This is a genomic window from Lactobacillus sp. PSON, assembly GCF_052615405.1.
On the sequence record NZ_JBQXFW010000002.1, the window covers coordinates 173014 to 288356 of the forward strand.

Here is a 115343-nt window from a genome sequence, read left to right on the forward strand (position 1 = left end):
CCGTCAAGTTCATAAGCAGTACAGATCTTAATTTTGTCAAAACCAGAAAATACATCAAGCAAGTTAAGACTTAAAGCATTAATTCCTGCAACACGCTTTGCATGACGAAGAGCAACTGAATCAAACCAACCAACTCTACGTGGACGACCAGTAACAGTACCATATTCATGAGCAATATCACGAATTTTGTCACCAGTTTCATCTAATAATTCAGTTGGAAATGGACCTTCACCAACACGAGTAGTGTAAGCTTTGCAGACACCAATCACAGTCTTTAAGCGATTAGCACCAATACCAATACCTGAAGCAATTCCACCTGAAATAGTATTTGAAGAAGTTACATATGGATAAGTTCCTTCATCAATATCAAGCATTACACCTTGTGCACCTTCAAAAAGTACCTTTTCATCTTTATCAAGTGCATCATTTACAAGTACAGAAGTATCAGTTACATACTTCTTCATTATTTGACCATATTCTAAGTACTTTTCAAAAATATCATCAAAATTAAGAGCAGGTTTTTCATAAACTTTAGTAAATAAAGCATTCTTTTCTGCTAAGTTTGCACGTAATTTTTCTTCGAAAGTATCTCTTTCAAGCAAATCGCAGACTCTGATACCAACTCTTGAAGCCTTATCCATGTAACAAGGTCCAATACCATTTTTTGTAGTACCAATCTTCTTGTCACCTTTTGCTTCTTCTTGGTATTCATCTTGCAAGATGTGGTAAGGCATAATAATGTGAGCTCGATTAGAAATACGAAGCTTACTTGTATCAATACCTTCTTTTTCAAGGTTATCAAGTTCGCCAAACATTACTTCAGGGTTGATAACAACACCATTACCGATAACTGCACCATCTTTTGCAGCAAAAATTCCAGATGGAATAAGACGCATCTTGAAAGTTTTACCATCAATATCAATAGTGTGGCCAGCATTGTTACCACCATTTGAACGAACTGCCATTGAAGCTTCTTTACTTAAGAAATCAGTAATCTTACCTTTACCTTCATCGCCCCATTGACTACCTACAACTGCAACTGCTGTCATTTTTACTTTCTCCTCTAAATATCAATAATTGTTACATATGATATTCTAGCAATAATTATTAGAATGTCAATGTAAAAAGCGAATTATTTTTATTTACAGCAAAAATATAGTTCGCTTTTATTATTGACAAATTGATATTTCTCCCTTATATTATTTTTGTCTCAAGTCATTCAATTATCTTAAGGAGAATATACAGTGAGCAATTATTTTAGTATGGAAGCCTTTGACTATGATGATATTCAATTAGTTCCTAATAAAGGTATTATTAAAAGTCGCCATGATGCAGACACAAGTGTTAAGTTTGGAAGCCGAACATTTAAAATTCCAGTTGTACCTGCAAATATGGAAAGTGTTATTGATGAAAAGCTTGCTACTTGGCTAGCTCAAAACGATTATTATTATGTGATGCATCGTTTTCAACCTGAAACAAGGCTTGATTTTATTAAACGAATGCATAAAAAAGGACTTTTTGCTTCAATTTCGGTTGGAATCAAAGACAGCGAATATGATTTTATTGACAGTCTTGCAAAAGAAAAAATCATCCCTGAATACATTACCATTGACGTTGCCCACGGTCATTCTACTTATGTAATTGACATGATTCATTACATTAAAGAAAAACTTCCAGAGAGTTTTCTAACCGCTGGAAATGTTGCAACCCCTGAAGCTGTACGCGAGTTAGAGCAAGAAGGTGCAGATGCTACTAAAGTTGGAGTGGGTCCTGGCAAAGCCTGCATTACAAAACTTAAAACTGGATTTGGTACTGGAGGCTGGCAACTGGCAGCACTTAGAATGTGTTCAAAAGTCGCAACTAAGCCCTTAATTGCTGATGGTGGAATCCGACATAATGGAGATATTGCAAAATCCGTCCGTTTTGGTGCAACTATGGTTATGATTGGATCAATGCTTGCAGGTCATGAAGAATCTCCAGGCAATATTATTAAGATAGATGGCAAAACTTACAAACAATATTGGGGATCAGCATCAGAAGTGCAAAAGGGAGCCTACCGTAATGTTGAAGGTAAACAAATGCTTGTACCTTACCGCGGAGCAATTAGTGATACTTTAAGCGAAATGCAGCAAGATCTTCAATCATCCATCTCTTACGCAGGTGGATGCGATTTAAACGCAATCAAGCTGGTAGATTATGTAATTGTTAAGAATACAATCATGAATGGTGACTATTAATTTTAGAAAATTCTATGAATAATTTCTAACCATTTTATTAAATAACAAGAAATAATATAGTATTAAAACACAAAATTCGATACAATATTATAGCCTGGAACTGTTAGGTAGTCAGTTTCAGGCATTTTTTTGTATTTTTTATGATTTTTTTAGTGACAGAAGCAAAATTTATGTTATACTATTGTAGTTGATAAATAACGCGCCCATAGCGCAACTGGATAGAGTGTCTGACTACGAATCAGAAGGTTGAAGGTTCAAATCCTTCTGGGCGCATTTATTAACGGGAAGTGGCTCAGTTTGGTAGAGCACCTGGTTTGGGACCAGGGGGTCGCAGGTTCGAATCCTGTCTTCCCGATATTTTTAAAGTAAGTGCATTTTTGTACTTGCTTTTTTTATTTTTATCTATTAAAATTGATTTCAATAATTAAGAAGCTATGAAAAGACGAGTAAATAATTCATTCTTTAAGTGAGTTAGCGTTAGTGTGAAGCTAATAGACCCTGAATTATCGAAAAACACTTTGAGCTATTTCACCGAAAAAACTTGAGTAGGTTGAAACGTCTCCGGCACGTTACCACACCGGTGGGGTATGATTGTACCCTAATAAGAGGTCTAGCAATAGACAATTTGGGTGGTACCGCGGAAAAAAGCCTTTCGTCCCTAGCAATTCTAGGAGCGAAGGGCTTTTTCTTTACTCTGATTATTTTAGGAGAGATAATTATGGATTTAATTTTACCAAAAGACTATAAACCAACATTAACAGTTAGAGATACAGAAGCAGCTATCGTTTTTATTAGAGAAAACTTCCAAGCAATTTTATCAGATATGCTTAATCTTCAAAGAATGTCTGCACCGATGTTTGTCGAACGTGCTACTGGTTTAAACGATAATTTAAATGGTGTTGAACGCCCTGTTGCTTTTGATATGAAAGATATGCCTGAACAAACCATCGAAGTAGTTCATTCTCTTGCAAAATGGAAGAGAATGGCTCTTAAAAAATATGGCTTTGGTATGCATGAAGGCTTATATACCAACATGAATGCAATTCGTCGTGATGAAGACTTAGATAATGTTCACTCAATCTATGTTGACCAATGGGACTGGGAAAAAATCATCAAAAAAGAAGAACGTACTGAAAAAACATTGAAAGAAACTGTTGAAAAAATCTTTTCAGCAATTAAAGAAATTGAAAAAGCTGTTACTAAACATTACCCCGGCTCAACTTATCGCCTCCCTGATAAAATTACTTTTGTCACTACACAAGAACTTGAAGACCGCTGGCCAAACCTTACACCAGATGAACGCGAAGATAGAATTGCTAAAAAAGAAAAAGCAGTCTTTCTCATGAAAATTGGTGACAAATTGAATAGAAGCGGTAAGCCACATGATGGACGAGCACCTGATTATGATGATTGGTCATTAAATGGTGATATTCTTTTCTGGTATGAACCTCTTGAAAAGAAGCTTGAAATTTCAAGTATGGGAATTCGTGTAAGTGAAGAAAGCTTACGTGAACAACTAAAGAAAGCTCATTGTGAAGATCGTGCAAAATTACCATTTCATAAGATGCTTTTGAATGGTGAACTTCCTTATACTATTGGAGGCGGCATTGGGCAATCTCGCTTATGTATGCTTTTGTTAGGGAAAGCTCACATTGGCGAAGTTCAAGCGAGTGTTTGGCCAGAAGAAATGATTGAAAAGTGTGCTCAACATGATATTGAATTATTGTAGTTGCTAATAAAATCAGCTTTTCATTTAACAGTAATATCTCCTTCTTCTGATTCAACTTTTAATAAGTTCTTTTCATGTGTATGCTTCTTATAAGTTGAACTTGCATAACTGTGACCCCGCATACTAATACTTCCTTCTTCGGTAGTTAAGTCATAGCCTTTAAAATTACAATTTGATACATTTACATCACCTTGTTCGGCTTTTACTGTTATTCCAGATTTTGTTGATGTACTTTGTAAAGTAATATCTCCTTCTTCTGAATTTACTTGCCCATCATTCATTGAAGTCTTAGCTATATCAGCATTTCCTTCCTCAGTATTAAATTGAGCTGTTTGAATATTAGCTCCATTGACTGTAATATCCCCTTCTTCCGACTTAATATCAGCTTGATTAAGAGATACATTTTTGGGAATCGTTATTCTAATGACAGGGTTACCTTTACTTGATCCATTTTGCTTAATAATTAATTGCCCATTTTTATTTTCAACTTTAGGAGTAATATCCTTATCTCCTTGATATTGAACTTTATACAATTTTCCTGTTTTAATAATTACATCACAAGCATCCGTATTAACTATCAAATTAGAAAAACTATTATTAGTTAGCACTTTATTTACTTGTTTTACCGGGTTTTTACCTTGATTAACAATTTTTCCACATCCTGCTAAACCAACTATAACTAAAACCCCAGCAATTATTGCAGCTATCTTTTTAAAATTCATCGCTATAAATCCTCCTTTTTTACTATTTATCTTCATTATAACTAAAAAAATCCACTAGTAAGTAAATTTGATACTAGTGGATTTTTTATTCTTATTTTTAATTTTCATTTTTTCTTTCGCGTCTTGCAATTAGCGACATAATAAGCGGCAAAAGAATAAAACCAAATACCATCATTGCAATCGCATACCAGTTCAAACCAATAAACTGACCTTGAGCATTTAATATACCAAACTGTGCCTTCCAGTTATATTCTATAAGTAAGAATATTACCAAAATAATTGATAGAACTGGAAAAACAACATCTGTCCAAACATTTTTATCTGCTTTTAAGATAATATCTTTTTCAACACCTTTTCCTTGGAAAAAGCGAATTACAGCAATTGGTACCACAATAAAACCTAAGAATCTAACCATTGCACTTAAAGTAATGAGATTAGTCATGTTATATTGAAAGGCCATTGGAATTAAAATTGCCAAGATTACTGAAATGAAGAAAGTTCTAATTGGAAAATTATTCTTAGTTCTTTTAGTAAGGGATTTAGACATTTGATTTTCTCTTGCCATAGCTTCAAGGATTCTTGGAGCATTAAAACTCGATGCTACATTGATACCAAACATAGACACCAAAGCTCCTACCAAAATCACATCTCGCAAAACTTCATTTTGAAAAATTGCTGCAATAGCCACAACTTGTGTAGTTGTCATCAAAGCTTTAGGATCAAGAATCATGGCTACTGCAACAACGCCAATATACACGATTGCAATAACTAAAATCGCAAGTGGTATTGCACGTGGTAAATTTTTTTCTGGATTTTTCATATCATCAGAACCTGAAGCTACAGATTCAAATCCAGTAAAAGCATAAAACGCTGAAACAATTGCCATTACAAAACCAGTAGTAGTTAATGTTGGAACAATTCTATGACCATTTTGTGTAATTGAATCAACTTCATTTAAGTGACTACTTGCTCCACTTACTATCAAAAGCACTACTCCAGCAACAATAATTAAAACAAGAGCAGCTAACTTTCCAATAGTAGCTAAGTTCATTACATACTTAACAACTTTTTGCCCAAATAAATTTATAACTGTAATAGCAGCCATTAAAATAATGAAACCAATCGTTACAGCCCAAAAGTCTTCAGAGTTTCCACCAAAAATAGAAATTGTAGAGCGAATAACACCTACTGCCATTACTCCCCAAGCAACACTTGCCGAAAAGTAACGCAAAATCCCCATATAAAAGCCTACTTTTTCACCAAAAGCTGCTTTAGAATACGCATAAGCTGCTCCTGATTTGGTTACATATTTAGCTGCTGCAGCAAATGAAATTGCTAAAATTGATGCAAATATTGCAGCGATCAAATATACAAGTAATGCTTTTGAACCAGCTTGTTGGACAACACTTCCTGGCGTCAGGAAAATTCCCGAACCAATAATTGCATTAATTGCTAATAAAACTATCGACCAAAAGCCTAGTTTGTCACTTTCTTTTTCACTCATTTGTTATCCTTCTAAATATTATTTTGCATTATCAACAACCCATTTAAATAGATTATTCATAAATGCTACCTTCTTATTTCTATGGAGCATCTCAGGATGCCATTGTACTGCTAAAATACTACCATCTTTATTTTCTAATCCTTCAATTACACCATCAGGTGCAGTTGCAACTTTAATTAAATCTGGAGCAACATCTTTAATTAATTGATGGTGGAAAGAATTAACTCTAAAATCAGTCTTGCCAAGAACTTCAGCAAGTTTTGAATTTTCTTCAACTTTCATACCATGAGTTGGTAAACTTGGAGAATGCCCTTGTGAATGTTTAAGAGTTTCTTCACTTCTATAAGATAAATCTTGATATAATGTACCACCATGTGCAACATTGATAATTTGAGCACCACGACAAATACCAAGAACGGGAATTCCATTCGCTTCGGCTAACTTAAGAAGTCGCATATCAAAATGATCACGTTCTGGCCAAGTAGCGCCAATTTTTTGTTTAGGCTCTTCCCCATAAAAACGTGGATCCACATCATGACCACCTGATAAAATTAATCCTTGAACATTATCAAGTTGCATTTTTATTACTTCATCATTTTCATTAAATGGAATGATGTAAGGTATGCCTCCATTTTGAACAACAGAGTCTACATAATCTTCATTCACATAACTACGATGATACCCTGGGAAAATGCCCCCATCATCAATAATTACTGAACCTGAAATTCCAATAATTGGTTTTGTCATAGTTATCCACTCCTTACTTACTTTTTATACGTAATTATTATATACAAAAAGCTGTCAGAATGACAGCTTTTAGTTTTATTTTTTATTTTTATGCTTAATTATATATACAATCGTTGCAACGATTAATACTATTGCTCCTACTGCTACAGAGATGCGAGTTTCTGGATTAATAAACATAAAAATCACAATAACTGTAAGCATAATTAACGCAAAGTAATTTGAATATGGATAAAGTGGTAATTTAAAAGGATGGTTTTCCATCAAGTGAGGATTCTTCTTTCTAAAGCGAAGCTCCGCAAGCAAGATAACAAACCAAGCAACCATTCCTGGAAGAACAGATGAACTATAAACTACTACAAAGACATTTTCAAGAGATTTACTAAAGAATTGCAACAAGACATTTAACATAAAACCAATGAAAATTCCTGACGTAATTCCAATAATAGCACGATCAGGCACAATCCTCTTTGATACATGACCAAATACTCTAGGTGCCTCTCCTTCATGAGCCATCTTATAAAGCATTCTACTTGAAGAATAAATTCCAGAGTTTGCTCCAGATAAAGCAGCTGTTAAAACAACAAAGTTAATAATCGAAGCAGCAGCAGTAATTCCAACCTTAGCAAAAGTAGTTACAAATGGTGAACCCATTGTTCCTAATTTATCCCAAGGATAAATAGTTACAATAACAAAAATCGCACCAACATAGAAAATCAAAATACGCCAAAGTACTGATTTAACACTTTTTACAACTGCTTTTTGAGGATCAGCAACTTCTCCAGCAGAAATACCAATTAACTCGATTCCTTGGTAAGAACCTACAATAATTGCCATTGAGAATAAGAAGCCTTTGATTCCTCCAGTAAAGAATCCTCCATGATTCCATAAATTAGAAAAGCCAATTGGATGCCCGCCATTACCAAAACCAAAGAGAATTACCATAAAACCTAAAATAATCATCAAAATAATGGTTACAACTTTAATCATTGCAAACCAAAATTCTAATGTCGCATATGCCTTAGCACTGGCTAAATTTGCAAGAAGTAAAAATGCAATAATAATTACTCCTGCCATCCAATCATTAGTATTTGGCCACCAAAATCTCAAATATTCAGTCGTTGCTACAACTTCTGAAATACCTACAACGATATATTGAAAAACATTTGCCCATTCAGCTAAATAACCTGCAATTGGATGAACATGTTCACTTGCATAATCTGCAAATGATCCCGTACCAGGATCGACATAAAGCATCTCACCAAGAGCTCTCATTACAATATATAAGATGAGCCCTACAAACATATAAGCAAGAAGAACTGATGGACCAGTCCACTTAATAGTAGAAGCAGACCCCATAAATAAACCAACGCCAATTGCCCCACCAAGTGAGATCATTTCCATTTGCCCAGCAGACATTGACCGCTTTAAGGCAGGAGCTTTTCCTTTCTTCTGACTCAACTCAATCTTCCTTTCAAAATAAACCATTTCCAGGGAAATAATTTATTTTCTATATTTACTCATAATTTCATTTTTTTATATTATACATAAAAAATGAAAAAATTATAATATTTTTCTTTAAATAAATTAATTTTTACGTTTTTCTACTAAGCCATAAATAGCCCAAAGAAGTATTACAAATATAATAGAAATAATTAATGGTAATCTAGTCGATTCAATACAGAATAAAATCACCAAAATCACAAAGTAAAAAATAAGGGTCAGCCAGCTAGTGAAAGGATATCCTGGCATTTTAAAATTACCAAGATTGTTTTTATTCGTTTGACGATATTTAATATGAGCCCACATAATAATCATCCAAACAATAATAAAACAAATCGTTGATACAGTCGAAACAACATCAAAAATTTTAGCTGGCATTAAGTAGTTTAAGATAACAATGATGAAAAGAATCAAAGATGAAGTAGTTAAAGCATTATTAGGAACGGCTTTATTACTTAATTCACCAAGCTTTTTAGGAGCATTTCCTCCACGAGCCAGCGCATAAAGAGAACGACTAGTAGAAAATATCGCACTATTAGTTGCTGACATTGCAGCTGTTAATACAACAAAGTTTAAAATTCCAGCAGCTCCTACAATTCCAATTGCACCAAACACTTGCACAAATGGACTTGAAGTTGTTTGAATTTTGTTCCAAGGATAAACCGCCATAATTGCAAGCATTGATCCAATATAAAATAATCCAATTCTTACTGGTAAAGTGTTAATAGCCTTAGGAATATCTTGATCTGGATTTGCAGTTTCTCCAGCTGTAAGTCCTACAATTTCTACACCGACAAATGCAAATACAACCATTTGAAACGACATCATGAATCCCCAACCACCAGTTGGGAAGAAGCCCCCATGATTGAATAAATTACTTAAAGATACTGGTCTACCAGCTACATTAGTATGAAGTAAAAGTAATACTACACCAGTTAAAATTAAAGCAATAATTGCAATTACTTTAATCATTGAAAACCAGCTTTCAAGTTCACCAAAAAGCCCCACATCCACCATGTTAATCAACATCAATAAAACAACAATAACTAGTGGACCAACCCATTGCGGAAGCCATGGGAACCAATAACGTAAATAAATTCCTGTTGCAGTTAAATCAGCCATAGCTAAAGTCAACCAACAAGCCCAATAAATCCATCCTGCAACAAATTCAACTCTATCACCCAAATACTCTTTAACAGCATCTAAAAATGAATGTTTTTCAGTATCAGCTAGAATCAATTCACCAAGGGCTCTCATCATAAAAAATGTAATGATCCCAACTATAAGATATGACAAGATGATTGAAGGACCAGCGCTACGAATAGCAGAACCGGAACCCAAGAATAATCCTGTACCAATCGCGCCTCCTATTGCGATCATTGTTACGTGACGACTTTTAAGTCCACGATTCAGTTTCGTTTTTTTCTCATCCAAAATATTGCGCCTCCCTAAAATATAAAAAAAGCGCCTAGTTAGTAAAATGAAACTTTACTATCTGGGCGCCGCTTCATTAGTTGTGAATTGCTTATAATTATAAGCAATGAAGGCGTTTTTTGTCAATTAGTAAAATGTTAAGCGTTTACTAAATTAATTTCAGCTTTTAACACGGTTATTCCAATAAGCTGTAAACAAAACAATTATTGCAATAATCCCTAGCCACCAAAAGTCACTAATCATAAATCCGCCTAAAAATCCAACAGGAATAAAAGCAACTAAAGCTACAATTGTCATTATCCAAGTAATGATTCCTTGATAAAACTTAAGCCAGTTACAAATAATATAAATCACATAATAAATTGCAATAATATAAAAGGCAACCACCATAATATTTTGCATCCAGCCCGGCATTCCATAAATATATGCTCCAGAAATTATCAAAATCACAAGTGTAATAAAGGCTAAATACGCAAAAATGAAAGTTACAAATAAACGTAAAAATACCAATAATACTTTTTGCCCATTACTAAAGCTGTCAAGATTAAAGTAAATTAATCCCAGAATTGATGGAAGTGCCATAATAATTGCTCTTGTTAATATCCAAGCTGGTCCATCTGTTGGAATTCCTAAAGGCATATCTGTCATTGATTGCATTAATGACAAAATAAATGTAATTACCAAAGATATTTCCATGATTATCCGAATCCAGTTTGCCTTATTTTGAAACCAAAAGCAAACTGCCGCAATAAAGTAAAATAAGCCATAAATAATAGAAAGCAAAATAGTTTTCCCAGGAAAATGGACTACAAATGTAATAATTCCTGAAAATACTGCAAGAAAACTTAGAATTATTTTCATGCTTAAATCAAATTTTTTATTTTTATACATTTCTTCCTCCAAAAGTGATTTTTATTTCAAAACAATTATAGCTTTTTCTGAAGATACAAAAAAGGACTATTCCCTGGGGAATAATCCTTCTTTAATATTTAAATGGCTTAATTAGTCTTCCTTTTTCTCAGCAGCTTCTTCATCTTTTGCCTCAACTTCGCCATCTTTTACTTCTTCTGGTTCAGTAAGGTCTAAGATTGATTCGCCGTTCATGTACAAATGCTTGTCATCTGCAGTGAAGCTAATCTTCTTAGTGTCAGGTTCTTTCATTACAAGCTTAGCAATTGGAGTTTCAAGATCTTGCTCTACTACTCTTCTAAGTGGACGAGCACCGAACTTCTTATCATAACCTTTTTCAGCTAAAATCTTCTTAGCTTCTTCACTAACTTCTACTTCTACATTCTTCTTAGCTAAGGCATGTGACATTCTCTTCAAGTAAATGTCAATAATCTTACCCATGTCTTCTTCAGTAAGTGAATTGAATGGAACAATTGCGTCCAAACGGTTTAAGAATTCTGGTCTAAAGTAGTTTTCCAAGGCAGAAATAAGCTTATCTTGGTCAACTTTACCATCTTCTAATAACTTGTCAGAGAATCCGGCATTTGAAGTCATAATCAAGATTGTATCTTTAAATGATACAGTTCTACCTTGTGCGTCAGTCAAACGACCATCATCCATAATTTGAAGAAGGGTGTTAAATACTTGTGGATTTGCCTTTTCAATTTCATCAAATAAAATCAAGCTATATGGTTGGTGACGAATCTTTTCAGTTAATTGACCACCTTCACCATAACCTACATAACCAGGAGCTGAACCAATCAACTTGTTAACTGCCATTTCATCTTGGTATTCAGACATGTCCAAACGAATGAAGTGATCTTTATTACCAAAGAGGTTAATTGCAATTTGTTTAGCAAGTTCAGTCTTACCAACACCTGTAGGTCCAGTCAAAAGGAATGAACCAGTTGGACGATCACCATCCTTAAATACTTGCTTACGAGCAATAGCATCAGTAATTACATCAATTGCTCTATCTTGGTCAATAACTACATTCTTAAGCTTATTAGCTAAGTCTAAGTTCTTTTGAGCTTCATCAGCATGTAATTCGCTCATTGGAATGTTAGTCTTTTGTTCAATAATCTTATAAATGTCTTTATCAGTTACAACTGGAGTATCAGCTTTATCAACGTGCTTCAAATCTTTTTGAAGTTCGTCAATCTTAGTCTTAAGTTCAGCAGCTTTATCATAATCTTCTGCTTTTGCAGCTTCTGCCTTCTTAGATTCTAAGGCATGAATACGAGTCTTTAAACTTTCTTCATCTGCTGGTTCAACTAAAAGTGCCTTCTTAGCACCAGCTTCATCCATCAAGTCAATTGCCTTATCTGGTAAGTAACGACCTTGAATATATCTTTCTGATAATTCAACTGCAAGTTTTAATGCACTGTCATCATACTTTACATGGTGGAATTGTTCATACTTCTTCTTAAGTCCTTCCAAAATCTTAACTGCAACTTCAGTTGATGGTTCTGGAACTTGAACTGGTTGGAATCTACGAGCAAGAGCAGGATCTTTTTCAATTCTTTGGTATTCACTAGTAGTAGTAGCACCAATTAATTTAAGTTCACCACTTGCTAAGGCAGGCTTTAAAATATTAGCTGCATCACCATTATTATTTTCAGAATCAGTTGAACCTGCACCAACAATGTTGTGCAATTCATCTATGAACAATACAATGTTAGGATTCTTCTTAGCTTCATCAATAACTTTCTTCAATCTTTCTTCAAAGCTACCACGAAGACTAGAACCTGCAACCATATCATTAATATTAATTGCAATAATGTGCATGTCTTTCATCTTAGCTGGAACATTGCCTTCTGCAATTCTTTGTGCTAATCCTTCTACAATAGAAGTCTTACCAACACCAGCAGGTCCAATTAATACTGGGTTATTCTTCTTTCTTCTAGAAAGAATTTCAATTACGTTATCAATTTGTTCATCACGGCCAATTACTGGGTCGTATTTATTATTCTTAGCTTGTTCAACCAAATCAACACCAATTGGCTTTTCTTTTTGTTGTGGAGCTTGGGTCATTGTTTGAGGTGTTGCACCCATGCTACTACTTGAATAGTTAATTGGAATTGAGCCTCTACTTGATGAGCCAAAGTCATCGTTAAAGAATGAGCTATTTAATTGGTTAAATAAGTCGTCAAAATTGTTGTCAAAGTATGCCATATTTGCAAACACTCCCTATTAATAAATTTAAGTCTTTAGCACTCTAGTTAAGTGAGTGCTAATTGATTACATTTATAAGTATAGCAGGTTATCCACAAAAAGCAATACTTTTTCTAAAAGTTTTCCACAGAAATGTTTTATATTGTGATTTTATATCATAAACCCTTTAAAAACACTTATACATCAAGGGTTATAACCTTTCACAAATTGTAAAGAATTTCTTAAGATAAGCTCTTTTTAAAAGAAAAAATAATGCAATTTGCCAGGAGTTTTCCACAGAGTGCAATTATTATTCCGCTTCTAAGTGTACAGTGTAGACGGGCTAATGGAAGCCCTACCAACTTCTAAATTTAGTTTACCACCATAAATTTTCAATTCAATTAAAGTAACTTCTTACTTACTTTTTTAAATAAAAAAGCACTCCAAATGGAGCACTTTTAACTATTTAGTCTTTTCTTCTTTTTTTGTTGGTTTTATTTTTGGGAATATTTTGTAAATTATTAGGTTCTTTCTTAAGTAAATATTGTTTAATTGCATCTACAACTTCTTTATTTTGTGGAAGTGCTGAATGGTTGGCACTTGTACCAGTTACTGTCATCTCAGTGAATTGTTTTACCTGATTTTGAAAAACATATTTTGCAGCAGCAACACTTGATTCAGGAACAATGCCATCTGATTCATAACTTTGTCCACCAGTTAAAGAATAAACTACTAAATTTTTGGGGAGTTTTTTCTTATATTTAATAAAATCACTCAACATTTGAGTTTTATGACTGATATTACTTTCATTGAAATTAAAAGGAGAAGCCAAAGTCATTAATCTTTTTATCTTGATTTCATCAGAATAATCCGAATAATAATGTTCCAGCCAATAAGTTAAAATCAAGCCTCCATTAGAATGACCAAAAGCCTTAAAATTATTGAATTTATATGATTCGCTCACTTGTTCAAAAGCAATATCAAACCATTTGGATTGTTTTTTGATATTAGAATAACCATCTTTGTTATCTTGAAAGCCAATAACTATAATTGGCTCATTGTCGCCTTTATTAATTGAACCAATATATTTCAAATCCCCATCAGTTTGAACTTCAATTTTTAATACACTATGTGGGTGGGGATTGTTTTTGTTAAGCTTTGCAATCAATGGATTAAATCGTTCAACAGTAGCACTAGATCCTGGAACCATTATTATAGGCGATACCATTGACTTGCGACGTTCTGCTCGATCATGATTGGTCTTTTTCATCCAAGAATAGCCTGGAATAGATAAAGCTAAAACCAATAAAAACAATATCAACAACCATTTAAAGTTTCGTTTATTTAGCATATTTATCTTCTTCCTTATCATAAGCTAATACTTTTTCAGAAATTTCTTGGGCTATTTTTACAGTTGGAATCAAAATACCAACATCAAAAATAAACAATACTACTGTAAATATAAAAGTGGCCCAATTACCATTCGTACCAAAAAACGAATACAGCAAACTTGGCGAGCCCGATAATACTGGATATACAGTTGGCATTATAATATGTAATTTAATTGCAGCTGCCGCAAACAACTCATTAATTGCTGGTAAAAATACAATAGGAACAAAATAAATCGGATTTAAAATAATAGGTAATCCAATAAAAAGTCCATTAGTTGCACCAAAAGTTACAGGAATTAAGTTAACTTTCGCAATCGCTTCAATTTCTCTTTGTTTAGTGTACAAAATAATAACCATTGCCAACGCAAAAATAACCATTAATGCGTACGAATTAAGCAAACCACTTCCTAAATATTTATAAGGTACATCATAAGAGCTACCATGACGCAAAGCATAATTTAAGTTGGCAATAGCAGTCCCGCTGTTAGAAGCGGTAGTTAAAGAAGAGATTGGATAGCCAATTCCAAACCACCATAATAATGAAACAAACATTGTTAAAGGAATAATTATCAATAAGTTATTAGAATTCTCAAGTTTTGTTGCTAAAGAGGTAATGTAATATGAATCTAACAAACGAATCTTGAATAAATAAAGAGTAATTCCAATTATTAATCCTAAAATAATTGCTATACTAGTTGGTAATAACGCATTCCAAGCACGGTGGCGAATCCGATCAGTATGCTCAAAGGTTGACTTAACATAATCTTTACCCAAATAATGAAATACTTGCCCTACAACATATCCAATTATAATTGCTAAAAGTGTTCCATTAATATTTAGCATTCTCGAATAAAAGACTGCCCGATTATTTCCAGTAGTTCTAGCAGCCTCACTTAAATATGAGCAAAAAGTAATCACAATTACCGCTGCAATTCCTGCCATAGTAGAGTCTTTTCGATATAAACGTGCAGTATAAACAGCCGCAAAATATGCAACGTAAATACCAAATATTCCAATAGTTACCTGGACCATTCCCCGGGTAATAACGTTTCCTGCATTCCAAACACTATTAGACATATTATTGTCAAAATTAAAGATATTATAGATAAGGCTATCCGGGGAAAAAAACTCATCCCTTAATAACTGAAAAATTGCCCCAATTGTTGCAACTGGCATGAGCATTACAAGCGTTCGTTGAACAATCCTAAAAAACACACGCCTTCTAAGCCAAACCAAAATCCTAACAAAATATTCCATACCAAAATCTCCTTAAAGCATTCCTTTCAATTATACTAGCATTTCTCAAGTTAGCTAGTGGTATAATTTAAGTTAAAAGGAAAAATAAAGGTGACTAAAATGGGAAGAAAAAGAATTGAATTAACTGATGAAGTTGAAAGCTTAGTAGATAAATATATGACAATGAATGGCGATAAGATGGACTTAAATGAACTTACTAATAAAGCCCTCAAATACTACGTTATCAATCATCTAAGCCCCAATGAAATCAAGGAAGCTATTAAACAAAAAGACATCAAACGTTCTAAGTACGTTGATGACATCCTTAGTTCTAGTTATAGAGATTTTGGTGGATATTAAAAGGTCGAGCAAATGCTCGACCTTTTTTAGAACCATGTAATTGATGATGACAAGTCTGAATCTAAGTTAAAGTTAGGTTTAGAAATTTCCATGTAAAATTTCATGCCCAATTTTGATAGTTGATTTTTTTGAGCTAATTTTTCAAAGGCGATTTTAAGTTCTTTTAAAACTTTTGGCTCAAAAACTCCATTATTTAGAGAAATAATTGCAGCTTCAATTATTCTTTTTTCTTCAGGATTTTCTAGTTTTACTTTTTGTAATGCTTCTTTTAATGTCATGATTTATCCTACTCTTTCACGAATATATCTTACAGTGAAGTAAACGATAACTACAGCTTCAATTGCTAAAAGTATCATATTTTCTGCATCGAACTTACCTAAGCGACCAGCTGCTACTTCCACAAAAGTTAATAACCACACAGTCGTTTCTAATGTTGCGCCAACTTTTTCATTTTTATAAGACATGATAGTCAATGCAAAAGTTATCAATACAATTATGCCAATGATAATGTTAGCTGTATTAGTATAAACGTTGCCCGTTTTCACAGTATTAACCAATGCCAATAATAATATTAATACAAATCCTGCCCATCTATCTTTGATCTTCATTTTTAACTCTTCTTTCTTCTTTTAATTACCATCTTCACACCAGACTTGGCTAAATCATAGATACCAATACCAATTGCAAAACAAAACGCACTTATCCAGAATTGCATGTTATTTTGCTCTTTCTATTCCAAAACCTTTTTTACCTTTTACTCGTCTTATACTCCACCATGCCACTTCTATAATTAAAGAAATCATCCCTAAAAGTACAATCGTTGCTTTAAGATTGTAACCCCAAGTTGTAGTTGGTTGATACAAATTACTAAGTAAAAACATAGCTTCTAATACTTCTAATAAAACTAAAATAACTTTTCTCATAATTAATTCTCCCTATTCGACTCGCTTAATCATATTCTACTCAAAATAATTATTCCTGCGCATTTACGTCAAATTCTGTTGATTTGGTGTCATATTTGGTATTTCCAAATTGTTGATTATATTTCTTGTTATAAAAATAAACGCAAAGTAATACCAAAAGCGCTTCAACTATTGCAAATGCTAAAACTACTATAATATTACTATTTCCCCAATTATTAGTAGTAATTGTTACACTAGCATCTTGCCAAACATGCAGTAAAATTCCTGCACTAATTCCATTAGTAATTAAACGTAAATAACTAAAAATCATTCCTAACCCAAAAGCAAATATTATTTGCCCGATAGTTGATAATAATGGTTGATGAACTGCATTAATCATATGTAACATCCCAAATACTAACGAAGTACTAATACTAGTCCATACAAACATATATCTAGTAGATGAAAAATATTCTAAACATGCATTGAATAAAATCCCCCGAAATAGGAACTCCTCTATCACACCAGCATTAATAGCTAAAATTAAAATTGCTAGAGACTTATTTAATGGTAATTCTAGAATTTTTAGTTTTATTGGTATTTCAGGTAAAATCATGAAAAGTATTAAATATAGACAGAATATAATATTTAAAAGTTTAGATTGTCCTTGCGGTTGTTGTTTAACGACTTTTGTTGTTTTACATAAATAATTAGCAATAAATGCAACTAAAACTATAAAAAGTAATAATACTGTTCTTGCTAAAGCATGTGCAAATAACTTAGTAATTATTACCGGTCCAACAATATACGCAACTGCTAAAATTACAAATCCTAATAAAAGCTTTATTATACTTTGTTTACGTTCTTTTTTATTAGAAAGATCTACGTAATCTGTTAATGCTAAGTTTTTCATTTTTATTCATCTTTATCCTGCCCTTTATCAGGAACATATTCCAATAAATCACCTGGCTGACAATTTAATACTTCACAAATTTTATCTAACGTTTCAAAACGAATGCCATGTGCCTTCCCTGTCTTTAAAATTGATAAATTTGCTTGTGTTATACCAATTTTTTCAGCTAATTCTTTTGAGGTCATCTTTCTTTTTAAAAGCATAAAATCAAGTGTTACATTGATCAATTATCACACCACTTTCTAAATAATATGATCCGATTCTTCTTGTAATTGCAGTCCATATTTGAACACTAGATAAACCACATAGAAAACAGCTAAAAACAATATACTATCCATGATTCCAAACGGAAATGAATTATCACTTGAATATAAGAATTTAACTTGTAAAGTTAAAAAATAAACTCCTACTCTCAAAACTATAAATGTACCTAAAACGCATAATAATTTTTTAAGTAATCCAAGATTATTTTTAGCAAAATAAATTTCATTCTTTATGTTATTAATTAAATACCGCACATATTTAATAATAAATATTTCAAGAGTATAAATTATTATTCCTAAAATAAAAATTATTGTTAAAATTATCCACTGATTATTTGTTACATGTTTACCATTGGTAACCCCTGCACTAAATCCCTGACGAAATTCGCTATTAGCTGCAATTGCAATTCCTAAAACAACGGCAATCGCAACTACTATACTTAATAAAATTTGTCCAAGCCATGATAAAACAATCAATAGATTAAGAATTTTGTTTTTCATATTTTCAGCTCCTCAAGATATAAATTATTATAATACGATAATTTGTTTTTGCAATAGGATATTTTTATATTCTAAAAAAATAATATTAATCTAAAAAATGGACACCATCTTTTGGTGTCCATTTTTCATTTATGTTCTTTATCTAAATCATTAGGAACTTTTGAATTATAAATCAAAGCAGTAATTGCTTCTGTCACCCCTAAAAAGAATGCCACAATAATATTCGTAACTCCAAATACACCAACCACTAAATTGTTGTGCATTAGCGGAAACGCCACAAAAGTTGCCAAAATTCCAATTACTGCTACTGTCCAAAACACAATTCCATAAGTTCGAGGATAAGTGCGGAACTTAATGTACTGTTCTCGGTCCAATTTATATTTTCTTTCCATTTTTTTGCCTTCCTTCACCTCATTATAACAAAATAAGCAACCAATAATGGCTGCCTAAATATTAATTATTCCAAGATTTTGCACGCTTGATAGCTTGTGAATTTTGTTCTGTTTTTTCAAAACCACCTGCTGTGATTTCTTCGACAACAATAATTGAATCTTCTCGTCGAATTCGAATTTTCATTTTCAATTCTTTTTGCACTATTTCTTGGGAAATACTTCTAGTATCTTGTTTTAGATTATCCAAGCCTTGATCTACAAACTGCTTCTGAGGTCCCGTTAGAGCTTTATATTGCTTCCTTGCTTGTTCAGTAAACCTTAATTCAGGCATCTGTCCAACCTCCTTTTTCTTTGATTTTTGAAGTTCTTTTATCACTTCTTTCTCCACGAACTTCACTATCAGAATATGTTTTTTCTGTATTTTTCTTATCTTTACACATAAAAAATCACCTTCTCAAGTATAAATTTACCTAAGAAAGTGATTTTTTCATATTTTATTGCTCAAATTGAGCATTTATTTATCATTTGTTAAGAATTGGTCACCAGCAAGCTTTCGGTAGAAATTAGCCTTAGTTTGACGATAATATGGAGTAATCCAAAGGAATCCAATTCCACAGCTAATAATACCGAGAATTGCCCAACCAAGAAAACTCAAATCAAGTATAAATAAATCCGTCTTGTGACCATTCATTAGTTTACGGCTAGCGTTAATAGCTTCAGTAGCCTTAGGCTTTTTACCACTAGTATAATAGTCTTTCATAATATAAGGAGTCATTGAATATGAATATGCCTTAATCCAACCTGGAATAATTAGGAGTAATCCCCACAAAAAAGTAAAAATTCCTACTAGAACTGAAGTAACCAAAGTACTACTGAAATGACCATCAGTATAACCACTAAACATCCCTTTCAAGATATTAGGAGTATCTCCACTATCACGGAATTCCAAAATAGTATAAGTTACACCCCACATCAAAACAACAGTTAGAATACTTAATACAATCGTAAATATACTACCAAAAGGATTTATATTATAGCTTTCTGCGGTATAGATTTCTCCTCCAGCAAAATACTTTACTGTTCGATAAACTGTATCATTTCCTGTTGAAATAAATTCACCAATATCATTAATAACATAAACAATAAACCATGCTACAAATGATAATCCAACCGCCCAAAGCCAATTTCCACGGAGCTGATTTCTAGCATCGCTCTTCAATTCTACTCTTGTCATACAATTCCTCCAAAGTTTTAGTTATTTTTCAAAAAAAGCCTAATTCCACGAAACTGGAACTAGGCTCACACAGTGTAATACCGTCACTTTGACCACATATAGAAGATAACATTTTCGCTACCGGAGAAAATGACTACTATAGCAACGGTACAAAGTAGATTTTAGCATTCAACAAACAAAAAAACAACCGTTAGCCATTATCAAAATGAAATAAAAAGCGAGGATTTTCACCCTCACTTTTTATTCTATACTGAGCATCATTGACATAATATCGTTAACTTTACTTTTATAAAGCTTAAACTTTCCTTTAGTCGTATGATTACTCTGAATAATAATCATATTTTTAGCATTTGGAGTTGCTCTCATAAAGGTATAGTATCCTTCACCAGCGCCATTTGCTACTTTATATTGTGACAAGTTGTAAAAGCCACCATTATAAAACTTTGGCTTTTTACCTTTAAACAATATTGACCGACTTTGATTACTTAATACATTTCCAGTCAAAATATATTTTATAGTCTTCATCAAATCATGGTTAGACATTACAATTGACCCAGCTCCTAATTCATTATGTGCATCCTTTACAGCAGTTGCATGAGGAACACGAATATAAGCTTGATCAACGTCGCTATAAATGTAGCCTGGAACCCAATTACTATTAAGAAGCTTTTCCTCATCAGACCACAAAAATTCAGTATTTTGAAGTTTTAATGGTTTAATAAAAGTTTCTCTGAATAAGTTTTCATAGGACTTATTTTCAATTTTAGAAATGATTCCACAAAGCAATACATAGTTGATTGCAGTATAATGCCATTTTCCAAGGCTCTTCATATCAAAAGTCGTGTACTTAATATCATGTTTTAAGTTGTCTTCATCAGAAATAAAAACTTTAGTACCAAGCTTTTTACCTTTTTGAAGATCAAGTCCTGAAGTCATATTAAGTAAATTACTGATTTTGACATAGTCACTGCCTTCAATTTCTGGGTAAAATTCACTAAGTGTATCATTCAAACTTAATTTACCCTTTTCAACTTCACGCATGACCATTGTTGCTGTCATTGACTTTTGAACTGAATTAATCAAATAACTAGTGTCAGGTTTGTTACCAGTAGCATAGTTAAGCAAAGTCTTGCCGTTATTTACAACCGTGACTGAGCCTTTCATACCTAAACGGTCAATAGCCTGTCGCACTACTTGTTTTTTAAACTTTCTTTATTAGATAAGTTTATAGGCTTTATATTAGTCCGATCTTGCCACTTCTTGGAATAGAAGTAGTTATTCAAATCGTAATTATATGCCCTGTTAGGTTTTTCCATAAATGGTTTTACAGCTTGATCAACTGCAACCCAACCATTCCAGCCAAGGTGAATAGTATCTTCCATGAAGTACTTCTTACCACCATCTTTTGACAAGTCAGCAATATTTTCAAAGCCTTGACTAGTTAATTGATATTCCATCTTAGCCACGGACTCTTGATACATCTTTTGTGATAAGCCTGTATATTTTGCCCATTTAGCATTTACTGGTGGAATAATAAACAAAACATTAGTATGTTGCTTTGCAAATTGATTCAAAAGAAGTTGGAAGTCACCATATTCAGCAGACTTAGTATAATTAAACTTCTTTTGGCTTCCCTTGAGCTTTTTAAGAACACCTTTAGTTAAACGATTCTTATAGAAAGTGTTATCAATTCCCAAATTATTTGAATTAGTGTGAATTTCTGCTTGTTCAGTAGCGACTTTTTTAAGAGCCTTTACTGAATAATGGTTAGGCAAAAGTTGCGCACGTTTGCGAATCTTTTGTACACGATCACGAAGTTGGAATGAACTAAAGAATGTATCTTCATTTGCAAGCATCTGACGACGATTTTGTAATAAGAATCTATCCCAATCAGATAACTTTTGACCTGCAGCAATCTTCTTAAGACCAGATTTTATAATTCCTGTCTTAATATCAGGCATATCTAACAAACGCTGAGCTGCATAACGGTCAGCAGTTGTATCTTTAGCATTAAGCAAAAACATCGTTGTTTGAAGCGGTGAATAATATAAGCTAAATGCTGCTGGATCTTGACCTCTCTTAGTAAACCATTGTGGCGAAATAATTAAGACAGCCTTTTTGTTCTTAAGCTGCTCACTTGTTCCTTGCATTCCTATAAACTGAGCCAAACTTTGACTACCTGGACCACCTAATAAAAATGGACGATAGTTACGTTTGTACTTTTCAGCAATCACACTAGGGTGAAGTGGGTCCATACGTGATAACTCACTTGATCCATAAAATGGAACATAGCCACTTTCAAAGGCTTCTTGTTTCATCTTTACACCTTTGAAAACAGTATCAGTTTGAGAATTTGCAGCTTGGAAGATAGCATCTTTTGAAAAAGTTCTCTCCCATGGCAAAAGAAATACAACTAATAAAAGGATAAAAGCGCAGAGAACTGGGCCAAATATTTGCCACAGCCGGCGTTTATTACTCATTTTCTAAGCTTTCCACCTTTGCCACAATCTTAGCTGGAGTATTCCATTCTTCACGGTTAAATTCTGAAACTGGAACATCAATATCAAACTTTTCTTGCAAGCTCAAAAGCATTTGAACACTTGCCATTGAGTCAAGCAAACCATTTTCAAAAATGTTTTCATCCATTTGATCAGATAAATCTTCACCAGTTAAATCATTTAAAATACTTAAAACTTCTTCTTGTGTGTTCATAATTAAAATACCTCTTCTTAATAAAAACTATCTTTCTATATTATATTTTATTGCCATCCAAACCACAATGTGCTAAGGAATCCTGAAAAGATAAGCATACCGAAGCAGACAACATTAAATGTAATAAAGATTGCAAACCAATTTGTAAATTTATTAGATGGAATTTGCTTTTTATGCTTTCTCTTAAATCTAATCCAAATATCATTAATAATAATGGCTAGTGCTTGGTACAATCCATATGCAATGTAGTACCAAGTAAGTCCATGCCAAAATCCCATGATAAGAAATAGCAATAAGTATGACACTTGAGATAATCTGATTCTATTCTTGAACAACTTTTTCTTCATTGCAAAGAATGTAAATCGCATATAGATATAATCACGGAACCAGAATGAAAGTGTCATATGCCAGCGATTCCAGAAATCCTTAATGTTCTTTGAAATAAATGGCTTATTGAAGTTCATTGGAGTGTGAATTCCCATAAAATATGAAATTGACACTGCAAAAAGTGAATAACCAGCAAAGTCAAAGAATAAATACATTGTGTAGCAGTACATGTAGGCTACTACCCACCAAGATAACTTAAGACCTCCACTAGCATTTCCTGCAGCTAAAGCTGCTTCACTAAATTTTGGAAGCCAAAGTGTTCCAAAGAACCATCCTAAGACAAATTTATAAAGGAACCCTTGGAATAGATATCTAACTGCATATTGAAGATCAGTAATATAATCTTCTCTACTTGGTGCCTTATCAAAGTCCTTCTTAAATCTTCTATATCTATCAATAGGTCCTGAAGAAATAGTTGGGAAGAATAGCAAGAATCTGACATAAGTGCCAGGGTCGACTTGCTTAATTGCTCCATCACGAATTTCCATAATTACTTGCACATTCTTAAAAGTAATATATGAAATTCCAAGAAATCCAACAGTAAATGGAACAGTACCTGCTGGAGCAACTGCTAAAACTTTAACTGCAGTTAATGGTAAAATCGCCAAAATAACTGCCAAACAGAAAACCCATGTCTTATTTGGACTATCTTTTTTCGTTCTATAACGTTGATAAACGAAAGTTAAACAAAATTCAAATGCCAAATATAAAAGTAGGTTAACCCCTTCTTGCCAATGATTCCCATCGAAAATCAAAAACAAGAAAACAATTGAAAAGATTGCTTCATAAGTCTTAAAACGTCTCCCATTATAAAGACCTACAATAATTGGAATTAGAGCAATCATTAACCAGATAAAGTACTGTGGATTTGAGTAAGGCTGTAAGTTAATGAAGTTAAAGTTCACTACTTATTAACCTCCTTAATAACAGCCTTAATATCTACCTTACCATTTTGTGAAATTGGTAAGCTCTCGCGATAAATATAACGCTGCGGAATCATATAAGGCATTATGTTCTTAGCTAAATCTTCACGAATCAACTTAGTAAGTTCTGCATCTGAATATTTGCGACGAACGCCATCTTCTAATTCAATTTCTGCAACAATCTGCTTAACTGTATGATCCTTATTATATTTAGGTGCTGCTACACCATAGCGAATAAGTTCATTTTTAGTTAAATAGAAGTTAATTTCTTCAAGTTCAATTCTGTAGCCATTAAACTTAATCTGGAAGTCAATTCTTCCACGATAAAATAGCATATCACCATCAAAGAACCCTGCATCCCCTGTACGATAACTTTCGTATTCATCATCTGGATTCTTAAAGAAAGCAGCCTTAGTTTTTTCTGGATTATTCATATAACCCTTAGAAACACTAGGACCTTCAATGATGATCTCACCTTCACCAGGTTTATCACCTTTTGAAGTATCAATAGTAATTCTTGTATCTTCTTTTGTTTTACCAATTGGTAAACGGTCATACTTATTAAGAATTTCATCTGTAATTTCAACTTGAGTTACAGCAACTGTTGTTTCAGTTGGGCCATAAGTGTTAAAAATATGACTATTTGGAAACTTTTTACGCAAACTTGCGGCTTCACTATGTGGCAATTCTTCCCCACAGAATAAGAAGTGAGTTAGGTCTGGATGATGTTCGCCATCAAAAGTTCTATCTAAGAAACACATTTGTGCAAATGATGGAGTAGAAACCCAGACATTGAATTGCATCTTAGGAAGAGTAGCAAACAATTGTGCAAAGTTTTGCGTTACATCATGTGGAAGGACCACCAATTTACCAGCAGAAACAAGTGCTGGGTAAAGACTCATTACAGATAAGTCAAATGAATATGGAGCTTGTGCTAAAAAGCTAGGATGCTCTGGTAAATTAAAATCAGTCAATTCCCAGTTTACAAAACTAAGTAAGTTGTCATGACTAATTTGTACACCCTTAGGCTTACCAGTAGTACCAGAAGTAAATATAATATAGAAGTTATCATCACCTTCAACAAAGTTATTTTCATCAATAGTGTAATCACCATCTATAACATCATTAGGCTTTACAACTTCTAGATTACTTACATCAATATCTGGTAATTCATCTACAGCAAGTACAGCGCCGCTTTGAGAAACTTCCTGAATCATAGTCAATCGCTCTGCATTAGAATAACTAGCAATTGGAATATAAGCGTGACCTGACTTTACACATCCTAAGAAGCTGGCAATCATTTCAAAATCTTGTCCACCCCAAATCATAATTGGATCATGTTCAGGAATGTCTAAACTTAAGATTTTGTGTGCCCAAGCATCTGAGCGTTTCTTTAAATCGCCATAAGTATTAGTTTTGCCAAGATAATCATAAACGATTCTATCTGGATCACTTGTAGCGATTTCTTCGATTTTCTTAATTACATCTTTTATCATTGATAGCACCTGCCTTAAAATTCGTTATAAATAAAGTGAACCGATGTTAATCCACTGTATTCATACAAATAAACTAGAGCCATCAGGATTGCAAAATAAACGACTGTCTTCAAAACAAACATTCCAATACGTTTGCCTCGAGAGTCAACTTTTGTATTCTTCTCCATGTATCTCCCTCAGTAACTAAATTTACTTACGCCCTATGTTACTACAATAATCATGTAGTTAAGAGCACTTATAAAATATTTTAACAAATTTAAACAAATAGCTAAAATCGTACGATTAAATTTTACTACAATTTATGTTCATAAGCTGATTTAATTGTTTATTTTTCGGCAATTTGCATATGCAAACCACAACGGTATAAAAACAACTAATGAAGTAAATATTATCGCAAAAATCATTAACTTCATTATATTACTTGGATTTTTCCACTTTTTAGAAGTTGCCGTAGTCAAAATATACACGCCAAAAAGCACGCTAATTACCACTTCAGCAACATAAAGATAAGAATAAGTTGACCAAGTGGTCATCTGCAAAAGTGATATGTAAGCTGAAGCTGGTAATAAACAAAACCATCCTGAAAAGCGTAGCCAAAATAAAGTTCTTCTTTGATAATTTGGAGTCATGATTTTCCTTTCGTAATTAACTTAATTAGTTTCCAAATAAGGCATTAATATTTAAGGACAAAATGCGATCCATTACAAGAATATGCGGTTTAGCATAAATTTTTGAGCCTGATTCAAATAAACATAATAATTGACCTTTATAAGCCGTAATTTGTTCTAAGTAAGGTGGCATGTCGATAACCTTTTCTGCATTTTTTTCATCTAAGGCATTCATTGCAGTCGATGGAAAAATATACAGCTTAGAATCACCGCTACCATAAGATTGACTTAAAAATATCTTATCATCATATATCGCAATTCCTTGAATCTGCTTATCCATAGAAGCTTCTCCAGCTGGATCAGACCAAGAGACTTCCCCAGTAACAGCTTTAATTTCATTATTAGTAATTGTTCCTTTATTTTTTCCACTTCTAGAAATAGAATATGCAGCCACGCGTCCACGTCCATACATATTAAAGAAACCAACAAACAATTGATTATCATAATAAGTAAGAGCAGAAGCACGTTGGATAGTTGGAATTGAAATTTGATTATTATATTTAATAGGAATATGGGTTTTATCATTATATTCTTTTAAAGCTTTCAGCGAGAATGACATTAAAGCAGAAGTACCACCCATAGAACCAGTAATCCAGATATTTTTAGCAACTGGATCATATGCAATTCCACCAAGATGAGGCTTTCCTTTAATTTGAATAGTTTTTATATATTCTCCTGTTTTTTTATCAAGCACATAGATTACCGAAGCATGTTTATGTTCGCCATCATATGCCGTAATTAATAAATACTTCCCAGCAATCGTAATCCCTTGAGGAGTCATTGCATAAGCTGTATCAAACTTCTGAGTAGAAAAATTATAGCTCTTAGTTGTAACAAGTCCAGGAACAATTGCATCTTTACCATCCCAAGTACGTGGTGGAACATAATTTGAAACTTTATTAATGAACGGATACTTTTGTCTTAATTCTTTTTGATAAGCTGCATATTTATGCCATGAAGCATTAATATTTGTACCATCCTTAGCCTTTATTAAGTTAGGGCGCGCTTTTTGCATTTCTTGATTTTGCCACCATTCATGAGCATAATAACCTGCGCCAACAATTCCTACAATAAGTACTGCTATTAAAATCACTCGAAAAACAATTTTGCCCCGTTTTTTCAATTTTATCTTTTCACTCCTTTCTTAATTAGTTGTAGTCTATTTTATCCAAAAATTTTAAAAATTTGTCTTAATTTGCAAATCTCTTCATCAATTTTGCCATATAAACGTTTTCAGACTTTAAAATTTTGAATATATATAAAGAAAATAAAATTTTTAGGTAATTGGTCACACATTTTTCACAATTCAAGGTTATACTAGTATATGTAGTGAATAAGGAACGGAACCTGTTCACTACACTCAACTTTTTTGTTTTTCATTCATACTCCTCCAAGTAAATAATGAAAATAAAAAGAATTGACTTTGATAGTCAATTTCATATCTATCCCTTTCGGCTCGCGGTACTTCGCGAGCTTTTCTTTTTGTTCTTTAACAAATCGCTAAAATTTCTTTACCATTTCGTAAGAAATTAAACACTTTTACTTCACAATTTCTCTGTATTATATAAATCGTAGCAAGGCGGTAGAACTTGTTACATACTCCCACTTTTTTATTTCATTCATTCTTACTCCTCCAAAGTAGATGAAACTAATAGGGCCTGCAAAGTTTGCAGGCCTTTTCCTTTTGCAAAAAATTATTTTCAGTATAATTAGATGATGAAGGGAGAAAAATATGTTTTCACCATCAATTCAGCACCTAATAGAAGAAAAATCAGGTGCATTTTTAATTCCGGCAAGTCGTATTGCCTTTGTTCAAGAAAATAATCCGTTATATCATGCATTCTTAATCCTAACTAAAGTTAAGTATTCTAAAATTCCAGTTCTGGATGATAAACATCGCGTTGTTGGATTAATCGCTTTAGCAATGATTACCGATAAAATGCTAGAAACTGATGAAATTTCAATTGATCCATTAAATGACTTAAAAGTAAAAGATGTAATGCAGCATGATTTTCCAAAAATTAATTTTGTTGAAACAACTTTAGAAAAACAACTCCATTTATTAATTGATAATCCATTTTTGCCAGTAGTTGATTCTAAAAATGTTTTCCAAGGATTAATTACAAGACGTGAATGGATCAAAGCCTTTAATTATGTAGTTCATACTTATGATGAACATTATAATCCTATTTCTAAAAAGCAAAATAAAACCCAATTAATCAACAAAGTTGTAATTACAAAATAAACTAAGAACGCCTTTTGGCGTTTTTTTAATATCCATCTAATTTAGAATGAGTATAATTTACATTTTTAAAAACAGTGGTAAAATTGTTGTTATAGATAATTGTTGTAAATATTTTGGAGGGAAATTATGTTAAAAAACCAATGGAAGTTAATAGTTGTCATAATCCTTGGTATTATTGGCGCTATTTTAGACTTTTTATGCGGAAAACCTACAATTGCAAACTTACCTATTGCAGGCATTTTAATTGATATTTTTGGTATTTATATTGCAATTACAATGGCTGTTGAGATGGTAGGCGATATTCGTAAAGGACGCTGGGGCGTTGATATTTTAGCTATTATTGCTATCGTTTCAACCATGGCAATTGGTGACTACTGGGCTGCATGGATGATTTTAGTAATGTTTACTGGTGGTGAATCTCTTGAAGATTACGCTACAAGTCAAGCAGATAAAGAACTACGTTCTCTTATCAATAACACACCACGCAAAGCTAATAAATTAGTAGATGGAAAAATTACTGAAGTAAATGTTGATGATTTAAAAATTGGCGATCACATTATTGTTAAACCTGCAGAACAAGTTCCAATCGATGGTAAAATCGTCAAAGGTGACTCCAGTTTTGACCAATCTTCATTAACTGGTGAATCAGTTCCTGTTTCAAAAAAGCCAGGCGATACAGTTATGTCTGGATCCATTAATGGAGATGCTTCAGTTGAACTAGTTGTAACTAAACTCGCCAAAGATTCTGAATATCAATCAATCGTAGCTTTAGTTAAGTCATCTGAAGCTCGACCTGCAAAATTTGTTAAAATGGCTGATCGTTATGCCGTTCCATTTACAATTATTTCCCTGGTAATAGGATTTATCGCTATGGCTTTAGGCGGCTGGAACTTTACTCGTTTTGCAGAAGTTATGGTTGTTGCCTCTCCTTGTCCACTTTTGATTGCTGCACCAGTTGCATTAGTATCTGGAATGAGTTCAATGTCACGCAATCACATTATTGTAAAAAGTGGTACAACCCTAGAAAAACTATCTCGTGCTAAAACTTTTGCATTTGATAAAACTGGCACCTTAACTGAAAATAAACTAGAAATCAGCGAAGTTGTTGCTCAAAACGGCTTTGATAAAAAAGAAATCCAATCTCTTGCAGCAAGTGTCGAACAACAATCAACTCATATTATTGCTACATCTTTAGTAGATAGTACTCCAAAAGATATGATTCACGCAGTTAATAACTTAACAGAAACTACTGCTCAAGGTGTGGAAGGTACAGTTGATGGCAAAAAAGTTAAAGTTGGTAAGCTTAGCTTTGTTGCTCCTAATGAAAAAGTTAATACAGTAAATTCTACAGCTGTTTATATTTCAATTGACGGTAAATATGCTGGTTACATTACTTTCAAAGATCAAATTCGTCCAGAAACTCCATCCACAATCGCACGTCTCCGTAGACAAGGCGCTAAAGAAATTATGATGCTTACTGGCGACCATAAAAATGTCGCTGAACAAGTTGCCAAAGCTGCTGGAGTAACTGATGTAAAATATGACTTGCTTCCTAGACAAAAGATTCAAGCCATTAAAGATGTTCCAGAAGACTTACGACCTGTTGTAATGACTGGAGATGGTGTTAATGATGCGCCAAGTTTGACAGCAGCAGATGTAGGTATTGCAATGGGAGCTAAAGGTGCAACTGCTGCCAGCGAAAGTGCGGATGCTGTTATTATGGTCAATGATTTAAGCAAAGTTAATGATGCTGTAGCCATTGGTAAACATACAATGAAAGTAGCCAATATTGATGTTTTAACTGCAATTTTCATCGTAATTATCTTAGAAATAATCGCTGCTACTGGTGTTATTCCTGCCTTTATTGGTGCAATCTTACAAGAAGTAGTTGACTTAATTACCATTTGCTTAGCTCTTCTTGCTAAAACCAAACCAAGCAAAAAGCAATTAGGTGAGGAAGAAAAACAGTAACTTGCATTTATATACAATAATTATTACAATAAAATCTAACTAAATACTTTAAGCGGTTGGGTTTTTATAAAAACTTTCAAGATTGTGTTCTTTTGGGTCAAAGAACATTCTTGGAAGTTTTTTCTTTTTTTGAAAGGAGTATTGGATGGAATTTTTAGGAGAATTAATCTTAATTTTACTGGCAACAAGCTTACTAGGACAATTATTTTCTAGATTTAATATGCCTGCAGTTATTGGACAGTTGTTATCTGGAATCTTGCTAGGTCCCGCGATTTTAGGTTGGGTAAAATCTGGCGACATTATTAGTTTATTCTCAGAATTTGGTGTAATCCTATTAATGTTTCTTGCAGGACTTGAAAGTGATCTTGATTTACTAAAAAAGTATTTCAAGTTAAGCTTTACGGTAGCTTCTATTGGTGTTATTTTGCCAGTTGTCTTCACAGGTGTAGCGAGTTACTTATTTGGAATGAAATTTGTAGAAGCACTATTTATTGGAATTGTTTTTGCGGCAACTAGTGTATCAATTTCAGTTGTTGTTTTACAAGAAGCTAATCAATTACATACGCGTGCAGGTGTGGCAATTTTAGGAGCAGCTGTTGTTGATGACATTTTAGCAGTAGTTGTCTTAAGCTTATTTACTACATTTAGCCATGAAGGTGGTAAAAGTGGTTTAACTGATAACTTTTTCATAAATTTAGCAATTGAAGTACTTTATTTCGGTGCTGTGTGGATAGTTTATAAATTTGTAGCGCCATATTTTATGAAAACCGCAGAAAAATTAGATGTTAATTATTCTGTAGTAATTGCTTCTTTGGTATTAGCATTAACGATGGCATGGGCTGCAGACTTTGTTGGACTTTCTGCAGTAGTAGGTGCATTTTTTGGTGGACTTGCTATTCGTCAAACGCCCCAATATAAAGAAGTTAATGCATCAGTATCTGCAATTGGCTATTCTATTTTCATTCCTGTTTTCTTTGCTGATATTGGACTTTCAATGACTTTTGCAAGTTTTGTTCGTGATCTCTGGTTCATTATTGTAATGACAATTTTGGCAGTATTATCGAAGTTTTGGGCTGGAAAGTATTCTAGTGAATTGTTTGGTTTTACCAAAAATGAAGGCAATATCGTTGGTGCAGGAATGGTATCACGAGGAGAAGTAGCCTTGATTGTAGCTCAAATTGGTATTACTCATCACCTTTTCCCAGAAGATATTTATTCAAGTTTAATTCTAGTAATCATTGTTACAACAGTAATTTCACCATTTATTTTGAACTATTTTATTCATAAACAAGAAAATATATAAAAAATGAGCAAGACTTCTTGCTCATTTTTATTTATATAACTCCTAATAAATTATATGCCATGTGCGTCATCATTGAATAGCGTAAGTCTTTGGTCTGCAGATAAACCCAACCTAACACACATCCAAGTACCCAATAGACAAGGATAAACTTCGAAAGTGCTGGATCATGCATAAAAGCAAAAACAAACCCGCTGACTAATATTCCGGCCCACTTATTAAATGAAGTTGCCTTAGTAAAGAAAGTATTGAAAAACATCCCTCTAAAAATTACTTCCTCACAAAACGGCGCAATAAATCCAACCATAATCTTGAACATTATGCCACTTTGAAGAGAAATTTTATTTAATTCTTGCTGATTAGTTGAAACAGTCTTTCCTCCACTAACTAAATTTAAGGTAATCACTGCCCCAATTGTAATTAAAATAAAACCAATAAAAGCTATTAATACTTTCTTCCACTTCCAATGTGGCTCTTCGTTAAATCCCCAATAATTTACATATTTCAATTGTTGTTTATATAGCCAAAAAATAAGCCACAGTACAATTACCGTAATTAAGGAAATTCCCACACTTTTCATTGGCATATGAATCTTTTTAGGGAAGAAATAAAAACTCTGTAAATATGCGTACAAGACAAAGGCGATAATCATCCCTGCAATATTACCTGCGTAATGTAAAAATTTTCTCATTAGACCACCTTGATTTTCTAGGATTTTCTTATTTTATTTCCTATAATAAACTATGATAATTCTAACATAAGTAGGAGTATTTATTATGCATGCATTATTTCAGCTTTTTCAGCAAAATCGACAATTTTCGATTTTTTCTGCTATCATGCTTTTTGTATTTTTTATGTTTCTTATTTCGTGGTTGATTGAACCGAGACGATTAATCAATGGAATGATATTTACATTATTTGTCTTTTTATTTGCGATATGGATCAGTCTTTTAGTTTTCGCAACTAATCTTAAAACTCTCAAAGCAGCTTACACTTTAGTAGTAATTGGGATATTAATGTTAATAGCAATAATTGCTGCTTTTTCTTGGTTGTTCTTTTTATGGAATGCTTACTTTGTTTGGAAATATGAAAGTCACACTTTGCCAAATTTACTCACACTCTTTATAGGGATTGGCTTAATTATTACCTGGGTAATAGCAATTACTGGTCCAGCAAAATATTTACCAAATTGGTTAAACATTCTCTTAACAACTGCTCCTGTTATCGCAGTATACCTACTTTGGGTAATGTATAACTTCCTAATTAATTCTTTTTTATATCAATTTGTCCCTCGTAGATATAATCAAGACTATTTAATTGTGCTAGGGGCTGGTTTAATTGATGGCGAACGTGTCACACCACTTCTTGCTACTCGTATTAATCGCGCAATTCAATTTGCTCAAAAACAAGTCAACAAAGGACATAAAATGCCAAAAATTATCATGTCTGGTGGAAAAGGACCTGATGAAAAAGTTTCCGAAGCCCAAGCTATGACTGAATATGCAATTGCTCGAGGAATCTCACCTAATGATATTTTACTTGAAGATAAATCTCGCAATACTTATGAAAATATGCTTTTTTCAAAAGAAGTTGCAAAAAAAGACTATGGAAATTATAAGTTTAAGGCTAAATTCTTCAGCAATAATTACCATATTTTTCGAGCTGCTCTTTATGCAAAAATGGCTGGTCTCAATGCTAATGGTGTTGGTTGTTATACTAGGTTTTACTTTTTACCAAACGCAATAATTAGAGAATTTGCTGGAGTATTTGTCATGAACAAAAAACGCCATTTCATCATTATTAGTTTGATTACTGTATTCTTTATTATTCAAGCTATATTTGCGGCAGGAGGCATTATTAAGTGGTGAATGATTTAATTAAGAATATCTAAACTTTAAGTATTTTCATTTATATAGCATAAATTTATATACTATACTTAAGCATAATTGTATTTTTAATGAAAGGTGCAAGTATGCTTCAACTTAAACACATTTATAAATCATATAAAGTTGGAGACACCGTCACACATGCCCTAGACGATGTCTCTATTTCATTTAGAGACCAAGAATTTGTAGCAATTTTAGGACCAAGTGGTTCTGGTAAGACTACTATGCTTAATGTTATCGGTGGACTTGACCGTTATGATAAAGGAGATTTAATTATCAACGGTAAGTCTACTAAGAATTTTACTGAAATTGATTGGGATGCTTACCGCAATAATACGGTTGGTTTTATTTTTCAAAATTATAACTTAATTTCTCATTTATCAATTATGGATAATGTGGAATTAGGAATGACCTTATCAGGAGTTCCAGCAAAAGAACGCCACGAAAAAGCGATTAAAGCTTTAACTGAAGTAGGCTTAAAAGACCACATGCACAAGCAACCTAATCAATTATCCGGTGGTCAAATGCAACGTGTCGCCATTGCTCGTGCAATTGCAAATAATCCAGATATCTTACTTTGTGATGAACCAACTGGTGCACTTGATACTGAAACTTCTATTCAGATTATGAAACTAATCAAGAAGCTTTCCAAAGACCGCTTAGTAATTATGGTTACACACAATCCAGAATTAGCTAAAGAGTATGCTTCAAGAATTGTTAACTTCCAAGATGGTAAAATTTTAAATGATTCTGATCCTTTCCAAGCTAAAAAAGAAAAAGATACTTTCAAATTAAAACGGACCAAAATGTCCTATTGGAATGCTATCAAACTTAGTTTTACCAACATCATGACTAAAAAGGCTCGGACAATTTTAACAGCTTTTGCTTCAAGTATCGGTATCATTTCAATAGCAGTAGTTCTTTCTATTTCAAATGGTTTTCAAAAACAAATTGACACTACTATGAGTAAGGCACTTGCCAAATACCCAATTGCTGTTACACCAACGGCTACTGACATGAATGCTGTAGCTACTAGAAAAGAATCTGACAAAAACGTCAAAAATCGCGGCTATGTAACTGCTCAAAAAGATAAAAGTGAACAAGCTTCCCATAGTAATAAAATTACTGAAGCTTACGTCAACTACATAAAGAAAATCAATCCAAATTATGCTAATAATATTTCTTATCAGCGTGCTACCAACTTGAATTTACTTTCAAAAGTAAATGGTGACATTGATCGCGTCCAATTTTCTAATAATGATCCAAGTGGCAGTCAGTCTATGGCATCTATGCGCCAAGAAGCAATGAACTCAATGGGTGCTGGTTCTAGCGTTTTTCCTACTACTCTTAATAAGAAAAAAGGTTCATTCTTAAAACAAAATTACCAACTTCTCTCAGGCAGCTGGCCTACCAAATCAACTGACCTTGTCTTAGTAACAGATAATAAAAATACTGTTAATATCAATGCTCTTAAAAATTTAGGCTTTGATATTGATGATGGTGATAAAGTTAAGTTTAATAAGTTAATTGGTAAAGAATTCAGCCTTGTCTCAAACAATGATTACTACAGCCAGCTTCCTACGGGAACTTTTGCTCCTAAAAAGACTAATCAATCTATGTACAATTCCGGTAAAAAATTACGCCTAAGTGCCGTAATTCGTCCTAAGAATGAAGATTCAATGGCACTTTTATCAACAGGAATTGCATATAGTGACAACTTAACTCAGAGTGTAATCAATGAAAACAAAAATTCTGATATTGTTAAAGTTCAAAAGCAATCGAATCGTAATGTTATTACTGGGCAAAATATCAACTCTAGTCAAAAGAAACAAATCCTACAAACTTTAGGCGCTACTAGCATTCCTACTGGAATTATGATTTATCCAAATAATTTTGATTCTAAAGATAAGGTCTTAGATTATCTTGATAAGTGGAATAAAGGTAAACCTAAGAAGGATCAAATTATTTATACAGATATGTCTAGCGTTGTAACTACAATGACTGGTGGCCTTCTTAACGGAATTACTACTATACTTGTTGCATTTGCAGGAATTTCTTTAATTACTTCAATGATTATGATTGGTATCTTAACTTACACTTCAGTACTTGAAAGAACTAAGGAAATTGGTGTTCTTAAAGCTCTTGGTGCCAGAAAGCGTGATATTACACGAGTATTTGATGCAGAAACTTTTATCCTTGGAGTATTTGCAGGACTTCTTGGAGTAGGAATTGCATACATTCTCACTTTCCCAATCAACAGTGTAATCTATAAGATTACCGATCTTGCAAATGTTGCACAGCTTGATCCAAAAGCAGCCATTATCTTAATTATTATTTCAACTGTCTTAACTTTAATTGGTGGTCACATTCCAGCAAAAATGGCTGCTAAAAAGGATGCCGCAATTGCTCTTAGAAGTGAATAAATATCTTTATTTTAGTTCATTTTTAGTAAAACTTGCGCGTAGAATGTAATTGAATATCTTTATCTAAATTAAATCGCCCTCCAGATATTGGAGGACGATTTTTTTATTTATTCTTCTTTTTTCTTACGCGCTTAACTCTTAAAATTGAAGTAATAATTGCAAAAATTAACATAGTGTCATACACAAAACTAAATGGAAAAAGCAAACCTAATTTTCCAAATAGTGCGTACATGACGACATTGTATATAACTAATAACGAAACACATAATACTGTGTCCCAATATCCCAGCTTCTTTGCATACCAGTCATCATAAGCTTTTCTTTCCGGCGTATTATATGCCCAAATTATTAGAGCCACAAATATAATTGTTGAAATTACGTATATCATAGTATTTATTATCATTTTATCAAAGTTTCACACAAATCCACAGAGTTATCCACAAGATGTTGAAACAGGTTAACTCTATATACTATATCTTGTAGCCGATTAAATTACGTCTAATGGTTGTTTCGCAATAGGCTTTGGAAAATCTGCATTGATAAGGCGCAAATCATCCTCTGTCAGCTCAATATCTAACGCCTTAATATTATCTTCCATATGTTTAATAGAAGCAGCCTTAGGAATCGACAACACGTTTTTATTTCTAATTGCCCATGCCAACATAATTTGATGTGGAGTAACATTATGATTTCGAGCAACGATTTTTAAGTTTTGCGTAATTCTAATAGAATTTCCACTTCCTGAATTAAATGGAGAATATCCAATAAAGTTAATATTTTTCTTTTCTTGCCAAGGCAGTAAATCGTACTCTACCCCACGATGATCCAAGTTATACAAGTCTTCATTAGCAAAGCAATTATTACCATTTTCCAAACTTATTAACTCTTCCATATCAGAAGTATCAAAGTTTGATACACCCCATTCACGAATTAAGCCTTCTTTTTTCAACTGTTCTAATCCATAAATAGTATCTGAAAGTCTATGATTTCCTCGCCAGTGAAGTAAATACAAATCTAAATAATCAGTTCCTAAACGATCTAGACTTGCTTCTAGACTTTTTCTTTCTAGTTCAGGTGTTGCGTGATAAGGATAAAATTTCGAAATCAAATAAATCTTACTTCGATCATATCCTCTAATTGCTTCTCCAATCAATTTTTCACTTTTTCCTTCACCATACATTTCTGCTGTATCAATTATTGTTAAGCCATTATCTAAGCCATAGCGCAAAGCAGAAATTTCATCATTTTTCTTATTTATATTTTCCCCCATGGCCCAAGTACCCATGCCAATGCCGGATAGTTTCATTATTAATCACCTCACTTAAATTCTACTACTTTCTTTAAGAAAGCGGTTGACATAATGGTACATACCATTTTATAATGGACTAGACCAGTAAATAAGGAGGATTTAATCATGATAAAAGTAATTGTTAGAGAAAACGACATTCAAGGTGGAGCTGCAGCATTTGAAATTTTTGAAAAAGGTATCAAAAATGGTGCCAAGACTTTAGGTTTAGCAACTGGCTCAACCCCTGTTACTCTTTACCAAAACTGGGTTAAGAGTGACTTAAACTGTGATAATTTAACAAGTATTAACCTTGATGAATATGTCGGCTTAAAACCTGATAATCCTCAAAGTTACCACTACTTCATGCAAGAACACTTATTTAACAAAAAGCCATTCAAGAAGTCTTATATTCCAGATGGTGTATTAGCTGCTACAGATCCACAAAAGGCTTGTGATGAATACAATAAAATTATTAAAGATAATCCAATTGATATTCAACTTTTAGGAATTGGTAGAAATGGCCACATCGCCTTTAACGAACCAGGTTCCTCATTTGATACTGTAACTCGTGAAGTTAAACTAACAGAAAATACTATTAAGGCAAATTCTCGTTTCTTCGATAGTATCGAAGATGTTCCAACTAGTGCAATCTGCATGGGAATTGCTAACATTATGTCTGCTAAAAAGATTGTTTTAATGGCCTTTGGTGAAAAGAAAGCTCACGCAATCAAGAAAATGATTGAAGGACCAATCACTGAAGAAGTTCCTGCATCAATTTTGCAAAAGCACCCAGATGTAACTGTAATTGTAGATGAAGCTGCAGCCAATGAACTTGACGACAAATATAAGAACTAAACATAATTTATTTTGAACATAAAAAACCAGCTAGCAAAATTATTGCTAACTGGTTTTTATTTCCTAGGGAATGTTAATTATCTGGATATAAGGATAATCCCTGCTTATCTAGCTGTTTTTCAATGTAACTTTTAATCTTTTCAGGTAACTCACTAAAACCAATTGTCTGATCACCATAGACGTACATTATAAATCCAACTTTTTATAATTGTTTTTTCTAAAAATTATACTTCAAAGTATTGTAAGAATTTATAAATTTTCTATAATAAATATAAAATTAGGAGATTTAAATGTTATGAATTCAATCAAAAATTTCTTTAACAATAAAACTATTTCCAAATTTATTACAGCTTTCGGTGCTTTTATTTGTATATTTGTAACAGGAGTAGATTTTGGTATTATTTTACTCCAAAAAAGATTCTCATTACCAAATATCGGTGAACCAATTCTTGGAATAGCCACTCTAGTTATTGGTATTCGACAATTATATTTATTAGCAAAAAAGTAAATCAACTTAAAAACCAGCTAGCAAAATTATTGCTAACTAGTTTTTATTTTCTATATTTTTTACTTGAATCATGCCCAAACATTTTTATACGTGAGCCTATATCTACAGCAACCAAAATCAGATCATCATCTTCAATCTTGTATAAAACAACTACATCATTAATTTCTGTGGGAGTTGTACCCTTAGGAGTATCACGTAAATGAAATTCATGGTATCCAGCTAATCTACGTTTCAATTCATGATCTCTAAAATCTGCAGGAAGCTCATTTCCTTCTAACAATATCTCAATCGCGGAACGTACTTCATCAACAATTATTGGGTCAAGTTTGGCTAAATAACTCAGATGTTTAATAAATGATTTACGCGGACGAAATTGTAATCTCTTCATTATTTCTTAAAGCTCTCCCAATATTCATCAGTTGGCTTAACAATTGGATCATCTGGCAGAACTTTCATATCAATTAATTTGTCGCGTGCAATAGCATAATCTAGAGAGTCTTCTTTTGCATTTACAGCAGCTAATAAAGCATTTAACTTTTCTTGAGATATAACTGCTGCAGTTCTTTGGTTGGATCTAGTAACTAAAACTATCTCATTATCGTTTACATCATCTAAATAGTCCTTTAAATTATGTCTAAAATCACTTTGAGTAATTGCGATAGGCATACTCATCATTCCTTTCTGCAATATTAAGTACTTAATATTGTACATTTTTTATAATAATAAGACAATTATATTTACTTTAAGATACCAATTAGATCTTTATTTTAAAAACTAGCTAGCAAAATTATTGCTAACTGGTTTTTATTTTCTACTCAAATAATCCCATTCCGACCAATCTTGAAGATTCCTATTCAAAAAATTTGGCAAATTCCTTGACAATTTTCAAAAATAGCAAATTAAATTTTCCCTTGTTAGACACAACATATCGTATTACACTAGTTAAGTACTCAACTACATCTAGTGTTTAAGAAAGAATGTGATCCAAGTTATTGTATTAAGTGGGCCAATTGGAGCCGGGAAATCCAGTTTAACCAGTATTTTAGCTGAACATTTAGGTACTCAAGCATTTTATGAAGGTGTTGATACTAACCCAGTTCTTCCTTTATATTACAAGGATATGAAGCGATACACCTTTTTGCTTAATACCTACTTGCTCAACCATCGTCTAGCACAAATCAACCAAGCTATTCGTGATAAGAACAGTGTTTCTGATCGTTCAATTTATGAAGATGCCCTTTTCTTTAAAATGAACGCTGATAGCAAGGTTGCTGATCCAACTGAATTTAAGATTTATGATGATTTACTTGAGAATATGATGGAAGATACTCCTGGTAATCCAAGCAAGAAGCCAGACCTTCTTATCTACATTCATGTTTCATTAGATACAATGCTTAATAGAATCAAGAAGCGTGGTCGTTCTTATGAACAACTTTCTACCGATCCAAGTTTAAAAGACTACTACGCTCGTCTTCTTAGCTACTATGAACCATGGTATGAAAACTACAACGCTTCTCCAAAAATTAGAATCAATGGTGATAAACTTGATTTTGTTATTGATGAAGATGCTAAAAAAGAAGTTTTAAGTGAAATCGATAATAAATTACGCGAAATTGGTAATTTATAATTTATAAAAGATAAAAAGAAGGAACGTGATGACAGTTATTGTTTTAAGCGGGCCAATTGGAGCCGGGAAATCCAGTTTAACTAGTATTTTGTCAGATTATTTAGGAACTAAGCCATTTTATGAAAGTGTTGATGATAATCCTGTCTTGCCACTTTTTTATGCTGATCCTGAAAAATATGCATTCTTACTTCAAGTATATTTCTTAAATACACGCTTCCACAGTATTAAGGCAGCCCTCAGTCAAGATAACAACGTTCTTGACCGTTCAATCTATGAAGATGCCCTTTTCTTCCAAATGAACGCAGACATTGGTCGTGCAACCAGTGAAGAAGTTGATACTTACTATGAACTTCTTCACAATATGATGGATGAACTTAAGCGAATGCCTAAGAAGAACCCTGATTTGCTTGTTCACATTGATGTATCTTATGATACGATGATCAAACGTATTCAAAAACGTGGTCGTCCTTATGAACAACTGAGCTATGATTCAACTCTTGAAGACTACTATAAACGTCTTTTAAAATACTACAAACCATGGTACGAAAATTACGATTACTCACCAAAAATGACTATCAATGGTGATGAACTCGACTTTATGTCTAGTGAAAATGATAAACAAATCGTCCTTGATAAGATTGTAGACAAATTAAAAGAAGTCGGCAAACTTCCCGAAGACTGGGATAAGTCAACCGACATTCAAATTGAAGCATAAAATTTATTAGCTACTACAAAAGTATATTTTTGTAGTAGCTTTTTTTGTATAATTGAAAATAATTAATATTTATTATTTCAGTTTTTTAAATTTATAGAAGGAAAAAGATGAATAAACATAAATTTAAATACTTATTAGGTTTTGTCTTTACCATGATTTTATTTTTCACTGGTATTAACACCGCTCATGCAGATGTTGATTATGATATTAACGAAGTAAAAGTTAATGCAACAGTGGAAAAAGACGGCTCGCTTAAAATTCAGCGTTTTGTAAATTACAAATTCGATAGTGATGCCCATGGTGTATATTACCGTCAAAACCTAGATGCAAAACAAAAACTTATTAACCCAAAAGTAAGTGTTATAACTAATCATGGAAAAGAAATTATCGCCACAAAAGGTACAAAAACTAATAACACTTATGAATTAACTCATGATACTGATGGTTATAATTTCAAGCTTTATCATAATATTGAGGATGGTGATGATGTAACAGTCAAATACTCTTACACTATTACAAATGCAATTATCAACTGGCGCGATACAGCTGAACTTAATTACAAAATAATTGGTAATGGCTGGGACACTGATCTTGATAAAGTAAAAATAAAAATTAACTTTAATAATTCAAAAGCAGTTCCAGAGCTCAAAGTTTGGGCGCATGGACCACTCAGTGGCTACGTTAATGTTAATCGCAAGTTAGGTCAAGCTATTTTAACTGCTTCAGATGTTCCTGGCGACAGTGGAATTGAAGTTCATGCAATTTTTCCAACTTCTATTACTTCATTAAATAAAAATACTCGTGATAAAAATCATAAGAAAGCAATATTAGCTCAAGAAAAAGCATTTGCTGAAGAAGCTAATAGAAAACGTCATCAGCATGAATTATTTGAGCAAATCATTTCCTGGGTAATAATTATTATTGCAGCAGGCTTATCTTTATTTGGAAGTATTAAAATTTTAAGAACTCCTCATTTTGGTACAAAATTGAGAAAGTATTCTGATTTGCCTCATAATTATGAAATTCCTAATGTCGATCCAGTCACCGCTCAAATATTAGATGATGGTAGTAACCCAGATACCTATGCTTTTACTGCTTATTTAACACATCTTGCTGGTAAAAACCGTATTAAAATTGAAAATGTTAAACGAAAGAACTACCGCATAACTCTAGTAGATCCAACTGTAAAAGATGAATCACCATTTTTAAAAACTTTATTTGATGAAGTTGGAGACGGTAAGAGTTTTACAACTAAACAAATGAAAAAAGCCGACTTAGAAAATGATTTTAATGATTGGCAAGATGAAATGTTTGAAAAAGTAGAACAAGCTAACTTAATTAGCGAAGAATATGAAGAAAAATATAGCAAAGGTCGACGCTTATATCGCTGGTCTACTTTAGTTTATATCGTTTTATTCATTGTCTCCCTCTTATTTATCCCAAGCAAAATCTGGCTACCAATTATTATCTTCCTTTTGGCTTTAACAAATATTATCTTAGGATTCCTCTATAAAAAAACTAACTCAATTTATACGCAAAAAGGAGCTGAAGAAGCCAATCAAGTTCGTGGATTTGAAAAAATGCTCGATGACATTGGTAACTTCAAAATGAAAGATATTGGTGAATTGATTTTTTGGGAAGAAGTTATGCCTTATGCAGTTGCCTTTGGTCTTTCTAAAAAAGTTATTAAGCAATTAAATATTGAATTTGATAAGGCTGAAATTGCCATAGTCTTCCCTCCATCAAGTTATTACTGGTATAGTGGCAACTTTGAAAAAAGCTTCAATTCTAGCTTACAATCAGGTGCAGGACTTGATAGTTCCTCTAGTGGATCTAGTGGTGGCTTTTCTGGAGGAAGCTCTGGCGGATTTGGTGGAGGTTCCGGCGGCGGAGCATTTTAAGATAAATAAAAAAGCGCCAAATGGCGCTTTTTTATTTACCCTAACTTTTCAGCTAATGCATCAAGTGTCAACTCACTTGTATCGTTAAACTTAACACCTGCATCTTTAAGATTCTTACCAATTCCGATTGAAATCTCACCAGCACGGTTAATTGATTCAACACCAGATTGGGCATCTTCAATACCTGCTACATGTACAGGATCCAAATTCATAATTTCAGCTGCTTGCAAATAAATTTCTGGATCTGGCTTACCTTTCTTTAACTTAGCAGGATCAACTCTACCTTCAAAATAATCTTCAAGTTGAAGATACTTAAGGATAGTTGGACCATTTTTAGAAGCTGAAGCAAGAGCTAAATGATAACCTTTTTCTTTTGCTTCATCTAAAAATTTCTTCATCCCTGGCAAAATATCATTTGGAGTTAATGTCTTTACCAATTCAAGATAATTATCATTTTTTTCTTCAGCTAACTTTTCTTTTTCTTCTTGGCTATAGTCATTTTCATGACCACCAGCTTTTAAAATTAGTTCTAAAGAATCCATTCTGCTTACGCCGCGCAAGCTATCAGCAAGTTCATTAGTCCATTCAGTACCAACTTTATCAGCTACTTGACGCCAAGCCTTCCCATGAAATTTTGCAGTATCTGCAATTACTCCATCTAAGTCAATTGCAAAACCTTGAATATCAGCAAAAGTCATAATTTCCTCCAATTATTTTAATTCAAGTTTTTCACCATTTAAATCAATAGTTAATGGGTCTCCTGATACTAATTCAATGTGAGTACCCTTCTTATCAACTGTTACTTCTAATACACGACCACGGAATGCTTGACGGAATTTGTATGAATTCCACTTCTTAGGAAGGAATGGTGCATAGTGAAGTTCACCATTTCGTACTCTCATACCAGCAAAACCTTGAACAATATCAAGCCAACTACCTGTCATTGAAGTAATGTGCAAACCATCTTCAGTATCATTATTATAGTTATCCAAGTCAAGACGAGCTGCTCTTTCATATAATTCAACAGCTTTATCATGGTAACCAATATCAGAAGCAATAATTGAGTATACTGAAGCAGAAAGACTTGATTCATGAACAGTAAATTGTTCATAGAAGTCAAAGTTATTCTTCTTTTCTTCTTGAGTAAAGTCATCAATAAAGTCCCAAAGACCTTGAATAACATCCCCTTGCTTAACGTAAGGTGAACGCAAGATTCTATCCCATGACCAATTTTGGTTAAGTGGTAATTGGTCACTTGGAATTTCAGAAACTGGCTTTAATTCCTTGTCTAAGAAACCATCATTTTCTGGGAAAATGTCCTTTTCCTTGTCATATGGAAGGTACATGTTATCTGCAATACCCTTCCAACGACGCTTTTCATCTTCTGAAACATTTAACTTCTTAGCAGTTTCTTCATCTACTTCATCTAAGATTTCAAGAGTATATCTTAAAGTCCACTGGCAAAGAAGATTAGTGTACCAATCATTGTTAACATTGTTGTCATATTCATCAGGACCAGTAACAGCATGAAGCATGTACTTGTTCTTTCTTTGTGAATAATGAACACGGTCAGCCCAGAAGCGAGAAATTTCAGTTAAAACTTTTGCACCTTCATGAAGAACATAACTCTTATCGCCAGTGTAGTTAGTGTAAAGATAAATTGCATATGCAATATCACCATTACGGTGAATCTCTTCAAAAGTGATTTCCCATTCGTTGTGACATTCAATACCATTGAAAGTTACCATTGGGAAAAGCGCACCCTTTAAACCTTGTTGTTGAGCATTGATGTAAGCCCCTGGCAATTGCTTGTAACGATACATCAAGAGATTTCTTGCAATCTTTGGATCTCCTACACCAAGGTATACTGGAACGCAGTAAGCTTCAGTATCCCAGTAAGTTGCACCACCATATTTTTCACCAGTGAAACCTTTTGGACTAATGTTCAAGCGGTAATCATCACCATAGTACGTTGAGAATAATTGGAAGAGGTTAAATCTGATACCTTGTTGTGCTTCTTCATCACCTTCAATTTGAATGTCTGATTTGTCCCAACGTTTTTGCCATTCAGCAATATGTGGAGCTAAAAGTTCATCAAACTTTTCAGTATCAATAACAGCCATCAAAGCATCTAATCTTTGATCAATTTTTTCTTGAGTGTCAAAATCACGCGAAGTTACAACTAAACTACGCTTTTCGAAAGTAATCTCTTCACCAGCTTCAATTTCACCAGCAAATGTGTTCCTAACAGTCTTTTCTTCAATTGCATCATCAATATGATCTAGACTAGTCTTAACACTATTGCGCATTCCAACCATAAATTGCGGTACACCAAAATTATTTTCCTTAGTTTGAGACATAATTTCAGCATGAGTACCTTCAGCTGACTTAGCTAACACATTCCAGAATTGTTCATCATAGTTAGCATCTTCATTGTAAACATCAGCATCAATCATGTTGCTGATTTCAATTTTTACTGGAGAACCTGATAAATTCTTAACAAGAACTCTTTGACCAACTAATTCTTTTTGAACTACACTTGCAAAACGTTCAAAAACAAATTGAAGCTTACTACCACCAATTTCTACATCAAACTTACGAGTAAAAATTCCGCGCTTTAAGTCCAAATCCAACTTAAAGTTTTCTGGAGTTTGCTTAGCTAAATCAAGCTGTTCACCATTTATTTTAATACGCATCTTAATGAAGTTTACTGCGTTGATCATCTTACCAAAGTATTGTGGATAGCCATTCTTCCACCAACCAACACGAGTTTTATCTGGATACCAAACTCCACCAAGATATACTCCTTCTAAAGTATCACCAGAATAACCTTCTTCGAAAAATCCACGCATACCTAAATTTTCATTAGCAATACTAGTCATAGATTCTTGAAGACGCTTATCTTCAGGAGCCCAATTTTCTGTAGCAACGTTCCATGGAGCAACATTAAAAGTACGTTTCATAAAAATAATCCTCTTTTCTTATTATTCATCAATTAATTAACGTAAGTTTCTTTGATTCCATTAACAGAAATTGCACCTAATACTAACACGATTCCTGCTAAAATAAACATATTTACCTGTGAATTTCCTAATAATGGGAATAAAACAAAACTCAATAGTGAAGCAACAATTTGCGGAATACAAATTGATCCATTAAATAAGCCCAAGTATGTTCCCATATGCTTACCAGAGAGTGCGTTAGTAACAATAGTTAATGGATAAGTACTCATACCAGCCCAAGCAATACCAATCAAAACAAATGAAATGATCAATAACCATTGACTATGAACAAAGAATACTGAAACAAATCCAACAGCACCAAGCAGTAAGCTACCAGCATAACCAAACTTATGACGATTGTTTGGAACACTTGCTAAAACATATGACCAAATAACGGCTGCAATAGATTGAACAGCTGATAAAACCCCATACCAGTTACCAGCAGCTTGATATCCAGCAGAAGATGGATTAGCAGTGTGCCATACATTTTGAGCAATTGCTCCCGGCGCATAAGTCCAAAGATACTGAAATGCAAACCAGCAGAAAAATTGTACTACAGCTACTGTCCAAAATGCTTGTGGTGCTTCTTTTAGAAGCCGAAGCCAATTCCCCCCTTCCTTATTATCATCCTCATTGATTCCATGGTAATGAGCATAAGTTTTAGGATCATATTCTTCAACTTTAAATACAGTAAACAAACTAGTTACAACTAAAATTGCAGCTCCAACATAAAAAGCAATAACTACAGATGGTGGAACTACGCCTTTGGCTGCAGTATTTGGAATTCCAAATAGAGTAAACAAAAATGGAAAAATTGCAGCTAAAACTGCACCGGTATTTGATAAGAAACTTTGAATTCCATATGCATAACTCTTTTGGTTATCATTAACCATATCTCCAACCATCATTTTGAATGGTTGCATTGCAACATTAGAAGATAAATCTAATAATGCAATAGTAATTGCACCAAACCATAATGCTGCAAGAGACCCATAACCAAAGCCAAAACTTCCCGCATTTGGTAAAAGTAGCATTACGATAACAGCTACAATCATCCCGAGCAATAAATATGGCAAACGACGACCACCCAACTTAGGAAGCCATGTCTTATCTGAATAATATCCAATGATTGGTTGAACTAAAAGTCCTGCTAAAGGTGGTAAAATGAAAAACCAACCTAAATTATTCGGATCAGCACCAATAGTTTGAAAGATACGACTCATTTGTGAACTCTGTAAAGTAAAAGCTGTCTGAACCCCTAAATAGCCAAAGTTTATCATCCAAATTGTACTTTTAGCCAAGGTAGGCAAGCCAATACTTGATTTATTTTCTTGACTCATCTTTTATATTCCCCTATTTTTACTTAAAAGCGCTTTCACATTTCCTTGACTATTACTATAACAAACATTTCAAATTTGTGCAACCGTTTGCACAAATTAAAACAAAAAAGATTAGCTTAATTATTAGCTAATCTTATATGGGATTATTTTTTGCTTCATTTTAGAAAATAAAACATCAATTGCTTCTTTCCCTAGTTTCTTCGGTTGTAAATCAACCTGTAAAGTTGACCCTAATACCATTCCGAGCAATTTACTGCTATTAAAACAAATAACAGGATACTTTATATCATTTTTTAATTTACTTAAATACTGTAAATACAAAATATCATCAGAAAAAATCAATCCGTCTATTTGAGAATTATTTTTCAAAAATTCATTTAAATTATCGTTGTCAGAATTTAAATTAATAACTTGAGGAACATGATTTTTTTGAGTTAAAAATTTTTGATAACCTTTTCTTCTATCTAATTCATAAGACCAATGATGATTAGATTCTACAAATGCTGGGTATTTAACTTGCTTATTTTTCCATAAAAATTCGGTTGCAGAAAAACCTGCAGCAACATTGTCATTATCAACAAACTTATATTTACTAGAAGCTCCAATTATCACAAAGTTTAAATTTTTTGCAGCCAAATATTCTATTATTGGATCATTTTTTTGAGAATAAAAAATGACAAAGTTATGTACTTTAGCTTGTTTAACCATTGATTGAACTTGACTTAATAATTGATTTTGACTAGGTGCAATAGCCACCAACATTTCATAATTCTTTTTTTGTAATTCGGTGCTAATTCCTCTCATCAAATCAATGTGAAATGGATTTGCGGGTGCAGTTTCTCCAGTTACTGGAAAAACAATCCCAACCATATTTGCTTCACCTAAAGTTAAATTTCTTCCAGCATAATCAGGCTGATAGTCCATTTGCGAAGCAATTTTACGGATTTTTTTCTTAGTTTCTTCACTAATTCTAGGATTGTTATTTAAGGCTCTAGATGCAGTAGACGGTGAAACACCTGCCTTTTTTGCTATATCTTTAATAGTACACATTGTAGACCACTTTCTATTTTTAATAATTATTTGTAAGTTATTATCTATAATAACTATTCATAACTATGGATTCAATATATTTTTAAGCGCTTTCATAAATGCTACTGTAATAAATATTTTTTAATTCAAAATTACTAACTGTATTTGCAACTTATTCATAAAATAATTCGTATTTACATTCTTATTAATGAATGGTAAAGTATAATAGTTGTCTTAATAAAGATAAAACACGAACATTTACTTTTTGGAGAGAAAAATGAATTTTATTAAGAGTTATTTCCAGCTTGATAAATATAATACAAGCATCAAAACAGAATTTATTGCCGGATTAACTACTTTTATTAGTATGTCTTATATCCTTTTTGTTAACCCAAGTGTTTTAGGAGCAAGTGGAATGGATACTGGCGCTGTATTTACCTCAACTGCCTTAGCTGCTGCTCTTGGTACTGCAATTATGGGAATTGTAGCAAATTATCCAATCGGTGAAGCACCAGCACTTGGTATCAATGCCTTTTTTGCTTATACAGTATGTGTAGGGATGCATGTTTCATGGGAAACAGCCCTAGCTAGTGTATTTGTTGCATCAATTATTTTTATTTTGATTACACTTTTTAAATTACGTGAAAAAATCATCGATGCTATTCCAAGTGATCTAAAGTTTGCCATTTCATCAGGAATCGGGCTTTTTATTGCCTTTCTTGGTTTACAAAATGGTCATATGATTGTTGATAACAAATCAACTTTAGTTAGCTTAGGTTCTCTTCATGATCCACTTGTTTGGATTACAATTTTTGGAGTATTAGTTACTATTATTTTAATGATTTTAAGAGTTCCTGGTGCAATCTTCATCGGAATGTTATTAGCTGCAATTTTTGGAGTATGTATTGGTCAAATTCAATTGCCACATAAAATTATTTCAACTGCTCCAAGTTTAGCACCAACTTTTGGTCAAGCAGTCTTTCACGTAAAAGATATTAATAGCTTGCAAATGTGGGTAGTTGTACTTACTTTCTTGTTAGTAACCTTCTTTGATACTGCTGGAACTTTAATCGGTCTTGCTCAACAAGCAGGTTTTATGAAGAATAATAAAATGCCACGCGTAGGTAAAGCCTTGGCAGCTGATTCAACTGCAATGATGTTTGGTTCAATTTTTGGAACTTCACCAGTTGGAGCATTCGTTGAATCTAGTGCCGGAATTGCTGTAGGTGGTAGAACAGGACTTACTGCTGTATTCGTAGCAATCTTTTTCTTGATTTCAATGATTTTTAGTCCTTTGTTAGGACTTTTCACTACTCAAGTTACTGCACCTGCTTTGATTATTGTTGGTGTATTAATGGCACAAAATACAGCTCATATTCATTGGAATAAGCTTGAGATTGCCGTACCAAGTTTCTTAATTTTACTTGGAATGCCACTTACTTATTCAATTTCAGATGGACTTGCACTTGGAATGATTACTTATCCAATTTGTATGATTTCTGCAAAACGTGGAAAAGAAATCAGCCCAATGATGTGGGTACTATTCTTCGTATTCTTAATCTTCTTATGGGTACTAAATATTAAGTAATGAAAATGTCACCAATTGGTGGCATTTTTATTTTACATAAAAAACTGAATAAATTTATCTCCTTCTATTGAAAATGTTAACTATTTAAGTATAATTAAAAATAAATATTCGGATAATAATAAAATATAATATTTTTATCTGCTTATATTTCATCTAGTAATAATGTTTTACGAACAATATTCATATTATGGAGGTAAATATGAACTCTATCAGTCGCTTTTTCCATTTAAAGGAAAATCAGACTTCAGTCAAAACAGAACTTTTAGCAGGACTGACAACTTTTGTCAGTATGTCTTATATTTTGTTTGTTAATCCTAATGTACTAGGAGCAAGCGGGATGGATAAAGGAGCTTTGTTCACTACTACTGCACTAGCAAGTGCTTTTACCTGTATTGTGATGGGTGTGCTTGCCAACTACCCTATTGCATCTGCTCCAACTTTGGGTCTTAATGCTTTCTTTACTTATACAGTTTGTTTAGGAATGCATGTTTCATGGGAAACAGCTTTAGCTGCAGTTCTTGTAGCATCAATTCTGTTTATTATTCTTACTGCATTTAAGTTACGTGAAAAGATCATTGATGCTATTCCTACTGATTTAAAGTATGCAATTTCTGCCGGTATTGGCTTATTCATTGCTTTTATTGGACTTCAAGGAAGTGGCTTAATTCAAAAGTCAGCTTCAACATTAGTTACTGTCGGCACACTAAAAAATCCTCTTGTTTGGATCACAATTTTTGGATTGTTAGTTACAGTAATGTTAATGATTGCCAATGTACCAGGTGCAATGTTTATTGGAATGATTGCAGCAGCTATTTTTGGAATTGCTATTGGTCAAATAAAAATGCCAACTCAAGTAATTTCGGCAGCTCCATCAATATCACCAATTTTTGGACAAGCAGTCCTTCATATTGGTGACATTAATACGGTTCAAATGTGGATCATTGTTTTAACATTTTTACTAGTAACCTTCTTTGATACTACTGGTACTTTGATTGGACTTGTGCAACAAGCTGGATTAATGAAAGATGGCAAAATGCCACGAGCAGGTCGTGCACTTAGTGCTGATTCAAGTGGTATGGCAGTTGGAGCTGTGCTTGGAACTTCTCCAGTTGGAGCATTTGTAGAATCTAGTGCTGGGATTGCTGTAGGCGGTAGAACAGGACTTACTGCAGTTTTTGTTGGAATCTTTTTCTTAATTTCCATGATTTTTAGTCCAATTTTGAGCGTTTTTACAACTCAAGTTACAGCACCTGCTTTAATTATTGTCGGAGTATTAATGGCCGAAAACTTAGCTCATGTACATTGGACTAAGCTAGAAATCGCAATTCCTTGTTTTCTTATTGTAATTGGAATGCCATTAACTTATTCAATTTCTGATGGTTTAGCTTGGGGAGTTATCGTTTATCCATTCACTTTAATTGCTGCAAAACGATTCAAAGAAATTACTCCAATGATGTGGATACTGTTTGTCATCTTTATAATCTATATGTTAGTTTTAAATATTTAGCATTAATATTTCCTGGGAAATAGAACCTGTAGTCAAAATTTTGACTACAGGCTTTTTTCATTTGTGCTACACTAGATACAATAACTTAATAATTGTATTTAGTTTTATCGGAGGAAAAAATGCAGACATTAGAAAAAGTCTTTCATTTAAAGGATGCTCATACCACTGTTAAAACTGAGTTAATCGCCGCATTAACCACTTTTGTCAGTCTCTCCTACATCCTATTTGTTAACCCTAATATTTTACACGCGGCAGGAATTCCAGCAGGAGCTGCTTTTACCGTTACGGCAATTGCAACTGCAATTGGTTGTTTTATTATGGGTTTTGTAGCAAACTATCCAATTGCTTTAGCACCAACTTTAGGTAGTGCAGCCTTTTTTGCATATAACGTATGCCAAGGAATGCATATCAACTGGCAAACAGCCTTAGCTGCAGTACTAGTTGCATCAATTTTGTTTGTACTTATCACAATTTTTCACTTACGTGAATTAGTTGTCGATGCAATTCCTGCAGATCTTAAGTCTGCAATTTCAGCTGGTATTGGTTTATTTATTGCTTTTATCGGTTTACAAAATGGAAAATTAATCGTTAATAGTGACTCTTCTCTTGTTACTCTCGGTAAATTTTCATCACCTGCCGTATGGATCACTCTTTTTGGATTGATTCTTACTGTTATCTTGATGGCGATGAACGTTCCAGGGTCAATATTTATTGGAATGGTTGTAACGGCAGTTTTTGGAATAGCCATCGGTCAAATTCAAATGCCTCATTCCTTTATTTCAACACCACCATCAATTGCTCCAACTTTTGGTCAAGCAATTTTTCATATTCAAGATATTAATACACCGCAACTATTTATTGTTGTTTTAACTTTTTTACTTGTTACATTCTTTGATACTGCTGGAACTTTAATTGGAATGACACAACAAGCTGGCATGGTAACTAAAGATGGCAAAATTCCACGCATTGGTAAAGCATTTGCTGCAGATTCTACTGCAATGATTGAAGGTGCTATCTTTGGTACTGCTCCACTTGGAACCAGCGTTGAATCTAGTGCCGGAATTGCCATGGGTGGTAGAACTGGTCTTACTGCTATTTTCATCGGAATTTTCTTCTTAATTTCAATGATTTTTAGTCCACTTCTTGCAGTTATTCCAACTACTGTAACAGCTCCTGCCTTAATTATTGTGGGAGTACTTATGGCAGGAAACCTTAAGAATATTCACTGGGAAAAATTTGAAGTAGCTTTTCCTGCATTTTTAATTGTTGTCGGAATGCCACTTACTTATTCAATATCTGATGGTTTAGCTCTTGGAATGATTGCTTACCCATTAACAATGATTGCTTCTAAACGTTATAAAGATGTTTCAATAATGATGTATATCTTGTTCTTTATCTTTATTGGATTTTTCTTGATTACGAATTTATAGAATTAAGCACGAGAATTTTCGTGCTTTTATTTTTGTATTTAAGTTTACATTTGTAAACCAAAGTGCTATAGTTACATTTGTAAACGAAAAGAGGGAAATATGCTTAAAACACAAAATGAACTTAATATCTCTGATGCAGAATGGGAAGTTATGCGTATTATCTGGACCTTGAATCATGCCGGTTCTAGTCAGATTATTGACCAACTTCAAGAAAAAAATGACTGGACTGAATCAACTATTAAGACCTTGCTTAGACGTTTATGTCAAAAAGGATACTTAAAAACAGAAAAAGATGGACGCAAATTTATTTACTCTGCAACAGTTGGACAAACTGAGATGATGTATGAAGAAACTAAGGCACTTCTTGATAAAATGTGCGATATGCACAAAGGGCAGCTTTTAATTAAGCTTATGAAAGATATGCCAATTTCAAAAAGTGACTTAAAAACTTTAAATCAAGAAATTACTAAAAAAGAAAAATCAGCTCCTGATAAAGTTGCTTGTAACTGTTTATCAGAAATGAATTGCTAGGAGGTAAGCATGAATATTAGTCAGGTTATTACAATAATTGTAGCCATAATTTTAATTGGCTTCATTCTTTGGTGGTTCTTTGGAAAACATAAAGAACAATCTGGAGTTGCACAAGTTAATAATGGAATGCAGGAAGCAAACATTGTTGTCAATGGTGGCTACTCGCCTTCTACAGTAATTTTAAAACAAGGAATGCCAGCTGAAGTTAATTTCGATATGAAAGATTCAACAGCTTGTTTGTCTCATGTTGTTTTTGAACAGCTTGGCGTTGATAAAGATTTAACTAAAAAGCCGATCACAACAGTTAAGATTCCAACTGATAAACCGGGTGAATATAATTTTGCATGTGGTATGGACATGTTCCATGGAAAGGTAATAGTGAAATAAAATGGGTATTTTTTCAAAAGATCAAATTAAAAAAGTTGTTGTAAATGCTAAAAATCATGGCTATAAGCCAGACGTAATTACCTTCAAACAAGGTAAACCAGCTCAAGTTAAATTTATTGCTTCAGATAATATGGGCTGTATGGATAAAATCAACTTCAAGCAATTAGATGCTAAAGTTGACCTTGATAACAATCATGAAGTAACTGTTAAGATTCCAACTGACAAGCCCGGCGAATATGATTTTGCTTGCAGTATGGATATGTTCAAAGGAAAGGTTGTAGTTAAATGATGAAGATGTCAAATATTAAACGTTTTTGGATTTCATTCATCCTTTCAATTCCAATGCTGATTCAAATGTTTGCTATGCCTTTTCATTGGATGATGCCAGGATATAATTGGATAGCTTTAATTACTACAACAATCATTATGGCAATTTCTGCTGCACCTTATTGGAAAAGTGCTTGGGCTGCTTTTAAAAAACATAGCGCAAATATGAATACCTTAGTAGCAACTGGGACTACTGTCGCATATTTTTATAGTATTTTTGCAATGTTTACTGGACGCGAAGTATATTTTGAAAGTGCCGCATTTGTAACAGTGTTTGTCTTATTAGGCGATGCTATGGAAGAAAAAATGCACAATAATGCTTCTAATGCCTTAGCAAAGTTAATCAACTTACAAGCAAAAGATGCGCAAGTTTTACGTAATGGTAAATTTATCAATGTACCACTAGATCAAGTTCAAGTTGGTGATACAATTCGAGTAAAACCTGGTGAAAAAATTCCCGTTGACGGCATAGTCTTAACTGGTTCGTCTTCAGTTGATGAATCAATGGTTACTGGTGAAAGTATGCCTGTTACCAAAAAACAAGGCGATGAAGTAGTTGGTTCTACTATCAATACTAATGGAACTATTACTTTTAAAGCTACCAAGGTTGGTAACGATACTATGCTCTCACAGATTGTAGAGTTAGTTAAAAAGGCTCAAACAAGTCACGCCCCAATTCAAAAACTTACTGATAAAATTTCTAATATTTTTGTTCCAGCAGTTTTAATCATCGCTATTGTAACTTTTGTTATCTGGTATTCATTCTTAGGAGCAACTGTTGTTAATGCAATGCTATTTGCAGTCAGCGTTGTGGTTATTGCTTGTCCATGTGCTTTAGGTTTAGCTACACCAACTGCATTAATGGTAGGAACTGCCAGAAGTGCTAAGATGGGTGTTTTAATTAAAAATGGTGAAGTTCTTCAAGAAGTTAGTGATTTGAATACTGTAGTTTTTGACAAAACTGGTACTATCACCGTAGGTAAGCCTGTTGTAACTGATATTATTGGAAATAGCGATGTATTGACAATCGCAGCTAGTCTTGAAGATGCTTCAGAACATCCGCTTGCTAGTGCAATTATAAAAAAAGCTGATCAAGAAAAAATTACTACTAATCCAGTAAATAACTTCCAAGCAATTGAAGGAAAAGGCGTTCGAGCAAAAATTAATAACGAACTTGCCTTTGTTGGAAATGAGCGTTTACTTGAAAATAAAATTATTTCCCAAGAAATAAAAAAACAAGCTGAAAAATTGCAAAATGAAGCTAAGACTGTTGTCTATGTTGGACTTGGAGATAAAATTATTGGACTTATTGCAATTCAAGATGTCCCTAAACCTACTTCAAAAGAAGCTATTAAACAACTTAAAAAGCGTGGCTTAAAAACTGTAATGCTTACTGGTGATAATAAAAAAGTAGCTCAAGCAATCGCTAATGAAGTTGGAATTGATGAAGTAATCGCGGAAGTTTTGCCTACTGAAAAAGCAGAACATATTAAAGCTTTACAAAGTAACGGCGCTAAAGTTGCCTTTGTTGGTGATGGTATTAATGATGCGCCAGCACTTTCTACTGCTGATGTTGGAATTGCTATGGGGTCAGGAACTGATGTCGCTATTGAATCTGGTGGAATTGTTTTAGTTCAAAATGATTTACTTGGTGTAGTTCGTGCTTTGGATATTTCCAAAAAGACTTTTAATCGTATTAAGCTTAATCTCTTCTGGGCACTTATTTATAACACGATTGGAATTCCAATCGCTGCTGGATTGTTTGTAGGTATCGGCTTTTCTTTAAGCCCCGAACTTGCAGGTTTAGCAATGGCCTTTAGTTCAGTGTCAGTAGTCACTAGTTCTCTTCTTTTAAACAAAACTAAAATTGCAGGTATATCCCAAAAAGCGTAGTCTATAGGCTGCGCTTTTTGCATGAATTTCTATTTTTTGTTAAACTAATATACGTTGTAACATATTTGTAATTTTTAAGGAGTTGAAGAATTAATAGGATTCATGCCTTATTTAGGCATTACCTATTCTTATGAGAAATAATAAAAAAGACAAAACTGTAAAACCGAAAAAGAACTATAAAAAGGCTCCCTTAATGCCAATTCATCTGCGTGTACTTGTTGCAGTTATTTTGGGACAAATTGCCTGCGGATATTCTCTAGGTATTTCTGGGACTGCCTTAACTAATGCAGCTAAATATATTCAAATTAATGACTTATGGACAGGACTAATTGGTGCAGGTGCTTTAATTGGACTTGCAGGAAGTATGATTATCGGACGTTTATCTGATAAAATTGGTCGCCGTAAACTCTTAATGATCAATATGTATGTTTTAGCTGCTTTTTCATTATTGCACTTACTAACAGCAAATCTTGCCTTAACCTTTATTATCAGAATTGGAATTGGGTTAATGATTGCTATTGATTATACAGTTGGTAATGCTTTATTAACTGAATGGCTTCCTAAGGGTGAGGATAGTAAACGTCAAAGTCACTTACTTATTTATTGGACTTTAGGTTTTATTGCATCTTATTTAGTAGGTACCTTCCTTACGGGCTTTGGTTCTTACACTTGGCAAATCATCTTAGCTACAGGTGCTATTCCTGCATTGATTACTGCAATTTTCCGTTCAGTATTTCGCTTACCCGCTTCTCCTAGTTGGCTTGCAAGTAAAGGGAAAATTAAGACAGCTAATAAAGTCATTCAAAAACATATGGGTCGTAAATGGGGCGTTCCTGCTTGGCTTGTTAAAAGAGCTAAAGACAATAAGAATAAGCCTAAAAAAGAAATTTCTTGGAAAATTTTATTCACTAAGAAATACCTAAGACGAACTATGGCTGGCGGAATTTTTTATGCTTGCCAAGCATTTGCATTTTTCGGAATTAGTATTTTCCTTCCAATTTTGCTTAATAGTATGGGGATCACTGATCAAAAAGTATCAGGAATCATCTATAACGGTGGGATGTTTGTTGGCGTGTTATTTGGAATCTTAATTTTTAATAAGATTAGTCGTCGTGCATTTCTTGTAAGTAATTTTTTGATTTCTGCAATTTTAATTGGCTCATTAGCTTTAATTCCAAACATGAATTCAATGGTTAAGTTAACAATTTTTGCAATATTTGCAATTATTCTTTCATCAGGTCTTGTACTCGACTATCCTTATCCAACTGAATTGTTTGATGTGAAAGTACGCGGAACTGGAGTTGGTACTTGTATCACGATTAGTCGATTTGGTGCTGCTGCAGGTACATTCTTATTGCCTGTATTAACTAATGCAGGTGGTGCCAAATTAGCAATGCTTGTATGTACTATCGTTCTATTATTTAGCTTCATTGTTTGTCTAATTTGGGCTCCTGAAACTTCTCCGCAATTCATAAAAAAAGATGAAACTATAATTCCTACTGGTACTGAAAAAATTGAATAAACTACAAAAGCAGATCCATTTGGACCTGCTTTTATTATTTTTGTGCTTGTTCATACTTCTTTTTAGAAATGTATGTGATTTCTTTGACGTATTGACCTTTGTGGTTGATAGAGATGTACTCTCTACTTGGATCATAACCACCTACATGATCTAACCTATAAGACAAATTCTTACCAGTTTTAGAATCTATCGCTTGAACATTATCATAGCTTTGAGTACCCTTTTGTACTTTAGCATAACTGGTAGTTTGACTAATTAATGGGTTGATTCTATCTCTCATCGAAACATATTCAAATCTATTTCGAGGAAATACAGCTGATCCAATAATAACAAAAGCTGCAATGAGCAAAGCTACTCCAATAATAATTTTTACAATATTATCTTTTCTAAACATAAGTTTATCCCTTTCAATAAGCTAGTTATATTTTTTATTTTAACTCTATTCAAAACTATTTCCATACTTATATAAGAAAAGCCCTATGTTTCTTGTGAAACATAGAGCTTAATTGTATTCATTCAGTAGAGAAGTTATTTTTGATTTTTAGAGATTTAATTAAGTTAAAATTAGTACTTTGGAATCCACTTCATACTTTCAGTAGCTTCTTTAGCATTAGTAATATTGCTGCCAGCAAGACCTTGATCAATTGCAGATTGAGCAACAGCTTCTGCTTCCTTTTGTGAGAAGCTTTGAATCTTGCTTACTGGAGGAAGAACTGCTGCACCTGGCTTTGAAGCATCAACAATACCGCCAAGTGAATGAGCAGCTGCTGATAACATTTCATCATTAACAAGCTTAGCTTCACTTGCCAATACTCCTAATCCAAGACCTGGATAAATTAAAGCATTGTTTGCTTGTCCAATATGATAAGTAACGCCGTTATATTCAACAGGGGAAGATGGAACACCAGTAGCAACTAATGCACGTCCATCAGTCCATTTAATAATGTCAGCTGCAGTAGCTTCAATCAACTTAGTTGGATTAGAAATTGGGAAGATAATTGGACGTTTAGTATGAGCTGCCATTTCCTTAATTGCCTTTTCAGTGAAGGCACCTGGAGTAGTTGAAGTACCAATCATTACAGTTGGGTGAACTGCCTCAATAACTGCTTCTAAGTTAGTTAATTCATCTGCATTCTTAAATTCTGAACGCTTACGTACAAATGGCTTTTGTTCTGGAGTAAGACCTGGTGTATCTTCAAATAAAAGACCTTGCTTGTCAACTAAGTAAAAATGCTTCTTAGCTTCTTCAGGATCCATCCCTTCCACAAGCATTTCACGATACATCATATTGGCAATTCCCATACCAGCAGTTCCTGCACCAAAGGTCAAGAAAATTTGGTCAGTAAATTTTTCTTTAGAGATATTAAGTGCGCCAAGAACGCCAGATAAACATACAATACCTGTACCTTGAACATCATCGTTGAATACAGGAATTTCCTTACGATATTTATTCAAAATCTTAGTAGCATTATCACGACCAAAATCTTCAAAGTGAATATAAACATCTGGGAATAATTCACGAGCTGATTTTACAAATTCATCAACCATTTCATAATATTTTTCACCAGTAATACGGCTATGTTTATTCCCAAGATATAATGGATCATCAATCAAAGTTTGATTATTAGTACCTACATCAAGTGACACCGGCAATACTTCACGTGGATCAATGCCAGCTGCAGCTGTATAAACCATAAGTTTACCAACAGAAATATTAACACCGTTGGCTCCCCAATCACCAATTCCTAATATTCCTTCACCATCAGTTACAACAATAAGTTTAATCTTGCGACCACCAGCAGCATTCTTTAAACTTTCCTTGATTTCTTCAGGATTGTCAATTGAAAGAAAGGCTGCCCCTTGTGGTTTCATAAAGATTTCACTATATTTTTCAATAGCTGGTGCAATAACTGGATCATATACTACTGGCAATAGTTCCTCAATGTGTTGTTCCATGACATAGTAGAACAAAGTACGATTAGTGTTGAAGATTTCCATTAAGAACTTGCGTTTTTGCATCCCTTCAGGACGAATCTTATATTGTTCATAAACACGTTGAGCTTGTTCTTCAATAGTTTGTACTTTAGTTGGTAAAGTTCCATTTAAACCTAACACTTCACGTTCACGCTTAGTAAAAGCCGTCCCCTTATTTAAGAAAGGGTCATTTAAAATATTGTATGCATTACTCATAAAATGCCTCCCATTTACTTGTAACTACTCTTTTTTGTATCATGGTACTGAGTATATTCCCTGGGAAATTTTATAGTCAAATGCTACACTTTACTAAACTTTTATTTATATGAGGATGAAAAACATTGAATACACAAGACTTAAGATATTATCATGAACTAGTTAATTTAAAAAGTTACACAAAAACTGCAGAAAAGTTTGGAGTTAGTCAACCCACAATTACTGCAGCTGTTAAAAGACTAGAAAATAAATTTGGCGGAAAGTTTTTAATTCGTGATCAATCACATAAAAGCATTATCATCACCAAACTTGGAATGCAATTCGATGAACATGCACAGGCTATTTTAAATGAAATAAACATTGCAGAAACCGAAATCAAACAAGCCTCAGAAGCCGAAATTAACTTTGGTCTTCCTCTAATCATTGGTCGTAATTTCTTTCCAAAAATTGTACCTAATCTTCTTGAAAAAGGTATCTTAAACCATCTTAATGTAATGGAAAGTGGCTCATATGATTTACAACAACTTCTTAAAAATGGTCAAATAAATCTAACTCTTTTAGGCTTAACTAACTTAAACGTAGGAGCAGGAATTGATCTTGAAGTTATTAACCATTTTCCGATTAGAGTCATTGTAAGCAAAAATCACCCTTTAGCTCAAAAAGAAAAAATTTATTTTAAAGATATTGCTGGTGAAAATTTCATCAGTTTAAATAGCGATTATATTCATACTCGCGCTCTTGATAAAATGCTTCGTAAAAATCGTATTAGTCTAAATACTATTTATCGAAGTCCTGATGTAATGGTAGTAAAGTCTCTAATTGCTAAAAATTTAGGAATCTCTTATTTAACTACATTATCAATCACTGACAATGATAATGTAGTTTCTCTACCTTTAGCTGATGAGGATCAACCAGAATTTATTCTAGCTGCTGCAAAACGTGACAATTACATTATGACTGAGCGCGAAGAACAATTTTGGAAAATTTTAACACAAAAATAAAAGCTATCCCAAAAAGGATAGCTTTTTCTTTATAATTATCCAATAATCATCATCAAAATAGGTACTACTACAATAAAGAGTAAAGTACTCAAAACAACAACATTTGTTGCATAGTCAACGTCACCATGTGCTTCATTTGCCAAAACTGGCAAGACAGCAAGAGCTGGAGTTGCTGATTGAACAATAAAAGTCTTACTCATTAATGTTGGTACTGTTAAGCCAATTGCTGGAGCAAATACTCTCACAAGTAAAATCATTACAGCTGGAGCTAAAATAAAACGCCCAAGAAGTGCTACAGCAGTATCTTTATCCAGCTTAACATTTTTAATACCGGAATTAGCAAGTACAATACCGATATAAATAAGTGAAAGCGGCGTTACAAGATTACCAATATAAGTGAAAGTTTGACTAGCAAAAGTTGGCAACTTAAGTCCTGTCAAAAGCCATAATACCGCTACTACAAAACCAACTAGTGGCATTGGAAGTAACTTCTTCCATTCAATTTTGTGCTTTTTCTTTTCTTCTTTAATTAAAGTTGGATCATCATTTTTAATAAGAAATACACCAAAAGCCCAAGTAGAAACTGTATTGATAATATAATAAATCAAGAAATATGGCATAGCTTGATTACCAAACAAAGCCACATTTAACGGCATTCCAATAAAAATTGTGTTTGCGTTAGCAATAGTATTAATAAAAGTTCCACGACGTCCTACAGGAACTTTAATAATTTTAACTAAAACAAATGCAACAATATAAGAAATTACAACCCCAATTGCTGGTAGCAATAAGTTTTCAAACAAGTTAATTAAACTACCACGAGTTAAATTATTTTGAACTGAAATAAAAATTGATGCAGGTAAGGCAATTTGCGTAATAAGCTTTGAAATATTTCCTGAAAAGCTATCAGCAAGCCAGCCAGCTCTGCGTAAGATATATCCAAGTGCCATAATCAACACAATTACTACAACACTAGAAATTGATGATACAAATGCTGTCATCTACTTATTCTCCCCTCATATAATTCAATCTTTTAATATCATAAATATCAGAATATATGACATCTATACAAACACAGTATTTATACTACTAATCCAAAATATTTCAAGTAATTTAACTTAATTTTTAAAAATGAAAAAGGATTATTTCCTAGGAAATAATCCTTTTCACCCATCTAATTCAACACCCTGCAGTTTTTTCATCATATCATATACTTCACCGCGACGATTTTGGTCAACTGCTAAAACTAGCATATCACCAGCCATGATTTGCGTTTGTCCATTTGGAATAATTTCATCGCTGCCTCTTCTAATCATTTTAACAAGTGTATTATGAGGCCACTTAACATCAGCAACTTTTTTATCGACTAATTGACTGCTTTCATAAACAGGAACAGTTAATTGATCTTCACGTCCTGCAGATTTAGCAACGCCATTCTTACCTTCCATAGCTTGGGCTAAACTGTCATAAATTGGACGACCACCTAAAAGTTCATCCACTAAAAGTGCAATAAATGCAACTACTGCCAGGGGCATTAAGTGAAGAAGTGAACCTACCATTTCAGTAATTAAAATTATTGCTGTAAATGGTGCGCGAATAATTGCCGCAAAAAGTCCCGCCATTGAGAATATCACAAGATTTATAACTAATCTTTGTGGCAATAGTCCCAATTGAACCATAAAGCTACCATACGTAGCACCAATTAAAGCCCCCATTGTCAAAATTGGTAAAAAGATACCACTTGGAAGTCCAGAATCATATGAAATAATTGAAAACACAATTCTCATAACAAAGAAAAATGCTAACATTCCAACCGTAATCCATCCTTGAGTTGTTATTGTATTTGAAAGTGATAAAATCAAACGATTACCCGGACCAGTAATTAGTGGCCAATAATAAGCAATCGGCAACAAGATTATTAAAGGAATAATTCCGTGAAGCCATCTAGGTAAAATAGTTATTTTTTTATATACCTTTTTAAAACTAAATAAGCCAACTTTATAAAGATGTCCCAACACTCCTACTACTAACCCTAATAATACTAAATGCCAATACAATGGAATAGGAAAAGAATAATTATACGGAATTGCTAAAGCCGGATGTTGTCCAAAAATATTTGAAACAATGAAGTTTGAAGCAATTGCACCAGCTAGTGCATTCATCCATACTCTTGGAGAAAAATTATGAAATACCTCTTCAAGCACAAATAAAGCTCCACTAAGTGGCGCTCCAAAAGCAGCTGACAATCCACTAGCAGCACCTGTAGCAAGTAGTACGCGAGAGTTAGTTTTAGTTTGATTAAAGCCCTCACCCACTCCTTGTCCAATCGATGAGCCTAATTGAAGAGAGGGACCTTCTGGTCCTAAGAAGAGTCCAGTTCCAATTACCAAAATTCCCCCAATTAATTTTCTCCATAAAATCGGAAACCACTTAACTGACAACTTTCCTTGAAGTTCCAGCTTAACTTCTGGAATACCAGAACCACCCACATGTGGCTGTTGCTTAACAAAGTAGCCGGCAATTATTGCCACTGCTAAAAAACCGACAATAATCACTAAAAACCAAATAGAATTTTGGTGAGCTAATTCAAATAAATTGAGCCAAAATCCTGAAGTTTTTTCAATACCAAATCTAAAAACTCCCACAATAGCTCCAGTTACTATACCAACTAACAATGCTTGGAATAATAGCTTTAAACTTGTATTTTCCGTGTTTTTCATTTTTTATCTCCCACACAAAAATTTGTCAATTATTATTCTACAACAAAAAAGAGCCCTATCAGGACTCTTTTTTATAAGCTATTATCAATTATTTTTCTTCATACCATTCAGTGTGGAATGTGCCTTCACGATCATTTCTTTGGTAAGTATGAGCACCAAAGTAGTCACGCTGTCCTTGAATAAGGTTAGCTGGCAAATTAGGATTGAAAATTGATTCTAAGTAGTTAAGTGATGCACTTAAAGTAGGAGTTGGAACACCTGCTTTTGTAGCAAATTCAACTGACTTACGAAGTGATGGCAAATTAGTCTTCATCAAGTTTCTGAAGTAGTCATCTTGGAATAAGTTCATAAGCGGCTTGCCACCTTCATAAGCATTTTCAATATCTTTAAGCATGCTTGAACGAATGATACAGCCAGCTTCCCAGTTTTGAGCAATTGACTTGTAACGAAGATCCCAATTATAAGCCTTAGCTGCCATTGTTAATTGTTGAAAACCTTGTGCATAAGCAACTGCTTGCGCTAATTGCAAAGTATTTTCAAATTCATCTACTAAGTTATCTGGAAGAGTTTCTTCACTTTCGAACTTGGTTGGTTTAATTCCACTTTCTAAAGCCAAGTGAGCTTGTTTACTCATAAAACGTGCAATAACTGCTTCGGCGATAACGCTAATTGGAGCACCTAAGCTGACACCATCTTCAAGCATCCAATTACCAGTACCCTTATAAGAAGCAACATTTAAAATATGGTCAATTACATGATCATCAGTTAAATCATCTTTTTGCTTTAAAACATTAGCAGTGATTTCACTAAGGTAAGCTTCAACTTTTCCATGGTTCCACTTATCAAAGATTTCTGACATTTCATCATCACTCTTATGAGCAACATCACGAAGCAAGTTATAAACTTCTGAAAATTCTTGCATAATGGCATATTCAATTCCGTTATGAACCATTTTTACATAGTGACCTGCTCCTTCAGGACCCATATAACTTACGCAAGGTTTTCCTTCTGCGTTTTTAGCAGCAATAGCTTCTAAGATTGGAGCAACTTCATTATAAGCTTCCTCGTCACCACCAGGCATAAGAGCTGGACCATTTAAGGCACCTTCTTCGCCTCCACTAACACCCATTCCAATAAAGTGAATACCATGCTTTTCTAATTCATGGTAGCGGCGATTTGTATCTTTATATTGAGAATTTCCACCATCAATTAAAATATCTCCTTTATCAAGAAGTGGAAGTAAATTGTGGATAACTTCATCAACTGGAGCCCCTGCCATAATTTGGATTAAAATCTTACGAGGTCTTTCAAGTGAATTAACAAATTCTTTTAAATCATCATAAGCTTTTAACTTATCATCTTCATATTTTGCAAATGCTTCAACTTCTGGCTTATCAATACTATAACCTGATACTGAAAAGCCATGGTTTCTTACATTCAAGGCAAGGTTTTTACCCATAACAGATAATCCAATAACGCCGAATTGTTGCATAATTAATTCCTCCATAAAAAAACTGTCAGTTCCTATTATACGAGTCCTACACAAAAAAGCGAAACTAAAGGTTTCGCTTTTTCATATAATTATTTGTATAAATTAGTGTTGTGATGCACCTGAAGTAGTATCTGGTTCTGGATCTGGTTCAGCTTCTTCATGTTGTGATGCACCTGATGCCGCATCAGTTTCTAAGCCATACTTATCAGCAAAATAACTAAATGGCTTCAAATCTTCTGCTTGATACTTCTTAACAAATGCTGGATCATCAAGAGTATCTAATTCAGTTGAGTAAGGCATTTCATGGGTGTACTTAATATCAATAAGCATTGGGCCATCCATCTTCTTCCATTCCTTAACAGCCTTTTCAAACTCATCCTTAGTACGTACAACAACGCCCTTTACATTCATACCTTCTGCAACTTGTGCCCAGTTGTTATCTGGAATAATAACACCTGACAAAGGTTGGTGTGATTCATCTTCTTGTTCAGCTTCAATGTAACCTAAAGTTTCATTAGTGAAGACAATGTTCAATACATGCATATTGTAACGAGCCATAGTAAGAAGTTCTTGGTTCATCATTGCAAAACCACCATCACCTGCAAGTTGCCAAATTTCACGATCTGGGTAAGCTGTCGCTGCAGCAAGAGCAGCTGGAGCACCATATCCCATAGTTGCATGAAGACCAGAAGTAGTCCATTTTTGATCATCGTGCATCTTCAACAAACGAGTATGATCAATATTTACATTACCAACATCAATTGCAAATACTGCATCATCAGCAGCTTCTTGATTAATTACATCCCAAATTGGCTCAGGTCTTACTGGCATTTCTTCAGAATCTTTGAAGCTATCTTGCCATGCATCCCAGTTTTCACGGTCTGCAATAGCTGCCTTATAAATTGGTGATTCACTTCTTTCTTCACCAGCATCAATTAATGCACGCAGTGCCTTCTTAGAGTCAGCAAGCATTGAAACGTCCACCTTGTGACGCTTACCAAACTTAGCTGAATCTGTATCAATTTGAATAACTTTAGCGTCTTTATTAAACCACAAAACTGAAAATGGTGAATTATTACCAACCCAAACAACTAAGTCAGCATGAGATTGAATTTCATTTGGAGTCTTTGGTCCAATACGGCCAATAGTACCCATATATGCAGGAAATTCATCTTCCACGACTCCTTTACCAAGGTAGGATGATAGAAGCGGAGTCTTGAATTTTTCAGCAAATTCCTTTAATTCTTCCTTAGCATGTTTTGCGCCATTACCAAAGTATACAACTGGATTCTTGGCTTCTGCTAGAAGTTTAGTTGCTTCTTCAACTGAAGCGGTTGTTGGTTCTAAGTAAGTTTCAGTTGGAACAGCCTTGTAGTTTACGCGGAAATTATCTTCAATCTTTTGCCAGCCAAGATCCTTAGAAATAATCAAAACTGCTGGACCCTTTTTAGCATAAGCTTGACGAATAGCTTCATCCATTAATACTGGAATAAGATCCGCTGTCTTTGGTTGTGCGCACCATACACTGGCATCTAAGAACCACTTATCTTCATCAAAGGCTTGGAAGAAGTCAATATCTTGACGACTAGTTGGAACATTAGCAACAATTGCCACCATTGGTGTTTTATCGTATTTAGCATCATACAAGCCATTGTAGAGGTGAGCAGCACCAGGACCGGCAGAACCAAAACATACACCAACTTTACCAGTTAATTTATATTCAGCTGAAGCAGCAAGTGCACCAGCTTCTTCGTGACGAACTTCAATAAATTTAATCTTATTTTTCCAATCATGGATAGCATTCATACTAGAATCAAATGAACCACCTGGAAAACCATATACATGATCAATATCCCAATCATACATTACTTGAAACATTGCATCGGAACCATTAATTTTTGTCATTTAAGTGCATCTCCTTAACACCAATTATGTCGATTACTTACATAATGTATTAAAACACTTTTTTCACAAATTCAAGTAGTAAAAATAGCTATGTATCAACAATGTAAGCGTTTTGTGAAAAGAATAATTTCACAAACTATTAAGATATGTTTCCATACTTCGTTAATGATAAGGGTTACATTTGTGATTTTATTAGCATATTTTGCATTTTATGCATTATTTTTTAGCTAAAAAATATTTCAAAATATTTCCTAGGAAATACTTTGAAATAAAAAAAGCGGAATATTTCCACTTTTTTAAATTATTATTTATTTACTTTTGAGTAGCGTCCATTTTGAATATAAACACTTAAAATAGCAAGATCTGCTGGATTCACCCCAGAAATACGTTCAGCTTGTGCTAATGTTTCAGGACGAATTTGAGCAAATTTTTGACGAGCTTCTGTAGCTAAGCCTTCAATTGCATCATAATCAATGTCTGCAGGTATTTTCTTTGCTTCTTGGCGATGAAGACGATCGATTCTAACTTGCTCTTTTTTAATATAGCCAGCATATTTAATATTTATTTCTACTTGTTCTTTAACATAGCGATCTTCTGAAATACTTTCACCTGTTAATTTTTCAATATCAGAAATAGTCACACGCGGACGACGAAGAAATACATCAGCTTTAACGCCGGCGCTCATTTTATCATCTCCAATTGAAGATAAATAGTTTTGAACTTCATCATTCGGATGAATAGTTATTTTAGAAAGTTTATCTTTAGCTTCTTTAATTGCTTTTTTCTTTTCTTCGAACTTTTCATAACGATCATCTGAAATAAGTCCTAAATCATGTCCATATTGGGTTAAGCGAAGATCAGCATTATCATGACGCAAAATCAAGCGATATTCAGCACGAGACGTAAGCAAGCGATATGGTTCATTAGTACCTTTAGTTACTAAATCATCAATCAAAACTCCAATATAAGCTTCATCACGTCCCAATGTAAATCCCGGCTTATTTTGAGCGCGAAGAGCAGCGTTAATACCTGCAACGAGACCTTGGCCCGCAGCTTCTTCGTAACCAGATGTACCATTCATTTGACCTGCAGTAAATAAATTTTTGATATTCTTTGTTTCAAGTGTATGGGTCAACTGCCATGGATCAATAACATCATATTCAATAGCATAACCTGGACGCATCATTTCTGCATGTTCAAGACCGACAACACTATGAAGCATTTTAAGCTGAACTTCTTCTGGCATCGAAGTTGAAAAATCTCCAACGTAATATTCTTTAGTGTCTCTACCTTCTGGTTCTAAAAACAACTGGTGACGTTCTTTATCAGCAAACCTAACCACTTTAGTTTCAATAGATGGACAATAACGTGGTCCAACTCCAATAATATCTCCAGAAAACATCGGTGAACGATCCAAGTTTTCATTGATAATTGCGTGAGTTACTGGATTAGTATAAGTCATCCAACAAGAAATCTGATCACGTAAATAATCTGCATCACTAGTTTCATAAGAAAAATGACGCGGAGTTTTATCGCCAGGTTCTTCTTCAGTCTTAGAAAAATCAATAGTATTTCCATTAACTCGAGGTGGTGTACCTGTTTTAAAGCGACGTAATTTAAAACCAAGTTCTTCCAAATTTTCTGATAATTTAATTGCAGGAATCGTATTATTAGGACCAGAGGAATAATTCAATTCACCAATAAAAATTCGTCCCCTAGCTGCTGTACCCGTAGTTAAAACTACACTTTTGGCGTGGTATTTTGCACCAGTGGCTGTAATTACACCAGTACATACACCATCTTCAACGACCAATTCATCTACAACACCCTGACGTAATGTTAAATTAGGCGTATTTTCAATCACATCTTTCATATGTTCATGATATTGACGCTTATCAGCTTGAGCACGAAGTGCGCGAACAGCAGGGCCCTTTCCGGTATTTAACATTCTCATTTGGATATAGGTAGCGTCAATGTTTTTCCCCATTTGACCACCTAAAGCGTCAATTTCTCTAACTACAGTTCCCTTAGCCGGCCCTCCTACAGAAGGGTTACATGGCATAAAAGCAACCATATCAAGCCCAATAGTTATGAGAAGTGTCTTTTGACCCATATGAGCACTAGCAAGAGCAGCTTCACTACCAGCATGTCCTGCACCTACAACAATTACATCATATTCATTTGAGTTATAAGTTTTCATATCATCCCTACTTTCCTAAACAGAATTGACTAAATAGTTGATTAATCAATTCATCAGGAGCACTATCACCAGTAATTTCTCCTAAGGTATCCCACGCACCATTAAAATCAATTTGGGCAATATCTACTGGAATACCACTTTCTACTGCATTAATTACTTCTTCTAATTCTCTTTTAGCTTTTTTAAGAAGTGCACTTTGACGTTGATTAGTAACCATTATTTGCTCATTTGAATTTTCAATTCCAGAGAAAAAGAGTTTGTTTATTAAATCTTCTAATTCGTCTAAATTTTCTTCTTTCAAAATTGAAGTTGAAATTACATCACTACCTGTCAACTTGTGCATATCCTGTGGAGAAATTTTTGAACCTAAGTCAGCTTTATTTAAAATAATAATTCGCTTTTTATTCGCAGTTTCCTTAATCAATTCTTGGTCTGCATCGCTTAAACCTTTACTTGAATCAATCAGTAAAAGTACTAAATCAGCTTGTTTTAGAGCTTTTTGAGAACGTTCAACACCAATTTTTTCCACTTTATCATCAGTATGATGAATACCTGCAGTGTCTATTAATTTTAATGGGACACCTTTAACGGAAACATATTCTTCAAGCGTATCTCGAGTAGTTCCTGCAACATCAGTAACAATCGCTTTATCACTTTGTGTAAGATAATTAAGCAAAGAAGATTTACCAACATTTGGCTGTCCAACGATTGCTGTTGCAAGACCATTACGTAAAATAGTACCCTCTTGAGCTGTCTTTAACAGTTTATCAATCTTTTTAATAACAGATTTAGAAGTAGTAGCCATTTGATTAGCAGTAATTTGGTCAGCATCATATTCAGGATAATCAATATTCACTTCTACATTAGCCAAAGTATCCAAAATTTCTTGACGCATTGCACGAATTTTTTCAAGTAAACCACCTTCAAGCTGACCAACAGCAACTTGACGAGCTTTATCAGTTTTAGCTCTTACAATGTCCATAACACTTTCAGCTTGGGTTAAATCAATTCGCCCATTAACAAAGGCCCTTTTAGTAAACTCGCCAGGATCAGCCATTCTTGCACCATTTTCAAGCAATAATTGCAAGATATGATTAGTAACTACAATTCCGCCATGACAATTAATTTCTACAATATCTTCACGAGTAAAAGTTTTTGGCGCTCTAAGGACAGTTACCATTGATTCGTCAATTACTTTTTCAATTTTAGGATCAATAATATGTCCATAATGAATAGTGTGAGTTGGTACTTTTTCAAGATTTGCACCCTTAAAAACTTTATTAGCAATTTTGACTGCATCTTCTCCAGACATACGTACAATAGAAATTCCACCTTCACCAATCGGAGTTGAAATTGCAGCAATTGTATCAAATTCTGTTAAAGTTTGAACCATACTTTCTCCCTTTTTCAATAAAAAAAGCGCATTATACCACCATGAGAAATAGACCATGATGGATAAAGCACTTTGACTACTTTATCTAAAAATGATTTTAGATATTATATTCTATTTTTTGCGTCCTATACGCTTATACGCTTTTCTAAGGCGACGTTTACGCTCACGCTCTTTTTGCTGTTTTGCTTCTTGCTCACGTTTATATTTAATAGGATTTTGCAAGATGAATGTTTGTACAGCTTGGAAGAGGTTTGAAACCACCCAGTAAAGTGTAATCGCAGATTGGAAACCAATTGCCATTACACCAACCATAACTGCCATACTATATGTCATTACCTTAGTCATCATGTTTTGTGATGATTTAGGTGTAGACATTTGGCTGATATAAGTTGAAATAAAAGTGAATACCATAGCTAGAATCGGCATTACATAGTATGGATCAGGCTTTCCTAAATCCATCCACAAAAAACGTCCATTCTGAAGTTGCGGAGTACGCCAAATAGCTTGATACAACGCATACATAACTGGAAGTTGAATAACTATTGGAAGACAGCCTGTATATGGATTCACACCGGCTTCTTTATATAGCTTATTCGTTTCTTGTGATAATATTTGTCGCGATTCATTGTCACGTCCTGGATACTTTTTGCGTAGTGCATCAACTTGCGGTTGAATTTGCTGCATCTTGGTAGTACTTTTGATTGACAATGCATTCAAAGGCAAAAGTATAATTCTAATTAAAATAGTAAAGACAATAATAGTCCAACCATAATTATTTCCCAAGAGCTTTGCAAGCCAAAGCAAGAATGCAGAAACGTAGTAAACGATCCAACGGTCCCACCAATTTCCACTAGTATGTGAAATTGGTGCTTGTGCTTGTCCATTAGTTGGAGCACAGCCACTCACAGTAACTGCAATAGCTACTAAAGCTAATAAAACAAGCAGACGTTTGACATTTCTCTTTGTTAAAATGTCTTTCACTCTATTCTTCCTCATTTTCATTTGGCATTTCTTCAATGACGTGAGCCAAGGTGAGAGCATGAACTAAATTTTTGCGTACCTTAGTCATGTCAAAATTGCGAGCATAAGGTCTCGTGATTACTAAAAAGTCAAGTTGGGGATCAATATCCGTCTTTCTCTCAGTAAGCACAGCCCGAATATAACGCTTGAGCCTATTACGAACAACGGCGGTATGACCGACCTTCTTACCAACAGATATACCAACTCGAAAGTGTGTATTCTCTGTTCTCTTTAGTTTATAGATAACAAAAGCTCGGTTAGCGACCGAGTCGCTTGATTTAAAAACTCGTTGAAAATCCTTTTCAGATTTAACTCGATAAGACTTTCTCAAAACGTTTCATTCCACTCTACTAGACTAAAAAAACCACTGTGGATTTCAGTGGTTTAAGCAGATAAGACTTTTCTACCCTTTGCACGGCGTCTTGCTAAAACCTTACGGCCATTTGATGTGCTCATACGCTTCATGAAACCATGTACACGTGAACGGTGACGCTTCTTTGGTTGGTAAGTTCTCTTAGTTGTCATTTAAACTGCACCTCCATCTTTACTTTTGTGCTATTTACACAATTTCTTACTAAGGATAGCACGAAAATCTATAAAAACCAAGGGTAAATTACAAGAAATCTAAAAGAAATTAGCACATTATTTTTAAAAATAAAGATTTATTTTGTGGATAAACTAAGGTATAATTTTTGCTCTAATAAACAATCCACACATTATCCACCATGATTTTTCCACAAATCACAGGGTGTTTATAACTTTATTCACACCATGTGGATATTATGGTATAAAGTTATAGATTTCATTGTTATATCAACAAAAATTATTAACAGGTTATTTGTGGATAATCAATAGCACTACACTGATATTAAAAAATCTGTGGATTATTTTTTGATTTTTTTACACACCCTGTTAATTCTGGATAACTTTTTCCACTTTGTGGAAAACTTATCTAAATCATGCTAAAATAATTTATGATTTTTATTAACGGAGGAGGTCTATTTTGTTCGATAAAGATGATTTTTGGCAACATTTTAATAACGAAATGCGCGTCCGTTTTAATGAAGTTGCCTATAACGCTTGGTTTAAAAACACTAAGCCCATCTCTTACGATAAAAGTAGCCATGAACTTAAAATCTCTGTTCAAAATCCAGTAGCTAAAGGATATTGGGAAAAAAACTTATCTTCCCAATTAATCCAATCTGCTTATGGATATTCAGGGATTGAAATTCTACCTACTTTTGAAATTGAAGAAGCTGCAAGCTCCGAACGCTTGGTTACACCTGAAGTCGCACCAAAGCGACAAAACAGAATATCACCTTCTACAATTGACGAGTTTTCAAAAAATTTTAAACTGAATGATAAATATACTTTTGAAAACTTTGTCCAAGGTGAAGGTAATAAATTAGCGGCTGGAGCTGCATTAGCAGTGGCAGATAGTCCTGGGAGTTTCTATAATCCATTGTTTATTTTTGGAGGAGTTGGTCTTGGGAAGACTCACTTAATGCAAGCTATCGGTCATCAAATGCTCGCAGAAAAACCTAATGCCAAGATTGTATATATTCAAAGCGAAACATTTGTTAATGATTTTATAAACTCTATTAAAAATAAAACACAGGATCAATTTAGGGAAAAATATCGAACCTGTGATTTATTGTTAGTAGATGATATTCAGTTCTTTGCAAAAAAAGAGGGAATTCAAGAGGAATTCTTCCATACGTTTGAAACTCTTTATAATGATCAAAAGCAAATTGTAATGACCAGTGATCGCTTACCTACAGAAATTCCTGACTTATCTGAACGTCTAGTTTCACGCTTTACGTGGGGTTTACAAGTAGAAATTACTCCACCTGACTTAGAAACAAGAATTGCAATTTTACGCAAAAAAGCTGAGTCAGAGGGCTTAAGTGTTAACGAAAGCACGCTTGATTATATTGCTTCTCAAATTGACACAAATATTCGTGAATTAGAGGGAGCATTAGTAAAAGTACAAGCACATGCAACAATTGAAAAAGAAGACATTAATGTTCCTTTAGCTCAAGAGGCATTGACTGACTTAAAGCTTGTGCAAAAAACTCGTGGATTACAAATTCCAAAAATTCAGGAAGTTGTGGCGAACTATTTCCAAACTTCAACTGCTGAACTAAAGGGAAAAAAACGAGTTAGACAAATTGTAATACCTCGACAAATTGCAATGTATCTAGCCCGCGAATTAACTGATTCCAGTTTGCCAAAGATTGGTCAGGCATTTGGGGGAAAAGATCACACTACGGTTATGCATGCTTGCGAAAAAATAAAGCAACAAGTAAAAACTGATGCTGAAATCAAAAATGCTATATTTGATTTAAAACAAATATTGGATCATTAATTTGTCCATGTGGAAAAGTGGCTAAGTTTTACACAGAGTTTTCAACCGCAACAATTGCGTTCTTACAGGGGATTAGGTGAGTTATCAACAGAATTCACAGGCCCTACTACTACTAAGTTAATTAATAAATAATAAAAGAAAACCTAAAATTTTCAGGAGGTTAAAATGCAATTTACAATTAATCGTAACTTGTTTATTGAAAATTTAAATAATGCTATGAGAGCTATTTCATCAAGAGCAACTATTCCAATTCTCAGTGGTATCAAATTGGTCTTAACTAACGATAATTTGCTTCTAACAGGTAGTGACACAGATATTTCAATAGAAATCAAAATTCCAGTTAGTGATGATTTACAAGTTATTTCCACTGGTTCAATCGTGTTACCAGCACGTTTCTTTAGTGAAATTATTAAGAAACTTCCAGGAAAAGATTTTTCTTTTGAAGTTAAAGAAAGTTTTCAAACTAGAATTATTTCAGAAAATAGTGAATTCACAATTAATGGTTTAGATGCAAATAATTATCCTCGGTTACCTGAAATTTCAGATGAGTCTTCATTTACCATTTCAGGAAAAACCTTTAGAGAAATTATTAATGAGACACAGTTTGCCGTTGCCACCCAAGAAAGTCGCTTAGTTTTAACAGGTGTACACTTTACTTTTAATCCTAATATGATTAAAGCGGTTGCAACAGATTCACATAGATTGTCAGAAAGAACAATTAGTCTGGATAATGGTCCCCAAAAAGAAACAGATTTGATTATTCCTGGTAAAAGTTTACAAGAATTATCTCGCATTATTGGAGAAACTGATCCACAAGTGCGTATATGTCCTGGGGATAACCAAGTTTTGTTTGAAATTGGAAATATTTTATTCTATTCCCGTCTTTTGGAAGGAAGTTATCCAGATACTGATCGTCTTCTACCGAAGGATAGTTCAACAAGTGTTGAGTTTGAATTATCGGAATTATCAAGCGCCCTTGATCGTGCTAGTTTAGTTACTCATGCTGGTAGGAATAATGTGGTTAAGCTTAATCTTGATGTTCAAAATCAAACTGTAAAGTTATCAGGGGAATCTGCAGAAATTGGTAATGTTGAAGAAGATGTTAGCTTTAAGAATTTAGAAGGCGAAAATTTGGAAATTTCATTTAATCCAGATTACTTACGTGACGCGCTTCGAGCATCAATTACTGATGCTGTAGTAATGAAGTTTACACAGCCTCTTCGTCCATTTACTGTAACGCCTAATAGAGATGATGTGAACTTTGTTCAATTGATTACTCCAGTTAGAACATTTTAATAAATAATTATCTTGTTAAAGCCATCAAATTGATGGCTTTTTTTATGTGTATTTTTTCTATAAGGGAATAAAAGTGGTGAAATTTTATTTTTGCACGTAAATACTATGACCAGGTTATATTTAATAAAAAGCTCTCATAGCCCTTATAAATGCGTTTTACGTTTGTAATTTATGTTATTAACGAATATAATTATATTAGTATCAAAGTGTATTGAAGGTGAGTATTATCAAGGAGTTCAAAATTAAAGGGGAATATATGACCCTAAGTCAGTTTTTGAAAGAAGAAAGCATTATTTCTTCTGGTGGGCAAGCAAAATGGTATCTTCAAGATAATCCAGTAATGCTTAATGGCGAAAGCGAAAATCGCCGAGGTAAAAAATTACACCCAGGCGATTTATTAGAAGTTGCTGGGGAAAAGTACGAATTTCGGTAAAAGTTAATGTATCTTAGTCGGTTCAGCGTGCAGGGCTTTCGTAATTTGCACAAACTTGAAGTAAATTTTGATTCAAATGTGAATATTTTTATTGGAAAAAATGCCCAAGGTAAAACAAATTTACTTGAGGCAATTTATTTTTTAGCTTTAACTCGTTCGCATCGTACTAGTAATGACAGTGAGTTGATCAATTTTACTAAAGAATATGCTAATTTATCCGGCGAAGTCCATAAAAGTCAAATTGAGATTGATTTACGTGTATTAATTACCAACAAGGGGAAAAAGGTGTGGATAAATCGTCTTCAACAGCCTAAGCTGTCAAAATATGTTGGACAATTAAACGCTGTTTTGTTTTCTCCAGAAGATTTGGAACTAGTAAAGGGTGCACCAGCACTTAGAAGGCGATTTATGGACCAAGAGTTTGGACAAATTAATGCAGAGTATTTATATTTTTCTAGTAAGTATCGTCAAGTTTTAAACCAGAAAAATAATTATCTAAAAAAATTATCCCGAGGAAAAGTGCGAGATACCTTATTTTTAGATGTATTATCAGATCAATTAGCAGGAATTGCTGCTGAAATTATTGTTCGTAGATACAAATTTTTGAATTATTTGAGCCACGCTGCTCAAGATGCATATGAACATATTAGTTTAGCTAGTGAAAAGTTAACCATTGAGTATAAACCTTCTGTTAGCGAAATATCATCACAAGATGCTACTGAAGAAATTTATCATAAAGTTTTGGATAACTTTAAAAAAATGAAGCCAGCTGAATTAAAGCGTGGTACGACCCTATCTGGACCGCATCGAGATGACATTATTTTTAAACTAGATGGAAAAAATGCCCACTTGTATGCCTCACAAGGTCAACAACGAAGTATTGCACTGAGTGTGAAGTTGGCTGAGATACAGTTGGTTCATAATGTGACTAATGAATATCCGCTACTGCTTTTAGATGATGTAATGAGTGAATTGGATCATGGTCGCCAGAGTGCACTTTTGAATTATATTCATGGTAAAACGCAGACTTTTATTACGACTACAGATTTGGAAGGTATTTCCTGGGAAATAATTAAAAAGCCGAAAATTTATCATGTTCAAAATGGTGAAGTTAGTTTGGAAAAGGAGAATTAAATGGCTGATAACAAGAAAGAAAATCTTGAGAAAGTCAAAAAGTATGAAGAGGAAGCTGAAAAGTATAATGCTAGCCAAATCCAAGTTTTAGGTGGGCTTGAAGCTGTTCGTAAGCGTCCTGGTATGTATATTGGCTCAACTAGCTCTCAAGGTTTGCACCACTTAGTGTGGGAAGTTATTGATAACAGTATTGATGAACGTTTAGCAGGTTTTGCTACTAAAATTGAAATCACTGTTAATGAAGATGGCAGCGTTACTGTTCAAGATGATGGTCGTGGAATTCCTGTAGATATTCAAGAAAAAACTGGCCGTCCAGCCTTAGAAACTGTATTCACAGTTCTTCACGCCGGAGGAAAATTTGGCGGTGGAGGATATAAAGTATCTGGTGGTCTTCACGGTGTAGGTGCTTCAGTTGTTAATGCTCTTTCAACTAAACTAGACGTAACTGTAATGCGCGACGGCAAAAAGTACTTTATTGATTTTGATCATGGTCGTGTTAAGGATGAAATGAAACAAATTGGTACTGTTCCACTTTCAGAACACGGAACAATTGTCCATTTTTATCCAGATCCAGATATTTTTACAGAAACTACAACCTTTGATGATAAAATTTTAAAGAATCGTATCCGTGAATTAGCATTTTTAAATAAAGGATTAAAATTAACTTTCACTGATAAACGCAAAGATACTGCTGAAACTGATGTATATCATTTTGAAGGCGGTATTAAAGAATATGTTGCTTTTTTGAATCATGATAGTGAAACTTTATTTGAGGATCCAATTTATGTTGAAGGTGACTATGAGGGAATCAATGTTGAAGTAGCACTTCAATATACAAACGGCTATAAGACTACATTGATGACTTTTGCTAATAATATTCACACCTACGAAGGTGGAATGCACGAAGCTGGATTTAAGAGTGCTCTTACTCGCGTGGTTAATGACTATGCCCATAAGTCAAAAATTTTAAAAGATAAAGATGATAATCTTTCTGGTGAAGATATTCGTGAGGGAATCACGGCAGTGGTTTCAGTTAAGCACCCTAATCCACAATTTGAAGGTCAGACAAAGACAAAGCTTGGTAACTCAGATGCAAGAAAGGCTGTGGATAAGGCCTTTTCAGAAGCATTTACGAGATTTTTAATGGAAAATCCAAGCGTGGGACGAAAAATTGTGGAAAAGGCACAATTAGCTGAACGCGCTCGTAATGCTGCTAAACGGGCTCGTGAAGTAACTCGTAAAAAGTCTGGCTTGGAAATTGCTAATTTACCAGGTAAGCTTGCTGATAATACAAGCAATGATCCAAGTATTTCAGAATTATTTATTGTCGAAGGTAATTCTGCTGGGGGAAGTGCTAAACAAGGTAGATCGCGTCTAACTCAGGCTATTTTGCCAATTAGAGGAAAAATCCTCAATGTGGAAAAGGCCTCAATGGATCGTATCTTAGCAAATCAAGAAATCAGATCATTATTCACAGCTTTAGGCACAGGCTTTGGAGCAGACTTTGATGTCACGAAAGCGCGTTACCATAAGTTAATTATTATGACTGATGCCGATGTCGATGGTGCTCATATTCGTACACTACTTTTGACGCTATTTTATAACTATATGCGTCCAATGATTGATAAAGGATATGTATATATTGCTCGTCCACCTCTATATCAAGTTCGTCAAGGTAAAGTAATTAAATATCTTGATACAGATGAAGAATTGCATGATTATCTTGGAAGTCTTCAACCTAGTCCAAAGCCAATTGTTCAGCGCTATAAGGGACTGGGTGAAATGGACCCAGAGCAACTTTGGGAAACTACCATGAATCCAGAAAATCGTCGACTTGATCGTGTAAGTCCAGAATATGCTAAAGACGCTGATGAAATTTTTGAGCTTTTAATGGGTAATGAAGTAGCTCCAAGACGTGACTTTATCCAAAAGAACGCTAAATATGTTGAAAACTTGGATGCTTAGGAGAGGTTAAATGGATAACGATAATCAAACTCAAGATCGTAGAATAAGAAATGTTGATTTGACCAGTACAATGCGAAGCTCCTTCCTAGACTATGCAATGTCAGTTATTGTGGCTCGTGCGCTTCCAGATGTTCGTGATGGATTAAAGCCAGTACAAAGACGTATTTTATATGGAATGAGTGAATTAGGAGTTACACCTGATAAGCCATATAAGAAATCTGCCAGAATAGTCGGAGAAGTAATGGGTAAGTTTCACCCTCATGGTGACTCATCTATTTACTTAGCTATGGCACATATGGCTCAAGATTTTTCTTATCGTTACATGCTTGTTGACGGTCACGGAAACTTCGGTTCTGTTGATGGTGATGAACCAGCTGCAATGCGTTATACAGAAGCGAGAATGAGTAAAATTGCTCTTGAAATGCTTCGTGATATCAACAAAAATACAATTGATTGGCAACGCAATTATGATGACACTGAAAATGAACCAGTAGTTCTTCCAGCAAGAATTCCTAATTTGTTAGTAAATGGTGCTAATGGTATTGCTGTTGGTATGACAACTAACATACCTCCTCATAATTTGACTGAGGTTATCAAGGGGCTTCATATGTTAATGGATAATCCAGATGTGACTACCAAAGACTTGATGAAGGTTATTCCAGGTCCTGATTTTCCAACAGGTGGAATTATCATGGGACGAGGCGGTATCTACCGTGCTTACGAAAACGGTAAGGGAAATATTGTTGTTCGTGCCAAAACTAACATTGAAACCGAGAAAAATGGTCGTGAGCGTATCATTGTAACTGAGCTTCCATACATGGTAAATAAGGCTGAGCTTGTTAAGAAGATTGCAGATTTAGCTAGAGAAAAGACTATTGATGGTATTACTGGAGTGCGAGATGAATCTGACCAATCCGGAATGCGAATTACAATTGATATTCGTAGAGATGCAAGTGCAAGTGTTGTATTGAATAATTTATTTAAAGAAACACAAATGCAAGCAAACTTTGGTATGAACATGGTGGCTATTGTAGATGGCGCACCTCACTTTTTGACTTTGAAGCAGATGTTGCAATATTACCTTGATCATCAAGAAGATGTTGTAACACGTCGTACAAAGTTTGAACTTGCTAAAGCGGAAGCTCGTGCTCATATCTTAGAAGGATTAAGAATTGCACTTGACCATATTGATGAAATTGTAAAAATCATTCGAAGCAGTCAATCAAGTGATTTAGCTAAAGCTGCACTTATTAGTCGATTTGGTTTAGATGATAAACAATCTCAAGCAATTTTAGATATGCGTTTAGTTCGCTTAACTGGACTTGAACGAGATAAGGTTGAGTCTGAGTATCAAGATTTGCAGGCAAAGATTGCAGACTTTAAAGATATTTTGGCTAAGCCTGAAAGAATTGACAAATTGATTTACGATGAACTTCTTGATATTCAAAAGCGTTATGGTGATGATCGCCGAACTGAAATTGGTGCAAGTGAAGTTGTATCAATTGAAGATGAAGATTTGATTGAAAGACAAAACGTTCTTTTAACTTTAACTCATCGAGGTTACATCAAGAGAATGCCAATTACGGAATTTAAGACGCAAAATCGTGGTGGTAAAGGCGTTAAAGGAATGGGCGTTCAAGATGATGACTTTACTGAAAATCTAATTTATTCAAGTACTCATGATATGCTATTGTTCTTTACTAATAAGGGTAAAGTTTACTCTAAGAAAGCATATGAAATTCCTGAATATGGTAGAACTGCTAAAGGTTTACCAATTGTAAACCTCTTGCAATTAGATAAAGGCGAGAAAATTCAAACAGTTGTTAATATTCCAGAAGGTGCAGATGATAACTATCTCTTCTTTATCACTAAGATGGGTACAGTTAAGCGTACACGCGTTAGCGAATTCGAAAATATTCGAAATAGTGGTTTAATTGCCTTAACTCTTAAAGATGGTGATGAATTAAATAATGTTTTGACTACTGATGGTAAGCAAAACATTATGATTGGAACTCATTTAGGTTATGCGGTAACTTTTAATGAAAGTGACGTTCGTCCAATGGGTAGAACCGCAGCTGGAGTTCGCGGAATCAATTTACGTGATAATGATTACGTTGTAGGCTCTGAAGTCATTAAACCAACTGATGAAGTTCTTGTTATTTCTGAAAAGGGTTATGGTAAACGAACAGCAGCTAGTGAATATCCAATCAAAGGTCGTGGTGGTAAAGGTATCAAGACGGCTAATATTACAGAGAAAAATGGTCCTCTTGCAGGAGTAACTGTAGTAGATGGCACTAAAGATATTATGGTAATTACTACAGATGGTATTATGATTCGCTTTAAGCTTGGGGATGTTTCTCAAACTGGACGTAGTACTATGGGTGTTCGTTTGATTAAGGTTGATAGTGACAGTAAGGTATCAAGTTTAGCAACTGTGCCAACTGAAGAAAATCAAGAAATAACCGAAGATAATAAAGACGAATAAAAGTAAAAAATTATCAAATAGTTTTGCGTATTTATGGTTTGAAGGGTAAAAACTTTCAAGATCACGTGAAAACTGTTTGGTAATTTTTTTATTTTATGCTAGAATTAGAACTTGCGAGTAATATTTTTTAATTACTCCTTGTTCTTACTTTAAGAGAACCATTTAGTCCAAGAGGAGGTGCAATAGTTTATGGCAACTACTAAGTACGAAGTAACTTACATCATCAAGCCTGACATCGATGAAGAATCAAAGAAGGCATTGGTTGAAAACTACGATAAGGTTATCGCAGATAACAACGGTACTATGGTTGAATCCAAAGACTGGGGCAAGCGCCGTTTTGCATATGAAATCGATAAGTATCGTGAAGGTACTTACCACATTATGACTTTCACTGCAGACGATGCTGAAGCAGTTAATGAATTCTCACGTTTGTCAAAGATTGACAACGCCATTTTACGTTCAATGACTGTTAAGTTAGACAAGTAATTATTATCTATTGAATTTTGGAAAGGAAGAACCTCAATATGATCAATCGAGTTGTACTTGTTGGTCGGTTAACACGTGATCCTGAATTGCGTACTACTGGTAGCGGAATTTCAGTAGCTACGTTTACTCTAGCCGTTGATCGTCAATATACTAATGCTCAAGGTGAAAGAGGCGCAGACTTTATTAGCTGTGTAATTTGGAGAAAAGCTGCTGAAAACTTCACCAACTTTACTTCTAAGGGCTCACTTGTTGGTATTGATGGTCGAATCCAGACCCGTTCATACGATGATAAAGACGGGAAGAGAGTATATGTAACTGAAGTTGTTGTTGATAACTTCTCATTACTTGAATCACGCAGAGATCGTGAAGCCCGTAACCAAAATGGTGGCTATAACAACCAACAAGGTAGTTATACACCAAGTAATAATGGAAATACTGCATCAAACAATAATTTCCAAAATAATGGAAATAATCAAGCTACGAATACTAATAGCTCTAGTGCTACGCAAGATCCATTTGCTGGCTCAGGAGATACTATTGATATTTCAGATGATGATCTTCCATTTTAATTAAAAGAATTTAAAGAAAGGACCAAGTGAAATGGCTCAACAAAGAAGAGGCGGCCGCCGTCGTCGTAAGGTTGACTACATTGCAGCTAACCACATCGAATACGTTGATTACAAAGACGTTGACTTGTTGAAACGTTTTATCTCAGAAAGAGGTAAGATTTTACCACGTCGTGTCACTGGCACTAGCGCAAAGAACCAACGTAAAGTAGCAAATGCTATTAAGAGAGCTCGTATCATGGGCTTGTTACCATTTGTTGCTGAAGACTAATTTTAGTTTTCAATAATAAAATAAAAAGAAGCGAATAACTTTTTATTAAGTGTTCGCTTCTTTTTTGTTTTGTCTAGGTTTCTGATGTCGAATGGATAAGGTATAATAATTAATGAGAGGGAAAATTACGTTAATTTAAGAAAGGATCTTTTTATTAATGAAAGATTTTTTACGTAAGCTTGAATTGCCTGCCTTTATTAAAGATTCAAGGCTAACAGCTTCCGTATTGGTCATACTTGGACTATCTTTATTAGGTAGTATCATTGCAATGATTATGAATCCGCTATTGGGATTAGCTTTAGTGTTGATTTTTTTATTAACTGTTGCTATTGCCATTTATGGAACCTATGTTTTAGCTGGAAATGCTAATAATTTTGCAGTGAATCTTTCTTATCGAATAAAGCGTAGCGAGCAAGAGGCAATGATTAAAATGCCTCTTGGAATCTTGCTTTATGATAAAGATCATCAAATTCAATGGGTTAATCCATATCTACAACTTTATTTAAAAGATAGTGATTTAGTTGGACATACCATAGAATCAATTGATCCAGAGTTAAATAGATTGCTGAATGAAGCGTTAGAAGCAAAAACTGCGGAAAATCACGTAGTAAACTGGGACGGTCATCAATTTGAAATGGTTGTTCAGGATAACTTGGGAGTAATTTATTTATTAGATATTACACGCTATGCTAAAATCGAGGACAAGTATAAGGCTGAACAATTAGCAATAGGACAAATTTTTATTGATAATTATGATGAATTAAGTGAAGCTATGCATGACCAAGAACTTACTAGCATGGGATCTTATGTACAAAATACCTTAAGTGAATATGCTAAAAAGTTTAATGCATATCTTAAGAGAATTGATGAAGATCATTTTCTATTATTGATTCATATGCATGATTTGATTAATATGGAAAAAGATAAGTTTTCTGTATTAGATAAAGTTCGTCAAGAAACCAGCCGCAATAACACCCCACTAACGCTTTCTATTGGGATTGCATTTGGTAGTGATTCAATTACTGAAGTTGCTGATCAGGCGCAATCGAATTTAGATTTGGCATTAGGCAGAGGAGGAGACCAAGTAGTTCTTCGTCAGCCTGGTAAAGATGCACGCTTTTATGGTGGGAAATCTAATCCAATGGAAAAAAGAACTCGCGTACGTGCTAGGATGGTTTCACAAGCAATTAGTGAATTATTCAAAGATGCTGACCGTGTATTTGTGGTGGGACATACTCGCCCGGACATGGACTCTGTCGGAAGTGGAATAGGTGTAGTAAAATTAGCTCGTTTACATGGTGTTAAGGCTAATTTTGTATTAGATACTGATAAAACTAATTATGATGTTAGCCGCTTAGTAAGTCGTTTGCAGGAGCAAAAAGAAGACAATGATTTGTTTGTTGATTCTAAAGTTGCTTTAGATGAAGTTACAGATCGTTCAATGCTGGTAATGGTGGATCACTCTAAATATTCAATTACCTATTCAAAAGAATTATATGATCGATTGAAAAATAGAATAATTGTAATTGATCACCATAGGCGTGGGGAAGAATTTCCAGAAAATCCAATGCTGACATATGTTGAGCCATATGCTTCATCTGCTTGTGAGTTGGTTACAGAGATGATTGAATACCAACAGCCAGCTGGTGGTAAACGCGTCTTGACTGATTTAGAAGCAACTGCTATGCTTGCAGGAATAGTAGTTGATTCAAAAGAATTTTCACTTAGAACAGGGACTCGAACTTTTGATGCAGCTAGCTATCTCAGATCAATTGGAGCTGATTCTTCAGTTGTAACTGAATTATTAAAAGAAGATATTGGTAGTTTCTTAGAACGTACTCACTTAGTTGCAACTCTTAAGATGGTTAAACCTGGAATGGCAGTTTTAGCAGGACCTGATAATAAAATTATTGATCCAATAGTTACTGCTCAAGCAGCTGATACGGCGCTTGATTTAGAGAATGTTGGTGCAAGTTTTGCTATTACTAGACGAACTAAGGATACTATTGGGATTTCTGCTAGATCAATGGGCAAAATCAACGTTCAAATCATCATGGAAAAATTAGGTGGTGGTGGTCACTTGTCTAATGCAGCAACTCAAATTAAAGGTGTTACTGTTGATGAAGCTCGTGAACAACTGCTGAATGCAATTGATGAGTATGTTGAAGAAAGTAAGTAAAGGAGAAGACTATGAAAGTTATTTTTACTCAAGATGTTAGAGGTCGCGGTAAGCGCGGAGAAGTTAAGAATGTTCCAGATGGTTATGCACAAAACTACTTGATTAAGCGTGGTTTAGCTAAGCCTGCAACTAAAGGAAATATGAACACTTTAGAAAGAGTTGCTGCTAATGAAAAAGCAGCTTATGAAGCTGAAAAGGCTGAAGCTGAAAGAATTAAGGCAATTTTAGATAAGGATGAAACTGTTGTTAATTTCAAGTCTAAAGCTGGTGCTGATGCGAGATTATTTGGTTCAATTTCAGGTAAAAAGATTGTTGAAGGGTTAGAAGAACAATATGGAATCAAGCTTGATAAGCGTAAGTTGAACTTGCCAGAACCAATCAAGGCTTTGGGTTATACTAATGTTTCAGTTAAATTGTTCAAAGGTGTAGAAGGTACAATTCGAGTTCATATTACTGAACAAGATTAAGAAAAGTGTAGGGATTAATGGATAATATCATATCGCAACAGATTCCGCACGATGCAGAAGCTGAAAAGGCAGTCTTAGGTGCGATTTTTATCAATCCTGAAGCTGTTGCTGAAGCAAGTGCGGTAGTACAACCCGATGACTTTTATGAACGGGCCAATCGCTTAATATATCAAGGAATGCTTGAATTGTCTGATGATGAAAAAGCAATTGATCCGTTAACTTTGAAGGATGTACTAGAACAAAAGAATCAACTAGAAGATAGTGGTGGAGTAGCATATTTAGCAGAACTTGCTGTTGAAACTCCTACCGCAGCTCACGTTACATATTATGCACAAATTGTTCACAGAAAGGCGCTATTAAGGCGTCTTATTTCTGCTAGTCAGAAAATTATTGCCAATGCCATGCAAGATTCTGACGACGTTACTAACATCTTAGATGATGCAGAAAGCGAAATTATGAATGTTTCTTCAGAAAATAACACTGGAAGCTTTCGTAGAATAAAAGAGATTGTTAATAACGCTATGGATGACATCAATAATATTCCTGAAGATGGGAATATGGTGACAGGATTACCAACAGGATTTCAAGAACTTGATAAAATGACAACTGGGCTTCATGATGATGAATTGATTATTATTGCAGCTCGTCCAGGTGTTGGTAAAACATCCTTTGCTATGAATGTGGCACAATTTGTGGGATTGCATACTGATAAAAACGTTGCTGTATTTTCTTTAGAAATGAGTGGTGAACAGTTAGTTCAAAGAATGCTAGCATCTATAGGTTTAATAGATTCTCAACACCTTAGAACTGGTCAATTAAATGATGAAGAATGGCGTAAACTGGTAATGGCAGCGGGGTCATTAGCTGAGGCTAAGATTTTTATTGATGATACTCCTGGTATAAAGATGAGTGAAATTAGAGCAAAATCTAGACGCTTAGCTAAAGAAACAGGAAATCTTGGCTTGATTGTAATTGACTATTTACAATTGATTGAAGGACCAAGAAGTGAATCAAGACAGCAAGAAGTGTCTGCAATTTCAAGACAATTGAAAAAACTCGCTAAAGAACTTCATGTTCCTGTAATTGCATTGTCTCAGTTGTCTCGTTCAGTTGAGCAGCGTCAAGATAAGCGTCCTGTCTTGTCAGATATTCGTGAATCAGGATCGATTGAACAGGATGCTGATATTGTATCCTTTCTTTATCGTGATGACTATTATCGTGATGAAGGGCAAGAAGACGGAGAAAGCTCAGAAGTAGGCTCAGAAGATGATAATGGTGAGGTAGAGGTAATTATCGAAAAAAACCGTTCAGGGAGTCGAGGGACCGTTAAATTAATGTTCTCAAAGCCATATAATAGATTTTCTAATCTGGATTATGGTCATGACACGCCACTAGGTCCTCCTCCACCACCACCGCCAATGAATTAGAATAACGTTTAAAAAACTCCTTTCGGAGCTTTTTTATTATGTAAGATAAACTGTAATAACTTGCTGTAAGCCTTTACACCTTAACGAATTACCTATATAATATTTTTCAGCATATAAAATATGGAGTTAAATTTAAAACAAAGAGGATGATAATATGACAGAAAAGAAATATGTAGGTAGTATTGAAGCCGGTGGAACTAAGTTTATCTTAGCTGTACAAGATGTTGAAAGCGGTGAAGTAATTGCTAAGGATCGTATTCCAACTACAACTGCTGAAGAAACTTTACAAAAGAGTGCAGAATTTTTTAAAAAGAATCCAGTAAATGCACTTGGGATTGGTACGTTTGGTCCAATTGATATTAACCCTAATTCTCGCACATTTGGTTATATCTTAGATACACCAAAGCGTGGTTGGTCTGGAACTGATGTTAAGGGCTTTTTTGAACGTGAATTAAATATTCCAGTTGTAATGACTACTGATGTAAATGCTTCAGGATATGGGGAATATATTGCGCGTGGCCGAGATAATTCTAAGAGTTACTTCTATGTAACTATTGGTACTGGAGTTGGAGCAGGTATTGTTCAAGCGGGCAAGTTTGTAGGACTTAATAATCACCCTGAAATGGGCCACATGCTTGTTAGACGCTATCCAGGGGATGATTATGAAGGTAATTGTCCATTTCATGGCGACAAGTGTGTTGAAGGAATGGCAGCTGGTCCAACTCTTGAAGGTAGAACTGGTATTCCTGGAGAAAAATTAAGCCGTGACAACAAGGTATTTACTTATGTAGCTTATTATGTAGCTCAACTTCTTTACAATGTTTATATGGCGAGTCGTCCAGACGTAATGGTTGTTGGTGGTTCAGTCTTGAATGATAAGGATCTCGAAAAAGTACGTGAATTCTTTGATGAATTTAATGATAATTACGTTGCAACACCAGACTTAGATAAATTGATTGTTCGTCCAGCTGTTGAAAATAATGGTTCAGCAACCTTAGGTGACTTTGAGCTTGCTAAAGAGTTACTAGATAATGAATAAAGTATAAAAAGACAAGAAAAATGCTCAATTTATTAACAAAAGGTTAAGTTGAGTATTTTTTTTGCGTATTTAGTGACAACGTGTCACAAAATATGTAAGATTATTATAACAAATAAAATTTAGAAAGGAAGAGCTTTATGAATAAAGAGACAGGTCTTAAAGATAAAGTTATCGGTAAAATGAAGGAAGTTGAAGGTAAAGTTACCGGAGACAAGTTACGCGAAGCAGAAGGCAAAACTCAAAAGAAAAAGGGTGAAGTCATTGATCGTGTAAACAAAATCAAAAAAGACGCAGAAGAAACAATAGATAACGAGGTGACCTAATATGTTACATTGGTTATGGGTTTTAATTGTAGGTGGTATTATTGGCTTAGCTGCCGGCGCCTTAACTGGTCGCGGACAATCAATGGGTTGGATTGCTAACATTTTAGCTGGATTAATTGGTTCCAGCCTAGGGCAAGCCTTACTTGGTTCTTGGGGACCACAAGTGGCTGGAATGGCTATTGTTCCATCAATATTAGGAGCAATCATTCTTGTATTAATCGTATCATTTATCTTAGGAATGATGCGTAGAAGCCCAGAATAAGTCAATTGAGAAAGTGATATAAAAAACAGCACTCTTTAGTAGAGTGCTGTTTAATATTTCATAGAAAATTATTTTCTCTTTTCATGGAAGTCTCGACGATGCTTTTTACGGGCAGCTTTAGTAAATAATTCTTTTGGTAATTTTACTTTTGGATGATTTTTAGCATAAAATTCAAAGAAAACTGGTGCTTTTGCGGAATCGTTACTCTTTGGATAATAGTTTAATTCTCCTTCTGTAAAGGGTAATTTGAGATTGTTTCTATAAGTAGTCCAAATTTCGTTAAACATTCCAGTAATAATTTGACGCATATCTGGTTCAAGAGACATAATTATACGTCCCAAACGATAAGTTCCAATAATTTTATGAGTAGTTAATTGATTAACATCATTAATATCAGAGTTTTCGAAAGCATCAAAAAGAGCCGAAAACATTTCGCTACGTTTAGCATCAGGAATTGAATGATTAAAATGAATCAATGAATGACGCAAAACTCGTGCTCCCGTAGTCAGTCCTTCTGCCATAACAAAACTGTCGCGGCCAACTTTCCATCTTCGTGGATCATGCTGATCTTTCATTGGAGCGTCACTTTTTACAATTAATACACGCTCAGGATGATCAAGCATCGTGCCAATAATTGAACTTTCAGGTAAATAAGTTTTCATCTTAGATTTGCTGCGTTTGAAGCCCTCAGTGGAATATACTTGATGGAAAAATCCAGGTCCATCAAAGCTTAACGCTTGAATAATTCTGTTTTGCAAAGCAATAGAACTATTACTTAATGCAAATTGGGCAAAGTTACCCCCTTTAGAGTGACCAACGAGATAAATTTCATCATTTGGAAACTTTTTTGCAATATCATAAAGGTATTTTGTAGCAACAGTCTGGCCATATATTTCTGGCATATAATTCATATTCATATCTTCATTCCAGCCAATCATTGAACTGTCAGTTCCACGATAAGAAATTAAAATAGTATGGTCAGTTAGTCTGAAAGTAGCTGCGGTAAATTGCAAAGGAGCAGGTTTTGTATCCATGCGATTGGTCCAGTTTAGAATTTTAACATTTCCAAGACGAGGACTTTCAGGTAAAAGCAAAATCTCGGCACCTGTTTCATCGTGCATTTGGTGTTGAAATGATGGTAAGCTTCGTAATCGTTTTGCAACTTCGCTTAAAGTATGGCCTGCGGCGGATTTATCAACTGGCAGGTAAATTAAAGAGGCAAAAAGTGAAGCATCGACACTATTAAAAGGATTTTGCTCAAAAGTAAAATCTCCACGCCAACGCAAATAATCAAGTGGTCCTGCCATAATAATCTTCCTTTCTTCTTAACAGTCCTATTTTAACAATAATTTAGCTAAATAGAAGAAAAGAAGGCTTGATAGTTATATTCAGAAGATCATTGTCCACCTCGGGTATAGCTTATGCGAGTGATATCGGGGTATTTTTTTAATGCGAGGATAATATCATTTTCGTCTTTTTTATTATTGATAATCCCATCGACATTGAAGATGATTTTTTCATCGCTGACATCTAGGATTTTTACTGAAATATTTTCAACTTGATTATCTCGTAGTTCTTGTTCTATTTTTGATAAAACATTGTGCTGATTTAGGGCTTCTATTTGAATATCAAAGCGAACATGGACGATTATTTTATTAATTAGGGTATCATCATGGAATAAAATTTGAACTGCAAATAAAAATACTGTTGAAAGAATACCGATAAAATACATTCCAGCACCGACTGCCATACCAATAGCTGCAGTTGCCCAAACACCTGCTGCAGTAGTAAGACCAGAGATTTGATCACGTCTGACTAAAATTGTACCTGCTCCAATAAATGAAATTCCTGTTACAATTTGAGCAGCAATTCTTGATGGATCAAGAGCAATTCCATGCATATTAAGTAAATCGGTGAAGCCATATTTTGAAACAATCATAAAAAGTGCAGATGCAATTGCGACAACTATATGAGTTCTAACACCAGCACTTTTTCGCTGAATAGCACGCTCGTATCCAATAATAGCCCCACAAAAAGCCGCTACAACAATTCTAAGTAACCAATCCCATTCAATTTGAATGGAAGCAAGTTTTGCTAAATACACGAAAAGATTCCTTTCTACAAAAAATGTTAATATCTAATTCTTATTCTACATTAACTAAAATTATTTAACGAAATGAAAAAATAATTTTTTACAAAAAAAGCTTGCATAAAATTGAATTAAATGGTTTAATAAATGATGTCGTCAGTTGACGATAAGAAGTTGCTGACTTAGCTCAGTTGGCAGAGCACGTCACTAGTAATGATGAGGTCGGAGGTTCGAATCCTCTAGTCAGCATAAAGTAAGACTCAACCAGAAGGTTGAGTCTTTTTGTTGTGAATTAATGAATTTCATTTTTCTGAATTTTTTATTTAAAAAAGACTTGCTTTTTTTAGTATATTTGATAAGATATTAATTGTATTGCTGACTTAGCTCAGTTGGCAGAGCACGTCACTAGTAATGATGAGGTCGGAGGTTCGAATCCTCTAGTCAGCATGAAGTAAGACTCAACCGGAAGGTTGGGTCTTTTTTGTTGTAAAAATAAAACCAAAATTGTATCAAATATGACACAATTTTGGTTATTTTAATTTCTACTATAATTTCTCTGAATGATTTTAGTTACAAATATGCAAACAATCCACCATAGTAATAATTTCCCGATAATAATTAATAAATCGTAATTTAGAATATCTTTATCTAACATCCAGTCTAAGATATTGCTAATAGGGAAAAGTGTAGCAAAAATCTTCAACCAAGTAGGATATTGAGCTACTGGAATAATTACTCCCGATAACAAAACTAAAGATGCACTAATGAAGTTGGTAAGCCAATATGGATTTTCTTTTTTAATACCTAAGATGCTGCCGAAATATCCGAGTAAAGCCAAAGTTATAACGACTAAAGGCAGGCTCAGAATTAATTTTTCAAGTAAGTGAATCTCTTTAAGTGCCAATAGCCCAATTATTCCTAAGACTAAAATTTCGCAACTTGCCGTAACGCCCGCAATAACGAACTTAGGTAGCCAGTATCTTCTAAAAGAAGGTCTAATGGAAAAGATCTCATCAGTCATTGCAATATTTTGATCATAGACACTTGAAGCAGATATAACGCCGATTCCTGTCGCAATGGCAGTTGTGATAATCGTTCCAAGCAAAATACGACTATAATCTTGAGTTGAATTAAATGCAATCAGCAAAAACATTACCAGGGAAATAATTGGCATTAAAAAATAGTCTACTAGGATAGTTTGAAAACTATCAAAATTAGCGACTGAACGCAAAGTTACGCGATAAGTTGAACTCAAAATACATTCAGCCTCCCTTCTTTGAATGCTCGCTGAACTACATAATTAGTTAAGGTTTTTCCTAAAATGAAGAGCAATCCTAATATTAAAATATAAGAAACAATCCAGCCCATTGAAATTGTTTGATGATAAATTATCCTAATCGGCAAGCTGAGTGGGCTTAATAATTGAAATGGCTGAATTACTTTTTCAAAAGCAACCGGAATTGCCAGCATTCCTGATAATAACAAAATTGGTAAAAGAACTAATTCTTCATATTGCATAGCATTCTTAGTTAATAAGAAGAATAAGCTAATTAAGTAGCTTAGAATTACGGATGCAAGCCAAAATAATAGAACTCCAATTATTAATTGTAAATCTAAGTACTTCAATGGCATTCCTAAAACTAAGGCTTCAATTCCAGCTAAGGGAAAAGCAATAAGTCCATAAATAGCGGCCGGTGATAAAGTAGCAATTAGAACCTCTTCTCGTGAAATTCCTGTGTTCAATAAATACATCAATGTTCCTTGAAATCTCTGATAGCCTAATGCTCCTGCGCTAGTAGTACAAGAAGCCCAAGTTCCCATAATTCCTGCAATTAGCCATTCACTTCCTGTGTAATCTTTAGTAGCATAATGGGCTAAATATTCGTATAAAAGCATCATTGTTGTTTCAACTAAAACAAGATTTACAAAATAGGAATTTTTGATATAGAGTTTTAATTGAAAAAGTGTTAATTTAAAAAATCTCATACTTGTTACTTTCGCTTTAATTCATCACTGATTGCCAAATAAGCATCAGCTAAACTAGCATTGCTATCAACTTTAGCAAATTTCCTTACACCTTCAAGACTTCCTTCATAGTGAATTTTTCCTCCACCAATTAAGAAGATTTTGTCAGCTAAAGTCTCAATGTCATTCATGTTGTGGCTAGTGAGGATAATTCCGCAGCCACTGTCAGCTAGTTTTTTAACTAAATCACGAATTGCAATAACTGATTCAATATCAAGACCAACAGTTGGCTCATCAAGCATTAATATTTGTGGCTTGTTCACTAGACCTCTAGCAATGTGAAGCCGCTGGAGCATTCCTTTAGAATAAGTACTGGCGTTTTTGTCAGCAACTTCAAGCAAGTTAACTGTTTTTAAAGCTTCTGAAACGTTATGTTTAATGTCTTTTTCTTTAACATCAAGTAAACGAGCAAAAAACTCTAAATTATCACGAGCAGATGCATTATTATAAAATCCTCTGTCTCCTCCAAAGACTACGCCTAAATTTTGGCGTGCTTTTTTAGGGTGATGAAGTAAGTTGATTCCCATAATTTCAACAGTGCCAGACGTTGGAACAAGATAATTTGAAATAGATTTAAGCAAGGTCGTTTTTCCAGCGCCATTAGGTCCAACAAAGGATACAACTTCTCCTTGATGAACAGAAAAAGAAATATCTTCTATGGCATGAAAGCTTTCTTTAGTTTTTTTGTCAGTATAATAGCGAGAAATATTATTTGCTTTGAGTACGGTATTTTGCATAAAGAATATCTGTAACTTTCTAATTTTTTAGTAATTAAATTATAAAATAATAAGAAATTAAATCAATACTAATTTTAAATTAATTTAAAATAACAATGATATGCAAAAAGGTAACTATAGAAAACTTAGAATGCTAAAATAATTTTAAAAACATACCAAAGGAGATATTAATATGAATCAAAATAATGATGCTGTAACTGGCGCTTCAAAAAAAGAATTAAATGAATTAAAAAAGGCAGAATCAAAGGAGATTAAAAGTCCATGGCCAGGTCCTAAAGGCATGATTCCAGTAACTAGTGGTCAAGCCGATGATGCCAACGTTCACAATCGGGCATATTTAGATAACTTATTGGTTGAAATGCGCGTTATTGACAGCATTGAACCAGATTTGACTACTACACTTTTTGGTAAAAAATATTCATCACCATTAACTTTAGCAGCACTCTCTCACCTTAATAAGGTATTAGATAATAAGACACGCAAGCCAATGCAAGAAAAAGCTGTCGCAGCTAAGAACATGAATCTTCTTAATTGGATTGGTATGGAGACCAATAAAGAATACAAGGAGATTGTTCAAGCAGGCGCAGATACTGTCAGAATTATTAAGCCATTTGCGGACCATATTAAGATTTTAGAAGAAATCAAGGTTGCTGAAGAAACTGGTGCAGTTGCTGTTGGGATTGATATTGATCATGTCCCAGGAAATAATGGCAAGTATGATATAGTTGACGGTATTCCTTTAGGTCCGATTACACAAGAAGATTTAAGTAGTTATGTAGCAAGTACCAAGTTGCCCTTTGTTGCAAAGGGTGTCTTGTCAGTGCGTGATGCAGAAAAAGCAAGAGATGCAGGTTGCAAGGCGATTGTTGTATCACACCATCATGGTCGCCTTCCTTTTGGTGTTCCGCCACTAGAAGTTTTACCTGCAATTAAAGAAGCTTTGGCAGATAGTAGTATGACAATCTTTGTAGATGGTTCATTAATGTCAGGTTATGACGCTTATAAAGCCTTAGCAATGGGAGCAGATAGTGTGCTTATTGGTCGCGGAATTTTACCAGAATTGCTTGATGGTGGAACTAAAGCTGTAGAAGAAAAGCTAGAAAAAATGAATCAGCAACTTTCTGAACTAATGATGTATACTGGCGTTAGAAATATGAATACTTTTGATGAAAGTGTAATACATAATAATAATTAACAAATTCATACATTGTGCTAGTATATAAATGAAGATACTTATGAAATTATTAATGAAAAGAAGTGTAGATTGCTGAAAATAATTATAATGAATTACTAGTAGTTAAAAAATTACTTTTGGAGTTGTTTAATTTTAATTAAGGATTAGTTTTTAGGAGAAAAAATGAGACTGAAAAAAGTATTCATTGGGTTAGTATTGGCAATATCAGCATTAGGAATCATTAGTTTCCATACAAATAAAGCTGAAGCTAAAACTTTAGATAGTGAACCTACAGTTACTGTAACTAAAACGAAACTAAATAAAGAAGGGTACATTTTAAGGATTTTAAATAAACATATTAATAATAAAATCTATGTTGGTAAAAAGTCCTACGATAAAGCTTTAAAGACAACAATACCTTTCAAAGGAAAGACAATTAGCCCTAAAAAAGTTCAAAAGATAAAATTTAGAATTGAAAAAACAACTATTCCACCTAAAGGTGCAGTTTCCTACACTCCAATGTATTTAGTTGCTTCTAAAAATAAAAAATATTCTGCTTGGCTAACACAGGCAAGTTTGCAATATTATTATCTTAATAATAAATCAATGCATAATGTAACTAAGTTCTTAAAGAAAATAGTTAATAGAAATAATACTAAGCTTTCTGCTGCTGATAAAAAAGATTTAAGATCTGCAATCACTCAAGCTAAAAAGCTAAAAGGCAGTCAACGCAAATTTGTTTTGAAATCTCTTAATCAAATAAAGAAATCTGACACTATTGAAAATCAAGGTGAAAGTATATTATTATTTGGTTTTTAATCAATGTTAATTAAAAAGATGATATCTTATTTTGAAGATATCATCTTTTTCTTTACCATTTCGTAACTTTTTTAACCAAAATTCTTCACATTTAAGGTGTATTCTACTAATAATCTAAATTAACTAAATCCCTTAGAAAGGGAGATGATAATAGAATATTAGTTTTTTTAGCCTTTCAAAATTAACATTTATTTTCCTAGATTGAAAACAAAATACTATTTTTTTCTCATATAGAAAAACGACTCTCTAAAACTTGAGGGTCGTTTTGATTTTGACAATTTTAAAATTAGATAATAGAATATAATTAGAAATAAAAAGAGAGTCAATTGACTCTCTTTAGCAAAATCCGCGTTGCGGTAGCTATTTAATTTTGAGTATAAAATAACCGCCAGCTTGCCAGAGCTTAAGCGGTTATTTTTTACTTATGATCGTGGTGATTAATAAGCACAACTACTAATGTGATTAAGGCAATTGTATAACTGCCAAATTCTAACATTAGTTGAATAGCATCTGAAACAGACACTTTTCCTTGCTATCCTTTCTTTTGGAATCTGCACTATAGTTTAAAACTTCCATAGGCATCACCAGCTTTCTGGGATAGCCACCGCTCAGCTTTATTTTGCTGTTATTATTATACTAAATTAGAAATTATTTTCTCAAATAAATCTAAAAAACGACTCTCTAAAACTTGAGGGTCGTTTTTTGTATTATTTAAGACGTTTTCCGTCTAACTTTTTAACTAAGTAAAGAACAGGAAGACCAACAATAACAATTCCAATAAAGAGAATTACACCTTCTGGATCATTCATTAATTCACTAACTAAAACAAAAATTCCACCAGCAATTGCAACTATTGGAACAAATGGATAAAGAGGAGTTGAAAATGGACGCTTGCTCGTTTTCTTTCTTAAAATAAAAATTCCAAAAAATGCTAGAACATAGAAGCAATAAATTGTAAACACACAAAGGTCTGATAAACGATCTGGATCAAAGAAGAGCATCATGATTGTAGCTAATACAACAATAAAAAGTGTAGCAGTAATTGGTGATTTCCCTTTTGGCGTTACATATGAAAGAAAACGTGAAAATGGTAAATCACCGCGTTTAGCCATCGCATAGATAATACGTGGGAAAGTGATAATTTTTCCATTTAATGTACCCATCATTGAAACGATAATTCCAATAGAAAGTAACTTTCCGCCGATATTACCAAAAGCTTTAGTAGCTAAGTAAGAAGTAGCATTTTCTCCAAGTGCATGAAGAGTAGTAGCAGGAATAAAACGTAAAATTCCGATTGTAATTAAGGTATAAATGATTAAAACAGTGCTAATACCAACAATGATGGCTTTAGGTAAGAGTTTTTGTGGATTTTTCATTTCACCACCAAGGTTAGCAATTAAAATCCAGCCATCATAACCAAATAATGTAGCAAGTACTGCAACCCCAAAGCCACCAGTTGAACGATTAACTTCGGAGAGTGTTTGACCAAAGGCATCTTGATGTCCCCAGAAAATTCCGAAGATAACGATAGCAGCAATTGGAATCATCTTTCCGATAGTGGTAATAACTGAAAAAGCAGCTCCGACTTTATTTTCAAAAAAGTTTAGGCCACCAATAAATAAGATTGTAACTAATGCAAGAGGTACACGCCATTTTGCATCAAGTCCAAAAAGATTAGTCATCATAATACTCATGAATCCAGCAACTGATGCAATAATTGCTGGACCGTAAATAATAACCTGCATCCAACCTGCTAGAAAGCCTGGCAAACGTCCATAAAGATTTTCAATATAGACATAAAGTCCACCAGTGTATGGCATTTGGGCACCGATTTCAGCAATTGTTAATCCAGCCGCAAGTGTAATCAGTCCGCCAAATACCCAAGCAGCAATCGCCATGGTAGAAGAACCAGCATTGTCTAAAATAGAAGCTTGTTTGAAAAAAATCCCTGAACCAATTATGGTTCCGATAACTATCGAAATTGCACTCCCAAAACCTAAAGTACGCTTTAAGTCATTGTTTTGTTGTTTATCCATAAAAACCTCCTAAAAAAAGCCGAACCCACAAAATCAGTTGATTAAGTGAATTCGGCTTAAGCGTGTATTATTTTTGCATACCAAAATCACTCAAGTTAACTAGAACTTGAGGAGGAACTTAATGATAATTGATTGGTATGAAAAATAAACATAATTGTCTCCTTGCAAAATTATTTTTAATTAGAATATCATTAATTAATTTTTCGTGCAAGAAAAAACTGTTCCCCTTATAATATTATGTAAGTATTTCCTAGGAAATGAGGTTTTTTATGGATACAGCTTGGCAAAGATTTAAGAAAAATGTACCGTTTCGACGATTTGTTGTGCTATTTTTGATTATTGCAGTTCTTTATGAAATGCGCGCAATGATGAATACGATTTTGCTCACTTTTATTTTTACTTATATTGTTGTGCATTTGATCAGACTAGTACAGCGACGTTTTCCAAAAGCACCGTCAAAATTAATAGTAGTGATTACGTATTTGATAATATTGATTTTACTTTATTTTGTAATTACGATTTATATTCCAATGCTTGCAAGTCAAATTAGCAAAATAGCGCAATCTGTTGTGACATTTTATCAAAGTAATAAAATGGATGGCGTTATGGATTATGTTAATCGTTATGTTAATAAAACTGAACTTGTATCACAAGCTAAAAATGTAGGTACAATCATGGTTCATGCAGTTACTAGTATTGGTACTCTAACTGTGGCAACCTTTATGTCATTGATTTTGAGTTTCTTTTATACAATTGAATTAAAGCAAATGAATGAATTTTCACATTCATTTACAGAAAGTGGCTATTTTAAGTGGTTATTTGAGGATATTAGATATTTTGGTAAAAAATTCATCAATACCTTTGGTGTTGTACTTGAAGCACAATTTTTCATTGCAGTTTGCAACACTGTTTTAACTATGATTTGTTTAGCTGTAATGCGAATGCCACAAATTATTGCTTTGGGGTTAATGGTATTTATCTTAAGTTTAATTCCAGTAGCTGGTGTAATTATTTCTTTAATTCCGTTAAGTATCATTGCTTATTCAGTTGGCGGAATTCGCTATGTAATTTATATTTTTGTAATTATTATGATTATTCATGCTTTAGAAGCTTATGTTTTAAATCCTAAGTTTATGGCAAGCAAAACAGAACTTCCGATTTTTTATACATTTCTAGTTTTATTAGTTGCAGAACATTTCTGGGGAACTTGGGGATTAATCGTCGGTGTGCCTATTTTTACATTTTTATTAGATGTAATGGACATTAAGCAAACTAAGAAGGATAAACATGAAAATTTTTCTGACAGGTGATAGTATAATTGCGCGCTATGAAGGGTTAAATGAACCCCGAATCAATTATGAATTAAAGAGAAGATTAGGAAATATTGAATTAGTTAATACAGCAGTTTCTGGGATAAATTCTGGAGCCTTTTTTGCAAGACTTAGTGAATTAGTGTTAAAAGCACCAATTTGTGATAAAATCGTAATTTTACTAGGAACTAATGATTTAGCTACACATAAGCAAGTCCCAATGAAACAATTTAAAAGAAATATGGAACTAATTGCTTCGAGTATTATTTGTTTATATTGGCCACAAAATGTAATTTTAGTATCTCCACCAGCAGTTGATGAAAAAAAGCAAAGAGTTAGGAATAACTTTTTGGTTAAACAATATGCAAAAGTCATTAAAGAAGTTGCTCAAGAATATAAATTTACTTATATTAATTTAGTTCAAGAAATGATTAACCATGGTGATTTGGAAAATCTTTGTCATGGTATAAAAAATGATGGACTTCATTTTGGCAAGGAAGGGTATAAATTGTTGGCTGAATTAATTATAAAAGATATAAATTAATTAGATAATGTGGAAAATAAAAACGGACGCTTGAACGGTCCGTTTTTTCATTAACTAATTATCGCAAATAGTAATCCACCAACAAATAAGATTGCAATTAATGGAATTACTAAATATGCAAAAAATACAAATGTGAATCCGATAGCAACAAGTGCAATCAGAATCTTAATGAATCCAATACCTAATTTGAATAAAAACCAAACTAGGAATAATGCTAATAATAGTGAAAGCATCTTCTTACCTCCGAATTGAAAAATATTATACACCAAAATTATTAAGAAATAACAAAAACAGCCATTCACATAGAATGCCTGTTTTTCTTTATAAATCGAAAAGTATTTAATTCTTAGTTCAAATTAATCCTTTACAACGTCCTTAGTGCTAAGCCATTGAGTCTTGTTGATCTTAACGATCTTCTTGCCATGAACTTTCTTAACATCTTTTGCAGTGAAAGTTGAACCCATCTTAACTGTCTTTGAAGTCTTCTTAGCATTCTTGTTGTAAACTGCTACTGTTTGCTTCTTAGTGTCCTTGATAGTAACAAAGATCTTTTCACCTTTTTGGATACTTGGGTTAGTTGGCATTTCTTGTGCAACACCTAACTTTGGAGCTTCAAAACTAGCAGCTTGAGCAGTAGAAGCAACACCCATAAGACTCATACCAACAACAACACTAGAAACAACTTTTACAAAACCTTTAACGTTCATCATTTTAAATACCTTCGATTCTAATAACTCTTCATTTCCTCTTGACAATTCTATTATATAACATTTGTTATTAAATGCAAGTATTTTTTAGAAAAAGTTTTAAGAGCTGAAGTCTTACTCTGGCAAGGGATAGGGAGTTGAAAACGCTAAAAATTAATAACAAAAAATAAAAATAATTTTGTTATTAATAACGTTTTTTAATAAAAAACCACATGGATTTTTTCCATGTGGTAGATGTTATTGTTTTTTAGTGAATCATTCCATGCAAAATTGGTAATAGCCAAATCCAGAAAATACAGCTAACTGCAAATACTACTGTTGAAATAGCGACGGAACTGGCACCTTCTTTAACATAAATGTTATAGCGACTAGAAATAATAATTCCAGAAAATGCTGGTGGCAAGCCAGTAGCTAAACAAAGCATTGAAATTTTCATTGGATCACTGCCCATTCCGCAGATATAAGCAGCAGCTACGATTATAGCTGGAGTTAAGAATAAACGATAGAAAGTATTCCAAATACCTTCTTTATCAATTGTGAATTTAACAGTAGATAGTGCAAGTCCTGCAGCTAAGACAGCAACACCTGCATTAGCTTTAGCAATTAAATCAAAAGTAGGAGCCCAAGAAGTTGGGATATGAATCCCAATTAAAACAAAGATAACTGCAAGAAGAGGAGCTGCAGCAACTGGTTGTTTTACTGCATTTAAAATAGCTCTTAAAGTTGGATTCATTTTCTTTTTAGCTTTTTCTCCTGCATGGTCATGCATTTCGGCTCTAACTAAGTCAATTTCACGATCGAGTCCTTTTTCACCAAGTGCTTTTGCTTCTTCATCTGTAACGGGTACACCATCTGGAATATCGCGTGAAATTGCTTTTTCACCAGGTTTTCTTCCTGGAATTGTAACCCTGGTAGTTTTTGAAGATGAGTTAGCTACTTCGTGACGAGTTTTTTCTTGTCCCTTTTCAACTAATGCAAGTCCAATTGGAATAGTAATAGCATTAACTACAATAGAAACTATTCCAATAACCAAGTTGGTAGTAGTATTATTACCATAAATTGGATCAAGTACAGCAAATCCTAAAAATCCAATAGTTGGTGATCCGGCAATCAAAGCACAAACAGCTGCTTCTTGAGTATTGCGGTGGAACATTTTTTTATCGAGAAAATAGCTCAACATGAATAATCCTGTCACACCAAATACAGAAATTAAAGTTAATACTATATCTTGTGCAAACATAGCTCGAGTTGCTTTTACAATTGAGATAAATAATGCGGCAGGCAGGGCGATATCCAAGACTAATTTATTTAGTCCTTGTCTTTGATCATTATCAAAGAAACGAAACTTACCACATAAATACCCTAAAATCATAATGACAAGGATTGGAACGATGTCATTGATAAGTATACTGGTCATAATTGTCTCCTTATCAAACAAATACAGTTCCTCAGACTTAATAAGTATTAAAAGCAATGCCATTAAGCTTAGAGAGCTAATATAAAATAAACCTTTTCATGCTAACCATAATCTCATTTATAAGGAATTACAAATAAAATGAATTACAAGTGCAAAGGCTTGAAAAGCATATTTAAAAAGATTACAGTAACCTTGAAGTAGTGGCTATATTTTATCGTGTATTATTGAAAGAAGGATTATTATGGCCGATGAAACCAAATTTTCAGGGGCAGATTTACTTATTGATGCTTTGCAAGCAAATGGTTTGCACAATATTTATGGTGTTGTAGGAATTCCTGTAACAGATTTTGCTAGACTTGCTCAAATTAAAGGAATGAAATACTACGGCTTTAGACGTGAGGACTCTGCCGTAGATGCTGCAGCAGCGGCAGGATTTTTGACTGGAAAACCTGGCTTAGCATTGACAGTTTCTGCACCAGGATTTTTGAACGGAATTGCGGCATTAGCTCAAGCAACTGAAAATTGTTTCCCATTAATTATGATTTCAGGTTCTTCAGATCGTCATATTATTGACTTAAATAGAGGCGATTATGAAGGAATGGATCAATATAATATTGCAAAGCCATTTTGTAAGGCTGCTTATCGAGTTGACCGAGCTCAGGATATGGGTTTGGCAGTAGCTCGTGCAATTAGAACTGCAGTAAGTGGTCGCCCGGGTGGTGTTTATTTAGATTTGCCTGCAGCAACCATTACGGATATGGCGACAAAAGAAGAGACCGCAATCTACAAATTAGTAGATCCAGCACCTAAGCAATTGCCATCTGATGAAGCAATTGATCGTGCTGTTGAACTTTTGAAGAATGCTAAGCGTCCTTTAATTCTTCTTGGAAAAGGTGCCGCATATGCTAGAAGTGAAGATGAAGTTAAGGAATTAGTTGAAGAAACTGATATTCCATTTTTACCAATGTCAATGGCTAAAGGATTACTTCCTGATACTCATAAATCTTCTGCAGTTGCTGCAAGGTCACTTTCACTTAATAATGCTGATGTAGTGTTCTTAATTGGTGCAAGACTTAATTGGATGCTTTCGAATGGAGAATCTCCATTATTTGCTGAAGATGTGAAGTTTATTCAAGCTGATATTGATGCAACTGAATTTGATTCTAATCGTGAAATTTCTGCACCGCTTCAAGGTGATATTAAATCAGTATTAGAAAAATTAGTTCCTGCAGTTAAAAAAGCCGGTGTTCATGCGCCACAAGATTGGCTTGGTAGAATTGAACAAGATGTTGAAAAAAACGATGCTAAGTTTTCAGCTAGAATTAAAGCTTCTTTCACTGCACCGAAGTTTGGCTACTATGGCACAATTGAGCCGATTAATCAGTTATTCCAAAAACACCCAGATACATACTTAGTAAGTGAAGGTGCAAATACTTTAGATATTGGTCGTGACCTTATTAATATGAATTTACCACGTCATAGAATTGATACTGGTACTTGGGGCGTGATGGGAATTGGCTTAGGCTATGCAATTGCTGCAGCTGTTGAAACTGGAAAGCATGTAATTGCTCTTGATGGTGATAGTGCTTTTGGCTTTGACGGAATGGAAATGAGTACAATTTGTCGCTATAATTTGCCAATTACTGTAGTAGTAGTAAATAATGGTGGTATTTATAATGGAATGGATAAAGTTGTTCCAGATCAACCAGGTCCAACTCAATTAAACGATAATGCTCATTATGAATACCTTTCTAAAGCTTTCGGTGGAAATAGCTACTTTGTAACTAATCACGATGAAATGGTTAAAGCATTGAATGAAGCTTATGAAAGTGGTAAGCCAAGTCTTATTAATGCACAAATTGCTCCTACGATGGGAAAGGAATCAGGTCATATTGGTAATTTAAATCCAAAACTTGATTTAAATCCAAAAGATAATTTGTAATTTTTATTATTATAAATAAAAAAGGAAGCATCCTTATCGAATGCTTCCTTTTTCTTTTCCCTAATCCTTATGATGAATGGTAAATTGAGATAGATTAGTCCTTAACAAGGTCATTTGCGTTAAGCCATTCAGATTTGTTAACGCGAACTAACTTTTTACCGTTAACTTTCTTAGTGGATTTAGCAGTCCAGGTAGTCCCCATCTTAATAGTCTTTGAAGTTTTTTTAGCATCTTTATTGTAAACAGAAACAGTTTGCTTCTTAGTATCTTGAACAATTACGAAAACCTTATCACCCTTTTGAATACTTGGGTTAGTTGGCATATCTTGAGCTTGTGTAAGTTTTGGAGCTGGTGCAAAACTAGCAGCACTAACTTCAACTGTGCTTGAAGCTAAACTTAAACCAAGAACTAAACCTGAAACTACTGTGATAACTTTCTTCATGTTCAACATAATAATAACCTCGTCTTTCTATCTCATTCACCTGACAACTATATTATATAACTTTAGTTATTTAATGCAAGGGTAAAACCCGAAAAAATAGGAATTATTTTTAGAAACAGTGTTTTTTAATCACTGAAATATTGAAGGATATCATCTTCAGTTAATTTTTCCTTTTCGGAATTTTTAACATCTAAAACTATTTTACCGTTATTTAAAATAATGATTCGATTGCCATATTTTAAAGCATCTTTTAATTGGTGTGTTATCATTACACAAGTTAAATGTTGCTGGGTTACAGTTTTATTGGTTAGTTCTAATAATTGGTGGCTAGTATTAGGATCAAGGGCTGCAGTATGTTCATCAAGCAAAAGAAGTTTTGGCTTTTTGATAGTTGCCATTAAAAAACTGAGCGTTTGTCGTTGACCTCCTGAAAGACTGCCGACAAAAGTATTAAGTCTATCGCTTAAACCATTAGGCAATTGAGCAGTTTCTTTTTTAAACTCATTTAAGTGCTTTTCTAAACCACGCAAACGCAAACGACGTTTTTGACCACGTTTAGTAGCGAGGAGTAAGTTTTCAGCAACAGTCATTCTAGGGGCAGTTCCCATTTTAGGATCTTGAAAAACTTGTGAGATATACTTTGCACGTTTAACTTCTGATAAATGAGTGATATCTTGACCATCTAATAAGACTTTTCCACTAGTTGGAAAAAGTGAACCATTGATGATATTAAGTAAGGTGGATTTTCCGGCGCCATTTGTTCCAAGTAAAGTTACAAAGTCACCATCTTCAAGATTTAAGTTAATATTTTTAAGAATTTTTTTCTCTTCGCTTGTTCCCACGTTAACTGTAGTAGTAATATTTTGTAGATTTAATGTACTCATGGCTTTTCAATTCCTTTCTTAAGTAATTTTTTTAGGTGGAATTTTTGTTGAAGTAGAGGAAGCATCATACAAATTGCCAAAATAATTGCGGAAATAAGTTTGAAATCATTAGTGCTGAAGCCTAATTGAAGAACTAAAAGCAAAACTAAGCGATAAAGGATACTTCCGATAACTACTGCGACTAATCGGGCAGTTAAAGTTAAATTTTTTCCATATACAACTTCACCAATGATAATTGCAGCCAGACCAATAACCATTGTTCCAATTCCCATGTTAACGTCCGCGTAACCACCATTTTGAGCAAGCAGGCCGCCTGCTAACCCAATTAGACCATTTGATACCATTAATCCTAAAATTTTCATATTATCAGTATTAATACCAATTGAACGAGCCATCTTTTCATTATCACCAGTTGCAATAAAAGCTTGCCCTAAATCTGTATTAAGGAAAAGAGCAAGTAAGATAACAATAAGAATTGCAAAAATCAAGCCAATTATAATAGTAGGAAAATTTGTTGGTAATTTATCTAAAAACTTTTCATTCAAAATTGTAGCTTGATTAAGTAGTCCAACGTTAGCCTTTCCTAAAATTCGCAAGTTCACTGAATAAACACCAGTCATGGTTAAAATACCGGCTAAAAGAACAGGAATTTTCCCTTTTGTATAAAGTAACCCTGTTACTGCACCAGTAATCATCCCTGCAATAAAAGAAAGCAAGGTAGCAAACCATGGATTAACACCATGAACAATGGAGCTTACGCAAATAGCAGCGCCAAATGGAAAAGTTCCTTCTACAGTCATATCTGGAAAGTTAAGAATTCTAAAAGATAAGTAAAGACCTAATGCAAGGATTCCCCATAATAATCCTTGACCAATAGTAGATGTAACTAAATTCATTTAATAATACTTCCTTTCTTTTGAGCAGCTTTTATAACTGAATCGGGAATACTGATTCCTAATTCTTTAGCAGTTTTTAAATTTACAACAGTTTCATATTGATGAACGGTTTTAATTGGCATGTTTTCAGGTTTTTTGCCTTTGAGAATTTCAGCGGTCATTTTTCCAGTTAAAACTCCCATATCGAATTGGCTAACAGCTCTTGTTGCAAGTCCTCCAGACTTAACCATAGTGTCAGCTGCTGGAAAAACTGGAATCTTGGCATTATTAGTTGCTTTAAGTAGGGTAGAAATGGCAGAAGCAACTGTATTGTCAGTTGGAATATAAACTGCTTGAACTTTTCCAGCCATAGTTTGAGCAACTTGTTCAATGTCGTTAGTTGAAGTAATGGTATAAGGCTTAACTGTTAGACCTTGTTTTTGAGCTAGTTTTTTAAATTCGCGTGCTTCTCCAGTTGATGAGTCATCACTTGAAGTATAAATAATACCGATATTTTTTAATTTTGGCATGATTTCCTGAATAAGTTTTAATTGTTCAGCTAATGGTTGCTGGTCTTTGACACCAGTAATTTTTCCGCCAGGATATTTTAAACTCTTCACAAGACCAGTTCCAACTGGATCACTTACTCCTCCCATAATTACGGGAGTGGAGCCACTTTCATTAGCTAAGGATTGCACAGCAGGTGTAGCAATTCCAATGACGGCTTGGGCATTTTTATTTTGAAATTGGTCGCTCATTGATTTTAGATTACTTTGGTCATTTTGAGCATTTTGAAAAATAATGTGCAAATTTTTTCCATTGATATAGCCTTCATCTTTTAAGCCTTGAACTAGTCCGTCATGAATCTGATCCAGTGCTGGGTGGCTCATTGTCTGCAAGATTCCGACAGTAGGGGTAGCAGCTTCTTGATTTTTTTTATTGATTTCACTGACAAAAGCCACGATTAAAAAAGCAAAAAGCCCGATAATTGTTGCAATTAGTCGTTTCATAGTTTTCCTCCCAAAACAAAAAGGCAAGTTCTATGTGCAGAACTTGCCTAAAACAAAACCCGCACTAAGTAGTTGTGCGGGTAAATTATGATAGAAATTTTTACCAGCACAGATTGCGAACTAAAGAGGTCGAATCTGTGCCAAAGACATAGTTTCAACCTAGTGCTGGAATTGCCAACGTTTGTTAATAGTAAAACTAATCATAGTAAAAATTTCCTTTCGTATCTGATAGTTTAGATTTTATAGATTGTTTAATTAGATGTCAACAAGAAATTATAAGAAAAAACGATTCAGGAATGAATTTCTGAATCGTTGAGTTGTGTTTTTAATTATAGCGAAGTATGCGAGATGTAACCATATGAGAAGGTCTAGGGTAGGATTTTAAGTCTTGCGCCGATACCCAATAATCTGTTCCCTTGACTCGATAAGAATAGGTATTTTGGTTTGGTAAAATATTTGTATCATCAATGATTAGTTTTTGCCCACTTTTATATGTTTTAGTAGTTTGCTCACCTAATTTATTCCAAGTGTGAGCTACTTTTTCTATACGTGGCTTTATTGTTACAGTTGCTTCGGTAGACATTAAACTATAACCATCAATAGTTTTCACATTAACACATTTTATGTATCCTTTGTTACCAATACTGTAATAATAATCATTGTTTATTTTTTTATATGTTAACCAGTAAGCAGGTCGATTACCATTTTCAAGTTTTCCATAAAAGTAATATCTTTTTGCTTTTTGAATAGGCTCTATTTTACCTTTTATTGTTAACTTCTGGGATTTTTTTATAAGGGCTTTTTTGCCTTTATATTTCTTTAGCCTTTTTCCATTTTTGTCATATACATAAGAATTATGATTTAGGCGTAACTTTACAGTAGTTTCTTTAGTACTTGCAGCAGAAGCAGAAACGTAGTTAGAGTTGTTAGTGTTAATTGCAACTACGGATAAACTTCCTAGGGCAAGTGCTGTTGCTCCGATGATGATTTTTTTATTTAATTTCATTGTTGTTCCTCTTAAAGGTTACTACCATAACAAATATTAATACTTTTTTGACTACACTGTTATTATACAACGACTTTGTGAACTTTATGAGACGTTTATGTTAACGTTTTCTAAAGATGGGTAAATAAGCTTTAACTTCTAAGAAATATTAACCTGCTTAATCTCAGCTAGTTTTTTCTATTATTGTTATAATTTAGTTTTGAGAAATGACGAATAAGAAGGGAGATCATTTAGTGAAATATAAACAGATAATTTTTGATGTTGATGATACTTTAATTGATTTTGCTGCAACAGAAGATTATGCACTTCATAGTTTATTTAATAAGAATCGCTGGCAATTAACACCTGAGCTTCAACGCCAATATCATGCCTATAATCAAGGTTTGTGGCGTCAACTTGAACAAGGTGAAATTACTTATGAAGAATTAAGTGAAAAAACATTCCATGATTTTATTAAGGAAAACTTTGACTTAGAAATAGATGGATTAAAAGCGATGGAAGAATATCGTTCCTATTTTGGTGAAGCACATAAGCTTCTACCGGGAGTTGAAGATACCTTGAAGTTTGCTAAGAAACAGGGATATAAATTGACTGTGCTTAGCAACGGGGAAAAGTTTATGCAGCGACATCGCTTAGAGCTTGCAGGAATCAAAGATTACTTTGACTTAATTGTGACTTCTGAAGAAGCGCATTATTCTAAACCTGATGAACATGCTTTTGATTATTTCTTTAGCAGAACAGAGATTAGTCCCGATCAGACGGTCTTTTTTGGAGATGGTCTTCAATCTGATATTTTAGGTGCTGAAAAGTATGGCTTTGATAGTGTTTGGTATAATCATCGCCATCGTAAAAACACATTAAATTTGCATCCCTTATTTGAAGTAGAAAATTATCCGCAATTTGTTAAGTTAATGCAGAATGACTTTGAAAAGAAGTATTAGATAATATTATAGAAATACATTTATATTGAAAAAATCATTGATAATCTAGATTATATTGAATCTTGATATATCAATGATTTTATTTTTATTCAAAATTTGCCTTTTTTAAGCTACTTCTTTTATTTGCTTTGTCTTTTGGTAATTTAGCTTTAATAAAACCATATTAGGATAGATAATATTTAAAGCTTTTTGAATTTAGAGAAACGATTGAGTAAATATATTAACATGAAATAAAAAGATAAAACTTGTATCTTTGTTACTTAATAAACTTTAAGAGAATGCTAAAATATAAGTTTTATATATTCAAAAAAATATAAAAATTAAAAAATGTTGATTAATATGAAGTTCAGTGTATACTTATTTTTAATATTATTAATGTAATTCTAATAAAGTGTGTTTGTGAGGTTGATATTTTGAAAATAGGAGAAGCTTTACAAAAAGTACGTATTGATTTAGGCTTGTCTCAAGCTAAGATGTGTGAAGGAATAGTGCAAAGACCTTTTTACACTTTAGTTGAAAGCGGGAAAAGTGGTATTAGTGCTGAAAGCCTAATTATGATACTGGTTTCACACAAAATAGACATTAATTATTTTTACAATTTGATTTATAAAAGCTATATGTCAAAGAAAGAAATAGTAAATGAAGAGTTGCAAGAAGAAATGGAGTATGCTGTAAATTCGAAAAATTATAACTTATTAGAATATAACTGTAATAGGATTTTATCTTGTTCTGACAATAATATATTAAAAATTAGAGCTATTGTTACAAATGCATATTTTAAGGGGGATTTAAGTAAAGTTGATAAAAATCTAAAATATAAAATTTGTATGGAATTCGATAAGGAAGAGAAATGGGTTGATAAACCTGAATATATTAGATTATTAGCCAACACAATGCCATTATTAAAAATAGAAATGCTTGATTCTCTAATAATGCACTTACTTAAATCACTCGATAAAAAAGAATTTATTTCGGAACTTATGATGGAAAGGTACTTACGAATTTTCGGAAATTATTTAGTAACTTGTTTTGACAGAGGATGCTATTTACGAAAAGAATATTCTTCAAATATATATAAAGTGATCAAATATATACTAAGTGCTAGTGATTCTTTTCATTTAATAATATATAGATTTCATGCTCATTATATGTATGCACTTTTTAAAAATAACGAAAAAGAAAGAAAAGAGATAATAAAATTTTTGAAATATTGTGGATATGGTAAGATTATAAAAAATTGGCCAAAAGCTAATGTGTAATAAATATCTTACAATATGGAATTAATTTTAGTTATTTATGATATTATTGTGTAAATTATAGTTATAGAAAGAAGTGATTTCAGATGACATGGTGGGAATTACCTATTATTTTTGGTAAATAAATTTAAAGTTGGTAGTTAAAGATACTATTAGATATTTTTTGCTGATTAGATCATTTAACTAAAGATATCCATTAAAAAAATTATTAAATCTTGGTATAAGTAGAGCCTTGATTTAATAGTTTTTTATTTTTAGTAAAAGTTAAAAACAATATATTTTATTATGAAGCTTTACTTTTACTAAATATATAACTTCATTAATCATAAATAAATGTGTCTGATTTTGTAATAAATATAATACAAAGTGTAAAGGATTAATACGTATTAGAATATAATTTCAATCATCAAATCTTAAAATGAGAAAGATGTGATGATTCAATTAATATTGAACTTAGATGATTAATTTAACATAAAAAGTTTAGGAGTCAAGAAATGAAAAAAATTAAAGTGGTCAATGAATTGAATGAATACATAAAAGATTTTATGCAAGTATCAAAAAAATTCGACAATACCAGTATTTATTAATACTGAACGTGAAGATTTACAAGAAAATATATAATTGCTTGAAAAATTAAATAATAATTATTCGATTCCATCAATTTTTAAAAGTGATTAAAGTATTTATAAAACTTGCAAAACTGATAATTTTTTATCACTAATTGATAAATTGAAAGCAGAATGGAGAACAGATGACATATACAATTAAATATTATTTATATACTTTATTTACTCAGTTAAGATTTACCAGAATAATCAATATACTTTTTATTGTACAAAGTTTGCATTTTAATTTGCTTCAGTTTGCATTTCTTCAATCATTATTTTTAGGAGGACAATTTGTCTCAGAAATTCCTAGTGGCATTTTAAGTGATTTATTTTTGAAAAAAAAGATAGTAGTTATTGGGCTCATTACTTTATCTCTTACACCAATTATAATTATTACCTCAATTCATATTCCAGACAATTTTAGATATTTGATATTAGTTATTGCATTTATTCTTGAGGGTGTTGGAAATGCCTTATTGAGTGGATCAGATGATGCTTTGTTTTATGAAGGAATAAGGAAAGAAGGACAAGAAAAAAAGTATGCTAAAATTCGAGGAAATATGCAGCTTATTAGTTCTATAACTTTAGGGATAGCAACAGGAATTGGGGGAGTTTTATATTCATATAATTCCATACTCCCTTATGTTTGCCAAAGTTTTACAATTATAATAGCTATACTTATTATTGCTAATGTTAAGGAAATTAAAACTACTGCAATTAAAAAAACAGATAGTTCAAATAATAAAAATATGGTTATGGAAATAATAAAGGTATTTAAAGAAATGACAGCAACAGCTAATATCTTTTTTATTTTTATATTTACAGTTATAACTGTATCCGTTATTAATTCTATATTTTCTTTTCTTCCCAACTATATTTCAAAAATGGGTTTTAATTCTTCAAGTAATGGTAACATATTTATGATTTATAGTTTGCTAGGAGGTCTAATAGCTACGCAAGCCTATCACTTAGCTAAGATAAAAATAAAGTCTTTATTACTGCTAATAGTATTTTTATTAGTCTTTTCATTGGCATTACAGATTCAAAATAATAGTTATATATTCTTAATAGGAGCAGGTATTTTATATAATATTATTGATATACTAGACCCTATAGTTATGCAGATGCTCAATTTATGGGTGAAAGATGAAGCAAGAGCTACTTTCATCTCTGGTCTATCCTTTTCCATTAGTTTAATGAGTATGTTGCTGAATCCAATTTTAGGCTTTTTAATTCAAAATATTGGAATGGTATATATGTTACTTTTAATTACTTTAGTTACAATATTAATGATAATATCTGCATATTTTATGATTATGAATAGTAAAAAAGAGAAACTGTAAAATATCTTGCGTAACTATTAATTGTTTATTAGTAAGTATAGATAGAAAAGAATTTAATGATTGTGAATATCTTATTGAAGAAATTGATAAGATATTAAATAATGAATTCTTTTATTATGAAAAGACAGTTTTTCTGTATGCACAAGGATATTTAGAATATAAAAGAAAAAATAAATTTTGAAAAACTAAATGGATATTTGGGAATTTTTGTTTAAATAATCTTTTACAGTTCTTACTGCAATTTGCGCTGCCATTCATTTGGAAAATGAAATACTCCAGTTGAAATACATGGAAAAGCAAATATTATTGAAACTCAAAAGGGGAAAGTTGCCCCAAAATTAGCCAAAAGATATTAGTTTGTATGATGTTTATCAAGCTATCAACATGGAGCATAACTTATTGCATATTGATCCAAAAACTAATCCTCAATGTATTGTAGGAAGCAATATCCAAGATACTCTTACTCATTACTATAATGAAATTGAAGATTAAAACTCCAGCTTTTTTTAGTTATCTTCACAAAAACGCCACATTTATTTGCTAACATTAAGTAAGCAAATAAAATTAAGGAGGCAGTTATGAAATTTAATTCACTTACAGATACTTATAAGTTAAACAATGGTGTTGAAATTCCAGTTATCGGTTTTGGTACTTGGCAAACACCTAGCGGTGAAGTTGCAGAAGAGTCAGTATTAGCAGCACTTAATTCAGGATACCGTCACATTGATACTGCTGCAGCTTATGGCAATGAAGAAAGTGTTGGTCGTGCAATTGCAAAAAGTGGTGTAAATCGTCATGATTTATTTGTTACTACTAAACTTTGGAATAGTGACCACGGTTATCAAGCTGCTAAGAAGGCAATTGATACTAGTTTAATGAAATTAGGACTGGATTATTTAGATCTTTACTTGATTCACTGGCCAAATCCTGCCGCAATGCGTGACAATTGGGCTGAAATGAATGCTGAAAGCTGGCAAGCTATGGAAGAAGCAGTTAAGGCTGGGAAAATTCGTGCAATTGGTATTTCCAATTTTAGAAAAAAGCACATTGATGAACTATTAAAGACCGCAGAAATTAAGCCTGCTGTTAACCAAAACTACTTAAATCCAAGTGACATGCAAGAAGAGCTTGTGAAGTATAATGATGAACTTGGAATCTTGAACGAAGCTTATAGTCCTCTTGGAACTGGTGGCCTACTTGGAAATGAAACTGTAAAAGAAATTGGTTCACATTATGGTAAGTCTCCAGCTCAAGTATTAATTCGTTGGTCACTTCAACATGGATTTTTGCCATTGCCAAAGTCGGTTCACCCAGAATACATTGAGGCAAATAGTGATGTATTTGATTTTGAAATTAGTCCAGAAGATATGAAGAGTTTGGACAATCTCCATGGGGTTGCAAAGACTGCACAAGATCCTGATAAGGCGGAGTTTTAGTTAAAAGTATAAAAGTCGCAAGTTTAAAACTTGCGACTTTTATTGATTATTCATAATTAATTTTATCCATATAAATAATAGAATAGTAGCAACTATAATTATAATAGTATCTATTAATAAGAAACCAAGTATAATTATGCCAATAGAATATAAATTAAAATTATTATTTATTAAATATAAAATTATGCCTAAACCATTGATACTTAATAGTCCTTCAGTAATATTAATAACTTTGTTTTTTATATCTTTTTTATCTTTTACTTCAGGTAATAATGTTCCAGAAATGTAAAAATCACAGCATGAATATATAATTGTAATTAGCATTATAAAAAATATTATTAGATTAGGAGAAGTTGAATTTAATATATTACTTTTTCCATAAAATAATACAAAGCCTAATAAAAGGAAGTTTAGTACAATAAACGATCGAATGATTACGTTTTTATCTTTATTTTCTAATTGTTCATTTTTGATTTTCATATATATAACTCCAAAATAATTATTCAAATGTATGGGGAAATATTTTTTATTATATCGTAATGTACTATAGAAATCATGCTATACTTTTAAGTAAAGATAGCAAAAAATCAATTTATAATGCAACTATATAAGTACAAAGTGTTGAATATATATGGGTAGTTCTTGATGAGCTGCCTTTTTTACTTTTTAAATAATTAGGAGGGATAAAATGAAACAACTTACAACAGGAATTATTGCTCATGTGGATGCAGGTAAGACCACCTTGTCAGAGGCAATGATGTATAAATCTGGTAACTTAAGAAAGCTAGGTAGAGTAGACAATGGGGATGCATTTCTTGATTCTGATAATTTAGAGAAAAAACGTGGGATTACGATTTTTTCTCATGAAGCAAAAATCACTACTGATAATATGGAAATTACTCTCCTTGATACACCGGGACACGTGGACCTTGGTGCTCAAACTGAAAATGTCTTGAGTGTATTAGATTATGCAATTCTAGTAATTTCAGCAAGCGATGGAGTGACTAGTTACACAAGACAGCTTTGGCGAATGCTTGAAAAGCGTAATATTCCAGTTTTCATTTTTGTTAATAAGATGGATATGGCAGGAATAAATAAAGACGAGGTTTTAGCTGATATACAGAAAAATCTTAATCAAAATTGTGTTGATTTTGGAGAGTCGGATTTTCTTGAAAATGTTGCTGCAAGTGATGAACAGCTTCTTGAAAAATATCTAGATAAGGATAGTTTAGACGATATTGATGTGCAAAATGCTATTAATAGTAGAAAAGTTTTTCCGATGTATTTTGGTTCGGCACTTAAGTTAGATGGAGTAGAGGAATTTTTAGCAGGGATAGATAAGTGGGGACAAGAGTCTAAATTCAAAGCTGATTTTTCTGCACGAGTCTTTAAAATTACCCATGATAAAAAGGGCGAGCGGCTAACTTGGTTACGCATTCTTGGCGGCAATTTAAAGGCGAAGAGTGAGTTATTGCCAGAAGAAAAAATTAACCAAATTCGAATTTATAATGGAGAAAGTTATGAAGTAGTTCAAGAAGCTTCTAGTGGTGAAATAGTTGCGGTAACTGGTATCACTAGTTCTTATCCAGGACAAGGAATAGGAATTGATGATTTAACCGAGACACAATTAAAGCCGGTTTTAACTTATAAAGTAATTCCTGAAAATGATGATCTTCATTCATGTTTAACAGCTTTAAAAAAATTAAATGATGAAGATCCACTCTTAAATGTAACTTGGAATAAAGAATTAGAAGAAATTCAAGTTGAATTAATGGGTGAAATGCAGCTGGAGGTTTTAAAGCAATTATTGCTTGAACGATTTAATTTAGAAGTTGAATTTAATCAAGGTAGTGTCTTATATAAGGAAACTATCACGAAGCCAATTGAAGCAGTAGGTCACTTTGAACCGCTAAGGCATTATTCAGAAGTGCACTTTTTGATGGAGCCAAATAATAAATTGACTTTTGCAAATAATTGCAGTTTGGAAGTTTTAGATAAAAATTATCAGCATCAAATTATGACAGCTCTTAAAAGTAAAACACATGTGGGAGTTTTGGCAGGTTTTCCAATTGATAATATAAAAATCACCTTAATTGGAGGTCGAGCAAGTAATGTTCATACTGTGGGAGGAGACTTTAGAGAAGCAACAAGTCGCGGAGTACGACAAGGCTTGATGGAGTTAAATGCACAAAATGCAATTGAAATTCTTGAGCCATGGTATGATTTTCGCTTAGAAATTCCAACAGGGGATGTCGGGCGAGCAATGACTGACATTCAAAAAATGGCAGGACAGTTTGATACTCCCGAAGATTATGGAACTAGAAGTGTAATTACAGGGAAAGCTCCGGTTTGTGAAATGCGCGACTATGCAAGTCAGGTGCGCAGTTACACGCATGGTGAGGGGAGTTTGGAGTGCATTTTTGCAGGATATAGAAAATGCCACAATTCTGATGAAGTAATTGCTGCACGTGATTATGATCCGATGTCCGATA

111 protein-coding genes, 4 tRNA genes, 1 pseudogene and 2 other annotated features (2 of these 118 only partly in view) are annotated in these 115343 nt (G+C 33.5%); of the genes and pseudogenes, 53 read left to right on the forward strand and 63 right to left on the reverse strand.

What is annotated here, in order from left to right; genetic code table 11:
* A protein-coding gene (locus ACTHPI_RS01335) for an adenylosuccinate synthase (protein ID WP_445352382.1) crosses the window boundary here: on the reverse strand, window positions 1–1049 show its 5' portion. 241 nt of this gene lie to the left of the window's left edge; the window shows 1049 of its 1290 coding nt (coding positions 1–1049); it begins with the start codon at window positions 1047–1049; its stop codon lies beyond the left edge, outside the window.
* 195 nt (window positions 1050–1244) lie between these two features.
* On the opposite strand from ACTHPI_RS01335, the gene ACTHPI_RS01340 reads away from it, so the two are divergent.
* The 4 genes from ACTHPI_RS01340 (at window position 1245) to asnA (ending at window position 3966) form a co-directional block, all read left to right on the forward strand.
* On the forward strand, window positions 1245–2237 hold the full coding sequence (locus tag ACTHPI_RS01340; protein WP_445352383.1) for a GMP reductase: 993 nt from the start codon (window positions 1245–1247) through the stop codon (window positions 2235–2237).
* 199 nt (window positions 2238–2436) lie between these two features.
* Window positions 2437–2510 (forward strand) — tRNA-Arg (locus tag ACTHPI_RS01345).
* 8 nt (window positions 2511–2518) lie between these two features.
* A tRNA-Pro gene (locus ACTHPI_RS01350) sits at window positions 2519–2592 on the forward strand.
* Window positions 2593–2662: 70 nt separating this feature from the next.
* Window positions 2663–2900 (forward strand) — a binding site (T-box leader).
* A gap of 55 nt (window positions 2901–2955) precedes the next feature.
* Window positions 2956–3966 (forward strand): aspartate--ammonia ligase, encoded by a 1011-nt coding sequence (gene asnA, locus ACTHPI_RS01355; protein WP_445352384.1) that lies wholly within the window; start codon window positions 2956–2958, stop codon window positions 3964–3966.
* A 20-nt stretch (window positions 3967–3986) separates the two neighbouring features.
* Here the strand turns inward: asnA and ACTHPI_RS01360 are convergent, their stop codons facing one another.
* The 9 genes from ACTHPI_RS01360 to ACTHPI_RS01400 form a co-directional block, all read right to left on the reverse strand.
* Complete coding sequence (locus tag ACTHPI_RS01360; protein ID WP_445352385.1) at window positions 3987–4688, reverse strand: DUF4097 family beta strand repeat-containing protein; 702 nt, start codon at window positions 4686–4688, stop codon at window positions 3987–3989.
* Window positions 4689–4785: 97 nt separating this feature from the next.
* Entirely contained in the window at window positions 4786–6192 is a 1407-nt protein-coding gene (locus ACTHPI_RS01365) for an APC family permease (RefSeq protein ID WP_445352386.1), read from the reverse strand.
* 18 nt (window positions 6193–6210) lie between these two features.
* Window positions 6211–6939: a gamma-glutamyl-gamma-aminobutyrate hydrolase family protein gene (locus ACTHPI_RS01370; protein ID WP_445352387.1), complete on the reverse strand. Its 729-nt coding sequence runs from the start codon at window positions 6937–6939 to the stop codon at window positions 6211–6213.
* Between the two features lie 75 nt (window positions 6940–7014).
* Window positions 7015–8355 carry an amino acid permease gene (locus ACTHPI_RS01375; protein WP_445352497.1) on the reverse strand — a complete coding sequence of 447 codons (1341 nt, stop codon included), beginning with the start codon at window positions 8353–8355 and terminating at the stop codon, window positions 7015–7017.
* 168 nt (window positions 8356–8523) lie between these two features.
* Window positions 8524–9873: an amino acid permease gene (locus ACTHPI_RS01380; RefSeq protein ID WP_445352388.1), complete on the reverse strand. Its 1350-nt coding sequence runs from the start codon at window positions 9871–9873 to the stop codon at window positions 8524–8526.
* Window positions 9874–10032: 159 nt separating this feature from the next.
* The gene (locus ACTHPI_RS01385) at window positions 10033–10764 is read right to left on the reverse strand and encodes a hypothetical protein (protein WP_445352389.1); all 732 of its coding nucleotides are present in this window, start codon (window positions 10762–10764) and stop codon (window positions 10033–10035) included.
* A gap of 111 nt (window positions 10765–10875) precedes the next feature.
* Window positions 10876–12996: an ATP-dependent Clp protease ATP-binding subunit gene (locus ACTHPI_RS01390; protein WP_445352390.1), complete on the reverse strand. Its 2121-nt coding sequence runs from the start codon at window positions 12994–12996 to the stop codon at window positions 10876–10878.
* A gap of 445 nt (window positions 12997–13441) precedes the next feature.
* Window positions 13442–14326: an alpha/beta hydrolase gene (locus ACTHPI_RS01395; RefSeq protein ID WP_445352391.1), complete on the reverse strand. Its 885-nt coding sequence runs from the start codon at window positions 14324–14326 to the stop codon at window positions 13442–13444.
* A complete protein-coding gene (locus ACTHPI_RS01400; RefSeq protein ID WP_445352392.1) occupies window positions 14316–15623 on the reverse strand; it encodes a PTS transporter subunit EIIC in 1308 nt (435 codons plus the stop codon). The genes ACTHPI_RS01395 and ACTHPI_RS01400 overlap by 11 nt, the downstream gene beginning before the upstream one ends.
* 99 nt (window positions 15624–15722) lie before the next feature.
* Here ACTHPI_RS01400 and ACTHPI_RS01405 point away from each other — a divergent pair, with 99 nt between their 5' ends.
* The gene (locus ACTHPI_RS01405) at window positions 15723–15962 is read left to right on the forward strand and encodes a hypothetical protein (RefSeq protein ID WP_445352393.1); all 240 of its coding nucleotides are present in this window, start codon (window positions 15723–15725) and stop codon (window positions 15960–15962) included.
* Window positions 15963–15988: 26 nt separating this feature from the next.
* On the opposite strand, the gene ACTHPI_RS01410 is transcribed toward ACTHPI_RS01405, so the two are convergent.
* The 17 genes from ACTHPI_RS01410 to ACTHPI_RS01490 form a co-directional block, all read right to left on the reverse strand.
* Window positions 15989–16240, reverse strand: coding sequence for a hypothetical protein (locus ACTHPI_RS01410; protein ID WP_445352394.1), 252 nt, complete (start codon window positions 16238–16240; stop codon window positions 15989–15991).
* A 3-nt stretch (window positions 16241–16243) separates the two neighbouring features.
* Entirely contained in the window at window positions 16244–16570 is a 327-nt protein-coding gene (locus ACTHPI_RS01415; protein WP_445352395.1) for a hypothetical protein, read from the reverse strand.
* Between the two features lie 108 nt (window positions 16571–16678).
* Window positions 16679–16885, reverse strand: coding sequence for a hypothetical protein (locus ACTHPI_RS01420; RefSeq protein ID WP_445352396.1), 207 nt, complete (start codon window positions 16883–16885; stop codon window positions 16679–16681).
* A gap of 49 nt (window positions 16886–16934) precedes the next feature.
* Entirely contained in the window at window positions 16935–17777 is an 843-nt protein-coding gene (locus tag ACTHPI_RS01425) for a lysostaphin resistance A-like protein (protein WP_445352397.1), read from the reverse strand.
* Between the two features lie 2 nt (window positions 17778–17779).
* Window positions 17780–18004 carry a helix-turn-helix domain-containing protein gene (locus ACTHPI_RS01430; RefSeq protein ID WP_445352398.1) on the reverse strand — a complete coding sequence of 75 codons (225 nt, stop codon included), beginning with the start codon at window positions 18002–18004 and terminating at the stop codon, window positions 17780–17782.
* A gap of 15 nt (window positions 18005–18019) precedes the next feature.
* Window positions 18020–18541 (reverse strand): DUF2975 domain-containing protein, encoded by a 522-nt coding sequence (locus ACTHPI_RS01435; RefSeq protein ID WP_445352399.1) that lies wholly within the window; start codon window positions 18539–18541, stop codon window positions 18020–18022.
* Between the two features lie 125 nt (window positions 18542–18666).
* On the reverse strand, window positions 18667–18933 hold the full coding sequence (locus tag ACTHPI_RS01440; RefSeq protein WP_445352400.1) for a hypothetical protein: 267 nt from the start codon (window positions 18931–18933) through the stop codon (window positions 18667–18669).
* A 61-nt stretch (window positions 18934–18994) separates the two neighbouring features.
* On the reverse strand, window positions 18995–19264 hold the full coding sequence (locus tag ACTHPI_RS01445; protein WP_445352401.1) for a hypothetical protein: 270 nt from the start codon (window positions 19262–19264) through the stop codon (window positions 18995–18997).
* A gap of 183 nt (window positions 19265–19447) precedes the next feature.
* Window positions 19448–20167 carry a DUF975 family protein gene (locus ACTHPI_RS01450; RefSeq protein ID WP_445352402.1) on the reverse strand — a complete coding sequence of 240 codons (720 nt, stop codon included), beginning with the start codon at window positions 20165–20167 and terminating at the stop codon, window positions 19448–19450.
* Window positions 20168–20407: 240 nt separating this feature from the next.
* Window positions 20408–21358 (reverse strand): serine hydrolase domain-containing protein, encoded by a 951-nt coding sequence (locus ACTHPI_RS01455; protein ID WP_445352403.1) that lies wholly within the window; start codon window positions 21356–21358, stop codon window positions 20408–20410.
* Window positions 21358–22647, reverse strand: a complete 1290-nt coding sequence (gene dltD, locus ACTHPI_RS01460) for a D-alanyl-lipoteichoic acid biosynthesis protein DltD (RefSeq protein ID WP_445352404.1) — start codon at window positions 22645–22647, stop codon at window positions 21358–21360. Before dltD ends, ACTHPI_RS01455 begins: the two co-directional genes overlap by 1 nt.
* Window positions 22640–22879: a D-alanine--poly(phosphoribitol) ligase subunit DltC gene (gene dltC / locus ACTHPI_RS01465; protein ID WP_445352405.1), complete on the reverse strand. Its 240-nt coding sequence runs from the start codon at window positions 22877–22879 to the stop codon at window positions 22640–22642. Before dltC ends, dltD begins: the two co-directional genes overlap by 8 nt.
* Window positions 22880–22926: 47 nt before the next feature.
* Window positions 22927–24171 (reverse strand): D-alanyl-lipoteichoic acid biosynthesis protein DltB, encoded by a 1245-nt coding sequence (gene dltB, locus ACTHPI_RS01470; protein ID WP_445352406.1) that lies wholly within the window; start codon window positions 24169–24171, stop codon window positions 22927–22929.
* A complete protein-coding gene (dltA, locus tag ACTHPI_RS01475; RefSeq protein WP_445352407.1) occupies window positions 24171–25685 on the reverse strand; it encodes a D-alanine--poly(phosphoribitol) ligase subunit DltA in 1515 nt (504 codons plus the stop codon). The genes dltB and dltA overlap by 1 nt, the downstream gene beginning before the upstream one ends.
* Window positions 25686–25699: 14 nt before the next feature.
* On the reverse strand, window positions 25700–25852 hold the full coding sequence (locus ACTHPI_RS01480) for a teichoic acid D-Ala incorporation-associated protein DltX (protein WP_445352408.1): 153 nt from the start codon (window positions 25850–25852) through the stop codon (window positions 25700–25702).
* 150 nt (window positions 25853–26002) lie between these two features.
* Window positions 26003–26314 (reverse strand): hypothetical protein, encoded by a 312-nt coding sequence (locus ACTHPI_RS01485; RefSeq protein ID WP_445352409.1) that lies wholly within the window; start codon window positions 26312–26314, stop codon window positions 26003–26005.
* Window positions 26315–26339: 25 nt separating this feature from the next.
* The gene (locus ACTHPI_RS01490; RefSeq protein ID WP_445352410.1) at window positions 26340–27476 is read right to left on the reverse strand and encodes a YncE family protein; all 1137 of its coding nucleotides are present in this window, start codon (window positions 27474–27476) and stop codon (window positions 26340–26342) included.
* Window positions 27477–28085: 609 nt separating this feature from the next.
* On the opposite strand from ACTHPI_RS01490, the gene cbpB reads away from it, so the two are divergent.
* The 3 genes from cbpB (at window position 28086) to ACTHPI_RS01505 (ending at window position 31872) form a co-directional block, all read left to right on the forward strand.
* Complete coding sequence (cbpB, locus tag ACTHPI_RS01495; protein WP_445352411.1) at window positions 28086–28598, forward strand: cyclic-di-AMP-binding protein CbpB; 513 nt, start codon at window positions 28086–28088, stop codon at window positions 28596–28598.
* Between the two features lie 126 nt (window positions 28599–28724).
* Window positions 28725–30569: a heavy metal translocating P-type ATPase gene (locus tag ACTHPI_RS01500; RefSeq protein WP_445352412.1), complete on the forward strand. Its 1845-nt coding sequence runs from the start codon at window positions 28725–28727 to the stop codon at window positions 30567–30569.
* Window positions 30570–30623: 54 nt separating this feature from the next.
* Window positions 30624–30675 (forward strand) — a sequence feature (sodium ion sensor (DUF1646 type); this cis-regulatory element may regulate processes involved in with the transportation of sodium ions).
* A gap of 39 nt (window positions 30676–30714) precedes the next feature.
* The gene (locus ACTHPI_RS01505) at window positions 30715–31872 is read left to right on the forward strand and encodes a cation:proton antiporter (protein WP_445352413.1); all 1158 of its coding nucleotides are present in this window, start codon (window positions 30715–30717) and stop codon (window positions 31870–31872) included.
* A gap of 31 nt (window positions 31873–31903) precedes the next feature.
* On the opposite strand, the gene ACTHPI_RS01510 is transcribed toward ACTHPI_RS01505, so the two are convergent.
* Complete coding sequence (locus ACTHPI_RS01510) at window positions 31904–32560, reverse strand: lysostaphin resistance A-like protein (RefSeq protein ID WP_445352414.1); 657 nt, start codon at window positions 32558–32560, stop codon at window positions 31904–31906.
* An 85-nt stretch (window positions 32561–32645) separates the two neighbouring features.
* Between ACTHPI_RS01510 and ACTHPI_RS01515 the strand changes: the two genes are divergently transcribed.
* The gene (locus ACTHPI_RS01515; RefSeq protein ID WP_445352415.1) at window positions 32646–33737 is read left to right on the forward strand and encodes an ElyC/SanA/YdcF family protein; all 1092 of its coding nucleotides are present in this window, start codon (window positions 32646–32648) and stop codon (window positions 33735–33737) included.
* A 104-nt stretch (window positions 33738–33841) separates the two neighbouring features.
* Window positions 33842–36178, forward strand: a complete 2337-nt coding sequence (locus ACTHPI_RS01520) for an ABC transporter ATP-binding protein/permease (protein ID WP_445352416.1) — start codon at window positions 33842–33844, stop codon at window positions 36176–36178.
* Window positions 36179–36281: 103 nt separating this feature from the next.
* Here the strand turns inward: ACTHPI_RS01520 and ACTHPI_RS01525 are convergent, their stop codons facing one another.
* Both ACTHPI_RS01525 and ACTHPI_RS01530 read right to left on the reverse strand, forming a co-directional pair.
* On the reverse strand, window positions 36282–36566 hold the full coding sequence (locus ACTHPI_RS01525; protein WP_445352417.1) for a hypothetical protein: 285 nt from the start codon (window positions 36564–36566) through the stop codon (window positions 36282–36284).
* 99 nt (window positions 36567–36665) lie between these two features.
* Window positions 36666–37484: an aldo/keto reductase gene (locus ACTHPI_RS01530; RefSeq protein ID WP_445352418.1), complete on the reverse strand. Its 819-nt coding sequence runs from the start codon at window positions 37482–37484 to the stop codon at window positions 36666–36668.
* A 111-nt stretch (window positions 37485–37595) separates the two neighbouring features.
* Between ACTHPI_RS01530 and nagB the strand changes: the two genes are divergently transcribed.
* Together nagB and ACTHPI_RS01540 are read left to right on the forward strand one after the other, a co-directional pair.
* A complete protein-coding gene (gene nagB, locus ACTHPI_RS01535) occupies window positions 37596–38321 on the forward strand; it encodes a glucosamine-6-phosphate deaminase (RefSeq protein ID WP_445352498.1) in 726 nt (241 codons plus the stop codon).
* A 295-nt stretch (window positions 38322–38616) separates the two neighbouring features.
* Complete coding sequence (locus ACTHPI_RS01540) at window positions 38617–38829, forward strand: hypothetical protein (RefSeq protein ID WP_445352419.1); 213 nt, start codon at window positions 38617–38619, stop codon at window positions 38827–38829.
* 43 nt (window positions 38830–38872) lie between these two features.
* Here the strand turns inward: ACTHPI_RS01540 and ACTHPI_RS01545 are convergent, their stop codons facing one another.
* Window positions 38873–39217, reverse strand: coding sequence for a type II toxin-antitoxin system mRNA interferase toxin, RelE/StbE family (locus tag ACTHPI_RS01545; protein WP_445352420.1), 345 nt, complete (start codon window positions 39215–39217; stop codon window positions 38873–38875).
* A complete protein-coding gene (locus tag ACTHPI_RS01550) occupies window positions 39217–39495 on the reverse strand; it encodes a type II toxin-antitoxin system Phd/YefM family antitoxin (protein WP_445352499.1) in 279 nt (92 codons plus the stop codon). Before ACTHPI_RS01550 ends, ACTHPI_RS01545 begins: the two co-directional genes overlap by 1 nt.
* Window positions 39496–39808: 313 nt before the next feature.
* Between ACTHPI_RS01550 and ACTHPI_RS01555 the strand changes: the two genes are divergently transcribed.
* The 3 genes from ACTHPI_RS01555 to ACTHPI_RS01565 all read left to right on the forward strand — a co-directional run bounded on the left by ACTHPI_RS01555 (window position 39809) and on the right by ACTHPI_RS01565 (window position 43072).
* Window positions 39809–40456 carry a deoxynucleoside kinase gene (locus ACTHPI_RS01555; protein WP_144355967.1) on the forward strand — a complete coding sequence of 216 codons (648 nt, stop codon included), beginning with the start codon at window positions 39809–39811 and terminating at the stop codon, window positions 40454–40456.
* Between the two features lie 28 nt (window positions 40457–40484).
* A complete protein-coding gene (locus ACTHPI_RS01560) occupies window positions 40485–41171 on the forward strand; it encodes a deoxynucleoside kinase (RefSeq protein ID WP_445352421.1) in 687 nt (228 codons plus the stop codon).
* Between the two features lie 107 nt (window positions 41172–41278).
* Window positions 41279–43072 carry a DUF2207 family protein gene (locus ACTHPI_RS01565; protein WP_445352422.1) on the forward strand — a complete coding sequence of 598 codons (1794 nt, stop codon included), beginning with the start codon at window positions 41279–41281 and terminating at the stop codon, window positions 43070–43072.
* Window positions 43073–43107: 35 nt separating this feature from the next.
* Here the strand turns inward: ACTHPI_RS01565 and pgmB are convergent, their stop codons facing one another.
* The 4 genes from pgmB to ACTHPI_RS01585 all read right to left on the reverse strand — a co-directional run bounded on the left by pgmB (window position 43108) and on the right by ACTHPI_RS01585 (window position 48464).
* Window positions 43108–43770 carry a beta-phosphoglucomutase gene (gene pgmB, locus ACTHPI_RS01570; protein ID WP_445352423.1) on the reverse strand — a complete coding sequence of 221 codons (663 nt, stop codon included), beginning with the start codon at window positions 43768–43770 and terminating at the stop codon, window positions 43108–43110.
* Window positions 43771–43782: 12 nt separating this feature from the next.
* The gene (locus ACTHPI_RS01575) at window positions 43783–46035 is read right to left on the reverse strand and encodes a glycoside hydrolase family 65 protein (protein ID WP_445352424.1); all 2253 of its coding nucleotides are present in this window, start codon (window positions 46033–46035) and stop codon (window positions 43783–43785) included.
* A gap of 32 nt (window positions 46036–46067) precedes the next feature.
* The gene (locus ACTHPI_RS01580; protein ID WP_445352425.1) at window positions 46068–47414 is read right to left on the reverse strand and encodes an SLC45 family MFS transporter; all 1347 of its coding nucleotides are present in this window, start codon (window positions 47412–47414) and stop codon (window positions 46068–46070) included.
* A 123-nt stretch (window positions 47415–47537) separates the two neighbouring features.
* Entirely contained in the window at window positions 47538–48464 is a 927-nt protein-coding gene (locus ACTHPI_RS01585; RefSeq protein ID WP_445352426.1) for a LacI family DNA-binding transcriptional regulator, read from the reverse strand.
* A gap of 256 nt (window positions 48465–48720) precedes the next feature.
* On the opposite strand from ACTHPI_RS01585, the gene ACTHPI_RS01590 reads away from it, so the two are divergent.
* From ACTHPI_RS01590 to ACTHPI_RS01625, 8 genes are all read left to right on the forward strand, one after another.
* Window positions 48721–50031 (forward strand): NCS2 family permease, encoded by a 1311-nt coding sequence (locus tag ACTHPI_RS01590; protein ID WP_445352427.1) that lies wholly within the window; start codon window positions 48721–48723, stop codon window positions 50029–50031.
* A 199-nt stretch (window positions 50032–50230) separates the two neighbouring features.
* A complete protein-coding gene (locus ACTHPI_RS01595; RefSeq protein ID WP_445352428.1) occupies window positions 50231–51538 on the forward strand; it encodes an NCS2 family permease in 1308 nt (435 codons plus the stop codon).
* 119 nt (window positions 51539–51657) lie between these two features.
* The gene (locus ACTHPI_RS01600) at window positions 51658–52968 is read left to right on the forward strand and encodes an NCS2 family permease (RefSeq protein WP_445352429.1); all 1311 of its coding nucleotides are present in this window, start codon (window positions 51658–51660) and stop codon (window positions 52966–52968) included.
* Window positions 52969–53067: 99 nt separating this feature from the next.
* On the forward strand, window positions 53068–53499 hold the full coding sequence (locus ACTHPI_RS01605) for a CopY/TcrY family copper transport repressor (RefSeq protein ID WP_445352430.1): 432 nt from the start codon (window positions 53068–53070) through the stop codon (window positions 53497–53499).
* Between the two features lie 9 nt (window positions 53500–53508).
* Window positions 53509–53886 (forward strand): cupredoxin domain-containing protein, encoded by a 378-nt coding sequence (locus ACTHPI_RS01610; RefSeq protein WP_445352431.1) that lies wholly within the window; start codon window positions 53509–53511, stop codon window positions 53884–53886.
* Between the two features lies 1 nt (window position 53887).
* Entirely contained in the window at window positions 53888–54175 is a 288-nt protein-coding gene (locus tag ACTHPI_RS01615) for a cupredoxin domain-containing protein (RefSeq protein ID WP_445352432.1), read from the forward strand.
* The gene (locus ACTHPI_RS01620; RefSeq protein WP_445352500.1) at window positions 54175–56106 is read left to right on the forward strand and encodes a copper-translocating P-type ATPase; all 1932 of its coding nucleotides are present in this window, start codon (window positions 54175–54177) and stop codon (window positions 56104–56106) included. Before ACTHPI_RS01615 ends, ACTHPI_RS01620 begins: the two co-directional genes overlap by 1 nt.
* 130 nt (window positions 56107–56236) lie before the next feature.
* Window positions 56237–57628, forward strand: a complete 1392-nt coding sequence (locus tag ACTHPI_RS01625; RefSeq protein ID WP_445352433.1) for an MFS transporter — start codon at window positions 56237–56239, stop codon at window positions 57626–57628.
* A gap of 34 nt (window positions 57629–57662) precedes the next feature.
* On the opposite strand, the gene ACTHPI_RS01630 is transcribed toward ACTHPI_RS01625, so the two are convergent.
* On the reverse strand, window positions 57663–58022 hold the full coding sequence (locus ACTHPI_RS01630) for a YxeA family protein (RefSeq protein ID WP_445352434.1): 360 nt from the start codon (window positions 58020–58022) through the stop codon (window positions 57663–57665).
* Window positions 58023–58192: 170 nt separating this feature from the next.
* Window positions 58193–59818: a malolactic enzyme gene (locus tag ACTHPI_RS01635; protein WP_445352435.1), complete on the reverse strand. Its 1626-nt coding sequence runs from the start codon at window positions 59816–59818 to the stop codon at window positions 58193–58195.
* 125 nt (window positions 59819–59943) lie between these two features.
* On the opposite strand from ACTHPI_RS01635, the gene ACTHPI_RS01640 reads away from it, so the two are divergent.
* On the forward strand, window positions 59944–60819 hold the full coding sequence (locus ACTHPI_RS01640) for a LysR family transcriptional regulator (protein ID WP_445352436.1): 876 nt from the start codon (window positions 59944–59946) through the stop codon (window positions 60817–60819).
* 35 nt (window positions 60820–60854) lie between these two features.
* On the opposite strand, the gene ACTHPI_RS01645 is transcribed toward ACTHPI_RS01640, so the two are convergent.
* The 9 genes from ACTHPI_RS01645 to rpmH form a co-directional block, all read right to left on the reverse strand.
* Complete coding sequence (locus tag ACTHPI_RS01645; RefSeq protein WP_445352437.1) at window positions 60855–61820, reverse strand: AEC family transporter; 966 nt, start codon at window positions 61818–61820, stop codon at window positions 60855–60857.
* 165 nt (window positions 61821–61985) lie between these two features.
* The gene (locus ACTHPI_RS01650; RefSeq protein ID WP_445352438.1) at window positions 61986–63539 is read right to left on the reverse strand and encodes a chloride channel protein; all 1554 of its coding nucleotides are present in this window, start codon (window positions 63537–63539) and stop codon (window positions 61986–61988) included.
* A gap of 88 nt (window positions 63540–63627) precedes the next feature.
* Window positions 63628–65031, reverse strand: coding sequence for an NADP-dependent phosphogluconate dehydrogenase (gene gndA, locus ACTHPI_RS01655; protein ID WP_445352439.1), 1404 nt, complete (start codon window positions 65029–65031; stop codon window positions 63628–63630).
* A gap of 102 nt (window positions 65032–65133) precedes the next feature.
* Complete coding sequence (spxB, locus tag ACTHPI_RS01660) at window positions 65134–66936, reverse strand: pyruvate oxidase (protein WP_445352440.1); 1803 nt, start codon at window positions 66934–66936, stop codon at window positions 65134–65136.
* A 304-nt stretch (window positions 66937–67240) separates the two neighbouring features.
* Window positions 67241–69136: a tRNA uridine-5-carboxymethylaminomethyl(34) synthesis enzyme MnmG gene (gene mnmG, locus ACTHPI_RS01665; protein WP_445352441.1), complete on the reverse strand. Its 1896-nt coding sequence runs from the start codon at window positions 69134–69136 to the stop codon at window positions 67241–67243.
* A gap of 7 nt (window positions 69137–69143) precedes the next feature.
* Complete coding sequence (mnmE, locus tag ACTHPI_RS01670) at window positions 69144–70529, reverse strand: tRNA uridine-5-carboxymethylaminomethyl(34) synthesis GTPase MnmE (protein ID WP_445352442.1); 1386 nt, start codon at window positions 70527–70529, stop codon at window positions 69144–69146.
* A 111-nt stretch (window positions 70530–70640) separates the two neighbouring features.
* Window positions 70641–71510 carry a YidC/Oxa1 family membrane protein insertase gene (locus ACTHPI_RS01675; RefSeq protein WP_445352443.1) on the reverse strand — a complete coding sequence of 290 codons (870 nt, stop codon included), beginning with the start codon at window positions 71508–71510 and terminating at the stop codon, window positions 70641–70643.
* 1 nt (window position 71511) lies between these two features.
* A complete protein-coding gene (rnpA, locus tag ACTHPI_RS01680; RefSeq protein ID WP_445352444.1) occupies window positions 71512–71880 on the reverse strand; it encodes a ribonuclease P protein component in 369 nt (122 codons plus the stop codon).
* Window positions 71881–71933: 53 nt separating this feature from the next.
* A complete protein-coding gene (gene rpmH, locus ACTHPI_RS01685) occupies window positions 71934–72074 on the reverse strand; it encodes a 50S ribosomal protein L34 (protein WP_003549412.1) in 141 nt (46 codons plus the stop codon).
* A gap of 478 nt (window positions 72075–72552) precedes the next feature.
* On the opposite strand from rpmH, the gene dnaA reads away from it, so the two are divergent.
* The 15 genes from dnaA (at window position 72553) to ACTHPI_RS01760 (ending at window position 88250) form a co-directional block, all read left to right on the forward strand.
* Window positions 72553–73917: a chromosomal replication initiator protein DnaA gene (gene dnaA / locus ACTHPI_RS01690; RefSeq protein ID WP_445352445.1), complete on the forward strand. Its 1365-nt coding sequence runs from the start codon at window positions 72553–72555 to the stop codon at window positions 73915–73917.
* A gap of 165 nt (window positions 73918–74082) precedes the next feature.
* Window positions 74083–75213: a DNA polymerase III subunit beta gene (dnaN, locus tag ACTHPI_RS01695; RefSeq protein WP_445352446.1), complete on the forward strand. Its 1131-nt coding sequence runs from the start codon at window positions 74083–74085 to the stop codon at window positions 75211–75213.
* Window positions 75214–75430: 217 nt separating this feature from the next.
* Window positions 75431–75646, forward strand: coding sequence for a S4 domain-containing protein YaaA (gene yaaA, locus ACTHPI_RS01700; protein WP_445352447.1), 216 nt, complete (start codon window positions 75431–75433; stop codon window positions 75644–75646).
* 6 nt (window positions 75647–75652) lie between these two features.
* The gene (gene recF, locus ACTHPI_RS01705) at window positions 75653–76780 is read left to right on the forward strand and encodes a DNA replication/repair protein RecF (RefSeq protein WP_445352448.1); all 1128 of its coding nucleotides are present in this window, start codon (window positions 75653–75655) and stop codon (window positions 76778–76780) included.
* The gene (gene gyrB / locus ACTHPI_RS01710) at window positions 76781–78745 is read left to right on the forward strand and encodes a DNA topoisomerase (ATP-hydrolyzing) subunit B (protein WP_445352449.1); all 1965 of its coding nucleotides are present in this window, start codon (window positions 76781–76783) and stop codon (window positions 78743–78745) included.
* 10 nt (window positions 78746–78755) lie between these two features.
* On the forward strand, window positions 78756–81230 hold the full coding sequence (gyrA, locus tag ACTHPI_RS01715) for a DNA gyrase subunit A (RefSeq protein WP_445352450.1): 2475 nt from the start codon (window positions 78756–78758) through the stop codon (window positions 81228–81230).
* Window positions 81231–81419: 189 nt separating this feature from the next.
* Window positions 81420–81716 (forward strand): 30S ribosomal protein S6, encoded by a 297-nt coding sequence (rpsF, locus tag ACTHPI_RS01720; RefSeq protein WP_445352451.1) that lies wholly within the window; start codon window positions 81420–81422, stop codon window positions 81714–81716.
* Between the two features lie 38 nt (window positions 81717–81754).
* Window positions 81755–82285, forward strand: coding sequence for a single-stranded DNA-binding protein (gene ssb, locus ACTHPI_RS01725; RefSeq protein ID WP_445352452.1), 531 nt, complete (start codon window positions 81755–81757; stop codon window positions 82283–82285).
* Between the two features lie 31 nt (window positions 82286–82316).
* Complete coding sequence (rpsR, locus tag ACTHPI_RS01730) at window positions 82317–82553, forward strand: 30S ribosomal protein S18 (RefSeq protein WP_004039880.1); 237 nt, start codon at window positions 82317–82319, stop codon at window positions 82551–82553.
* Between the two features lie 157 nt (window positions 82554–82710).
* Entirely contained in the window at window positions 82711–84732 is a 2022-nt protein-coding gene (locus tag ACTHPI_RS01735; RefSeq protein WP_445352453.1) for a DHH family phosphoesterase, read from the forward strand.
* 11 nt (window positions 84733–84743) lie between these two features.
* Window positions 84744–85199 carry a 50S ribosomal protein L9 gene (rplI, locus tag ACTHPI_RS01740; protein WP_445352454.1) on the forward strand — a complete coding sequence of 152 codons (456 nt, stop codon included), beginning with the start codon at window positions 84744–84746 and terminating at the stop codon, window positions 85197–85199.
* 17 nt (window positions 85200–85216) lie between these two features.
* Window positions 85217–86626 carry a replicative DNA helicase gene (dnaB, locus tag ACTHPI_RS01745; protein WP_445352455.1) on the forward strand — a complete coding sequence of 470 codons (1410 nt, stop codon included), beginning with the start codon at window positions 85217–85219 and terminating at the stop codon, window positions 86624–86626.
* 154 nt (window positions 86627–86780) lie between these two features.
* A complete protein-coding gene (locus ACTHPI_RS01750) occupies window positions 86781–87665 on the forward strand; it encodes an ROK family protein (protein ID WP_445352456.1) in 885 nt (294 codons plus the stop codon).
* A gap of 137 nt (window positions 87666–87802) precedes the next feature.
* Complete coding sequence (locus ACTHPI_RS01755; RefSeq protein WP_445352457.1) at window positions 87803–87988, forward strand: CsbD family protein; 186 nt, start codon at window positions 87803–87805, stop codon at window positions 87986–87988.
* A 1-nt stretch (window position 87989) separates the two neighbouring features.
* Window positions 87990–88250, forward strand: a complete 261-nt coding sequence (locus ACTHPI_RS01760; protein ID WP_445352458.1) for a GlsB/YeaQ/YmgE family stress response membrane protein — start codon at window positions 87990–87992, stop codon at window positions 88248–88250.
* Between the two features lie 68 nt (window positions 88251–88318).
* Here the strand turns inward: ACTHPI_RS01760 and ACTHPI_RS01765 are convergent, their stop codons facing one another.
* The gene (locus ACTHPI_RS01765; protein ID WP_445352459.1) at window positions 88319–89557 is read right to left on the reverse strand and encodes a DUF2974 domain-containing protein; all 1239 of its coding nucleotides are present in this window, start codon (window positions 89555–89557) and stop codon (window positions 88319–88321) included.
* Between the two features lie 89 nt (window positions 89558–89646).
* Window positions 89647–90354, reverse strand: coding sequence for an MgtC/SapB family protein (locus ACTHPI_RS01770; RefSeq protein WP_445352460.1), 708 nt, complete (start codon window positions 90352–90354; stop codon window positions 89647–89649).
* Between the two features lie 161 nt (window positions 90355–90515).
* Here ACTHPI_RS01770 and ACTHPI_RS01775 point away from each other — a divergent pair.
* Both ACTHPI_RS01775 and ACTHPI_RS01780 read left to right on the forward strand, forming a co-directional pair.
* A tRNA-Thr gene (locus tag ACTHPI_RS01775) sits at window positions 90516–90588 on the forward strand.
* 125 nt (window positions 90589–90713) lie between these two features.
* A tRNA-Thr gene (locus ACTHPI_RS01780) sits at window positions 90714–90786 on the forward strand.
* Window positions 90787–90874: 88 nt separating this feature from the next.
* Here the strand turns inward: ACTHPI_RS01780 and ACTHPI_RS01785 are convergent.
* From ACTHPI_RS01785 to ACTHPI_RS01795, 3 genes are read right to left on the reverse strand one after another with little or no spacing between them, the layout of a single operon-like run.
* The gene (locus ACTHPI_RS01785) at window positions 90875–91594 is read right to left on the reverse strand and encodes an ABC transporter permease (protein WP_445352461.1); all 720 of its coding nucleotides are present in this window, start codon (window positions 91592–91594) and stop codon (window positions 90875–90877) included.
* On the reverse strand, window positions 91591–92325 hold the full coding sequence (locus ACTHPI_RS01790; protein WP_445352462.1) for an ABC transporter permease: 735 nt from the start codon (window positions 92323–92325) through the stop codon (window positions 91591–91593). Before ACTHPI_RS01790 ends, ACTHPI_RS01785 begins: the two co-directional genes overlap by 4 nt.
* A 5-nt stretch (window positions 92326–92330) precedes the next feature.
* Entirely contained in the window at window positions 92331–93101 is a 771-nt protein-coding gene (locus tag ACTHPI_RS01795) for an ABC transporter ATP-binding protein (protein WP_445352463.1), read from the reverse strand.
* A gap of 172 nt (window positions 93102–93273) precedes the next feature.
* Between ACTHPI_RS01795 and ACTHPI_RS01800 the strand changes: the two genes are divergently transcribed.
* Window positions 93274–94296, forward strand: a complete 1023-nt coding sequence (locus ACTHPI_RS01800; protein ID WP_445352464.1) for an alpha-hydroxy-acid oxidizing protein — start codon at window positions 93274–93276, stop codon at window positions 94294–94296.
* 162 nt (window positions 94297–94458) lie between these two features.
* Window positions 94459–95094 (forward strand): hypothetical protein, encoded by a 636-nt coding sequence (locus ACTHPI_RS01805; RefSeq protein WP_445352465.1) that lies wholly within the window; start codon window positions 94459–94461, stop codon window positions 95092–95094.
* 418 nt (window positions 95095–95512) lie between these two features.
* Here ACTHPI_RS01805 and ACTHPI_RS01810 read toward each other — a convergent pair whose 3' ends face one another.
* Window positions 95513–95617: a putative holin-like toxin gene (locus ACTHPI_RS01810; protein WP_445352466.1), complete on the reverse strand. Its 105-nt coding sequence runs from the start codon at window positions 95615–95617 to the stop codon at window positions 95513–95515.
* A gap of 184 nt (window positions 95618–95801) precedes the next feature.
* Window positions 95802–97130: an APC family permease gene (locus tag ACTHPI_RS01815; protein ID WP_445352467.1), complete on the reverse strand. Its 1329-nt coding sequence runs from the start codon at window positions 97128–97130 to the stop codon at window positions 95802–95804.
* A gap of 269 nt (window positions 97131–97399) precedes the next feature.
* Here ACTHPI_RS01815 and ACTHPI_RS01820 point away from each other — a divergent pair, with 269 nt between their 5' ends.
* Complete coding sequence (locus ACTHPI_RS01820; protein ID WP_445352468.1) at window positions 97400–98440, forward strand: AI-2E family transporter; 1041 nt, start codon at window positions 97400–97402, stop codon at window positions 98438–98440.
* Window positions 98418–98984 carry a GDSL-type esterase/lipase family protein gene (locus ACTHPI_RS01825; protein WP_445352469.1) on the forward strand — a complete coding sequence of 189 codons (567 nt, stop codon included), beginning with the start codon at window positions 98418–98420 and terminating at the stop codon, window positions 98982–98984. The genes ACTHPI_RS01820 and ACTHPI_RS01825 overlap by 23 nt, the downstream gene beginning before the upstream one ends.
* 50 nt (window positions 98985–99034) lie before the next feature.
* Here ACTHPI_RS01825 and ACTHPI_RS01830 read toward each other — a convergent pair whose 3' ends face one another.
* The 3 genes from ACTHPI_RS01830 to ACTHPI_RS01840 form a co-directional block, all read right to left on the reverse strand.
* Entirely contained in the window at window positions 99035–99217 is a 183-nt protein-coding gene (locus ACTHPI_RS01830; protein WP_445352470.1) for a hypothetical protein, read from the reverse strand.
* A gap of 123 nt (window positions 99218–99340) precedes the next feature.
* On the reverse strand, window positions 99341–99694 hold the full coding sequence (locus tag ACTHPI_RS01835) for a hypothetical protein (protein ID WP_445352471.1): 354 nt from the start codon (window positions 99692–99694) through the stop codon (window positions 99341–99343).
* Window positions 99695–99938: 244 nt separating this feature from the next.
* Window positions 99939–101108, reverse strand: a complete 1170-nt coding sequence (locus ACTHPI_RS01840) for an AEC family transporter (RefSeq protein WP_445352472.1) — start codon at window positions 101106–101108, stop codon at window positions 99939–99941.
* Between the two features lie 241 nt (window positions 101109–101349).
* On the opposite strand from ACTHPI_RS01840, the gene oxc reads away from it, so the two are divergent.
* A complete protein-coding gene (gene oxc / locus ACTHPI_RS01845) occupies window positions 101350–103050 on the forward strand; it encodes an oxalyl-CoA decarboxylase (protein ID WP_445352473.1) in 1701 nt (566 codons plus the stop codon).
* A 94-nt stretch (window positions 103051–103144) separates the two neighbouring features.
* Here the strand turns inward: oxc and ACTHPI_RS01850 are convergent, their stop codons facing one another.
* The 5 genes from ACTHPI_RS01850 to ACTHPI_RS01870 form a co-directional block, all read right to left on the reverse strand.
* A complete protein-coding gene (locus tag ACTHPI_RS01850) occupies window positions 103145–103501 on the reverse strand; it encodes a hypothetical protein (RefSeq protein ID WP_445352474.1) in 357 nt (118 codons plus the stop codon).
* Between the two features lie 116 nt (window positions 103502–103617).
* Window positions 103618–104376: an ABC transporter ATP-binding protein gene (locus tag ACTHPI_RS01855; protein ID WP_445352475.1), complete on the reverse strand. Its 759-nt coding sequence runs from the start codon at window positions 104374–104376 to the stop codon at window positions 103618–103620.
* Window positions 104373–105272 carry an ABC transporter permease gene (locus ACTHPI_RS01860; protein ID WP_445352476.1) on the reverse strand — a complete coding sequence of 300 codons (900 nt, stop codon included), beginning with the start codon at window positions 105270–105272 and terminating at the stop codon, window positions 104373–104375. The genes ACTHPI_RS01855 and ACTHPI_RS01860 overlap by 4 nt, the downstream gene beginning before the upstream one ends.
* The gene (gene trpX / locus ACTHPI_RS01865; protein WP_445352477.1) at window positions 105269–106261 is read right to left on the reverse strand and encodes a tryptophan ABC transporter substrate-binding protein; all 993 of its coding nucleotides are present in this window, start codon (window positions 106259–106261) and stop codon (window positions 105269–105271) included. Before trpX ends, ACTHPI_RS01860 begins: the two co-directional genes overlap by 4 nt.
* A 325-nt stretch (window positions 106262–106586) precedes the next feature.
* Window positions 106587–107267: an SLAP domain-containing protein gene (locus ACTHPI_RS01870; RefSeq protein WP_445352478.1), complete on the reverse strand. Its 681-nt coding sequence runs from the start codon at window positions 107265–107267 to the stop codon at window positions 106587–106589.
* A gap of 233 nt (window positions 107268–107500) precedes the next feature.
* Here ACTHPI_RS01870 and ACTHPI_RS01875 point away from each other — a divergent pair, with 233 nt between their 5' ends.
* From ACTHPI_RS01875 to ACTHPI_RS01900, 6 genes and pseudogenes are all read left to right on the forward strand, one after another.
* On the forward strand, window positions 107501–108208 hold the full coding sequence (locus ACTHPI_RS01875) for a YjjG family noncanonical pyrimidine nucleotidase (protein WP_445352479.1): 708 nt from the start codon (window positions 107501–107503) through the stop codon (window positions 108206–108208).
* A 413-nt stretch (window positions 108209–108621) separates the two neighbouring features.
* Entirely contained in the window at window positions 108622–109467 is an 846-nt protein-coding gene (locus tag ACTHPI_RS01880) for a helix-turn-helix domain-containing protein (RefSeq protein ID WP_445352480.1), read from the forward strand.
* Window positions 109468–110215: 748 nt separating this feature from the next.
* Complete coding sequence (locus tag ACTHPI_RS01885; protein ID WP_445352481.1) at window positions 110216–111415, forward strand: MFS transporter; 1200 nt, start codon at window positions 110216–110218, stop codon at window positions 111413–111415.
* 1 nt (window position 111416) lies between these two features.
* Window positions 111417–111596: an Rgg family transcriptional regulator gene (locus ACTHPI_RS01890; protein ID WP_445352501.1), complete on the forward strand. Its 180-nt coding sequence runs from the start codon at window positions 111417–111419 to the stop codon at window positions 111594–111596.
* A 161-nt stretch (window positions 111597–111757) separates the two neighbouring features.
* Window positions 111758–111901 (forward strand): annotated as a pseudogene (locus ACTHPI_RS01895) (transcriptional regulator); the annotation flags it as partial.
* A gap of 92 nt (window positions 111902–111993) precedes the next feature.
* Window positions 111994–112851, forward strand: coding sequence for an aldo/keto reductase (locus ACTHPI_RS01900; RefSeq protein ID WP_445352482.1), 858 nt, complete (start codon window positions 111994–111996; stop codon window positions 112849–112851).
* A 39-nt stretch (window positions 112852–112890) separates the two neighbouring features.
* Here ACTHPI_RS01900 and ACTHPI_RS01905 read toward each other — a convergent pair whose 3' ends face one another.
* Complete coding sequence (locus ACTHPI_RS01905) at window positions 112891–113331, reverse strand: hypothetical protein (protein WP_445352483.1); 441 nt, start codon at window positions 113329–113331, stop codon at window positions 112891–112893.
* Window positions 113332–113539: 208 nt separating this feature from the next.
* Between ACTHPI_RS01905 and ACTHPI_RS01910 the strand changes: the two genes are divergently transcribed.
* Window positions 113540–115343, forward strand: partial view of a GTP-binding protein gene (locus ACTHPI_RS01910; protein WP_445352484.1) — the 5' portion only. It continues 110 nt past the right edge of the window; 1804 of the gene's 1914 nt are visible here — the first part of the coding sequence; the start codon lies at window positions 113540–113542; its stop codon lies beyond the right edge, outside the window.

Bases quoted from the DNA above. Each gene is read 5' to 3' on its own strand.
- asnA (WP_445352384.1), top strand. From the start codon at position 2,956: ATGGATTTAATTTTACCAAAAGACTATAAACCAACATTAACAGTTAGA.
- ACTHPI_RS01360 (WP_445352385.1), bottom strand. From the start codon at position 4,688: ATGAATTTTAAAAAGATAGCTGCAATAATTGCTGGGGTTTTAGTTATA.
- ACTHPI_RS01365 (WP_445352386.1), bottom strand. From the start codon at position 6,192: ATGAGTGAAAAAGAAAGTGACAAACTAGGCTTTTGGTCGATAGTTTTA.
- ACTHPI_RS01370 (WP_445352387.1), bottom strand. From the start codon at position 6,939: ATGACAAAACCAATTATTGGAATTTCAGGTTCAGTAATTATTGATGAT.
- ACTHPI_RS01375 (WP_445352497.1), bottom strand. From the start codon at position 8,355: ATGTCTGCTGGGCAAATGGAAATGATCTCACTTGGTGGGGCAATTGGC.
- ACTHPI_RS01385 (WP_445352389.1), bottom strand. From the start codon at position 10,764: ATGTATAAAAATAAAAAATTTGATTTAAGCATGAAAATAATTCTAAGT.
- ACTHPI_RS01390 (WP_445352390.1), bottom strand. From the start codon at position 12,996: ATGGCATACTTTGACAACAATTTTGACGACTTATTTAACCAATTAAAT.
- ACTHPI_RS01395 (WP_445352391.1), bottom strand. From the start codon at position 14,326: ATGCTAAATAAACGAAACTTTAAATGGTTGTTGATATTGTTTTTATTG.
- ACTHPI_RS01400 (WP_445352392.1), bottom strand. From the start codon at position 15,623: ATGGAATATTTTGTTAGGATTTTGGTTTGGCTTAGAAGGCGTGTGTTT.
- ACTHPI_RS01405 (WP_445352393.1), top strand. From the start codon at position 15,723: ATGGGAAGAAAAAGAATTGAATTAACTGATGAAGTTGAAAGCTTAGTA.
- ACTHPI_RS01410 (WP_445352394.1), bottom strand. From the start codon at position 16,240: ATGACATTAAAAGAAGCATTACAAAAAGTAAAACTAGAAAATCCTGAA.
- ACTHPI_RS01415 (WP_445352395.1), bottom strand. From the start codon at position 16,570: ATGAAGATCAAAGATAGATGGGCAGGATTTGTATTAATATTATTATTG.
- ACTHPI_RS01420 (WP_445352396.1), bottom strand. From the start codon at position 16,885: ATGAGAAAAGTTATTTTAGTTTTATTAGAAGTATTAGAAGCTATGTTT.
- ACTHPI_RS01425 (WP_445352397.1), bottom strand. From the start codon at position 17,777: ATGAAAAACTTAGCATTAACAGATTACGTAGATCTTTCTAATAAAAAA.
- ACTHPI_RS01435 (WP_445352399.1), bottom strand. From the start codon at position 18,541: ATGAAAAACAAAATTCTTAATCTATTGATTGTTTTATCATGGCTTGGA.
- ACTHPI_RS01440 (WP_445352400.1), bottom strand. From the start codon at position 18,933: ATGGAAAGAAAATATAAATTGGACCGAGAACAGTACATTAAGTTCCGC.
- ACTHPI_RS01445 (WP_445352401.1), bottom strand. From the start codon at position 19,264: ATGCCTGAATTAAGGTTTACTGAACAAGCAAGGAAGCAATATAAAGCT.
- ACTHPI_RS01450 (WP_445352402.1), bottom strand. From the start codon at position 20,167: ATGACAAGAGTAGAATTGAAGAGCGATGCTAGAAATCAGCTCCGTGGA.
- dltD (WP_445352404.1), bottom strand. From the start codon at position 22,647: ATGAGTAATAAACGCCGGCTGTGGCAAATATTTGGCCCAGTTCTCTGC.
- dltC (WP_445352405.1), bottom strand. From the start codon at position 22,879: ATGAACACACAAGAAGAAGTTTTAAGTATTTTAAATGATTTAACTGGT.
- dltA (WP_445352407.1), bottom strand. From the start codon at position 25,685: ATGATAAAAGATGTAATTAAGAAAATCGAAGAAATCGCTACAAGTGAT.
- ACTHPI_RS01480 (WP_445352408.1), bottom strand. From the start codon at position 25,852: ATGGAGAAGAATACAAAAGTTGACTCTCGAGGCAAACGTATTGGAATG.
- ACTHPI_RS01485 (WP_445352409.1), bottom strand. From the start codon at position 26,314: ATGACTCCAAATTATCAAAGAAGAACTTTATTTTGGCTACGCTTTTCA.
- cbpB (WP_445352411.1), top strand. From the start codon at position 28,086: ATGTTTTCACCATCAATTCAGCACCTAATAGAAGAAAAATCAGGTGCA.
- ACTHPI_RS01500 (WP_445352412.1), top strand. From the start codon at position 28,725: ATGTTAAAAAACCAATGGAAGTTAATAGTTGTCATAATCCTTGGTATT.
- ACTHPI_RS01505 (WP_445352413.1), top strand. From the start codon at position 30,715: ATGGAATTTTTAGGAGAATTAATCTTAATTTTACTGGCAACAAGCTTA.
- ACTHPI_RS01510 (WP_445352414.1), bottom strand. From the start codon at position 32,560: ATGAGAAAATTTTTACATTACGCAGGTAATATTGCAGGGATGATTATC.
- ACTHPI_RS01515 (WP_445352415.1), top strand. From the start codon at position 32,646: ATGCATGCATTATTTCAGCTTTTTCAGCAAAATCGACAATTTTCGATT.
- ACTHPI_RS01520 (WP_445352416.1), top strand. From the start codon at position 33,842: ATGCTTCAACTTAAACACATTTATAAATCATATAAAGTTGGAGACACC.
- ACTHPI_RS01525 (WP_445352417.1), bottom strand. From the start codon at position 36,566: ATGATATACGTAATTTCAACAATTATATTTGTGGCTCTAATAATTTGG.
- ACTHPI_RS01530 (WP_445352418.1), bottom strand. From the start codon at position 37,484: ATGAAACTATCCGGCATTGGCATGGGTACTTGGGCCATGGGGGAAAAT.
- ACTHPI_RS01540 (WP_445352419.1), top strand. From the start codon at position 38,617: ATGAATTCAATCAAAAATTTCTTTAACAATAAAACTATTTCCAAATTT.
- ACTHPI_RS01545 (WP_445352420.1), bottom strand. From the start codon at position 39,217: ATGAAGAGATTACAATTTCGTCCGCGTAAATCATTTATTAAACATCTG.
- ACTHPI_RS01550 (WP_445352499.1), bottom strand. From the start codon at position 39,495: ATGCCTATCGCAATTACTCAAAGTGATTTTAGACATAATTTAAAGGAC.
- ACTHPI_RS01560 (WP_445352421.1), top strand. From the start codon at position 40,485: ATGACAGTTATTGTTTTAAGCGGGCCAATTGGAGCCGGGAAATCCAGT.
- ACTHPI_RS01565 (WP_445352422.1), top strand. From the start codon at position 41,279: ATGAATAAACATAAATTTAAATACTTATTAGGTTTTGTCTTTACCATG.
- pgmB (WP_445352423.1), bottom strand. From the start codon at position 43,770: ATGACTTTTGCTGATATTCAAGGTTTTGCAATTGACTTAGATGGAGTA.
- ACTHPI_RS01575 (WP_445352424.1), bottom strand. From the start codon at position 46,035: ATGAAACGTACTTTTAATGTTGCTCCATGGAACGTTGCTACAGAAAAT.
- ACTHPI_RS01580 (WP_445352425.1), bottom strand. From the start codon at position 47,414: ATGAGTCAAGAAAATAAATCAAGTATTGGCTTGCCTACCTTGGCTAAA.
- ACTHPI_RS01585 (WP_445352426.1), bottom strand. From the start codon at position 48,464: ATGTGTACTATTAAAGATATAGCAAAAAAGGCAGGTGTTTCACCGTCT.
- ACTHPI_RS01590 (WP_445352427.1), top strand. From the start codon at position 48,721: ATGAATTTTATTAAGAGTTATTTCCAGCTTGATAAATATAATACAAGC.
- ACTHPI_RS01595 (WP_445352428.1), top strand. From the start codon at position 50,231: ATGAACTCTATCAGTCGCTTTTTCCATTTAAAGGAAAATCAGACTTCA.
- ACTHPI_RS01600 (WP_445352429.1), top strand. From the start codon at position 51,658: ATGCAGACATTAGAAAAAGTCTTTCATTTAAAGGATGCTCATACCACT.
- ACTHPI_RS01605 (WP_445352430.1), top strand. From the start codon at position 53,068: ATGCTTAAAACACAAAATGAACTTAATATCTCTGATGCAGAATGGGAA.
- ACTHPI_RS01610 (WP_445352431.1), top strand. From the start codon at position 53,509: ATGAATATTAGTCAGGTTATTACAATAATTGTAGCCATAATTTTAATT.
- ACTHPI_RS01615 (WP_445352432.1), top strand. From the start codon at position 53,888: ATGGGTATTTTTTCAAAAGATCAAATTAAAAAAGTTGTTGTAAATGCT.
- ACTHPI_RS01620 (WP_445352500.1), top strand. From the start codon at position 54,175: ATGAAGATGTCAAATATTAAACGTTTTTGGATTTCATTCATCCTTTCA.
- ACTHPI_RS01625 (WP_445352433.1), top strand. From the start codon at position 56,237: ATGAGAAATAATAAAAAAGACAAAACTGTAAAACCGAAAAAGAACTAT.
- ACTHPI_RS01630 (WP_445352434.1), bottom strand. From the start codon at position 58,022: ATGTTTAGAAAAGATAATATTGTAAAAATTATTATTGGAGTAGCTTTG.
- ACTHPI_RS01635 (WP_445352435.1), bottom strand. From the start codon at position 59,818: ATGAGTAATGCATACAATATTTTAAATGACCCTTTCTTAAATAAGGGG.
- ACTHPI_RS01645 (WP_445352437.1), bottom strand. From the start codon at position 61,820: ATGACAGCATTTGTATCATCAATTTCTAGTGTTGTAGTAATTGTGTTG.
- ACTHPI_RS01650 (WP_445352438.1), bottom strand. From the start codon at position 63,539: ATGAAAAACACGGAAAATACAAGTTTAAAGCTATTATTCCAAGCATTG.
- gndA (WP_445352439.1), bottom strand. From the start codon at position 65,031: ATGCAACAATTCGGCGTTATTGGATTATCTGTTATGGGTAAAAACCTT.
- spxB (WP_445352440.1), bottom strand. From the start codon at position 66,936: ATGACAAAAATTAATGGTTCCGATGCAATGTTTCAAGTAATGTATGAT.
- mnmG (WP_445352441.1), bottom strand. From the start codon at position 69,136: ATGAAAACTTATAACTCAAATGAATATGATGTAATTGTTGTAGGTGCA.
- mnmE (WP_445352442.1), bottom strand. From the start codon at position 70,529: ATGGTTCAAACTTTAACAGAATTTGATACAATTGCTGCAATTTCAACT.
- rpmH (WP_003549412.1), bottom strand. From the start codon at position 72,074: ATGACAACTAAGAGAACTTACCAACCAAAGAAGCGTCACCGTTCACGT.
- dnaN (WP_445352446.1), top strand. From the start codon at position 74,083: ATGCAATTTACAATTAATCGTAACTTGTTTATTGAAAATTTAAATAAT.
- recF (WP_445352448.1), top strand. From the start codon at position 75,653: ATGTATCTTAGTCGGTTCAGCGTGCAGGGCTTTCGTAATTTGCACAAA.
- gyrB (WP_445352449.1), top strand. From the start codon at position 76,781: ATGGCTGATAACAAGAAAGAAAATCTTGAGAAAGTCAAAAAGTATGAA.
- gyrA (WP_445352450.1), top strand. From the start codon at position 78,756: ATGGATAACGATAATCAAACTCAAGATCGTAGAATAAGAAATGTTGAT.
- rpsF (WP_445352451.1), top strand. From the start codon at position 81,420: ATGGCAACTACTAAGTACGAAGTAACTTACATCATCAAGCCTGACATC.
- ssb (WP_445352452.1), top strand. From the start codon at position 81,755: ATGATCAATCGAGTTGTACTTGTTGGTCGGTTAACACGTGATCCTGAA.
- rpsR (WP_004039880.1), top strand. From the start codon at position 82,317: ATGGCTCAACAAAGAAGAGGCGGCCGCCGTCGTCGTAAGGTTGACTAC.
- ACTHPI_RS01735 (WP_445352453.1), top strand. From the start codon at position 82,711: ATGAAAGATTTTTTACGTAAGCTTGAATTGCCTGCCTTTATTAAAGAT.
- rplI (WP_445352454.1), top strand. From the start codon at position 84,744: ATGAAAGTTATTTTTACTCAAGATGTTAGAGGTCGCGGTAAGCGCGGA.
- dnaB (WP_445352455.1), top strand. From the start codon at position 85,217: ATGGATAATATCATATCGCAACAGATTCCGCACGATGCAGAAGCTGAA.
- ACTHPI_RS01750 (WP_445352456.1), top strand. From the start codon at position 86,781: ATGACAGAAAAGAAATATGTAGGTAGTATTGAAGCCGGTGGAACTAAG.
- ACTHPI_RS01755 (WP_445352457.1), top strand. From the start codon at position 87,803: ATGAATAAAGAGACAGGTCTTAAAGATAAAGTTATCGGTAAAATGAAG.
- ACTHPI_RS01760 (WP_445352458.1), top strand. From the start codon at position 87,990: ATGTTACATTGGTTATGGGTTTTAATTGTAGGTGGTATTATTGGCTTA.
- ACTHPI_RS01765 (WP_445352459.1), bottom strand. From the start codon at position 89,557: ATGGCAGGACCACTTGATTATTTGCGTTGGCGTGGAGATTTTACTTTT.
- ACTHPI_RS01790 (WP_445352462.1), bottom strand. From the start codon at position 92,325: ATGAGATTTTTTAAATTAACACTTTTTCAATTAAAACTCTATATCAAA.
- ACTHPI_RS01795 (WP_445352463.1), bottom strand. From the start codon at position 93,101: ATGCAAAATACCGTACTCAAAGCAAATAATATTTCTCGCTATTATACT.
- ACTHPI_RS01800 (WP_445352464.1), top strand. From the start codon at position 93,274: ATGAATCAAAATAATGATGCTGTAACTGGCGCTTCAAAAAAAGAATTA.
- ACTHPI_RS01805 (WP_445352465.1), top strand. From the start codon at position 94,459: ATGAGACTGAAAAAAGTATTCATTGGGTTAGTATTGGCAATATCAGCA.
- ACTHPI_RS01815 (WP_445352467.1), bottom strand. From the start codon at position 97,130: ATGGATAAACAACAAAACAATGACTTAAAGCGTACTTTAGGTTTTGGG.
- ACTHPI_RS01820 (WP_445352468.1), top strand. From the start codon at position 97,400: ATGGATACAGCTTGGCAAAGATTTAAGAAAAATGTACCGTTTCGACGA.
- ACTHPI_RS01825 (WP_445352469.1), top strand. From the start codon at position 98,418: ATGAAAATTTTTCTGACAGGTGATAGTATAATTGCGCGCTATGAAGGG.
- ACTHPI_RS01830 (WP_445352470.1), bottom strand. From the start codon at position 99,217: ATGCTTTCACTATTATTAGCATTATTCCTAGTTTGGTTTTTATTCAAA.
- ACTHPI_RS01835 (WP_445352471.1), bottom strand. From the start codon at position 99,694: ATGATGAACGTTAAAGGTTTTGTAAAAGTTGTTTCTAGTGTTGTTGTT.
- ACTHPI_RS01840 (WP_445352472.1), bottom strand. From the start codon at position 101,108: ATGACCAGTATACTTATCAATGACATCGTTCCAATCCTTGTCATTATG.
- oxc (WP_445352473.1), top strand. From the start codon at position 101,350: ATGGCCGATGAAACCAAATTTTCAGGGGCAGATTTACTTATTGATGCT.
- ACTHPI_RS01850 (WP_445352474.1), bottom strand. From the start codon at position 103,501: ATGTTGAACATGAAGAAAGTTATCACAGTAGTTTCAGGTTTAGTTCTT.
- ACTHPI_RS01855 (WP_445352475.1), bottom strand. From the start codon at position 104,376: ATGAGTACATTAAATCTACAAAATATTACTACTACAGTTAACGTGGGA.
- ACTHPI_RS01860 (WP_445352476.1), bottom strand. From the start codon at position 105,272: ATGAATTTAGTTACATCTACTATTGGTCAAGGATTATTATGGGGAATC.
- trpX (WP_445352477.1), bottom strand. From the start codon at position 106,261: ATGAAACGACTAATTGCAACAATTATCGGGCTTTTTGCTTTTTTAATC.
- ACTHPI_RS01870 (WP_445352478.1), bottom strand. From the start codon at position 107,267: ATGAAATTAAATAAAAAAATCATCATCGGAGCAACAGCACTTGCCCTA.
- ACTHPI_RS01885 (WP_445352481.1), top strand. From the start codon at position 110,216: ATGACATATACAATTAAATATTATTTATATACTTTATTTACTCAGTTA.
- ACTHPI_RS01900 (WP_445352482.1), top strand. From the start codon at position 111,994: ATGAAATTTAATTCACTTACAGATACTTATAAGTTAAACAATGGTGTT.
- ACTHPI_RS01905 (WP_445352483.1), bottom strand. From the start codon at position 113,331: ATGAAAATCAAAAATGAACAATTAGAAAATAAAGATAAAAACGTAATC.